We start from the raw sequence: 112,516 nt of genomic DNA, 5'->3' as shown, positions 1-112,516 counted from the left end.
TCGAGACGGCGTCCCACGCTCCGGCCTGCGCGGCGGTCGGGGCGGGGAACGCGCCACGGAACCACTCCGCGGTCGCGGGGGAGAAGCGCTCGAAGACGTCCGTCATGGTCCGTCCCATCCTGCCCGCGGCCACCGACAACGGGCCGAGGGACGAGCGGGGCGCCGCACCGGTGGCGCGACGCCCCGCTCGGGACCGATCAGAACGGGAGGACGAACCCGTGGTACTCGTACGAGGCGACTGCCGAACGCTCGCCGTCGACGATCTGTACGGCCGTGATGGTCCGGTCACCGCCACCGAACTGGAGGCCGGGGAGGTCACTGCCCCAGTACCCTGCCGTCGGCGTGCCCGTTCCGCCTGCGTGCACGGTGACGGTCTGCCCGCGGTACGAGACCTCGATGATCGCACCCGGCTGCGCCGTCCCGACGACCAGCGCGGGCGCGCTCGCGCTGTCGGAGACGAGGACGTGGTCGATCGACGGTGCCGTGCCGTGAGGCACGGCAGTGGTCGGTGCGGCGTGCACCGTCGCGGGAGCCGCGATCGCAGGAGCGGCGGTCGCAGGAGCGGCGGCCCCGATGCCCGTGACCGCGACACCGATGGCGAGGGCGGTCGAGGCGATGGTCGTGGTGATGGTCATGGTTCGTTCGTCTCTTTCTTCGTCCGGCGGCCGTCAGGAAGGGATCGCGAAGGTCGTCCGCGACGAACCCGAGGCGTGGTCCTGGTAGACGACGTTGCCCGCGGGCCAGCTGCCCTCACCCGGTGCGGTCGCGATCGTGATGGTGGTGCTCCAGCGGCCGTCGTCGCCCACGACCGCCACGCCCTGCGACCAGCCGGCCGAGCGGACGTAGACCACGGCGCCCGGGGTCGCCGTCCCGGAGAGCCGGGCAGAGGAAGCTCCGGTCCGCTCGACGCCCGAGACGACGAGGGCGCGGAGCGCTGCCTCGGCGTGCGTCGGCTGCGGGTAGACGCCGGTCAGGTCGAACGTCGTCTGCGCCCAGCGTCCGTCGGGCGCCACGACGAAGGCCGAGTTGCCAGCGAGGTTGCCGCTCAGCACGCTCCTCGTGGTGTAGGACCAGTTGCCCCGACCGTCGGACCGGACCTGCTCGTTGAGGACGTTCGCGCCGACGATCGAGAGGTACACGTCGCTGTTCGGCGTCGCCGTCCCGCGGATCGTGACGCGGGTCTCGGGGAGGAACGCTTCGGGCGTCGTCACCGTGATGACCGGAGCGGCCGCTGTGGTCGCGGTCGCGCTGACCGGGTGCGCGGCCGGAGCGGCGGACGCGACAGCCGGAGCGGCCAGCACTCCTCCCGAGAGGAGAACAGCGGTGACCACGCCGCCGAGGATCTGCTTCTGCATGTTTCTTGCCTTCCTTCACGCGCCATGTGACGCAGAGAGCCGTTCGTGCACCGCGGTCGGACCGCTTCGCAATCCAGGTCATTCCCAGGTGGACATGATGCGCGCGATGCGTCAGCGATGTATCGTTACTACATCGCGATACCACGAAGGCCGATCGGTCAGACCGCATCGCGAGCCGACTCAGCACGACGGAAGGACACATCATGCGCTTCGACGACATGAACCCCCAGCAGCACCAGTACCCGCGCGGCCCCCGGTTCGGCGGCCCGCGGCACCACCACCACGGCGCCGGCTTCCCCGGCCGCGACCGTGGCGACCACCCGCGCGGCGGCTTCGGTCCCGGCCGCGGCTTCGGACCCGGGTTCGGCCCGGGCTTCGGTCCCGGCTTCGGCGGCGGCCCGGGCTTCGGCGGGCGGGAGCGTCGCCGTCGCGGCGACGTCCGCCTCGCGATCCTCGGCCTCCTGGCCGAGGGGCCGCAGAACGGCTACGCCGTGATCAAGACGATCGCCGAGCGCACCGGCGGCGCGTGGAAGCCGAGCCCCGGCTCGGTGTACCCGACGCTCCAGCAGCTCGTCGACGAGGACCTCGTCGTCTCGACGGGTGACGGCCGGAAGACGCTCTTCGAGCTCACCGACACCGGCCGGGCGGAGGCCGAGGCGAAGGCGGACGAGATCGCGGCCGCGTTCGAGGCGCCCGGCATGCCGGACGCGCAGCGCGCGTTCGTCGAGTCGCTCCGGAAGACCATGGGCGTCCTGCACATGTACCGGACGACCGCGACGGACGAGCAGATCGCCGCGGCGACCGACAGGGTCGACCAGCTCCGCAAGGACCTCCTGCAGATCCTGGCGGACTGACCGCGTGACCCGGTGACGGACGGGAGGCACGGTGCCAGCTGGCACCGCGCCTCCCGTCCGTCTGTCGGTCGCCACCACCCCCGAGACTCGGGCTGAGCGACCGATCTCGCGCTCCACGGCGTGAGACCGGTCGCTCTCCACGAGTCTCGCCTCCGGTGCCGCGAGTCTCAGGTCGGGCAGCGCGAGTCTCGCCTCCGGTGCCGCGAGTCTCGCCCTGCGCGGCGCTACGCGCCGTCGCCCACGAACGCGGCGACGTCGGCCAGCTCCGCGGCCGACACCGCGTGCGGCAGTCCCGCGTACTCCCGATCGGTCACCTCGGTGTGCGCCGCGGCCCACACCTGCGTCCGAGCGGTCGCCTCCGCCGGGATCACCGGGTCGAGGTCGCCGTGGCCGAGGAACACGCGCGGACGGACGGCTGCCACGGCCTCGTCCCGGGAGTCCGTGACGCCCGGCACCACGAACCCCGACAACGACACCGCGAACGCGAAGCCCGCCGGCCGCGCTCGCAGCGCCTGCAACGCCATCGACCCGCCCTGCGAGAACCCGAGCAACCCGATGCGCGGGTGGTCGGCGGCGACGGCGTCGATCCAGTCGAGCACCGCGGCCACCGCCTCGTCCACGGGGCCGAGCGCGGGCGACCCCGGTGTGCCGAGCGGGTACCACGCGTACCCCGGGCCCCACTCGAGCGGCGCCCGCAGCGAGGCGACGGTCCACGCGGGCGGCAGCGCGGGTGCGAGTCCGAGCAGGTCGCGCTCGTTCGACCCCACCCCGTGCATCGCGACGAGCAGCGGGGTGCCCGCACGCTCGGACGGGCCACGGGTCCGCTGCACGAGCTCGCTGTCGATCATGCGGCCAACGCTAGCCGTGGCGTCCGTCGAACTCGCTGCCGTGCCTGGTAGACACGGTGCATGGCCTCGCTGCGCACCCCCGACCCCGACTCCGGCTGGCTGTCCGACGAGGAACTCGCGAACATCCGCCGCCGCCTGCCGATCTGCTACGTCGAGGCGATCCCGGTCCGCACGGACGGCCTCGGCGTCGTCACGGAGGTCGGGGTGCTGCTCCGCGTCGCTCCCAGCGGGTCGATCGCGCGCACGCTCGTCTCCGGGCGGGTGATGTACGGCGAGTCGATCCGCACGGCGCTGTTCCGGCACCTCGAGAAGGACCTCGGGCCGATGGCGTTCCCGCAGCTGCCCTCGAGCCCGACGCCCTTCACGGTCGCCGAGTACTTCCCGCTGCCCGGCGCGTCCGTGTACACCGACGAGCGGCAGCACGCGATCTCCCTCGCGTACGTCGTCCCGGTGACGGGGACGTGCGAGCCGCGGCAGGACGCCCTCGAGCTCACGTGGATGAGCCCGATGGAGGCCGCGTCCGACGCCGTGGCCGACGAGATGGAGGGCGGCCGCGGGGCGCTGCTCCGTGCGGGACTCGCCTCGGTCGGCGCGCTGCACTAGCGGACACGCTCGGCGCGCCTGCCGACGCACGATCACGGCGGTGCCGCGTGGCACCGCACAACCGAAGTCGCTCCGCACTGCGCGAAACCGTTGTGCGAGTCGACTTCGGCTGTGCGGACCTCAGACCGCGGCCGCGACGCGCACGTCCGCGCGACGCACACGCCCGCCCCGCGCACACGCCCGGCCCACACACGACGGAGCCCCCGGGACCACATGGTCCCGGGGGCTCCGCAGCTCGGTCGGTGTGACCGGCTTCAGTGCTTCTCGTCGCGGAGGGAGTCGGCGACGCCGTGCGCCGCGTCCTTCACGTCGTCGACGCCCTGCTTGGCCGACGCCTTGGCCTGGTCGGTCTGACCCTCGGCCTTCAGCTTGTCGTTGCCGGTGAGGTTGCCGACGCCTTCCTTGACCTTGCCGACGAGCTTCTCGCCGGTGTGGTTCTCTTCGCTGCCAGCCATACGGTCCCCTTCCAACGACGGACGATTCCCCGTCGGCCGCTCGCGCGGCGTCCGGTGCAGGCGAACATACGCCCGACGCCCGAGCACGTTCGGAGGGGACGTCGAGGTCCGGGGGACGACGAGCCTCAGTGACGGTCGGCAGCGCCGGCCGGACGGGAGGCGCGACGCGACCCACGACGACGGCCCGCGCCCGACTCGGGGCCGGCCCCGCGACCCGCGGCGTAGCCACCCTCGGACGACCACACCGGCGCGGAACCGCCCCGGACGACGTCGCTCGAGGCTCGGCGGCTGCCGCCGCGGCGCTGGCCGCCGGACGCGGCGGCTTCGGACCCGCGGCCCCCGCGACGCCCGCCCGAGGCGTCGGAGCGCTGCGCGCCACGGCCACCCTCGGAGCGCTGCCCGCCGCGACCGCCCTCAGCCTCCGCCGGGCGACCACCACGGCGGGTGCCGGAGCCGGCCGCCCCGGTGGCGGATGCGGACTGCGCGGCCTGGGCCGTGCCTCCCGACCGACCGCCGCGGCCACGGCGACGACCGCCGCCCGTGCCCTCGGACTCGACCGAGCGCTGCTTCGGCGCGCGCTGCTGCTGGGCCGGCTGCTCCGGGGCCACGTGGCGGATCGGAGCGACCTCGCCGACGAGCTCGGTGACGGCCGGCGAGGCAGACGTGACCTGCTGCGGCGCGACCTTGATCGCCGCGGCGCGCATCATCTGTGCGACGTCGCGGCGCTCGGCCGGCAGCGAGATCGTCACCACGTCGCCCGAGGACCCCGCGCGCGCGGTGCGGCCCGAACGGTGCAGGTACGCCTTGTGCTCGGTCGGCGGGTCCACGTGGACGACGAGCTCGACGTTGTCGACGTGCACACCGCGGGCGGCGACGTCGGTGGCGACGAGGACGAGCGCCTCACCGGAGGAGAACTTGGCGAGGTTGCGCTCCCGGGCGCCCTGCGACAGGTTGCCCTGCAGGTCGACCGCCGGAATGCCCGAGCTGGTGAGCTGCTTCGCCAGGCGCTTCGCGTGGTGCTTCGTGCGCATGAACATGATGCGACGACCGGAGCCCGAGGCGAGCGTCCGGACGAGGTCCTTCTTCGCGTCGGCGTCCGGGACCTCGAACAGGTGGTGGGTCATCGCCTCGACGGGGCTGTTCGCCTCGTCGACGGAGTGCATCACCGGGTCGTGTAGGAACTTCTTGACGAGCTTGTCCACGCCGTTGTCGAGCGTGGCGGAGAACAGGAGTCGCTGCCCCTGCTCGGGTGTCGCCTGCATGATCTTCGTCACGCCCGGCAGGAAGCCCATGTCGGCCATGTGGTCCGCCTCGTCGAGGACGGTGACCTCGATGTCGCCGAGGTTCACGTGGCCCTGCTGCATGAGGTCGGCGAGCCGGCCCGGGCACGCGACGACGATGTCCACGCCGCCGCGCAGGGCGTCGACCTGACGGCCCTGACCGACGCCGCCGAAGATGGTGGTCGTGTTCAGGCCCATGGCCTTGGCGAGCGGCGCGAGGGTCGCGTCGATCTGCGTCGCGAGCTCACGGGTCGGGGCGAGCACGAGGGCGCGCGGGCGTCCGGCGCGACGCTTGCGTCCGCTGGCGGCGAGGCGCGCGGCGAGCGGGATCGCGAACGCGATGGTCTTGCCGGAGCCGGTGCGACCGCGGCCGAGCACGTCCTTGCCACGGAGCGAGTCCGGGAGGGTGTCGGCCTGGATCGGGAACGCGGTCTCCTTGCCCTGCTGGGCGAGGACGTCGACCATCGGCGCGGGGACGCCGAGGTCGGAGAAACGGGTGTCTTGCATGGTGTCGGTCATCGTGACCTTCCCAGCCGGTCGGGCCGGCTGTGGGCGCACGTGCGATGCAGTGCGCGGGCGGGATGCGCGCCGCCGGTGGTGGCTGGCGCAGTCGCCGCAGCAGAGAAGCCTGGGCACCTCCGTGAGGTGCTCGATCATCGACCACGCAGGTGGTCGGGAGTCGGGGCGTCCGTACGACGCACGAGGCGATCGGCGCCTCGAGTACCGCAAGCATAGCGGACGACCCCCTCGGACCGGGGGTCCTGCGCGTTCGCCGACCGCGTGGGAGGATTCGGGGGTGCGCTCCGGAACCGTCCTCCTGACCGTCGCCACCGCGCTCGTCGCGGTCCTCGGCACGGCGTCCTGCGCCACCGCGGCACCCGCGTCCTCGTACCGGAACCTGCCGACCTCGGGCATCCCCGACTACCAGCTCGGTGGCTCGTACACCCCTCCGCAGGGCGTCACCATCGTCGAGCGCGACAGCACCGCACGCCCGGCGACGGGGACGTACTCGATCTGCTACGTCAACGGGTTCCAGACCCAGCCGGAGGACGCGGCGATGTGGAAGCGGGACCACCCCACGGCGATCCTCCGTGACCGGAAGGGCACGCCGGTGTCCGACCCGGACTGGCCGGACGAGATGCTCCTCGACACCACGACCGGAGCCAAGCGGGCGACGATCGTGCGGGTGCTGACGAAGACGGTCGCCCGGTGCGCCGAGCGGGGCTTCGACGCCGTCGAGTTCGACAACCTCGACTCGTGGACACGGTCGAAGGGCAAGCTCACCCGCTCCGGGAACCTCGCGCTCGCCGCCGCGCTCGTGCGGGTCGGGCACGGCAAGCAGCTCGCGGTCGGGCAGAAGAACACCCCGCAGCTCGGGGCGTCGGGACGGAAGCAGACCGGCTTCGACTTCGTCGTCGCCGAGGAGTGCTTCGTCTACCAGGAGTGCGGCGCCTACACGAAGGCGTACGGGAAGCGCGTCATCGACGTCGAGTACACCGACAACAGCAGGCGGCCGTGGTCCAGGGTGTGCGCGTCGACGAAGCGGCCGGCGATGACGATCCTCCGGGATCGCGACCTCGTGACGCCGCGCGACGACGCGTACGTGTTCGAGCACTGCTGACGCCGTGCCGCGGCACGGTCGGCCGGGAGGCTCGGGTCGCTCCCGCCCCGCCGGTCACGTGATCGGGCGCCTGGTCGGCCGGGAGGCGCGGACGCCCCCGCCTCGACGGTCGCGTGGTCGGGGCGCCTGGTCGGCCGGGAGGCGCGGACGGCCCCGCCTCGACGGTCGCGTCAGGCGGGCCAGGCCTCGTGCACGGCGGCGGCTGCCTGGTCCGCCGACAGCCCGGCGCCCCGCGCGGCCACCGCGAGCGCGTGTGCCGCCTCGGCGACCTCGGGCGGGACCGCCGCCGGCCGGACCACCCGCGTTCCGGCGCCCCGTGCGGTGTGCACCAGCCCGGACTCCTCCAACAGCTGGTACGCCCGCGCGACCGTGCCCGCCGCGAGTCCCAGCTCGTCCGCGAGCCCACGGACGCTCGGGAGCCGCTCGCCGTCGACGAGGTAGCCCGCCTGGATCTGCGCTGCGATCTGCGCGCGGACCTGCTCGAACGGCGGGACGCTGCCGCCGCGGTCGAGTGCCACCAGACCGTTCATCTGCACCTCGCTAGAAGTCGTACTGCTCGCCGACGGGGATGGGGACGGACACGGTGTTGCCCGGGGGAGCGAGCGGACACGCCCACGCCGGGTCGTACGCGCAGGACGGGTTGTACGCGAAGTTGAAGTCGAGCACGAGCTCGTCGTCGTCGCCGCCGAGGTCCGCGCCCTTGATCGTGTCGAGCAGGTAGCGGCCACCGCCGTAGGTGCCGCGGGCCTTCCCCGCGCTGGCGTCCTTCACCGGGACGAAGATGCCGCCCGCGTAGCCGCCGTGCGACCACACGTCGAGCGAGCCGACACCCGGGATCCGCACCACGCCGAGCCGGTCGAAGTGCACGATGCCGTCCGTGCCCGTCTCGACGTCCATCGCCTGCGGCTCCGTCGGTTCGATGCGCGCACGGAAGCGCCAGTCCGGGTCGTAGGTGGGGACCGGCAGCGACTCGAAGTCGGCCGCGTCCTCGGGCAGCAGCGGTGAGGCCGGGTGGTCGGCGTACATCGCATCCCGCGTCTCGCGCCACATCGCGTGCGCGGTCTCCGGGTCCGGTGTCGCGCGGACCCGCCGGTACAGGTCGAACGTCATCCGGCGCCAGTCGATCGTCGCGAGGGTGGTCGCGACCGTCGGGTCGACGGACGCGTCGACGGTCCGGGGCTCGTGTCCTGCTCGCAGGTCGCTCACCCGTTCAGGCTACGCCCGGCGCGCTCGCCGGTGCCAGCACGACCCCGCGGGTCGGGCGGGTCGGAGCCGGGACACGCGGTCACGCCGGGCGGCGCCACGTCGGGGCGAGCTGTCGCATCCGCAGGGCGCGCCACTGCCAGATGACCCACATGCCCGGCCAGAGCAGGAGACCGAGGAACGCGGGCCGCATCCGGTAGGTCAGCCGGTCGAGCAGCAGGGTCGTGCCGTCGCCGAGGTCGACGGTCGCCATCCGGTGCGCCATCGTCATCCGTCCGAACAGCCCCGACACCCCGCCGCCGTTGTCGCGCTGCACCGGGACGCCCTGCACCTCGTACAGGTCGATGTCCACGTGGGTGTCGCCGCTCGGGAACAGGCCGAAGGCGTCCGCGGCGATCGGGTGCGGCGTGCCGGGCGTCCAGCGCTCCGGGAAGCCCTGGGGCGCCCGTGACCGGTAGCGCAGGAACGGCTTCGTGACCGCGACCATCACGGACGGCGAGAGGAGCGCGTCACGGACAGCGTCGACCGGTGCGTCGAGGACGGTTCGGAGACCCACGTGCATGCGATCGACGCTACGCGGGCAGACTGTGACGGGCGCGCGCAGCCCTGCTGACGCCGGACGCCGGCTCAGGCGTGGCGTGCGGAGCGCCGGCGCGAGCCCTCGGCCCGGTCGTGCCGCCGCAGCCGCTCGGCCAGCGACATCCGGACCGTCGGCCACTCGGCCGCCGTGATCGAGAACACGACCGTGTCGCGCAGGGTGCCGTCGCGGCCGATCTGGTGGCTCCGGAGCACGCCGTCCTGCTTCGCGCCGAGGCCCTCGATCGCCGCCCGTGACTGCTGGTTGTGGAAGTGCGTCCGGAACTCGACGGCGATGCACTGCCACGACTCGAACGCGTGCGAGAGCTGCAGCAGCTTCGCCTCGGTGTTGATGCCCGTGCGCTGCGCCGACCGGGCGAGGAACGTCGACCCGATCTCGACGCGACGGTTCGCCCGGTCGACGTTCATGAACGTCGTCGACCCGACCACGCGACCGGTCGGGCGGTCACGGACGGCGAACGGCACCATCCGACCCGCCTCGTGCTCGGCGAGACGGCGCTCGATCTCCGCCTCGACCTGCGCCGGGGCCGGGATCGAGGTGTACCAGGTACGCCACAGGTCGCCGTCGGTGACCGCCGCCCGCAGGTCGTCCGCGTGCTCCGACCCGAGGGGTTCGAGCGTCACGCGGTCGCCGGTCAGAGTGGGTACGGGGGCGATCTCCATGAGACGGAATCCTACGGTCACCACCCGTCACCGAGCCGTCTCCGGCGACGACCTGTGGAGACGGACAGGGGCGTGTGGACGGCTACCCTGGTGCGCGTGGCAGCACGCACGCAGCAGCAGTACCAGGTCCGGTTCGCGTGGGGCGTCGCCGGCGCCGCGCGCATCGCGCAGGATGCCCACCTGCTCGTGTGGGTCGACGTCCTCCCGACGTCCGAGCACCACGACCAGGCGCTCCGTCAGGTCGTCGCCGCCTTGCCCGACGGCCCGGAGGTGGTGCTCGGCCACCTCGGCAACGCGACCGCGATCGCCGGACGTGTGACGCGCCTCCAGGCCGACCGCGGTGACCGCTGCGTCGTCGCGATCGTCGCCGCCGGGACCGACCACGCTGCCCACTCGGACGCGGCGGACGCCGCGGGGGAGCCGTGGGACGCTCCCGAGTCGCCGGACTTCGCGGTCGAGGACCTCCTCGCGGCCGGTGCCGTCGCCGACGCGCTCGCCGCGGAGGGGATCGACCACACCTCGCCGGAGACCGCTGCCGCCTGTGCGGCGTACACGGGGCTCCGACGTGCGGTGAAGCACCTCGTGTCGGCCTCGGAGGCGGCGCGGGCACTCGAGCCGACCGTCGTCCACGCCGCCGTGACGCGCGGTGGGGAACTCGTCACCCTGCGGGCGTAGCGTCCGGGGTGTCAACGGACCGAGCAAGGAGCACGTCATGAAGGCAGTCGTCGGCGACACCGTGATCGCGGAGAGCGACAAGGACGACCTCATCCAGATCGAGGGCAACTGGTACTTCCCGCCGTCGAGCGTGAAGACCGAGCTTCTCACCGAGAGCCCGACGCAGTACCACTGCCCGTGGAAGGGCGACACGCAGTACTACACCGTGAACGTCGACGGGCAGCAGCTGCAGGACCGGGCGTGGTCGTACCCGACGCCGATCCCGTCGTCGTTCGACCGGGTGGGCAAGGACTACTCGGGCTACGTCGCGTTCTGGAAGGACGTCAAGGTCGTCGAGTAGGCGGGTGGGGGCGCGGCGCGGGGGCGCGCTTGGCGCACGCGGCGCAGGCGCGCTGTCGCTCGGTGCGGGCGCGCTGTCGCTCGGTGCGAGGAATCGCGCACGGTGCGAGGGCCAGCGCCCCGCACCGTGCGCGAAACCTCGCACCGTGCTGTGCCGCCCTCGCACCGTGCGAGGCGCGCGCGGTGCCTCCCGGACCTCGCCCCGCCTCGCACCGTGCGAGTGGGGCGAAGGTGCCCGTCAGCCCGCCAGCGTCAGCCAGACGAGCGTGACGTTGAGCGCCACGATCACCAGCGCGATGCTCCCCGCGACCACGCGGGTGGGCATCGCGTTCACGTCGTCGCCCATCACGCTCCGACGCGAGGTGTAGACCACCAGCGGCACGATCGCGAACGCGATCCCGAAGCTCAGCACCACCTGGCTCACCACGAGCAGCAACGTGGCGTCCGCGTTCACCGCGAGCAGCACGATCGCCGGGACGAGGGTGACGAGCCGCCGCACCACCACCGGGATCTGCACGTGCAGCAGCCCCTTCATGATCTCGGCGCCCGCCATGCAGCCCACCGACGTCGAGGCCAGGCCGGACGCCAGCAGCCCCACCGCGAACAGCACGCCCACCACCGGGCCGACGTTCGCCGCGATCGCCGCCTGCGCCCCCGGGATGCTGTCTGTCCCCTCGACCCCGGGCAGCGTCGCCGCGGCGAGCACGAGCATGCAGATGTTCACCCCGCCCGCCACGACCAGTGCGAGTCCCACGTCCCACCGCGTCGCGACGAGCACCCGGCGCCGTTCGGGCCCGGCCGGGACGTCCCCGTGGCGGTCCCGCGCGAGGGCGGAGTGCAGGTACACCGCGTGCGGCATCACCGTCGCACCGAGCATCGACGCCGCCAGCAGCACCGAGCCGGACCCCTCGAAGCGCGGGACCAGTCCGGCGACGAGCTCGGTCGGGGACACCTGCGCGAAGAGCAGTCCGGCGCAGAAGCCCACCGTCAGGATCGCGAGCATCGCCGTCACGACCGCCTCGAACGCCCGGGTGCCCCGCCGGTTCTGCAGCAGCAGGATCACCATCGACACCACCCCCGTGATCACCCCGCCGGCGACCAGTGGCAGCCCGAAGAGCAGGTGCAGCGCGAGTGCGCCGCCGATGACCTCGGCGATGTCCGTGGCGGCAGCGACGACCTCGGCCTGCGCCCAGAACAGCAGCCGGGGTGTGCGCCGCATGCGCAAGCCCAGGTGCTCCGGCAGTGACTTGCCCGTGACGACCCCGAGCTTCGCGGAGAGGTACTGCACCACGACGGCACTCGCGTTCGCGGCCACGAGGACCCAGAGCAGCAGGTAGCCGTACTTCGCCCCCGCCGTGAGGTTCGCGGCGACGTTGCCGGGGTCGACGTAGGCGATGGCCGCGACGAACGCCGGGCCGAGGAGCGTGAGACCGGCGGCGCGCTTCCGCGGGGTGGTCGCCTCGGCGGGGCGGGTCGCGGTGTCGGTCATGGGGACCAGTGTGCCAGAGGATTCGGCACGCCGAATCCTTGTTTTCGTCAGTTGTGCAGATCGCGTGGTGACCGGCGTCAGCGGGGTGCTGCTGTCGGCCTGGAGGCGCGGGTCGGGTCCTGTACATCGCCCGCGATTGGTGCGGCGGCCGTTCGGCGGTCCTGCGAGTCGCTCCGGCTCACGCGACCGTCGTGTCTGCGCCGGGCCAGCTCGGGAGCATCGTCTGGCGGAACTCGGCGGATGCGAGCGCGCTCTTCGGGAGCATGGCCTCGTACCAGTCGGCGTCGAGCTTGACCAGCTGCAGTCCCTCGTTCAAGCGGTAGTCGTGCTGCAGGGACATCGCCATGACTGCTGCTTCGCCGGACTCGGCGACCGTCTCGTCCACGACGCGGAGGTCGAGGCCCGCCCAGCGCAGCCTGACGTCCAGCTCGTAGTACTCCTGCACGTCCTCCACCGGGACCACCGTGGCCCACACGCCAGGACCGGTCTGGACGAACCCAGCCTGCTCGGCTGACGGGTCCAGCCGAACGATCGCGACGTGCGTTCCGTCGATCAGGTCGGCGACGTACTTCGTCCCGCCCACGGATGCGATCCCGCCCCCGAACATCGAGATCGGTCGTTGGAGCGCTGGCCGACCCGCCTGCAGGTCGTCGCGGTACACCCAGCCGATGTGCACGCCGGCGTACCGGGCGACCCAGGTCTCCTGTCCGTCCCCGGTGTAGCGCCAGATCTCAGCACCGAACGGGACGCGGTGCGACGGCATCCAGTTGAGCTCGACGATGCGGTCCAGGTCGTTGGGGACGAAGCCGGTGCCTGTGAACGGCTCGCGGTCGACCCACAGGGCCCCGAGCGCCTCGGCGGTGCGTGCGTCCGAGCCACCGATGGCCGGACGGACGAAGAGTTCCGGCGTCGCCTCGAACCGGACGACGTCGAGGTGCGGCATGTCGGGCGCGAAGGGACTGCCGGGGAACCCGAGCCCGTGCACCGCGATCAGGTCCTCGATCCGCTCGAGTCCACTCGTGGCGGCCAGAGGGATGACGTACCCGCCGAAGCGCTCGAGCTGCCCGTTGAAGAACGCGTCGCTCACCTGCGGTGTGATCGCCTTCTGCATGATCGTGCCAGTCACGGTGGGGTCCCCTCGTCGTCGTGTCGTACCGCTCCTAGGCTAGGTGCTAGTGACCGGAGAGGGTCCGGATCGCTCCGACCTCGAAGCTGAGGAGCACCGTCACGCGACCTGCTCGGACTCGAGGTCGTCGAGGTCCTCTGGCCGGACGAACGCCGTGACGCTGCCTTCTCGCTCGACGAAACGGATCGCGGCGCCGTCAGCGGCGTGGATCGTTCGTCGACGACCGTCGAGAGCTCGGACCTCGACGGTCGCCCAAGCGGCAGCATTCCAATGATGTTCGACCTGGACCGACACGCCGCTCACCGTCGCGGTGGTGCGGACGGTGGCATGGCCGACGACGGCGTCCCTCGTGATCCGCGCCTCGGAACGCGACTGGTTCGTCATGAGGCTCGACGGCCGGGGCTCCCAGGCACGGCCAGGGGACGTCGGAGCCCAGGAGTGCAGCAGGGCGCCCTCGTCCCGGATCGCGCCGGGAAACCACCCGCGCTCGGTCTGCACGTACGTGCCCGCCATGATGGCAGCCGACCCACTTGGTCGGTCCCAGCTGCGCGTGACGTCGGCGGTCCGACTGAATCCGGATCGATCGAGCCAGCCGACCCGGACCTGATTTCCGATCCAGAACTCGCCGCTGGAAGGCACCGTCCCGTCCGGCCTGGAGTACGGGGAAAGAGCCGTGAGGACCGCGGAGCCGTCAAGCCGGAGTCGCTCGGCGTCGCTCTCATGGCGCTCCCCGAGCTGCCGACGCCAGGTCAGCGCCCGGTCCGAGGACACCGTTGACCCGTCGAGTCCGACGAGTACACCGTCGCACGGTGCGTCCGCGGAGGCCGGGACGACATCGAACCCGCGGAGCGCGACGTCGCCTGCGAACGGTCCGAGGGACTCCGACTCCGGCGACTCGTCGAATCGGAGCTGATCGGTGAATGAACGGACGGCGAACAACTCGCTGCCGTCGACGAGGTGAGCACTGAACCTGCCGCGTTCCTCGTCGGCTTCAGCGGGGAGAGGAGGGTCGCCCTTCGCGATCGACCCCCACACGGTCAGCGTTCCGTCGTGCGCAGCCTGAACGTCGACCAGGAGGCCCTTCCACCACCCGATCGTGCGGCGACTGACGAGCGTCAGATCGGCGCGGGGAACACGCACGGGCACCTCGTCTCGGATGATCACGTCCTCGTCCGCCGGGGTGAGTGGTCCGAGGCGGCCGGTCGCGACCAGCTCGGTCCCGATCCACGCCGATGTGACAGAGCCGAGGACAGGGCTCAGATCATGTGCCATCGGACGCCGTCCCACTTCGCCAGGATCTCCTGCGTTCCGTCGACGTTGTACCGCCACAGCTCCGCGCCGGGCGTCAACGGGGTGTTCTGACGGAGTTCGACCTCGGGCGTGTAGTGCTCGTAGTGGCCCGCCCACCCGTTGCCGCGGAACGGGTCGAACGAGGTGAACGTTCGCGACGAGTTCCTCTCGAGCGCGGCGCCGAGCTTGATCCGGAGGTCGGTGTCGGCGACACGGTCGACGAGGTGCTGGAGTCGATCGCGGCGCTCGGGGATCGACATCGCGTTCCACTGGTGCTCGTCGATGGTCCCGTCCTGCATCCAGCCGCGGATCGTGCGCAGCGGGAGCATCCGGTCGTACACGTCCGAAGTGGGCGTGCCGCTACCGTCGAAGCCGGGTTCCGTTCGCATCCGGACACCATGGATCGGGTTGGTGCTGGGCGACGGGAACGCGGTCGTGTTGTACCCGAGTCCGAGCTTCTGGAACACCCGCAGGGGCGTGATGGGGCCGTGGTTCGAGATCGCGGTGAGATGCGCGAACTTCGCGATGAAGCCGGGGACGCCCTTCTGCGCGTAGTACCCGACGTCACCGTTCGTGATGTCCGACACCATGTCGATCGCCTGCTTGAGGGGCATCACCTTCTGGATGACGTCGCCGGATCGGATCGGGTCGAGCCCGTCTCGGATGTCGATGAGCGTGTCCATCTCGTCCGCGCTCAGTCGGTGTATCGGCTTGCTCACCAGACGTCGGAACTCGCGTCGTGACAAGCCGTGGTCGTGCAGCCGGGCGTCCAGCTCCGATCGGTAGGCAGCAGCGTCGTGGGCAACCGCTTCCTCCGAGAACTCGACCTGGAGGGGGCGTCGTCCGCTGCCCCCTGTAGCGCTGCCGTTCCCGGTCCCGCCGTGGTGTCCGAGTGTCCCCGCTGACGCAGACGGGTTTTCGAAACGTACGGCACTCGAGTCCGTGCGGAGGATGCCGGGGTGTGACGACAGGGCAGTCCCAGCCACGGCCGTTCCGGCTGCAGCCGCGTGCTCATGCGTCACGTGCTCTACGGGCGCTGACGCATCGCGGTCTGCAGGAGCGGTGCGCTCCGCTTCCGACGACAGGGCGGCGGGCGCTGCTGCGTCGTGCGATGGGAGGGGCCCATCCGGTCCCGGAGCGCGAACCTGGTCGGCTCCTGGCGACGAACCGACGACGTGCGTCTCTGCAGCGTGGACGTCCGCCGAGGTCGGGCTCTGGACGTGGCCCACGTCGGAGCGGACGGTCGTCGCGTCGGGCGTCGTCCCGGTCTGATGCGGCGACGTGGCAGCGCCCCCGTCCTGCGGCACACCCGCGTTGCCTTGCACCCCGCGGGGGCCGGCGTGGTCGGAGGTGCCGGCCGAGGGGATGGCGTCGCCGTGCGGAGAAGCGTCGACGTGGGTCGCCGGTGCGTCCGTTCGCGTGTCCACGGCATCGGAGTGTGCGGGACCTCCGGTCGGTGCCGCTCCGTGCGGAGCAGAGGTTCCGGGCTGGGTCGCAGGAGCGTCCGCCGCCGGGGCGTCGGCGTGGACCCTGCCGTCCGCGTGCGTCGCCGGAGCACCGGCGTGCGTCGCACCCTCGCCGTGCGCCGGAGCATGGCTGTGAGAACCGTCGCCGCCGCCGTCGTTCGCCCCCGCCTCCACGTGCTCGACGTGCGTCACGACGTCCTCGCCGCCCGCGTGCGTCGTCGTGCCCCCTGTGTGAGCGGTGTCCGTCACGACGGGCGTCTGCGACCCGTCGACACTCGGCCGCTCTCCGGCGTGTGTCGTCGTCGAGCTGTGCGTCCCGGCCCCGCTGACCACGGGCGCGTCGGCGTGTTCCGTCGGAGCCGCGCCCCCGGCCGCACCGCTGTGCGACGTCGGAGCGGTGTCACCGGCAGCGGCTGCGTGCGTGCTCGGTCGGGTGACGACGTCGACCTGGGTGGCGGGCGCGGTGCCCGCTGCACTCGCCCCCGCGTCACCGGCGTGCGTGTCCGTGTCGACACCGAGATCCGCCGGGCCGTGCTCGGAAGCAGCACCGCTGTCGAGGTCCAGGTCGGTCCCGGTCGACCCACCGCCGGCGTGGGCGTGGTGCGCCTCGACGGCACCGTGGCCTCCGTCGAACACGGCACCGCCCACGGTCCCGAACACGAGGGACTGGATGACGTTGAAGTCCTGACCGTTGACCTTCGCGGTCACGTAGTCGCCACCGACACCGCCGGCCGCTCCCGTGACGGCTCCGCGCCCCGTCGAGACCGCGACGTGGGTGAAGGTCGACCTGGTCGCAGCCGCCTCGCGGCCGGTGCGCCCGACCAGTCCGAGACCGCCACCGATGGTGCCACCGACGGCACCGCCGAGCAGCGCGCCCTGCAAGCCCTCGGAGAACGACTTGCCCTCGACGAGGAAGTTGCTGAAGCCCTGCGACACCACACCGGTCGCCATGCCCTTGAAGGTCTCGCCGGCGATGCGCGCGAACTTCGACCCGCGTCCGACGGCCTGGAACAGGCGGACGCCGTTCTCGATGGCCTCGCGCGGGATCCGCGACAGGGTGATGAGTCGCTGGATGACCTCGGCGATCCGGACGACGAACCGCATCACGGTCGCCGACGTCGCCGCCGCTCCGACCACCGCGGACGCGCCGAAGGTGAAGAAGCTCAGCGCGATGCTGACACCGACCTCGACGCCCACCGCGATGGCGAGCTCCTTGACGATGTCCATGATCTCGTTGCGCGCGGACACGGTCTGGTCGATGAGCGCGTCGAGCGCCTCCACGGCGGCACCGGCCGCGGTGGACATCTGGCCGAGCGTCGTCACGACGGACGAGCGTGCGGAGGACATCGACGCCCACTGCGGGATGTCCGACGAACTCGCGACGGCGAGCGATGCGGCGACGCTGCTCGTGATCGACTGGAGCTGGTCGTCGTAGGCCCGCCAGGCGCTGACGGCCGTGCCCATCTTGTCGGTGTCGGCGAGCGGGAGGTGGAGACCCATCGAGGCGAGGGCCTCCTCGACCCAGCCCTGGAACTCGCCGAGCGCGCCGGGCCACCCCTCGCCCATCGCGGTCGGGACGGAGGTGTCGAGGCTGACCTCGTGCGTCGGGACCGAGATGCCACCGTCGCTGTCCTGCAGGGCACCGGCGAGCTCGGCACGCTTGTAGGCCTGGCCGGTCGCGCCCATGATCGAGTCGAACGCTGCGAGTGCCGTGGCGACGCCCTCGCTCGCCTCGCCGGCCTGCTTCGCGATGCTGTCGTAGGAGTCGATCCACTCCTTCGACGCCTCATCCGGACCGGCCATCCCGCCGGACCCGGAGAGCACGCTCTGGAGCGATGTCCACGCCGTCGCGAGGTCGTGCGAGGCGGTCGCCATGTCGTTGCCGTCGCGGGCGATGCCGAAGGCGTCGAGCCGTACGTCGGTCATGCGGTGGGGTCCCCTCGTCCGTCGCCGCGGGTCATGCGAGCTGCGCGCTGAAGTCGGTCCAGGCCGTGTTGAGCGCGTCGATGGTCTGCTGGTACGCCTGGAGCACGAGCTGCGAGTGCTTCGTCAGGCCGTCGGCTGCCTCCGCGAGCGTCGTCGCCTGGGCCGACCACTGCTGGAACGTGGCCTGGAACGACGCCATCGCCGCGCCCTGCCACTCGGCCGGGAGCACGGCCGCGAAGGACTGCGCACCCTGCTGGAGCAGGAGGCAGTACTCGTGCAGCTGGGTCATGGACTGCACCAGCTGGGTGAGGGTGGCGATGTCGGCCTGCTGCTCACTCATCGGCCGTCCCTTCCTGCAGCGTCGCGGTGGCGTCCATCGTGGCGATGCGGCGGTTCCGTCCGGATTCGTCGGCGTTGCCGTTGCCCGCCGTCACCCCGCTCGTGACGACGACGTTGCCGCCATCCTGCGCGTCCGGCGTGCTCGCGGCGCCCTCGGTCCCCTCGATGCGGCGGACCGGGACGACCTGCTCGTTCTCGAGGAAGTTGCCGGAGAGGCCGGTCTCGTTGAGCTCGTAGGAGACACCGGCCTGCCGGAGCCGCTCGGCGAGGTCGCGGAGCGTCGCTGCGAGCGCCGCGGAGCCGGCCTGGAAGTCGGTCCACGACTTCTGGAACGTCGCAGCGTCCTCGCCCTTCCAGAGCACGTCGACGACGCTCTGCACGTGCGAGTTCGTCGACCCCACCTGTGACTCGAACGTGGTGACGACGGACTGCAACGTCTGTGCCACTTGCCCGAGCGTCTCGGTGCGGACTCGGTACTGCGCCATGGTCTCCCCCGTGGATCGGCCGTCGAGCGACCGGTGGTGAGCCGGTCAGCGGCTGGAGCGGACTGGTCCGGGCAGCCCTCGGCGGGGCTGCCCGGTCCAGATCAGCGGAACGTGCCCGAGATCGAGTTCTCCGACTCCTCGTACGAGAGGGCCGCGCGCGAGAGCAGCTGGCTGATGCCGGCGAGCGACTCCTTCAGCTGCACGGCCGACTGGTCCCACTGCTGGTAGAGGTCCTGGAAGGACGACGACGCGGCGCCCGACCAGTCGCCCCCGACGAGGCCGTCGACGAGCGACTTGAGGTTCTGCAGCTGCGACTCGATGGACTGCGAGCCGGACTGCAGCTGGTTCGAGACGCCCGAGAGCGACTCCGAAGTGACGCGGATGTCCGCCATGGTTCCCTCCAAGAAACACACGTGTCCCTGGGGTCGATCATCGACCTACCCCCCGATGAGTGCCCACCCCCGTCCGGGGGCCGACCGGAGCAGCATAACCGATGCTGCACCCTGCAACGAAAGTATTCGTCACCAACCCGGTTGTCCGGCGCATGCCCGACCGAGGAGGTCGACGCCGTGCTCGGGGTGCGTGACCGCGGCCCAGAGCGCTCGGGCGTCCTGGGCGTCGAGCGCCCGGTCGACCTCGGCGAAGAACACCGGTGCCGCCGCCACCCAGCGTGCGAGGCCCTCGTCGAGCGCGAGCGCCCGCGCGTCCTCGGTGATCGCCCGGAGCCGCTCGACTGCCGCGCTGACCGGCCGGAACCCGTCCGCACCCTGGGCACCGACGGCGCCGGTGAGGACCTCCATCACGGGGCCGCGGTAGCGGCTGCAGAACTCGACGGCGGCAATGTCGGTCACCTCACACCCCCGTCTTGCCGTCGAAGACCGCGATCCCCGAGTTGGTCCGGAAGAACTCCCCCTGGTCGAGCATGGTCGCCGATCGCGAGTTCGGCAGCCCGCGCCGCGTGGCCTGCGCCCGCAGCGCCCGGTCCAGCCGGTCCGCGTCGGCGTCCGAGTAGTAGACGTCCCCGATGATCTGGATCGCTCCGAAGTCCGGCGCACCGCTCCGTGCCCAGAGCTTCACCCAGCGACGGAACTGCTGTGGCCGTGCCCGCTGCCGCATCGCCGGTCCGTCCTGGAGCGCGACCGTGAGGTAGTGGTTCGCCGACCCGACCGCCTGGGTCCACCGCTCGGCGAAGCCCTTGATCCCACCGGACTGCGCGTACCGGTCGGCGCGTGCCTGGTCGTAGACGGTGTACACGGCGGGGATCTCGTCCCAGCGCACGAGCCCGAGCAGCGGGACGTCGACCCCGGCGTCGGAGACGGTGATGCCGCGGTCCGGGTCGCCCAGCGTCTGCGCCAGGCGGTTGCGCCGGAACCGCAGGACGGCGAAGAAGTAGAAGGCTGCGACGATCGTGACGCCGTGCGCGATGATGATCGGCCCGAGCCGACCGAGCAGGCTCGTGACGACCTCGAGCGCGACGACGACGACCACGGTGCCGATCAGGGTGAGTCGCTCACGCCGGACCACGGACGCCCAACGCGCCGGATCGGGCTTCACGGTCACCGGGTCGAGCCCGGTCGGCGCCCCGCCGTCCGGCACGCCCGGGTTCATCGGCTCGTTCGCGTTCATCGGATCGCAGCCCCTCGTCGTCGGAATCCGCGCAGCAGCCTACATGCGGGGGACGAGCGCGAGGCAGAGCTGGTCAGGACCTGAACGGGTTGCCGGTGGTGCTCGTCGGCCGGTCCGGCACGACCCCGTCGACGGCCACGCCGCTGAGCAGGCTCGCGTACTCCGCGAAGTCGGCAGCGCCGGACGACTCGACCGCGTGGATGCCGCGAGCCTGTGCCTGGACCAGGACCGCTGCCGTGATCCGGTCCGTGTCGCGCGGCGAGAGGACCGTGTCGAGGTCGAGGACGTACTGCGCGAACGCGGGACCGTCCACGTTCGGGAAGGTCTCGAAGCCCCGCACCCAGCGCTGGTCGACGACACGCGAGCGCAGCGCGGGAGCGTCCTCGAGCAGGAACCACAGGTGGCGCGTGGCCCCGCCGTTCCCGGCAGCCCACCGCGCAGCCGTCCCCGCCAGACCCGGCCGTGCCAGACGCCGAGCAGTCCGCGCCGACTCGTCCACCGCGAACACCGCACGGACCTCCGACCAGTCGACGAGCGGCACGAGCGGGGTGTGGAGCCCGATGTTGGACACGCCGAGCAGCAGCCCCGGCTGGCCTCCCGCGGGACGGAGCAGGGCGAGGCGACGCCGGAGGAGCACGATGCCGAGGATCGCACCGACGACGAAGAGCAGCGCAGCGAGGACGATCGGTCCGGTGCGGCCCCAGGCGACGGCGGCGACGAGGACAGCCGTGACGACGACCAGCAGCAGCACACCGTCGCGGAGGTTCTTCGCCGCGATGCGACGGAAGCGCTCGGCGTCGTACCGGACCTCGAAGCGTCCGTCCTGCGCGAAGAAGGCCCGCCAGCTGTCCCGCGTCGCGTCGTCCAGAATCACGATCCCACCGACCCCGTCACCGCACCCGCGCCCCCACCGACCCGAACCACAGCTCGTCCCCCGGCACGAGCTCGACGGCGAGCCCCTCCGGGCACCGGTCCTCCCGGTCACCACGGCGGAGCACGGTGCCGTTCCCGGACCCCCGGTCCACGACGCGCAGCCCGTCGGGCCCGAACTGCAGCGCCGCGTGCACGCGCGACATCGACCGGTCCGGGTCGTCGACCGCGAAGGCACGGGCACCCTCGCGGGCCGCGATCTCGTCGGGACGACGGCCGACCAGGACCGTGCCCTCCTCGACGAGGAGCGTCTGCCCGGTGGTGAAGACCAGCTGCGGGAGGGCGCCGGACGGGGCCGGCGTGATGGGCGCGCGCCGTGCCTCCAGGCCGGTCGCGGGAGCGGGGCCGGGACGGGCGGGCGGTGGCGGGACCGACGCGGAGGGCTGCGGCGGGACGTCCGCGGTGTCGCCGACGGCGACCGGCGTCGAGCGCCGACCACCCGTGGCGAGCTGGCCGCAGGCCAGGCAGAACATGCTGTTCGGGCGCAGCTCGGCCCCGCAGTACGAGCAGCGTGCAGCCATGCGGACCACCCTACGTGGCCCGGGAGGCCCGGATCACCGCGTGCTCCCGGCCACCGTCCGTCAGGCGGCCGGGTCGGGCACCTGCACCTGCGTCCACTCGCCGCGACGGTGCAGCGCGCCGCCGCCGGCGGGCTGGCGGCCGACCATCCACTTCGGCACCTTCTGGCCGAAGAGCTGCGTGCCCATCAGGGCGCTCGTCGGGGAGAGCAGCAGGCCCTCCTGGGTGCGCCGGACCTCGCCGTACGGCCCGGAGAAGGTCTTCGCGGCGGCGTCCGGGTTGGTCGCGACGACGAACACGAACCGCGCCTTCTCGCCCATGAGGGAGTTCTCGAGCGGGGTGTTCGCCACGAGCTCCGCGTCGTCGACGAGCACGGTGACGGGTCCGGAGGGGTCGTCGTACCGGCCGAGCGCCGGGGCGAGGTCCATGAAGCCCATCGGGTCGGCGAGGAGCGGCACGCCGACCTCGCGTGCCCAGGCCGTGAACACCGAGTCCTTCGTGGCGACGGCGATGACGGGTGCGCCGGTCCAGACGAGCTGGTGCGCGATCGCGGTGAGCACGGTGGAGCGCCCGGTGCCGCGCTCGCCGACGACCTGGAACCCGCCGGCCGCCGGCCAGTCGAGGGTGATCCGGGCGAGTTCGTCGCCGCCGACGCCGATCGTCGGCCCGGTCGGGTTCGAGCGGGCCGCGACCGGGAGGTCCTGCGAGTCGGCGAGGGAGATGCGGGGTGGGAGCGCGTCGACGCGGAACGGGCGGGGACCGGCGGTGCCTCGGGCGTCGGTGGTGTCCGCGGCGTCCGTGGCGTCCGTGCTGTCGGTCTGCTCCGTCCAGCGGACGCGTGCGGTCTCGACCGTGCCGCGGAGGGCGGCGGTCTGCGCCTCGGCGGAGGCGTCCTGCCCGAGGACGGCGAGCTGGGCCTCGCGGACGGTCGGCCCGAAGAACACCCGGCCGGCGGGGACGCTCTCGGGGAGCTCGCGGACCATGACCCCGGCGCTCCGGTAGTCGTTCGTGTCGCGCATCGGCAGCACGTACTGCTCGCTGATGAACCCGGCGATCTTGTCGGACGAGACGGTCCGGTCGCCGGTGACGGCGACGCGGATACCGGCCGCGGGGCCCTCGCGGAGGGCCCGGGTCATCTGGTCGCGGATCGGCAGGAGGTCCTCGGGCTGCATCGAGCTCGTGGCACGGTCCCAGCCGTCGACCCCGACGACGATGTACGGCAACCGGTCGGCGTCGGACGCTGCCGTACGACGCTGCTCGACGATGGTGCCGACGGCGGCCTGGGACAGCACGGCCTGGCGGCGTGCGAGCTCGGCGACGAGGCGGTCCATGAGCCGCGGCAGCCGGGAGGGCTCGAGCGGCGTGACGACCGCGCCGGTGTGCGGTGCCTGCGCGAGCGGCAGGAGCCCGCCGTTGCCGTGGTCGATGACGTAGAGGTGCAGGTCGGCGGGGCTCATGCGCTCCACGGCCTGCGCGAGCACGGTGCGGAGCGCGGTGGTGCGACCGGAGAGGGCCGCGCCGAGGAACAGCAGGTGCGTGCCGGCCTCGAGGTCCCACACGAGCGGCCGCTGGGTCTGCTGCCCCGGCACGTCCTCGATGCCGAGCGTGATCGTCGTCGGCGCCCCGGTGCCGCCGGCCACCTGCGTCAGCGGGAGCAGCGCGGGGAGCGGCATCAGCCACGGTGAGGCGTTCTTCGGGATGCCCATCGCCTCGGTGGCGCGGGTGACGACGTCGACGAGTGCCCGGAGGTCGGTGTCGTCGTGGTCGACCGGAGCCGCCGCGTGCCGCTTCACCGGGAACCGCGGCGGGTAGGCCAGGCCCTCCCAGTCGACCGCGGCGACCTTCGGCAGCTGCCGCTGGACCCGCTGCACGCCCTGTCGGATGCCGGCGACGCGCGCGGTCTGGAACCCGCTCGGCAGCGCACCGAGCCCGGCCCGGACGAACCCGCGACCGGGCGTCGACTGGCTGATGAGCGCGGCTTCGGGGGAACCGAGCACGTCCGTGGAGTCGGCGCGGTCGGTGACGCGGAGCGCGACGCGGAGGTTGATGTTCGACTGCATCTCGGGCGTGATGACGCCGCTCGGCCGCTGCGTCGCGAGCACGAGGTGCACGCCGAGGGACCGGCCGACGCGGGCGATGCGGACGAGGCCGTCGATGAAGTCCGGGTGCTCGGTCTTCAGCTCGGCGAACTCGTCGATCACGATCATCAGTCGCGCGAGCCCGTTCCGCGCGGCGGCGTCGGGGTCCTTCGCCCAGGCGGCGTCGACGTCCTTCACGTTCAGCTCCGGGACGCGGAGTGCGGTCTCCCGGCGCTTCAGCTCGGCGTCGAGCGAGGTGAGGGCGCGCTCGGTCTCGCGGGCGTCGAGGTTCGTCACCATGCCGACCGTGTGCGGCAGGCGCGAACAGTCCGCGAACGCCGACGCGCCCTTGTAGTCGACGAGGACGAAGTTGAGCGCGTCCGGCCGGTTGGCCATGGCGAGCGACACCACGAGCGCCTGCAGGAACTCGGACTTGCCGGAACCCGTGGTGCCGGCGACGAGGGCGTGTGGGCCGTCCGCGGCGATGTCGATCGCGAACTCCCCGTCCGCGCTCGCGCCGACCACGACGTGCGTCCGACGCGGTGCGCGCTGCCAGCGGGCGACGATCGGCGCGGGGTCGTCGAGGTCGACGCCGAGGAGGTCGACGTACCGGACGCTCGTCGGCAGCATGCCCTCGTCGCCGACGCCCGAGACGTGGCGGATGGAGCAGAGGCTGCGGGCGATGCGCTCGGCGGTCGGCACGGAGAGCCCGTCGAGCAGCACGGACGCGTGGTACGCGGCGTCCGACTCGAGCCGTGCGAGCGAGCGGTCGTCGTGGTCGACGGCGATCACGGTGCGCGACTCCTCGGGCAACCGGGCCCGGTCCGTGTCGAGGGCGACGACGTGGACGCCGACCCGCGCGCCCTGCTCGAGCACCTGGACCATCCCGGGGAGCGTGCGGTAGTCGCGGGCGCCGTCGACGACCACCACGACGTCGGTGTCGAAGTCGCCGGCGCTCACCGCGGAACCAGCGCGGCTGCGCACCTGCACGAGTGCGGCGAGGTCGCGGAGGCGCTCACGCCGGGAGTCGTCGGTGTTGCCGATCAGCGCGAGCGCGCCGTCCTCGGCCTGTTGCGTCTGGGGCAGCCACTGCGTCCACGCCCACTCCGGCGCCGCGTCGTCGCCGCACACCACGACGATCCGGGTGTCGCGCGGGGAGCGCAGCGCCGCGACCGCCGCGAGCATCGAGCGGACGAGCGCGCGGGTCACGTCGGCGGGACCGGCGACCCCGACCACACCGGCACCGAGGTCGACCGAGACGGGGGCCGGCGCGACCCCGACGTGGTGGGCGCCGGTGTGGCGGGACGAGCCGCCCTGGAAGTTCGCGGCGAGCGGCACCTCGGCCACCCCGACCCGGACGTGCAGCGCGTCGGCGTCCCGCTTCCGTCGCTCCCACAGCCGGGCGAGCGGCCGCGTGGCGATGTCGCGCACCACCACGGGGTCGACGCTGCGGTACCAGGAGTCGAGCCGCTGCTCCTTGACGAGCCCGGCGATCCGGACGCGGGTGTCGGCGATGTCCTGCCGCCACTCCTCGAAGGTCTTGATGCCCTTCTTCTTCGCGCGGGACCGCTGCGTGAGGAAGGTCCCGACGACCATCACCGGCGAGGCGGCGGCCATCATGAGCATGATCGGGCGGGCGAAGACGATCGCCATCGTGACGCCGAGCACCACCGGGATCACGGCGGACAGCCAGGGCATGGGGGTCTTGTCGACGTCGTCGGGCTGGTCGCCGGGGAGCACCACGGTCGGCGGCGTCGCCGGGGGCATGATCCGCGAGGTCCGGTTGAACCCCCGCATGCCGACCTCGTCCTGCGCCAGGTCCGCGTCCGGGTACGGCTCGATGCCGATCCGGAACACCGAGCTGCCGATCTGCACGACGTCCGCGGGGACGATGTCCGTGCTGCCGGTGACGTCACGACCGTTGACGGCGACCCCGGAGGCGTCGTCGATGACGGTGAGCACGGCGCGCAGGGGGCCCGCGCCGACGGGGACGGCTCCGGACGGTGTGGCGGCCGGGTCGCCGTGGTCGAGCGAGATCGTCGCGTGGTGCGGACGGAGCCAGGGGTCGGCCACGCAGAGTTCCATCGCGCCCGAGCTCCCGATCCGCAGCGGACCGTCCAGGGGCAGCGGCACGGTCTCCCCGGAGAACGGCCCGCCGACGACCTCGAGGCGTGGCCTCCCCGGCGGGAGGTCGCTCGGCGCCCGCACCGGCAGCGTCGAGCCGTTGAGGATGCCGACCTCGGCGAGCGCCGCGCCCGGGTCGGCGCCGGGGGCGATCGCGGCGGCGTCCACCCCGAGCCCGGCGGCGACCTCGGCGACGCTCGTCACGTCGGTCGCGTCGACGACGAAGGTCGCGTCGGCGCTCCGTCTGGTCGGGTCCTGCAGGCTCAGGCGGAGCGTCATCGGCTGCCTTCCGTGATGCGGTCGAGTGCGGGGAGGAGGGATGTGAGGAGACCGGCGCGGTCGGTGGCCGCGGCGTCGTCCTCGGACGGCAGCGTCGCGACGACGCTGTGCGCGCTGGGGGTGCCGAGCCCGGTCTGGAGGCCCGTGGCCGGGTAGCGGACGCCGGTCTCGGTCGCGGTCGCCGCCGTGCGGCTCCCCGAGCGGGGCAGCACGGTCACGGTGCCGGTGGCCTGGTCGCCCGAGTCGGTGCGGACGTGGAACGAGAACTGGTCCGCACGGGTCATCGAACCCGAGGGACGGTAGGTCGCGACGCCCGCATCCGTGCACACGACGGTGCCGGCGACCGCGGACCCGCAGTCGGAGAACCGGACGCGGCCCTCCCGGGCGGTGGCCAGGTCAGCCAGGTCGATGCGGAGCACGCCGTCCCGGCCGAGCCGTCGCACGGTGTCCTGGGCGAGGGGGTCGCTCGTGCCCGCCGCGACGAACACGACCCGGACGGTCGCCGAGCTGCGCTGCCCCTGGTCGTCGGTGACCCGGAGCCGGACCGACGTGGTCCCGGTCCACGACGCCGGCGGCCGGACGACCAGTCCCGTGCTCGTCACGGTGGCGACGACCCCGGCAGGTTTCGCGGACACGACCCGCGTCCGCGGTCCGGCGGCGCACCCGTCGCACCGGACGCCGAGGTCGCTGTACGGGACCGAGGCGGTCGTGCCCTCCTCGAAGGGGTAGTCGTACGTCTGCTCGGCGACCGTGGGCGGCGTCGGGGGCGCGAGCGAGACGAGGTGGGTGACGTCGAGGTCGAGCGACCCGTTCCGCTCGGGGACGGTCATCGCCACCGTCCCGAAGTCGGGCCGGTAGCCCTTCGACGTGAGGGTCAGCGAGTCGCTGGTGCACGTGGCGCCGACGCCCGTGGGGACGTTCACACGCCCGCAGTCGACGATCGCCCAGCCGTCCCCGAGCGGGACCTCGGCCGTGCCGACGTACGGCACGGCGATGCGCACGGGGTCGGACCCCGTCTGCCCACCCGCTCCGGACCCGCCCGTCTGCCCGGTCGTCGTGCCGGAGCCGGCCGCCTGCCGGACGGAGGCCGCGACGGCGGGGGCGGCCGTGCCTCCCGGCAGTGCCTGCGGGACCACCAGCGCCAGGGCGAGCAGCAGCGCCGAGCCGGCCACGACGCGGAGCCGCCCCCGACCGCCTGCTTCCTGCTGCCCCCGGAACACGCCCTTATGATAGGCGGCGCACCGTCCACGGGGAGGATCGCCGCATGAGCACGACGTCGTCGCGTCCCGCCGTGTCGGACGGCCCCGGCGCCCCGCGGGTCCCCGACGTCCCGTCCGTCCCCGCCGTGCCGTCGGCGCCCGCGCCGGAACACCACGGCGACCGCGGCTCCGGAGCCCGACTCGGCTGGGACCCTGGGCAGCCCGCCCTCTACGAGCAGTGGGGCGTCCCCGCGACGGCGCCGAAGCGCGCGATGGGGTCCGACATCGGGGTCCTGCCCGAGCTCGAGCGCACCGAGACCACCCGCCGGCCGCTCTGGAAGCACCCCGGCGTTCATCGTCTCCGCGGCCCTGGCGTTCGTCGCCGTGGTGGTGGCCGTCGTGATGATCGTGCACGCCGTCACCGCGGAGGGACCGCCGGCGGTGCGGGACCTCGCCGTGGAGCAGGGGTCCGGCAACGTCCACGTGTCCTGGAGCGGGCCGGACGTCGCCTGGTCGGTGTACGTCGTCGAACCCGGCACGAAGCCCGTCGACGTCACCGGGCAGGCCCGCGGCACCGAGGTCTGGCTGCCGGCGTCGGGCGGCCTGTACGACGCCGACTCCTGCTTCGTCGTGCGGGCCACCGCGGCGAACCAGGGCAAGGCCGTCCCCACCGACGCCGGCACCCGGTCGGCCCAGGGCGCGGACCAGGTCTGCCTCGGCGATGCGGGCTGAGCCGGGGCGCCCGCGCGTCCGGGCCGGGTCCGTCGCGGCCACCGCGCTCGCCGCGGCCCTCGCCCTGACCGGCTGCTCCGGCGCCGACCCCGCGGACGTCGCGGTCACCCCGACCGCCACCGGGTTCGGCGGGCAGGCACCCGTCGACGGCAGCCGCAACGGCATCGAGACGGTCGACGGGCCCACCGCCCTGCGGGACGTCCTCCGCGCCGTGCGGTCCCGGTCCGTCGTCGCGACCGGGACCGTCACCGAGCTCGTCCCGGATCCTGCAGCAGGCAACGGTACGGCGGCCCGGGAGGGCAGCGGCGACACCGTGCCCGGTCGGACGATCCGGTTCGCCTACCGCGGCGTGCCGGACGACTCCTCGCTCCGGCTCACCGTCGGCGACGTCACGCTCGATGCCCGCCGACGGGGCGACGAGGTCTGGGTCCGCGGCAACCGGGCCTTCGCCGAGCGGACCGGCCTCGACGACGCCACGACCGGCCGGGTGTGCGTCGCCGCGGGCTCGTCCGCGCTCCGGACCTTCGCGCCGTTCACCACCCCGGAGGACCTGCTCCAGGCACTGCTCGGCGCCGACGCGGACGTCACGCTCCACCCCGGGGCCGTGACCGGATCGGGGAAGGCCGCGCGGGCGCAGGTCGTCGTCGCGAGCGGGTCGTCCCCGGTCGGGTCGCTCGAGGTGTCGGCGGTGGGGCAGCCGCTGCCGTACTCGCTCCGGGCTGCCGACGGCACGGGGACGGTGTCACTGTCCTTCTCGTCGTGGGGTGCGGACCTCGAGCTCGCGGACCCGGACGACGTCGTCGACGACTGCTGAGACCGGCGGCCGGGCGGCGCGGCCGACGGCGTCGGCTCCGTCGTGCTGCCCACCCGTCGTGCGGGTGCGCAGAACGCCCTGCACGTGCTCAGGCCCCGGCGCGCCGTGCCCGGTGCGCCCGCACCTTCGCCCGGTTCCCGCAGCGCTGCATCGAGCACCACCGGCGGGTGCCGCCACGCGACGAGTCGTAGAACACGAGCCCGCAGTCGGCGGCCGAGCAGCGGCTCAGGCGCGTCGGCCGTCCGTCGGCCTCGGCGTCGTCGAACCCGACCTCGGTGAACAGGGCCACGGCGTCCCGCGCCACGCTGGACAGCGCCTGCGCCAGCCGCACGCGGTTCGCCCCGGCCCGACGACGACCGCCGGGCAGGCTCGGCGGCACGTCCGGCAGCGCGGCGAAGAGGTTGACGGTGTCGATGTCGTCCGGCGCCGGACGGGTCCGACCGGTCCCGGCGCGGAGGCCCGCGGCGACCGCGGTCCGTTCGGCGGGCGTCGTCGCGGGGGCCGGGGCGGCGGCGACGGCGAGCCGGGCGATGGCCGCCCGGAGCGCCCGGGCGTCCTGCAGCTCCCTCGACGTCGCGCCGACGTCGATCGGCTCGGTGTGGTCGCTCAGCCACTCGTCGAGGTCGGCCGGCGTCGCGAGGAGCTCACCGAGCTGGGCCCGGGATCGGTGGCCGTCGGGGTCGTCGGCGAACCCGCCGGTGTGCGCGAAGTCGAGGGCGATCCGGCCGGCGTCGAAGAACCAGGAGGATCCGGCGTCCGTGCGGATGTGCTGCCCCGTGTGCATCCGCCCAGGCTAACGGGTTACGACCGCGGCACCAGCGGGTGCTCCGGTCGTCGGAGGACGGTTCAGCGGCCCGCGGGCGTCGCCGTCCGCCGCTGCCAGGTGATCACGTTGCGGGCGTCGAAGCGCCGGGAGCACTTCGCGCAGGCCAGTGGCCGCGTCGGCGTGCGGTAGCGCACGTGCTCGTGCCCGGCGGGGCACGCACCCACCCAGGGCGCGAGTTCGGCGGCGACCGGGCCGTCGTACAGCCGTGAGCCCGTGTAGCCGATCGCGGCCGCCGTCCGCCGCCAGGTGGGACCGTGCGCCGCGCGGGCACCCGCCAACGCGTGCGCGATCTCGTGGAGCAGCACCTGGTCCGCGTCGTCGTCTGAGAACCGTGCGGCGAGGTGGCGGCTCACCGTGATGCGCCGCTTCGTGAAGTCGCACTGCCCCGCGCGGGTCTTGGCGTGGTCGAAGGCGAACGACCACGAGGCATCGAGGTGCTGCGCCATCAGGACGGCGGCACGGTCGCGGACCTCGTCGAGCCGCCCCGTCATCGCTCGGGACGCGGGTCTGCCTGGCCCTTCCGCGCGGCGCGGGCCGCGATCCGGCCCCAGATGTCGTCGGCCTCGGTGCGAGCCGCGTCCGGGGCGCCGAGCACGCGGCGTCGGACCGGCGGCTCGGTGTCCGCCACCGACGGTTCCGGCCGGGAGGCCCGTGGTGCCGCCTCGACGTCGTCCTCCGCCTGGCGGGCGGCGACGTCACGGGCCGTCCGCGGCTTCTCGGGCTGCGCGTCGGCCGTCGAGATGGACGCGCGCATCGCGGCCTCGACCGCGGTGCGGAGCGCGTCGGTGCGCTCCGAGGGGGCGCCGGCCTGGCGGAAGGCCTGGTACGCCCGGGACAGTGCCGAACGGGCCTCCTCGTAGCGACCGCTCTCGAACAGCGACCAGCCCTCGAGCTCGGCGGCGGCGCCCTCGAGCTCCGGCCACTCCTCGGTGCGGGCGGTGTCGCGGGCGAGCGCGGCCTCGGTGGCGGCGCGCTCGTGCCGTCCGAGGTCGTGCAGCACGTGGGCGCGACGGATGCGTGCGGCGACCTTGTCCTGGCGCTCGCCGGTGAACATCGTCAGGCGGAACACCTCCTCCGCGACCACGAGGGACTCGTCGAGCCGACCGAGCAGGCGGAGGAGCTCGGCACGCTCGGCGAGGGCCTCGGTGCTCCGGCTCTGCCCGAGGTCACGGAGGCGCTGCTGCACGGCCTCGGCGTCGACGGCGGGTCGGAGGCTGATCGGCGCGAACGTCGAGCCCGGGCTGACGCCGGCGGTCACGGGCGCGACGTGACGGCCGTCACGGGCGCGGTCGGTCCGGTCGTGCGGCTGGCGGTCTTCGGGCGGGAGGGACATCGGTTCGAGGGTAACCGCGCCCTGCCGAGAGCGGGCGGTGCCACGCGCACGGGGGGGCACGTACCCGCAGGACGGCCCGCCGTGCCGGAGCACGACGGGCCGTCGAAAGGAGGCGCCTCGATGTCAGAGCTGCGTCGAGAACGCCACGCCCAGCACGATGTAGAGCACGATCGGCGACACCACGGCGATGATCAGCGCGACGACGCCGAACGCGCGGCCACGCTTCGTGACGATCGCGATGATGCCCTGGATGATCGCCCAGATCCCGAGGAGCGTTCCGATGAGGGCGGCGACGCCCGCACCGCCACCGCTCGCCAGCAACGCGGGGTTGTCCATCATCTGCCGCTCGAGCTCCTGCTGCCCGGACTGCGTCGCGCCGGAGCCGTTGAGCAGCGTGTCGCGGAGACCGGAGTCGCTGCCGAACGCGTTGCCCAGCACGGCTCCGGCGATCACGGCGAGCGCCAGGGCGAGGAGCGCGACGATGAACGCCACGACACCGACGGTCTTCTTCTTCCGCGCTGGCTCCGGCGACTGCCAAGCCGGGGCGCCGTGGTCCGGGCCGGCGCCGTACTGCTGCTGGTGCCGGCCGTCGTTCCACACCGGCGCTCCGGCGCGGTCGTCACGACGGTCGTGCTCACCCTGCCCGTACTGCGGCTGGCCGTACTGCTGCTGCCCGTACTGCTGCTGCCCGTACTGCGGGGCCGAGTCGCCGTCCTGCGGGGTCTGCTCGCCGTACCGGGGCGCGCCGTCGCGGTCGCCGTACTGCTCGCCGTACTGCGGGGTGGACGCCGGCTCGGCGCGCTCGCCGTAGCGCGGCTGGCCGTCGGTCGGCCGGTCCTCGTTGCTCCGGTCGTCGTTCGTCATGGCGTGCGGTCCCTTCGCTCGGTCGTGCCCTGCACGGTCGTTCAGCCCATCCTGCCCGCCCGGCCCTCCGAGCGCGCGACGACGCCACCGGGGCCGGCGTCCGGCGGCTCGTTGCAGATGCAAGCAGCGACGGAGTCGTCGTCGCACGACGACGACGGCGTCGTTCTCCAGCGGGGTCGTTCCTTGCACGTGCAAGCAACGACCCCGCCGCTGTCGCACGACGACGGCGTGGTCGTTCCGCAGCGACGCCGGACCCCGCCGTCACCCGCCGAACACGCTCCGGTTCGGCTCCGGCGACGCCACCGCCGTCTGGTCGGTGACGATCGGCGCACCGGCGACGAACGCCCGCAGCTCGGCCCCGTGCACGACCTTCGCCGGCATCGGGTCGGAGGAGTACCGCCGCGGCATGTCCGCCACGGGCAGGTCGGTGGGCGAGCCGAGCAGCACGATGTTCCCGAACCGCCGGCCCTTGAGCATCCCGGTGTCCGCGACCGCCGCCACCGAGGGCAGCACCGACTGCAGCGTCGACGCCTGACCCCGAGCGAACGCGAGCCCTGCGCCGTCAGCCACGTTCACCGCGACGATCCCGGTCGGGGAGAGGAACTCGGCCACCGACCGGTAGAACTCGACGCTCGTCACGTGCGCCGGGATCTGCGAGCCGCCGAACACGTCGACCACCACGAGGTCGACCGTGCCGCGCAGACCGTTCGGCAGCTTGCCGAGGACCTCGCGGGCGTCGCCGTACCGCACCCGGATCGACGCGCCGCGGGGGAACGGCAGGACGGCCCGCACCTGGTCGACGAGGTCCCGTTCGAGCTCGACCACCTGCTGGCGCGACCCCGGCCGGGTCACCGCGACGTACCGCGGCAGCGTGAGTGCCCCCGCCCCGAGGTGCAGCGCCGTGATCGGCCCCGGCGGCAGCAGGTCGATCGCGTGCCCGATCCGCCGGATGTACTCGAACGCGAGGTGCGTCGGGTCCTCGAGGTCGACGTGCGACTGCGGGGTCCCGTCGACCACCAGCGTGTACGACCCCGGCCGGTGCCGGTCCGGCTCCACGACCGCGTAGCCCGCACCGATCCGGAACCCGTCGAACGCATCAGCCATGCCCCAATCGAACACCACCCGGGATCACCACCCGCACCCCCACCCCTGGTCGGTGTGCCCGCCGACCCCCGCGAACGAGGCTGGGAGCACCCCGACGGGAATCCCCGCCGGCTCCGGCGGCACACCCCGTCGGCACCTCGACCGGAAGGCCCGCACCATGTCCGCCCACCTCGTCGTCAACGTCCTCCTCGGCCTCGCGCTGGTCGTCTTCCTGGCGTACCGGCAGGCCACCTGGCAGTACCTCGACCCGGCCCGCATCTGGCGGACGCCGCTCGTCATGGGTGTGGTCGGGGTCGTCGTGCTCGCGAACAGCGGCGTCACGGTCACCACGACCGACGTGGTGTTCCTCGCGATCGAGGCCCTCGTCACGATCGCGGTCGGTCTGACCACGGGCAGCATCACACGCTTCCGGACCGTGTCGACGCCGGACGGCAAGGGCCGCACGCTCCAGTCCCGGACCGGATGGGCCGGGGCTGCGCTCTGGATCGTCCTCATCGTCGTCCGGATCGGGCTCGACGTCGTCGGCGGGCACCTCGGCGCCCACCTGCTCACCGCCACCGGGACGATCCTGCTCGTCCTCGCGCTGAACCGGGCAGCCCGCGCCGTCGTCGTCGACCAGCGCATCCCCCGCGGCGCGCGCCGAGCCAGCATGATGGTCCGGTGACCACGACCGCCGACCCCGAGCGGACCGACCTCCCCCGAGGTGACGAGGGCGGACGGTCCCGTTCGGGCGTGGCCTGGGCGCTGAACGCCCTCGGGGTCGTCGTGGTCGGCTTCTGGTTCGTCCGGAACGGCCTCGGCCTGCACCACCCGGCGTGGGTCTGGGCCGTCGGCGGCGTCGCACTCGCCGCCTGGGTCGTCCGCGAGGTCACCCGGTCCGTGGTCGTGGTCCGCGCCGCCGCCGGCGTGATGATCGTCGCCGGGTCGCTCGTGGTCGTGCCCACCGACGCGCTCATGGTCGTCCCGGTCGTCGCCGGCGTGGTGCTCCTCGGGGCCAGCACGGCGCTGCCGGTCTGGGTCGGTGGGGTCGCGGCACTCGTGGGCTTGGCGATCGTCGCCGGGTCCGCGGCGGTCCTCGGTGCCTCCGTGCAGTTCGTCCTCGGTGCGAGCGCCGGTCTCCTCCTCGGTGTCCTCGTCGGCTTCGGTCGGCGGCAGCTCCGGGTCACCGAGCAGCGGTCGCGCGAGGTGCTGCAGGAGCAGCAGCGTGCGGCGCTCCTGGCGGACCGGTCGCGCGCGGCACGGGACGTCCACGACGTCCTCGCGCACTCGCTCGGTGGGCTCGTGCTCCAGCTCGACGCGGTCGAGGCCCTCCTCGAGGCAGGGCGCGTCGACGAGGCCGCACGACGCGCGGGGGAGGCCCGGACCCTCGCCGCCGACGGCCTGGCCGAGGCCCGCCGGGCCGTGCGCGCGCTGCGCGACGACACGGTCCCGACGACCGACGCCGACGCGACGGACACGACCCGCGCCTCCCGGCTGTCGGCCCTGCTCGACGACCACCGGTCCTTCGGCGGCTCCGTCACGGCGCACGGCACCGAGGTGCTCGACGAGCTCGACGCGGCGCACCGCGCCGCGGTGGTCCAGATCGCCCGGGAGGCACTGAGCAACGCCCGCAGGCACGCCCCCGGCCGCCCCGTGGCCCTCGAGGTCGTCCGGGACGGCTCCGCCGTGTCCGTCACGATCGCGAACCCGCTCGGCTCGGACGGCCACGGCATCACCGGGATGCGCGAGCGCGCCGCCGAGCTCGGCGACGGCTCGACCGTGGAGGCCGGGGTCCGCGACGGCGCGTTCGTCGTGGTGATGTGCCTCCCGGCAGCGGTCCCGCCGGAGGGACGGCCGTGACGATCCGCGTCCTCGTCGTCGACGACCAGGCGATCGTCCGCGACGGCCTGGTGACGGTGCTGTCGCTGGTGCCGGACCTCGAGGTCGTCGGAGAGGCCGCCGACGGAGCCGAAGCCGTGGCGGCGGTGGAGCGTGAGCGGCCGGACGTCGTCCTGATGGACCTGCGGATGCCGGGCGTCGACGGGCCCACCGCGACCGCCAGGATCGTCGCCGGCCACCCGGAGGTCGGCGTCCTCGTGCTGACCACCTTCGCGGACGACGACTCGATCGTGACGGCGCTGCGAGCCGGTGCGCGCGGGTACCTCACGAAGGACGCCGGGCGGACGGAGATCGCGACGGCGATCCGGGCGGTCGCGTCCGGGCAGGCGACCTTCGACGCCTCGGTCGGGGCGCGGCTCGTCGCCCGGCTCGCCGGGGCACCCGCTGCCGATCCCGCGTCGGCGACGACCGCGGACGTGCGGGCCCGGTTCCCGCAGCTCACCCCGCGCGAAGCGGACGTCCTCGAGCGGATCGCCGCGGGACGCACGAACCCGGAGATCGCGGCGGAGCTCTTCCTGACCGTGCCGACCGTGAAGTCCTACGTGAACCAGGTGTTCGCGAAGCTCGGGGTCCGCAGCCGTGCGGAGGCCGTGGCGCTCGTCCTCCGCTGACCCGCGCCACCCCGCCCGCACGCGGCTCCCGCGTCAGCGACGTTGACCGCGCGCTCGTGGACCGCCCAGGCGGCGCCAAGGGACGTCACGTACCGTTCACGCAGTCGTCACCCGGACCGTGTCGATGCAGGCGGCCCCACACCGCCCGCGTCCACCCTCCGCCGTGACCGCGACGCGCCCGCCCGCGCCCCCGGTGCTGCGCCCGCCGTCGCCGGTGCACCGATGCGCCGCCGTCCGGCGTGCCCCGCTCGCCCGGGCCACCCGACCGCATGCGCAGCGCGCGCCCACGTGCCAGCAGGAGACCGACATGACCGACACCCTGAGCGTCCCGACGTTCCGACTCGCCACCGCGACCCGTCCCGCGGTGCCGCACCGGGCCTCCCGGCGGGGTCTCGACGACCACGGGCTCGCACCCGCGTGGATGCGCGCGGTCGGCGCGGTCCTGCTGCTCGGCGGGCTCGCGCTCTCCGCCGCCGTCCTCGGCTGGCCCGGCGACGCACCGGAGGCTTCGCTGCTCGTCCCCGGGCTGGTCGGCGTGGTCGCCGGGTTCCTGCTCCTCGTCGCGCGCACGGGCCTCACGGTGACCGACGAGCACGTGACGGTGCGCTTCCGACCGCTCCCGCCCCGCCGGATCGCCCGCCGGCGGATCGCGGACGTGCGCCTGGTCGAGGCGGACGCGTCGACGTACGGCGGGATCGGACTGCGGCGTGCGCGGGGCGTCCGCGCCCTGCTCCTCACCCCGGGCACCGGCGTCGAGATCACCGACGACCGCGGCCGTGTCACGTTCGTCCGGACGGCCCGTCCTGAAGCGGCGTACCGCGCGCTGGCCGCCTGAACCGCACCGAGCGGAGCGGGAATGCCGGGCTGGTCCGGCACCTTATACACGCCAGTGTCAAAGAAGGTCAAGCCAGGACTGGACACCGGGGGACAAGCCGACCTATGATGACAGTTCGCGCTCCCTGGCTCGTCGTGTCGTCATATTGCGGTCGACCGTTGGTTCACACCGAACCCGCCTGGTGACGCCGGGTCCGTATATGGCGGCGGGCCCCGCTCACTCCGATCATCGCACAGGTCGCATCCGTCGGATGCGCACCGTTCTCCGTGTGTTGGTCACCAGGTCGCGCTGAAGCGTCAATCCACCCACCTACGTGCTGCTCGTCAGTACCGGCCCGACGGGGCCTACCGGAGGTCACACCCTTGGCTGCTGCGCCCAACGCATCCACCAACCCCAAGAACGGTCGCAACCACTCGCGACTCTCGTTCGCCAAGATCACGGACACCCTCACGGTTCCGGATCTGCTCGCCCTCCAGACGGAGAGCTTCGACTGGCTCGTCGGCAACGACGTGTGGAAGGCCCGCCTCGCGGAGGGGCAGGAGCAGGGTCGCACCGACCTCGCGCTGCACTCCGGGCTCGAGGAGATCTTCGAGGAGATCTCCCCGATCGAGGACCTCGGCGAGACCATGCAGCTCGGCTTCACGTCGCCCGAGCTCGAGGACCCGAAGTACTCGATCGACGAGTGCAAGGAGCGTGGCAAGACCTACGCCGCGCCGCTCTACGTCAACGCCGAGTTCATGAACCACATGACCGGTGAGATCAAGACGCAGACCGTGTTCATGGGCGACTTCCCGCTCATGACCGAGCGCGGCACGTTCATCATCAACGGCACCGAGCGCGTCGTCGTCTCGCAGCTCGTCCGCTCGCCGGGCGTGTACTTCGAGCGCGCGCAGGAGAAGACCTCCGACAAGGACATCTACTCCGCCCGCGTCATCCCGTCGCGCGGTGCCTGGCTCGAGTTCGAGATCGACAAGCGCGACCAGGTGGGCGTGCGCATCGACCGCAAGCGCAAGCAGTCCGTCACGGTCTTCCTCAAGGCCCTCGGTCTGACCAGCGAGGAGATCCTCGACGAGTTCAAGGGCTTCGCCTCGATCGAGTCGACCCTCGAGAAGGACGCCATCCTCACCAAGGAAGAGGCGCTCAAGGACATCTACCGCAAGCTCCGTCCGGGCGAGCAGGTGGCGGCCGAGGCGGCGCGTGCGCTCCTCGACAACTTCTACTTCAACCCGAAGCGCTACGACCTGGCGAAGGTGGGCCGCTACAAGCTCAACCGCAAGCTCGGCATGGACGCGCCGCTGAGCGACTCGGTGCTGACCGTGCAGGACATCGTCGCGACGATCAAGTACCTCGTGTCGCTGCACGCCGAGCGCACCACCATCGACGGCGTCCGCGACGGCGAGCCCGTCCAGCTCCGCCTCGACGTGGACGACATCGACCACTTCGGCAACCGTCGCATCCGCGCCGTCGGCGAGCTCATCCAGAACCAGGTCCGCACCGGTCTGTCCCGCATGGAGCGCGTCGTCCGCGAGCGCATGACCACGCAGAACATCGAGGCGATCACCCCGCAGACCCTGATCAACGTGCGCCCCGTCGTCGCCGCGATCAAGGAGTTCTTCGGGACGTCGCAGCTGTCGCAGTTCATGGACCAGAACAACCCGCTCGCGGGCCTGACGCACAAGCGTCGTCTCTCGGCCCTCGGCCCGGGCGGTCTGTCCCGTGAGCGTGCCGGCGTCGAGGTCCGTGACGTCCACCCGTCGCACTACGGCCGCATGTGCCCGATCGAGACCCCGGAAGGCCCGAACATCGGCCTGATCGGTTCGCTCGCGTCGTTCGGTCGGATCAACTCCTTCGGCTTCATCGAGACCCCGTACCGTCGCGTCGTCGACGGCCAGGTCACGACGCAGATCGACTACCTGACCGCATCGGAAGAGGACGACTTCGTCGTCGCCCAGGCCAACGCGCCGCTGACCGACTCCTTCCACTTCCAGGACGACAAGGTGCTCGTCCGGAAGAAGGGCGGCGAGGTCGAGCTCGTCGGCAAGGACGAGGTCGACTACATGGACGTCTCCCCGCGCCAGATGGTGTCGGTCGCGACGTCGCTCATCCCGTTCCTCGAGCACGACGACGCGAACCGCGCCCTCATGGGTGCGAACATGCAGCGTCAGGCCGTGCCGCTCCTCCGTTCCGAGTCGCCGCTCGTCGGCACCGGCATGGAGGGCTACACCGCCATCGACGCCGGTGACGTCGTCACCGCCGACAAGGCCGGTGTGGTCTCCGAGGTCTCGGCCGACGCCGTGACCCTGCAGCTCGACGAGGGCGGCACGCAGACCTACTACCTGCGCAAGTTCGACCGCTCGAACCAGGGCACGAGCTACAACCACCGCGTCATCGTCTCCGCAGGCGAGCGCGTGGAGCAGGGCGAGGTCATCGCCGACGGTCCCGCGACGGAGAACGGCGAGCTCGCGCTCGGCAAGAACCTCCTCGTCGCGTTCATGCCGTGGGAGGGCTACAACTACGAGGACGCGATGATCCTGTCGCAGAACCTCGTGAAGGACGACACGCTCTCCTCGATCCACATCGAGGAGTACGAGGTCGACGCCCGCGACACGAAGCTCGGCAAGGAAGAGATCACCCGCGACCTCCCGAACGTCAGCCCGGACCTCCTGGCCGACCTCGACGAGCGCGGCATCATCCGCATCGGCGCCGAGGTCCGCCCCGGCGACATCCTGGTCGGCAAGGTCACCCCGAAGGGCGAGACCGAGCTCTCCGCCGAGGAGCGCCTGCTCCGCGCGATCTTCAACGAGAAGTCGCGCGAGGTGCGCGACACCTCGCTGAAGGTGCCCCACGGTGAAGAGGGCACGATCATCGGCGTCAAGGTGTTCGACGCGCAGGACGGCGACGACGAGCTCGGCTCGGGCGTCAACCAGCGCGTGGTCGTCTACATCGCCCAGAAGCGCAAGATCACCGCGGGCGACAAGCTCGCCGGTCGTCACGGCAACAAGGGCGTCATCTCGACGATCCTGCCGGTCGAGGACATGCCGTTCCTCGCGGACGGCACCCCGGTCGACATCGTGCTCAACCCGCTCGGCGTCCCCGGCCGCATGAACTTCGGCCAGGTCCTCGAGATCCACCTCGGGTGGCTCGCGAAGCAGGGCTGGAACGTCGAGGGCATCCAGGAGTGGGCCGAGGCCCTCCCCGAGGCCGCCCGCCACGCGGAGCCCGGCACGAAGGTCGCCACCCCGGTGTTCGACGGCGCGTACGAGCGTGAGATCGAGGGCCTCCTCGACAACACCCTCCCGAACCGCGACGGCGAGCGTCTGATCGGTTCGTCCGGCAAGGCGCAGCTCTTCGACGGCCGCTCCGGCGAGCCGTTCCCGGAGCCCGTGTCGGTCGGCTACATGTACATCCTCAAGCTGCACCACCTGGTCGACGACAAGATCCACGCGCGCTCGACGGGTCCGTACTCGATGATCACGCAGCAGCCGCTGGGTGGGAAGGCGCAGTTCGGTGGACAGCGCTTCGGTGAGATGGAGGTGTGGGCGCTCGAGGCGTACGGCGCCGCCTACGCGCTCCAGGAGCTCCTGACGATCAAGTCCGACGACATCCTCGGCCGCGTGAAGGTCTACGAGGCGATCGTCAAGGGCGAGAACATCCAGGAGCCCGGCATCCCGGAGTCGTTCAAGGTCCTCATGAAGGAGATGCAGTCGCTCTGCCTGAACGTCGAGGTCCTCTCGGCCGACGGCCAGGCGGTCAGCCTCCGCGACACGGACGACGAGGTCTTCCGTGCCGCCGAAGAGCTCGGCATCAACATCTCCTCGCGGTTCGAGTCGTCGTCCGTCGACGACATCTGATCCCGCCCGTACTCGTAACGAATCCAGCTAGAGAGAAGAACATTGCTCGAAGCAACTTCATTTGACGCACTGCGGATCGGTCTCGCCACGGCCGAGGACATCCGCCAGTGGTCGTACGGCGAGGTCAAGAAGCCGGAGACCATCAACTACCGCACCCTCAAGCCCGAGAAGGACGGTCTGTTCGGCGAGCAGATCTTCGGTCCGTCCCGCGACTGGGAGTGCGCCTGCGGCAAGTACAAGCGCGTCCGGTTCAAGGGCATCGTCTGCGAGCGCTGCGGCGTCGAGGTCACCAAGTCCTCGGTCCGCCGTGAGCGCATGGGCCACATCGAGCTCGCCGCGCCCGTCACGCACATCTGGTACTTCAAGGGCGTCCCGTCGCGCCTCGGGTACCTCCTCGACATGGCGCCGAAGGACCTCGAGAAGGTCATCTACTTCGCGGCGTACATGATCATCGACATCGATGAAGAGGGCCGTCACGCCGACCTCCCGGGTCTCGAGAACGAGATGCGTCTCGAGATCAAGACCCTCGAGGGCCAGCGCGACTCGATCATCGCCGACCGCCTCAAGAAGCTCGAGGACGACCTCGCAGCGCTCGAGGAGGAGGGCGCCAAGGCCGACGTCAAGCGCCGCACGAAGGACACCGCCGAGAAGGAGATGTCCCAGGTCCGCAAGTCGTTCGACGAGGACATCACCCGCCTCGAGCGCGTGTGGGAGGACTTCCGCAACCTCAAGGTGGGCGACCTCAAGCCCGAGGACGCCGTCTTCCACGAGCTGCAGGACCGCTTCGGCATCTACTTCGACGCCTACATGGGCGCCGAGGCGATCAAGCTCCGTCTCGAGGCGTTCGACCTGGCCGCCGAGGCCGAGTCGCTGCGCCTGCAGATCGCTGAGGGCAAGGGCCAGAAGAAGATCCGCGCGATCAAGCGTCTGCGCGTGGTCTCCTCCTTCCTCGCCACCGGCAACTCGCCGGCCGCGATGGTGCTCGGCGTCGTGCCGGTCATCCCGCCGGAGCTCCGCCCGATGGTGCAGCTCGACGGTGGCCGCTTCGCCACGAGTGACCTCAACGACCTCTACCGTCGTGTGATCAACCGCAACAACCGTCTCCGCCGCCTGCTCGACCTCGGTGCCCCCGAGATCATCGTGAACAACGAGAAGCGCATGCTGCAGGAGGCCGTCGACGCGCTGTTCGACAACGGTCGTCGTGGTCGTCCGGTCACGGGTACCGGCAACCGCGCCCTGAAGTCCCTGAGCGACATGCTCAAGGGAAAGCAGGGTCGTTTCCGCCAGAACCTGCTCGGCAAGCGCGTCGACTACTCGGGCCGTTCGGTCATCATCGTCGGCCCGCAGCTCAAGCTCCACCAGTGCGGTCTGCCGAAGCAGATGGCGCTCGAGCTGTTCAAGCCGTTCGTCATCAAGCGCCTCATCGACCTGTCGCACGCGCAGAACATCAAGTCGGCCAAGCGCATGGTCGAGCGTTCGCGTCCGCAGGTGTGGGACGTGCTCGAGGAGATCATCCGCGAGCGCCCCGTGCTGCTGAACCGTGCGCCGACGCTGCACCGTCTGGGCATCCAGGCGTTCGAGCCGCAGCTCGTCGAGGGCAAGGCCATCCAGCTCCACCCGCTCGTGTGTGCTGCGTTCAACGCGGACTTCGACGGTGACCAGATGGCCGTGCACCTGCCGCTGTCGGTGGAGGCGCAGGCCGAGGCCCGCATCCTCATGCTCGCCTCGAACAACATCCTGAAGCCGTCCGACGGCCGTCCGGTGACCCTGCCCGCGCAGGACATGATCATCGGTCTGCACCACCTCACGACCGTCCGCGAGGGCGCCGTGGGCGAGGGCCGCGCGTTCTCCTCGGTCGCCGAGGCGATCCTCGCGAAGGACCAGGGCACGCTGCACCTCAACGCGCTCGTCAAGATCCGCATGTCCGACGTGTACTTCGCCGAGGGCGAGGCGCCGGAGGGCTACGTGCAGGGCGAGCCGGTGCTGCTCGAGACGACCCTGGGCCGTGCGCTCTTCAACGAGACCCTCCCGGCGAACTATCCGTTCGTCCAGAAGGTCACCGACAAGGGCGTGCTGTCCGCGATCGTCAACGACCTCGCGGAGCGCTACTCCAAGACCGAGACGGCCGCCGCGCTCGACCGGATCAAGGACGCCGGCTTCTACTGGGGCACCCGCTCCGGTGTGACCGTCGCGCTCTCCGACGTCGTGACGCCTCCTCGCAAGAAGGAGATCATCGCGGGCTACGAGGTCCAGGCCGCCAAGGTCCAGGGCGAGTTCGACAAGGGTCTGATCACCGACGCGGAGCGCCGCGCCGACCTGATCAAGATCTGGACCGAGGCCACGAACGAGATCGCGCAGGAGATGCGCGACAACTTCCCGGTCGACAACACCATCAACCGCATGGTCTCGTCGGGTGCTCGTGGTAACTGGCTGCAGGTGCGCAACATCGCCGGTATGCGTGGTCTGGTGAACAACCCGAAGGGTGGGATCATCGCCCGCCCGATCATCAACTCGTACCGCGAGGGCCTGACCGTGGCGGAGTACTTCATCGCCACGCACGGTGCCCGCAAGGGTCTGGCGGACACGGCTCTCCGTACCGCCGACTCGGGCTACCTGACCCGTCGTCTCGTCGACGTCTCGCAGGACGTCATCATCCGCGAGGACGACTGCGGCACGACCCGCGGCCTCGAGCTGCCGATCGCGACGAAGGCTGCCGACGGCTCCCTCGTCCGCGACCCGCGCGTCGAGAACACCGTGTACTCGCGCACCCTGGCCACCCCGGCCGTGGACGCGCAGGGCACGGTCGTCGCCGAGGCCGGCGAGGACGTCGGTGACGTGCTCCTCGAGAAGCTGCTCGCGGCCGGTGTCGAGAGCATCAAGGTGCGCTCGGTGCTGACCTGCGAGTCGGCCATCGGTGTCTGCGCGAAGTGCTACGGCCGTTCGCTCGCCACGGGCAACCTCGTCGACATCGGCGAGGCGGTCGGCATCATCGCCGCCCAGTCCATCGGTGAGCCCGGTACCCAGCTGACGATGCGTACCTTCCACACGGGTGGTTCGGCCTCGGCCGACGACATCACCCAGGGTCTGCCGCGTGTCACGGAGCTCTTCGAGGCGCGGACCCCCAAGGGTGCGTCCCCGATCGCCGAGGCCCCCGGCCGCGTCACGATCGAGGACACCGACAAGGGTCGTCGCATCATCCTCACGCCGGACAACGGCGACGAGCCGTTCATCTACCCGGTGCTCAAGCGTGCGACGCTCCTCATCGAGGACGGCCAGCACGTCGAGCTCGGCGAGCAGTTCATCGCCGGCACGGTCGACCCGAAGGAGGTCCTCCGGGTCAAGGGTGTGCGCGAGGTCCAGAAGCACCTCGTCAACGGTGTGCAGGACGTGTACGGCTCGCAGGGCGTGCCGATCCACGACAAGCACATCGAGGTCATCGTGCGCCAGATGCTCCGCAAGGTCACCGTCGTCGACCACGGCGACACCGACCTGCTCCCGGGCGAGCTCGTCGACCGCTCGCGGTACAACGAGCTCAACCGTGCGGCGCTGCAGGAGGGTCGCAAGACCGCTTCCGCTCGCCAGGAGGTCATGGGCATCACCAAGGCGTCCCTCGCGACCGAGTCGTGGCTGTCCGCCGCGTCCTTCCAGGAGACGACCCGCGTGCTCACGCAGGCCGCCATGGAGGGCAAGCAGGACCACCTCGTCGGCCTCAAGGAGAACGTCATCATCGGTAAGCTCATCCCCGCCGGGACGGGCCTCAGCCGGTACCGCGACGTGGACGTGAACGCGACCGAGGAAGCGAAGGCCGAGCGGTACCCCAACCGCATCTTCGCGGACGACTCGTCGTTCTCGGACGCCGACCTGAGCTTCGTCGACTTCGACAGCTTCTCGTCGGACGACTTCACGCCCGGGACGTACAACTGAGTCTGAAGTGACCCACGAAGGGCCCCGCATCCGTCAGGATGCGGGGCCCTTCGCCGTTGCGGGTCGCGTCCGCGACCACGCGTCGGCCTGGAGGCGCGGTGCGGGCCCGCCACGGGCCTCCAGGCCGGCAGGCGGTGCGGTGCCACCGCGTCAGGCGGTGCGGCCCTTCTCGTCGACGAGCGAGTACAGGCTGAGGACGTTGCCGTCGGGGTCGCGCACGTCGAACCAGTTCGTGGCGCCGTCGATGCACTCCACCGGCCCGATGTCGATGCCGAGGGCCCCGATGCGGCTGTGCTGGGCGGTCACATCGTCGACGCCGAAGCGGACCGTGACCGGGTTCTCCTCGGCGTGCTCGTCCTCGTAGAGCTGGATCCAGATGCCGCCGACCTCGTACTCGGCGACGCCGTCCTCGGGTTCGAGGTCCGGCTCGGTGCGCTCGAAGACCGCGCCGTACCAGAGGCAGGACGCCTCGATGTCGGTGACGGGCAGCCCCACGGTCACGCTCGTGATGTCCATGACTCATCATGTCCCGACGGGGGTGGCCGCGTCGAGGGTTTCCTGGCGTGCTGGCAGGCTGGGGACATGGCGACACTGCGCGAACGGATCACGGCCCCGGCCCACCTCGAGTCCCGGGTGCCGACCGGCGGTCTGACCTTCCGGGCGGCGACCCCTGACGACGTCGACGGCGTGCACGCGGTGGCGGTCGCAGCGGCCGCGGTCGACGACCCACGCAGCCGTCCCTCCACAGCCGACGTCGAGCGCACGTTGTCCACGGACGGGCTCGACGTCGCCCGCGACACCCTCGTCGGCGTCGATGCTGACGGGCATGTGCAGGCGTACGCGATCGTCGTCGACGTCCCGTCCCGGGTCACCGCGGCCAGGGCGGTGCTCGAGGGCGCGGTCCACCCGGATCTCCGCGGGCAGGGGATCGGCCGGCGGTTGTTCGCATGGCAGGTCGGCCGCGCGCGTCAGCGTCTTGCGGGGCTCGACGTCGACCTGCCCGCGAGCATCGACGCCGGCGGACCCGAGGGTGCGGCGGTCCTCCGGCTCGCCGCACGCTTCGGCTTCGAGCCGGTGCGCACCTGGGTCGACATGGAGCGCGTGTTCGACGGGCGGAGCGGCACGGACGTGCCGGAACTCCCCGTGGGCCTGCACCTCCGGCCGGCCACCGACGCCGACATCGAGCCCCTGCGGACCGCCAAGAACGACGCGTTCCGCGACCACTGGGGTTCCCAGCCGATGGTCGCGTCCGACTGGCGTGGCTTCCTCACGTCGTCCAAGAGCCGGCTCGACCTGTCACGGATCGTCGTCGACGGAGCCGGGGCCGTGGTCGCGTTCGCGATCGTCGAGGTCGATCCGGCGACCTTCGACGCCCGTGGCCGCTCGTACGGGTACGTGCACTGGGTCGGCGTCGTGCGCGCTGCCCGCGGGAAGGGTCTGGCACCGATCGTGCTGGACGCCGCCTGCGACGCCGTCCGCGCCGAAGGGCTGTCCGCCGCGGTGCTCCACGTGGACGCGGAGAACCCGAGCGGGGCGGGGCGGATCTACGAGCGGCTCGGCTTCGTCCCGGGCGAGGTGCACGTCACCGTCGCGGCGTCCCTCTGACGCGGGACAGCACGGGGCGCGTGCTCGGCCGACACCCTCACATTGGGGGCACCCGATCCCCCTCCGCCCCCTCCTTCTGGGACTTCGGCCTCCGATCCGGCCGACCGTAGCGTGGTCGAGCGTCGTTCCCCGCACGGCGCCGACCCTGACCCGCGCGCGACCAGAAGGAGGCTCGGAGCCGATGGCGACCCTGTCCGAGATCCTCATCCTCAACGGTGCCCTCCCGATCGAGCACCTCGACTCGATGACGGGCGACGAAGTCGTCGACGACCGGTCCATCCGGGCGCTCGTCGACCAGGGCATCGTGAGCGAGGCGCAGTACATCACCGCCCGGGCCGCCTCGAACAACTCCCGCACCGTGCCGCTGACCGACTACCCGGTCGACGGCACCGCGGTGTCCATGCTCCCCGCCGCTCTGTGCCGGCGCCACGGGGTGCTCGGCGTCGGCTTCGAAGGGGAGATCCTCGTGCTGGCGATGGTCAACCCGACGAACGTCCTCGCGATCGACGACGCACGCACCGCCTCCGGACGGAGCGTCAAGCCCCTGCAGGTCGAGGAGCGCGACCTCGCAGCCGCGCTCGGCCGCTACCTGCGCGCCGACGACGAGCTGAACGACCTGACCTCCTCCCTCGAGGAGGAAGCCTCCGCCCAGGCGCAGCAGCAGGCCGACCTGACCGACGGGTCGCTCGACGACGTCCCGATCGTGCGCTTCGTCAACCTCCTGGTCTCCCAGGCGATCCAGGACCACGCCTCCGACATCCACATCGAGCCCGGCGAGCACGAGGTCCGGGTCCGGTACCGCATCGACGGCGTGCTGCACGAGATGGCCCCGGCGCCGAAGAACATCCAGAACGGCGTCATCAGCCGCCTGAAGATCATGAGCGACATCGACATCGCCGAGCGACGCAAGCCGCAGGACGGCCGGATGTCGGTGCGGCACGGCGGTCGGCAGATCGACCTCCGCGTCGCCACGCTGCCGACCGTGTGGGGCGAGAAGGTCGTCATGCGGATCCTCGACAACACGAACACGTCGATGTCCCTGAAGGACCTCAACCTCCTCGAGCGGAACTTCCAGGCGTACCAGCGGTCCTACTCGAAGCCGTACGGCATGATCCTCGTCACGGGGCCGACCGGTTCGGGCAAGTCGACGACCCTCTACACGACCCTCAACGCCGTGGCACGCCCCGAGATCAACGTCATCACCGTCGAGGACCCGGTCGAGTACCGGATGGCCGGGATCAACCAGGTGCAGGTCAACCCCAAGGCGGGCCTCACGTTCGCCTCGGCGCTCCGCTCGATCCTCCGTTCCGACCCCGACGTGGTGCTGCTCGGCGAGATCCGCGACCACGAGACGGCGCAGATCGCGATCGAGGCCTCGCTGACCGGTCACCTCGTGCTCTCGACGCTGCACACCAACGATGCGCCGTCGGCCGTGACCCGCCTCACCGAGATGGACATCGAGCCGTTCCTCGTCGGGTCCGCGCTCGACTCCGTGGTCGCCCAGCGACTCGCCCGTCGGCTCTGCGACCGCTGCAAGGCGCCCGCGTTCTACGAGGCCGAGCAGCTGCACGCCCTCGGGTTCCTGCCCTCGGCGGACGCTCCGGTCCCGGAGTTCTCCGCGCCGATCGGGTGCGCCGTCTGCTCGAACACCGGCTACCGCGGCCGCATCGCCCTGCACGAGGTCATGACCGTGACCGAGGACATCGAACGCCTCGCCGTCGCCCGGGCCTCGAGCGCCGAGATCAGCCGGGTCGCGCAGGAGCAGGGCATGCTCACCCTCCGCCAGGACGGGTGGGAGAAGGTCAAGCTCGGCCTGACGAGCGTCGACGAGATCCTGCGCGTGGTCGCGTAGCCCCGGGAGCACACCGATGACCGATTCCGTGTACGACATCACCCCCGCCGACGACGCGGTGGACGGCTGGCACCCCGGCGACCCCGGCAACGAGGTCGGGGGAGGCCGTCGCGCCGCCCGCCTCGCCGCGGCCGCCGCCGCTGCGTCCCAGCCGACGTCACCGGTCGTCGGTGGTCCGGTCACGCAGCCGCCAGCAGCGTCGCCGGTCTACGACCTGTCCGACGAAGCCGCTTGGGCAGCGCCCGCCTCGGTCGCGCCCGCGCCCGCAGCGGCACCGACCTGGCCCGCGCCGACCGGTGACCCCGTCGCCGTCCCGGTGGCGCAGCCGCACGCCGCGCCCGCGACGCCGCCCGCAGCCGTCCCGCCGTCGACCGCGTCCTACGGGTACGCAGAGCAGCCGACCCAGCAGCTGCCGATCGTGTCCGGCGGGGTCCCCACGGGCCTCCCGGCCGGCGCCGCCGTCGGCGGTCGCGAGGAGATCAACTTCACCCGACACGCGCGCGAGGTCGCCGACCCCGACCTCGTCACCGCGCTCGCGCAGGTCGTCTACCAGGGCGCGTCCGACCTGCACGTCACCGCCGATGCACCGCCCACGGTGCGCGTCGACGGGTCGCTCCGACCCGCCGTGCCGGGAGGCCCGTGGTCGCGTGCCAAGGTCATCGCAGCACTCAAGACCATGCTCTCGCCCGAACAGGCCGGCCAGTTCGACCACGAGCAGGAACTCGACTTCGCGTACTCGCTCTCGCCCGAGTTCCGCTTCCGCGTGAACTTCTACCAGCAGCGCGGCAACTGGGGCGCCGCGTTCCGCATCATCCCGACCAAGATCAAGACCCTCAAGCAGCTCGGCATCCCCGAGTACGTCGGTGAGTTCGCGGCACTGCCGCGCGGACTCGTCCTCGTGACCGGCCCCACCGGCTCCGGCAAGTCGACCACCCTCGCCGCCCTCATCGACCTCGTCAACGAGACCCGGGCCGACCACATCGTGACGGTCGAGGACCCGATCGAGTTCATGCACGACCACAAGAAGGCGATCATCAACCAGCGCGAGGTCGGCGCCGACACGCACTCCTTCGCCGCCGCGCTGAAGCACGTGCTCCGGCAGGACCCCGACGTCATCCTCATCGGCGAGCTCCGCGACCTCGAGACGATCTCCGTCGCCCTCACCGCCGCCGAGACCGGACACCTCGTCTTCGCCACCCTGCACACGCAGAGCGCACCGGGCACCATCGACCGCGTCATCGACGTCTTCCCGCCGCACCAGCAGGGGCAGATCCGGACGCAGCTCGCCTCCACCCTCGAGGGCGTCGTCTGCCAGACCCTCGTGCCGAAGGCGAACGGCGCCGGTCGTGTCGTCGCGACCGAGATCATGAAGACCACGCCGGCGATCGGGAACCTCATCCGCGAGGGCAAGACCTACCAGATCACCTCCGCCATGCAGGCCGGCCGTGACGCCGGCATGCACACCATGGACCAGGACCTCGCCGAACTCGTCAACGTCGGCACGATCACCCGCCGTGCGGCGATGGAGAAGGTCCACGACCACGACGGCTTCGACCGGCTCGTCCAACGCGTCGAGTCCCCGTCCGACTCCTCCGCCGCCGCGATCGCCGCGTCGGAGATCGACTTCGGCGACAAGTACTCGGGAGGCCACTGATGTCGCTCGCCTTCGACTACCGCGGCCGAGACGGCAGCGGCAAGCTCGTCAAGGGACGGCTCGACGCCGCATCCGAGGGCGCCGTCGTCCAGCGCCTGCGCGGCATGGGCGTCTCGCCGATTGCCATCACCGAGGCCAAGCCCGGGACCGGCCTGCAGACCGAGATCAAGATCCCCGGGTTCGAGAAGGGCGTGGGGCTCAAGGACCTCGCGATCATGTCCCGTCAGGCCTCGACCATGCTGACCTCCGGGCTCTCCCTGCTCCGGGCGCTGACGATCCTCGCCGACCAGACCGAGAACAAGAAGCTCAAGGACATCCTCGGCAAGGTCCGGGACGACGTCGAACGCGGTGTCTCGTTCTCCGACGCGGTCGCGAAGTACCCGGTGGACTTCCCGCCGATCATGATCAACATGATCCGGGCGGGGGAGACGGGCGGGTTCCTCGACCAGGCGATGGACTCGGTGGCGACGAACTTCGAGAAGGAGCACAAGCTCCGGTCGACGATCAAGTCGGCGATGACGTACCCGGTGGTGGTGCTCGTCATGTCGCTGGCAGCCGTCGTGATCATGCTCGTGTTCATCGTGCCGATCTTCCAGGACATGTTCGCGTCGCTCGGGGGGCAGCTGCCGTTGCCGACGCAGATCCTGGTGGGGCTCTCGCACGCGATGGTCTACGTCGGTCCGGCACTCGCGGTCGCCGTCATCGTGGGGTGGGTCTGGTGGCGCGCGAACAAGAACACCGACCGGGTCCGCGCCGCTGTCGATCCGTTGAAGCTGCGACTCCCGGTGTTCGGGCAGCTCAACCGCAAGATCGTGATGGCTCGGTTCGCCCGGAACCTGTCGAACATGATCGGCGCCGGCGTCCCGATCCTCGAGGCATTGCAGATCGCCGGGCAGGTGTCGAACAACTTTGTTGTGCAACGGTCATTGCAGCGCATTTCCGAGGGGGTCCGGAAAGGTGAATCGATCGCTTCCGGGCTCGAACGGGAAACGGTGTTCCCGGCAATGGTCGCGCAAATGATCGCAGTGGGTGAGGACGCGGGTTCCATGGAAGTGATGCTCGAACGCATCGCCGTGTTCTACGACAATGAGGTCCAGGCATCCACGGAAGCATTGACCTCGCTCATCGAGCCACTGCTGATCGGTTTCCTCGGTGTCGTGGTCGGCGGCATGATCATCGCGCTCTACATGCCGATCTTCCAGATCTCGTCGCTCGTCAAGTAGCGCCCGACGATGCCCACCCTCGCTCGGGGGGTGGGCATCGCCGTCGCCACCCCCGGTACTGGGGGCATTTCGGTACGCGGATCACCCCCGTTCTCGGGATTATGCGCAGAAACAGCGGTGAATACGCTCGTCAGCGGCGGCAGAGCAAGCCCCGAACCACATTCCCATTCACATTCCCAACGAACGGAATCACCATGTACTTCGCTCTCATGGGCAAGCTGAACGCTCGCCGCAAGGGTCTCCTCGAGGAGAACGAGAAGGGCTTCACGCTCATCGAGCTCCTGGTCGTCGTGATCATCATCGGTATCCTCGCTGCGATCGCCATCCCGGTGTACCTGGGCATCACGAACAGCGCGAAGGACAGTTCCGCGAAGTCGGACATCACGAACTTCAAGACCGCCGTCATCAGCATCCAGTCGACCAACGGGTCCTTCCCGACCGCTGGAACCTACTCGAACGGGACCGGTGGGACGCCGCTGACGGCGGCGCTGAAGAGCGCCGGCGCGAGCCAGGGCGCGGACACCACCACCATCACCTACACGACGGGCGGTACCGCGACGGCTCCGACGTTCAAGGTGGTCGGCCGCAGCTCGACCGGCAAGGACTTCTGCACGTCCGACACGTCCGGTGTGGTCGACGGCGCCAGCTGCTGACCTGATCCCGACCAACGGGCCGCGACCCACGTCGCGGCCCGTTGGCGCAACAACCCCCGTCCGCTGCGAACGAGAAGGACCGAGCATGCTGCTGCGCATCGTCGACCGCCTCCGCGCGGCGCGGGAGTCCGAGGAGGGCTTCACGATCATCGAGGTGATGGTCGCGATGACGATCTTCGCGATGATCGCCGCAGGCGTCGCCGCGGGCATCGTGTCGACGCTGTACCTCACGCAGGACAACCGATCGCGCGAGGCCGCTCTGAACCTCGCGAACCAGGCGATCGACCTCGCCCGCAGCACCAAGGACGTCTTCACCCTCGACGACGACACGTCGAGCCAGAACGTCGGGAACCAGTCGTTCACGATCAAGCAGACGACGAACTGGATCAACTCCGACGGCACGGACACGCCGAACTCCTGCGGCGCCGGGTCCGGTGTCCTCGCCTACAAGCGTGTCTCCGTCACCGTGTCGTGGACCAGTGGGACGTCGCCACGGCAGAAGAGCGTCGTCCTGGACACGCTGATCTCCCCGTCCTCGGCGGTCTCGAGCGCCAACGCCTCGACGATCGTGATCGGGGTCCGCACCGCGAACGGCGGCCCGAACTCCGGCGTCGCCGTGACCATCACACCGGTGTCGGGCGGCGCGAGCAGCCTCGCGAACCCCCCTGCGGCGACCGACTCGAACGGCTGCAGCTACGCGGTCGGCGTCACGCCCGGCACCTACCGGGTCACCATCTCGAAGGCCGGGAACGTCGACCCCCTCGGCGCCACAGCCCCGTACTACTCGGTGGCCACCGTCGCCGGCGGTGTGGGCAACAGGACGTTCCTCTACGGCCAGGCGATCACGGCGACCTTCGGCTCCCCGCTCAACCTCAAGGACGGCGTCACGGCGAAGCTCCCGGCGAGCCTGCCGGTCTCGTACGAGTACAACGGCATCGTCAACACCTTCCAGACGACCACGGCGACGGTCTTCCCGTACCAGTGGAACGTGATCGCCGGCGGTCTCACGTCGACCTGCACGGATGTCGACCCGACCAACTGGCCGACGTCGAACAAGCTCGCGACGTCCCCGAACATCTTCAACGCGTCGGACGGCACGACCCCGGGCTTCCTCCCGACGACGACGCTGACGGCGACGGCGCGGGCCCCGATGGGGATCATCGACGTCAAGATGGGCGGCATCGACACCGTCCTGGCCGCGACCGTGAAGAACACCAGCGCAGTGGCCGGCGGTGACCCCGGCTGCTCCCCGTCCACGACCTACTACTTCACCGGCATGACGCCGTCGAAGGCGACGACCATCGCGCTGCCGTTCGGCACGTGGACCCTCCGCGGGACCACCGCGATCGGCGGCCTGCTGAGCAGTGACTCGCAGAACGTCAAGGCGAACCCCGACGCGTCCAACCAGGTCGTCTCGACGAGCGGCAACACGGTGACGCTCGACCCCCGATCGGTGCCGACCTCGTGATCGTCCGTACTCAGCGATCGCTCGCACGGTTCCGGGCCGGCGAGGACGGCCTGACACTCGTCGAGCTCCTCGTGGCGATGAGCCTGTCGTTGCTCGTGCTCACGATCGCGGGCTCGTTCCTCATCTCCTCGCAGAAGGCGTCCGTGACCGCGCGCTCGGTCAGCCAGAACACCCGGTCAGCGTCGGTCGCGATGAACGAGATCGGTCGCGTGCTCCGGGCCGCGACGGACAACCCGGTGCCCACCGGCGACGACCCGCAGTACGCGTTCCAGTACGCGAGCCCGACGTCGATCCGCTTCTTCGCCTACGTCAACCTCGACTCGACGCTGTCGCAGCCCGTCGAGGTGCAGCTCACCCTCGATCCGACGACGAAGCGCATCACCGAGACGAAGTGGTCCGGGACGGCCGTCGCGGGCAACTCCTCCTACTACGCCTTCCCCCTCTCGAACGCGGCGACGCTCTCGAACACACCGACCTCGACGCGCGTGCTCGCGACGTCGGTGGTGAGCACGTCCCTCTTCACGTTCGCGGACGCGTCGGGTGCTGCGCTCCCGGCGACGGTCGGCGCGGTCGACATCCCGAACATCCGGTCGGTCGGGGTCTCGGTCACCGTCGGGTCGAGCGCGACCGACAAGAACGCCGTCACGCTCGCGAACACCGCGAGCCTGCCGAACATCGTGATGGGAGCGTCATCGTGATCCGTCTGCTCCGTACCCGCCTGCTCGCGATCCGTGCACACGACGACGAGCGCGGCATCGCCCTCGTTGCGGTCATCGGGATCGGCACCGTCGTGATGCTGCTCGTGGCGACGATGGTCGCGGTCGCGACGTCCGGCAGCCGCGTCACCTCGACCGACCGCGACTGGAACCGTGCGATCGCCGCGGCCTACGCGGGAGTCGCCGACTACCAGTCCCGGCTCAACGCGGACAACACGTACGGGAACTACGGGCAGAAGGACGCACCGTTCAGTGCCGCATCGACCAGCACGTTCACGAAGGGCACCGGCAACAACCCGGCCTTCAACTACCAGTCTGGTCAGCCATGGGTATCGGTCCCGACCGGGGACGGGTCGGCGAGTGGTGCCTCGTTCCGCTACGCCGTGGACAACAGCAAGCTCTCCTCGCAGGGCGTGATCCGTCTCCAGTCGACGGGCCGTTCCGGGAACACGACCCGGACCGTGGTCGCGAACGTCCGGCCCGACGGGTTCTCCAACTACCTCTACTTCACCAACTACGAGTCCGGCGACCCGACCGTGACGAACGAGAAGGCCGTCTCGGGCGGGACGGCGCCGTGCACGAGCGACTACCGACCGGTCGCGACGAGCGGGACCTGCGACCAGATCCAGTTCGGTTCCGGTGACGTCCTCGCCGGCCCGGTCCGGTCGAACGACCAGATCAAGGTCTGCGGCGCGCAGTTCCTCGGCACGGTGCAGAGCGTCTACGGCATCACGAGCAGCGGGTGCACGGTCGGGCGGTACGCCTCGAACCCGACGACCTCGTCAACCCTGACGCCGCCGGCGACGATCGGTGACCTGCGGGACTTCACCCGCACGGACCTCGCGTCGACGACGAACACGGTGGAGGGTCCGGGCTGCCTCTACACCGGCCCGACGAAGATCGTCTTCAACGGGGACGGCACCATGACCGTCCGATCGCCGATGACGATCGTCACCCAGGTCACCGGAGCGACGGCGACCGCGGGTGCCCAGGTCACGGGGCCGCAGGGGTCCCAGACCTCTGATGCGACGAACAAGTGCGGTGACCCGACGAAGCTCCGGAGCGCCACCGGAGCCGTCGTGCCCGTCCCGAAGAACAACATCGTCTACGTGCAGAACGAACCCGCCGCCCGCGCCGGGAACGTGCAGGACCCGAACTACTGGAACGGGAACGCTGCGCTCAAGAACACCGCGACGGCGTGCACCGCGGTCGGCCCGCCGTCCGGCAGCGCCTCGACCCTCAAGCAGAACGGCGTGGGGTACCCGTTCATCGGGTCGTCCAAGAGCACCTCGGAAGCGGACCCGACCGCCGGGAGCGGCGTGACGGTCTCGGCTCCGTACGGCTGTGACCGGGGCGACGTCTTCGTCGAGGGCGTCGTCGACAAGGCCGTCACCGTCGCGGCGGAGAACTACCTCTACGTCACCGGCGACGTCACCTACCCGGCGACGCGATCGCCCTCGACCGTCCTCGGGCTCATCGGCCAGCGAGCGGTCTGGGTCTGGAACCCCATCACGTCCACCGGCAGCACGATCCTCCCCTCGGACCGTGAGATCGATGCCGCGATCCTCTCGAACACGGGCACCTTCGTGGTGCAGAACTGGACGAAGGGGTCGACCGCCGGACGCGGTGTGCTGACCGTCAGCGGCTCCATCGCCCAGAACTTCCGCGGCGCCGTCGGGCTGTCCTCCGGTCAGGGCTACAAGAAGTCGTACCGGTTCGACTCGAGTCTGGCGACCTACACCCCGCCGAAGTTCCCCCAGCCGACCGTCACCACGTACCGCGTCGCGACGCAGGTCGAGTCCAAGACGGCGTACGACGCGAACGGGGCGCCCCTCCCGTGACCGGTGTCCTCCCGTCGCTCGCGGCGCTGGTCGCCGCGTTCGGCGCCGCCGTCGGGCTCGCGATCGGTTCCTTCCTCAACGTCGTCGTCCACCGGGTCCCGGCCGGGCGTTCAGTGATCGCACCTGCGTCCGCGTGCCCGGGCTGCGAGCGTCCGATCCGCGGCCGGGACAACGTCCCCGTGTTCTCGTGGCTCGCACTGCGCGGGCGGTGCCGCGACTGTGCGATGCCCATCTCGGCGCGGTACCCCCTCGTCGAAGCGATGACCGCCGTCCTCTTCGTGCTCGTCACGGCCCGGTTCCTCCCCGGAGCGGGTTCGACGGTGGGGGAGACGGCGGGTGCGGTCCTGCTCCTCGTCGCGCTGCTGTTCGTGATGGCCTGCAGCGTGGCACTCGCGCTCATCGACCTCGACACGCACACCCTCCCCAACCGGATCGTGCTCCCGATGTACCCCGTGGTGGCCCTTGCGCTCACGGCCGCCAGCGCGTGTTCGGGCGACTGGACAGCCCTCGGCCGGGGCGCTCTCGGCATGGCCGTCCTCGGTGGCGCGTACCTCGCGTTGGCGATCGCGGTGCCCCGGGGTATGGGCCTCGGCGACGTCAAGCTCGCGGGTGTGCTCGGTCTCCTGCTCGCGTACCTCGGATGGGGACCCCTCGCTGTGGGTGCTTTCGGTGCCTTCGTGCTCGGAGGTACCTTCGGCATCGTCCTCCTGCTGGTCCGGCGGGCCGGTCGATCGACCGGTATCCCCTTCGGGCCCTGGATGCTCCTCGGCGCGTGGGTGGGCGCGTTCGTCGGCGTTCCCCTCTGGGACGCCTACCTCCGGCTGCTCGGCATCTGAGCAGCTCCCACCCCGAAGTCACCCGAAGGAACACGACATGGCGAAGAACATCGTCGGCATCGACATCGGCTCGGACGCCATCAGGGCGGTCGAGGTCGCCGACGCCGACAAGCCGCAGCCGATCGTCGTGCGCGTCGCCGAGGTTCCTGTGCCCTTGGACGCCACGAAGCACGGGGAAGTGCTCGAGGCCAACACCGTCGCAGGAGCACTCCGCAGTCTGTGGTCGCTCGGGCGGTTCCGCAGCAAGGACGTGGTCCTGGGCATGGGAAACCAGCGGGTCCTGTCCCGAGACCTGACCGTGCCCCGTGCGCCGCTCGCGCAGATCCGGGAGTCCCTGCCGTTCCAGGTGCAGGACATGTTGCCCGTGCCGGTCGGTGACGCCATCCTCGACTTCTACCCGACCTCGGAGGGCATCGGCGAGGGTGGGCCGGTGGTGCACGGCCTGCTCGTCGCAGCGATCAAGGACGCGGTCCTCGCCAACGTGCGTGCCGCGGAACTCGCCGGCCTCAACCCGGTCGGCGTCGACCTCATCCCCTTCGCGCTCACACGGACGCTCGCCCCGCGCGTATCCGGAGCGGGGACCGTGGCGATCGTCGACTGCGGCGGGAACACGACCTCGGTCGTCATCGCCCACGACGGTGTCCCGCGGTTCGTGCGCATCATCCCGACCGGCGGCGACGACGTGACCAAGCAGATCGCCGCGCGCCTCGAGGTGCCGCTCCCGGAGGCCGAGGCCGTCAAGCGGCACTTCGGTCTCGTCGGTCGCACGCAGACGCCGGACGACGTCCGCGCGGTCGCGGTGACGCGCGAGACCGTCGGTGAGCTGATGACGAGCATCCGGAACACCGTGAACTACTACGCGAACACCCGACCGGACGACGCCGTGCGTGGCATCGTCCTGGTCGGCGGGGGAGCTGCCCTGCCCGGGTTCCGGGAGGGCCTCGGCGACGTCGCGGGACTCCCCGTCGCGATCGGTGACCCGTTCGTCTCCGCGCGCCCAGCCCGCGGGGTCTCGCGGGACGTCCTCAGGGAGCGGTCCGCGTCCATCGCGGTCGCCTGGAGCCTCGCCGTCGGAGGTCGAGCAGCATGACCGAGACACTCGAGCCGACGGCCGCCCGCGGCCGGAAGCCGTCCCCGGGACGACGGTCCCCCGCCTCCGGGACGACCCCGAGCGCACCGCGACCCTCCGGGAACGCGCGCGCTGCACTCGCCATCGGGGGCGTGCCGCGCGTCGACCTGCTCCCGTCCGAGGTGCACGTTGCCCGTCGCCAGCGCGCCGTCGTCCGCCGCGTGTGGGCCGGTGTCGTCGTCGTCGCGTGCGGCGTCGGCATCGTCGCCGGCTGGGCGGTGATGGACCGCAGCGCCGCTGAGCAGGACCTCCGCTCGGCGCAGGACGAGACGACGAGCCTCGCCCAGCAGCAGGGGCAGTACCGGGACGTCCGGTCGACGGAGTCCGCGACGACCCTCCTCGAGGCGGCGCAGCAGGTCGGTGGGTCGACCGAGGTGGACTGGGCGAGCACGTTGCGTTCCGTGCAGTCGAAGCTGCCACAGGGCGTGAGCATCACCGGCGTGACGATCGACTCCGCGTCGGTGACCGAGGCGTACGCGCAGTCGGACGACCCGTTGCAGGGTCAGCGCATCGCGACGCTGACGTTCGACGCGAAGAGCGCGACGCTCCCCTCGGTTCCGCAGTGGCTGTCGGGAGTGAGCGGGGTGACCGGCTTCGTCGACGCGAACGCGAATTCGGTGGCACGCGCCGAGGACGGCTCGGGCTACTCGGTCAACATGACGATCCACCTCGACGAGAAGGCGTTCGACGACCGCTACGCCGCGAAGAAGGGCTGACCCATGACGAAGAACCGGCTCAGCCTGTTGCTGGCGTTCGCCGCGATGGCGATCGTCGCCGTCGGGGGCTTCTTCCTCGCGGTGCAGCCGCAGCTCGCGCTCGCGGCCAACGCCCGGGAGCAGACCGCGACGGTGGAGCAGACGAACGCCACGAGCCGCGTGGAGCTCGCCCGTCTGAAGGTCCAGGCCGCGAAGCTGCCCGCGATGCGCGACGAGTTGTCCTCACTGACCCGCTCCGTGCCGGAGTCGGCGTCCGTCTCGTCGTTCATCGACGAGCTCGACGGCATCGCCGCGGCCACTGGGATGCAGGTGTCCGCCTTCACGGCGAGCGACGCCACGGCGTACCAGCCCGCCGCCACGGCCGAGGGTTCCGCGTCGTCCGCCGCCACGCCCGCGCCCGGTGCGGCAGCGACCGCCACCCCGGTACCGTCGGCGACTCCGGCCGAGCCGACTGCTCCGTCGATCGTCACCAACGCCGCGATCACCGGTCAGAACTTCTCCGTCATCCCCGTCACGGTGGCGGTCGACGGGACGTTCGACCAGGCCCTGCGGTTCGTCCAGGGCGTCCAGACCGGCAAGCGCCTGTTCCTGATCACCTCGATCACCTCGGCGCAACAGACGGGCGACGACGGATCGGCAGCGACGACCGCGACCTGGACGTTCGGCGGCTCGATCTACGTGCTCGACCGCAGCGCCGACTCGGGCGCGACGGCGGGCGCCACCGCCGCCAAGAACGGCTGACCCGCCCCTCCCGAGGACCCCCACGGACTGGGGTGTGACGCGCCACGCCACACCCTCTTCCGCCGGGGGTCCTCGTCTGCGTACGATGCTCCCGACGCCGCGTTCGCGGTCGCTCATCCGCCTCTCGGACGGCCCCGCTCGTGGGCTGTTCCTCGTCGTGCCCGGAGTCGCGCGTGTTGTACGGAATCGTGGAGTTCCTCGGCTGGTTCGGAGCGGTAACCGTCTTGGCCGGTTACATCCTGTTCTCGACCGGCAAGCTGCAGAACGGACCCACGTACCAGCTGCTGAACCTCGTCGGCGGTCTCGCGATCGCCGTCAACGTCGGGGCGCACCACGCCATCCCGTCGCTCATCGTGAACGGCGTCTGGGCGATCGTCGCCGTCGTGGTGCTCACGAAGATGCTGCGCGCCCGTCGCGCGGCGAAGCGTGGCGAGCCGGTCGACGCCACGGCCCCGCAGGTCCTCGTCGAACCTCCGACCACGACGGCGGTGCTGCCGGTCGTCGGTCCGGCGCTCCGCGACCACGACGCAGCGCCCGAGAGCGCCACCACCGCCGAGGCCGAGCAGATCCCGGTCGCGCCGGCTCCCATGACCGAGACCGTGCCCGTGATCACCGCGACGATCGCCCTCGCGCTGGTGGCGGCGGCGCAGCAGGAGCACGCCCAGCAGGAACAGCAGCAGCACGCCCAGCAAGAACAACAGCAGCAGCACGGCCGGCAGGAACAGCAGCAGCACCTCACCCGGCAGGAGCAGTAGCAGGCGCACCCCCAGCCGGAACACGCGTCACAGCATGCCGGCCCCGAGCACGCCTGACGCCGACCACTGCGCCGCCGGCCGCCCGAACGCCACGACGACCGTCCGTGCACCCCGGCCCGGCGATACGATCACCCCATGTCCCGATGGCTCGTGGCGACGATGACGTCCGTCCTCTTCATCGCGCTCGTCATCGCGGTGTCCGGCTTCGAGGCGCTCCTCGCGGACGTCGAGCCGATCACCCAACCGGACGCCACCCCGTACCTCGGCCCGGCGATGGTCGTCTCCGCCGCGATCGTGGTGTTCCTCGCCACCGCGACCGGCGTCCGGGAGGGCAACCCCGGCGTCACCGGCCTCGTCGCCGCGGCGACCTCGTACCTGGTGATGCTCGGCGTCGGCGCGGTCGGCTACGCCCTCCTCCGTGGCGACGTCACCGAGCTGCTCGTGTTCCCGGCCGGCTCCGCGCTCGGCCCCTTCGTGGTGGGCACGGTCGTGGTGGCGCTGGTCTGCGTCGTCGGCGGGATCGCGATGATCCGCCACCAGGCACGCACGACCGACCCAGCGGGCGCGCCGGCTCAAACCCGCTCGACCGAGCCCGCCGGCACGACGGGTCACGCCCACACGATCGACGACCGCCACCCGACGGACCGGCCGGGCCCGGGGTCGCCCGCCCCCGGGAACGACGGTGGTCGGCGGTAGGATCGCCGCGTACGACGCACGGCGACCGGGGGCACGATGACCGACCAGGACCACGGCGGCGGCTGGGGAGCCGTCCCGCCCGTCGACGTTATCCGTGGCACGACCGCGGCCACCGCGCGCCCGCCCCGGAAGCGCATGCGCCGCGGTCCCCTCGTGGCGATCGTCGCCGGGGTCGCGGCACTCGTGCTGCTCGTGGTCGGCGGCGGCATCGGCTACGCGAACGGGATGAGCACGCACGCAGCGGACCGCCCGGTGCGGGCCTTCCTCGACGACCTCGCGGCGGGCAGGGCGTCGGCCGCCCTCGCCGCGGCCGGCATCGAGCACGACGCGAGCGACGTCCTGCTCACCGACGCCGCCTACGCGAAGGCGAAGCGCACGGTCACCGGGTACCGCGTCGCAGCGGTCCGAACGAGCGGCGACAGCGCATCCGTCACCGCCTACCTGCGACAGGGCGGCCAGGACGTCTCCGCGGTCTTCGACCTGACCCGCACCGGCACCGACTGGGGGGTGTTCCCGGTCTGGCAGCTGCAACCCCCGCGCCTCGGCACCGTCGACGTGTCGGTCCGCGGTCCGTCCCGCACACCGCTCCGGGTCGCGGGGAAGTCGGTCACGACGTCGAAGGGCGGCACGGCGTCCCTCAGCGCCCTGCCGGGCACTTACGACGTCGCCGTCCGCGGCGGGGAATGGGTCCGGTCCGACTCGGCGTCCGCCACGGTCAGCGGCTTCGGCGGCACGGCGTCGAGTCCGGTCGCGCTCACGGCCTCCCTCACATCGGCGGGCGAGCGCGCCGCGACGAAGGCGGTCGACGCGTGGGTCGACGGCTGCATCGCGTCGCACGACCCGGCTCCGTCGGGTTGCAGCTTCTACGCCTACGGCGAGGACCCGTCGTACACGTACACGAACGAGCGCTGGACGCTCGGCACGCGCCCGGTGGTGTCGGTCGGTGCGTGGTCCTCCGAGGGCTGGCTGGTCACCACCACCACCTACGGCCGGGCGACGTTCTCGGCGGACATCTCCGGGCCGGGCGGCGTGGGCACCGCCACGGCCGGGCCGATGAACGTCAACGCGAGCGGGTACATCACGGGCATCGGCGCCGACGGCGCCACGTTCCGTTCCGCGGTCGCTCCGGTCTCCTCCGAGTCCGGTTCCTGACGGCGCGGCGCACCGGCCTGGAGGCCCGCCCCGCGACCCGACGTCGCCCCGCGACCCCGACGGTGGGCCACGCGACCGGCGGTGCGAGGATCCGCGCAGCGTGCGAGGCGCATGCCCTCGCACGCTGCGCGAAGCCTCGCACGACGCGGGCCCGCCCGCGGGTCCGCCCGCGGCCCCGCCGCCCCCGCGACCACGCGCCGGACGGGTGTTCGCCGTGGGCGGTGCCCACGGGCCTCCAGGGCGACGCGCCCGGATTGATTTCGCGTGGTGGCGCGGGTAGGCTCTACCGGGTGTGCGCCCTCGGGCGCGCCCGAAAAGTCCGGTCGGCCGACGGCCGCAACCGGACCGATCCGTCCCCCACTGATCCCTCCGCCGACAGGCGGTCCTCGGTGTGGGACGAGGAAGCCGGCGGTCCGCGCCGGCCGGAGAGCACGAGCGAAGAACCAGGAGAACAGTTGCCTACCATCCAGCAGCTGGTTCGCAAGGGTCGTACGCCGAAGGTCACCAAGACCAAGGCGCCCGCCCTGAAGGCGAACCCCCAGCAGCGTGGTGTCTGCACCCGCGTCTACACCACCACCCCCAAGAAGCCGAACTCGGCACTGCGCAAGGTCGCTCGTGTCAAGCTCTCGAACGGCACCGAGGTCACGGCCTACATCCCCGGTGAGGGCCACAACCTCCAGGAGCGCTCGATGGTGCTCGTCCGCGGCGGTCGTGTGAAGGACCTGCCCGGTGTCCGCTACAAGATCATCCGCGGTGCGCTCGACACGCAGGCCGTGAAGAACCGTAAGCAGGCGCGTAGCCGCTACGGCGCGAAGAAGGGTTGAGTCAATGCCTCGTAAGGGTCCCGCTCCCAAGCGTCCCGTCGTCGCAGACCCGGTCTACGGCGCGCCGATCGTCTCGCAGCTCGTGAACAAGATCCTGCTGGACGGCAAGAAGGGCCTCGCCGAGCGCATCGTCTACGGTGCACTCGAGGGCGTCTCCGCCAAGAACCAGCAGGACGCCGTCGCGACGCTCAAGAAGGCGCTCGACAACGTCCGTCCGACCCTCGAGGTCCGCAGCCGCCGCGTCGGTGGCTCGACCTACCAGGTCCCGGTCGAGGTCAAGCCGCACCGCGCGAACACCCTCGCGCTCCGCTGGCTGACGTCGTACGCCAAGGCCCGCCGCGAGAAGACGATGACCGAGCGTCTCATGAACGAGATCCTCGACGCGTCGAACGGTCTCGGTGCCGCGGTCAAGCGCCGTGAGGACACGCACAAGATGGCCGAGTCGAACAAGGCCTTCGCCCACTACCGCTGGTAGTCCCGGCACCGTCCCGGGGCGCCGGCGGCCACAAACCCCGGCGCCCCGTGACGGACGCCCATCTCTCCTACAACTCTTCCGGAGGAACCCTGTGGCACAGGACGTGCTCACCGACCTGAACAAGGTCCGCAACATCGGCATCATGGCGCACATCGATGCCGGCAAGACCACGACGACCGAGCGCATCCTGTTCTACACGGGCATCACGCACAAGATCGGTGAGGTCCACGACGGCGCTGCGACGATGGACTGGATGGCGCAGGAGCAGGAGCGCGGCATCACGATCACGTCGGCCGCGACGACCTGCTTCTGGGACAACAACCAGATCAACATCATCGACACCCCGGGTCACGTGGACTTCACGGTCGAGGTGGAGCGCTCGCTCCGCGTCCTCGACGGTGCGGTCGCCGTCTTCGACGGCAAGGAGGGCGTGGAGCCCCAGTCCGAGACCGTGTGGCGTCAGGCGGACAAGTACGACGTCCCGCGCATCTGCTTCGTCAACAAGATGGACAAGCTCGGCGCCGACTTCTACTTCACCGTCGACACGATCGTCAACCGCCTCGGTGCAGAGCCCCTCGTGCTCCAGCTCCCGATCGGCGCCGAGAACGACTTCGTCGGTGTCGTCGACCTCATCGAGATGCACGCCAAGGTCTGGCCGGGCGACGCCAAGGGTGATGTCACCATGGGCGCCCAGTACGAGGTCCAGGAGATCCCCGCGGACCTCCAGGCCCGTGCCGAGGAGTACCGCGCCAAGCTCATCGAGCGTGTCGCCGAGTCCGACGACGCCCTCCTCGAGAAGTTCTTCGACGGCCAGGAGCTCACGAAGGACGAGATCCGCGCGGGCATCCGCAAGCTGACCATCGCCTCCGAGGTCTACCCGGTCCTCTGCGGCTCGGCGTTCAAGAACCGCGGTGTCCAGCCCATGCTCGACGCCGTCATCTCGTACCTCCCGTCGCCGCTCGACGTCCCGCCGATGATCGGCCACGACGTCAAGGACGAGGAGAAGGAGATCATCCGCAAGCCCGACGCCTCCGAGCCGTTCTCGGCCCTGGCGTTCAAGGTCGCGGTGCACCCCTTCTTCGGTCGCCTGACCTACGTCCGCGTCTACTCGGGCTCGATCGAGTCGGGTGCCCAGGTCATCAACTCGACCAAGGGCAAGAAGGAGCGCATCGGGAAGATCTTCCAGATGCACTCCAACAAGGAGAACCCGGTCGACAACGTGACCGCGGGCCACATCTACGCGGTGATCGGCCTCAAGGACACCACCACCGGTGACACGCTCTGCGACCCGAACGACCAGGTCGTCCTCGAGTCGATGACGTTCCCGGAGCCGGTGATCGAGGTCGCCATCGAGCCGAACACGAAGGCCGACCAGGAGAAGCTCTCCACGGCCATCCAGAAGCTCGCGGAAGAGGACCCGACGTTCCGCGTCGAGCTCAACGCCGAGACCGGTCAGACCACGATCAAGGGCATGGGCGAGCTCCACCTCGACATCCTGGTCGACCGCATGAAGCGTGAGTTCAAGGTCGAGGCGTCGGTCGGCAAGCCGCAGGTGGCCTACCGCGAGACCCTGACCAAGCCGGTCGAGCGCTACGACTACACCCACAAGAAGCAGACCGGTGGTTCCGGTCAGTTCGCGAAGGTGCAGATCGCGCTCGAGCCCATGGAGGTCACGGCCGAGAAGGTCTACGAGTTCGAGAACGCCGTCACCGGTGGCCGCGTCCCGCGCGAGTACATCCCGTCGGTCGACGCCGGTATCCAGGACGCCATGCAGGTCGGCATCCTCGCGGGCTACCCGACGGTGGGCGTGAAGGCCATCCTCAAGGACGGTCAGTCGCACGACGTCGACTCGTCCGAGATGGCGTTCAAGATCGCCGGTTCGATGGCCTACAAGGAAGCCGCCCGCAAGGCCGGCCCGGTCATCCTCGAGCCGATCATGGCCGTCGAGGTCCGCACGCCCGAGGAGTACATGGGCGACGTGATCGGTGACCTCAACTCCCGTCGTGGCCAGATCGCCTCGATGGAGGACGCTTCGGGCGTCAAGGTGGTCCGCGCGAGCGTGCCGCTGTCCGAGATGTTCGGCTACGTCGGCGACCTCCGGTCGAAGACCTCTGGTCGCGCCGTCTACTCGATGACCTTCGAGACCTACGCACAGGTCCCGGCCAAGGTCTCCGAGGAGATCGTCGCGAAGAGCAAGGGGGAGTAGCGCTCCAGCGCTGCTCCACAGGCGAGGGCGCCCGGCGACGGGCCCCTCGTCACCAAGTACAGTAAAGACACACACCCTGCAGGCCAACGGTCGTGACCGACCGGGGGCATGCTTTCCGAGTCCTGAGGAGGACCCACAGTGGCCAAGGCCAAGTTCGAGCGCACCAAGCCGCACGTCAACATCGGAACCATCGGTCACGTCGACCACGGCAAGACCACGCTCACGGCGGCGATCACCAAGGTTCTGCACGACCAGTACCCGGACCTCAACGAGGCTCGCGACTTCGCGCAGATCGACAACGCTCCCGAGGAGCGCCAGCGCGGCATCACGATCAACATCTCGCACGTCGAGTACCAGACCGAGAAGCGCCACTACGCGCACGTCGACGCTCCGGGTCACGCCGACTACGTGAAGAACATGATCACGGGTGCGGCGCAGATGGACGGCGCGATCCTCGTGGTCGCCGCCACCGACGGCCCGATGCCCCAGACGCGTGAGCACGTCCTGCTCGCCCGCCAGGTCGGCGTCCCCTACATCGTCGTCGCGCTGAACAAGTCCGACATGGTGGACGACGAGGAGATCCTGGAGCTCGTCGAGCTCGAGGTCCGCGAGCTCCTCGGCTCGCAGGAGTTCGACGAGGACGCCCCCGTCGTGCAGGTCTCCGCTGTCGGCGCCCTCAACGGCGAAGAGAAGTGGGTGAAGTCCGTCCAGGACCTCATGGCCGCCGTCGACGAGAACGTCCCGGACCCGGTGCGCGCCACCGACCAGCCGTTCCTCATGCCGATCGAGGACGTCTTCACGATCACCGGTCGTGGCACCGTCATCACCGGCCGTGTCGAGCGTGGCACGCTGAACGTCAACGAAGAGGTCGAGATCGTCGGCATCCGCCCGACGCAGAAGACCACCGTCACCGGCATCGAGATGTTCCGCAAGCTGCTCGACTCGGCTGAGGCCGGCGACAACGCGGGTCTGCTCCTCCGTGGCCTCAAGCGTGAGGACGTGGAGCGCGGCCAGGTCGTCGTCAAGCCGGGTACGGTCACGCCGCACACGAACTTCGAGGCGAACGCGTACATCCTGACCAAGGACGAGGGTGGGCGTCACAACCCGTTCTACGCGAACTACCGCCCGCAGTTCTACTTCCGCACCACCGACGTCACGGGTGTCATCACCCTGGACGAGGGCACCGAGATGGTCATGCCCGGTGACACCGTGCACATGTCGGTCGAGCTGATCCAGCCGATCGCCATGGAGGAGGGCCTCCGCTTCGCCATCCGTGAGGGTGGTCGTACGGTCGGCGCCGGTACGGTCGAGAAGATCAACAAGTAACTCCGTTCACCTGTTGCAGCGGGGTCGGGCCTTCGGGCCCGGCCCCGCTGTCGTCGTTCCGTCACGGAGCAGCCGCCGTGCCCCGGGCGACCAGCCACCGGACGGGAGGCACGGCTCACCACGTGAGCGGTGCCTCCCGTCCGTCGTGTAGCCGATCCGCAACGTGTCCCCACAAGGTGGGACGACGTGTACCCCACTCGGGGTGCTGTTGCGGTTTGCCGCACTCGATACCGTCGAGTCGCGGGGCCGAACCGGCCCCGTGTGGTGACCCGAACACCCGCCTTCTCCGGCGCAGGAACCTGCCTGCCCGTCGCTGTCGCGCGCTGCTTTCGTGGTGCCGGACGCCGACCCGAAGGCACCCTCGATGCGCGCCACCCTGCTCGCCGCCCGTCCCCGCGCACTCGCGATGCTCGTCGTGACGGCCCTCCTCGCGGGGCTGCTCGCCGTCGTCGCGATCGCGCAGCCCGCGGCCGCGGACTCGTCATCAGCGTGTCGGCGAAGGCTCCGACGTCGGTCCTGAGCGGCGCTCCCGCGACCGTGACGCTCACGGCGAAGAACAGCACGTCGACGTCGGGCGGGACGGCGCTCTACGACCTCGGGTACTCCTACACGATGCCTCCGGGGGTCTCCTACGTCGCCGGCTCCGCGACCGCGGACGGCCAGACGCTGCCCGATCCGGTGCAGTCGTCGCTCGCGAACAACGCCGGGACGTTGCTCGTGTTCTCGAACGTGTCGGACCTGGTCGCGGGTGACCAGAAGTCGATCGCGTTCCGGGTGATGCCGTCGACCTCGACGCTCCCGGTCGGCACGTCCTTCACGGGCACGGCACAGGTGGCCGGGAGTGGCGACGCGCGCATGGTCCCGACGTTCGACGGCACGGGGAAGCCGGCGACCAACACCACGAACTCCGCCGCGGCGACGTCGAACGCGACCGCAGTCTCCGCGATCACGGTGTCGAAGGCCGAGGCGAGCCCCGAACACGAGCGGGTCCGTGGTGTCCACACGCACCCGACCGTCTACACGCTCACCGTGCAGAACACCGCGACGGCACCGAGCAACACCGTGACCGTCACCGACTACCTGCCGGCCGGACTTGAGTTCCTGCAGTGCGGCGGCGTCGACAACACCACGACCGGACCGGAGTACCCGGGTGCCCCGGACCTGAAGGCTGCGACGTCCGCGAACGCGACCGGCCCTGGTCAGCGTCGACGACGGCGGTGCGGCGACGTGCACGGACGGTCGAACGGTCGCCTGCACGCTGACCGAGGCGCTGCCGGTCGACTCGGCAGTCGCGTTCCAGATCACGGTGCGGGTCGCGGACGACGCACCGGACCGGATCACGAACACCGCGAGCGTCTCGACCCCCACGCTGCAGTCCGAGTCCTCCGCACAGACCCTCCGACCGGGTGACCCGACGCGGGTGAGCGACCCGGCGGCCGTCAGCGGCCAGCCGCGTGGCGACCTGGCCTTCACGGGAGCGGCCGGACTCGGGCTCGGGGCGCTGATCGCGCTGCTCGCGCTGGCAGCGGGCGCATTCCTGCTGGTCCTGCGGCGTCGCCGACGCGCGTAGCCGGCACCGGGACGGACGGGAGGCACGGATCACCGCGATCCGTGCCTCCCGTCCGTCACAGGGTCGGGTGGGCATGCTCGGAGGAGTGACCCGTCTCCGACGCTCAGCGACCGGCGGTCGCGGCTACCACCGCGTCCGCGCCGGCCGCGGCTTCTCGTACCGCGATCCCGACGGCGCGACCGTGACGGACCCGGAGCTGCGCCAGCGTTTCGACGACCTCGTCATCCCGCCGGCGTGGACCGAGGTCTGGATCTCCCCCTACGACAACGGCCACATCCTCGCGACCGGGATCGACGGCGCGGGACGACGGCAGTACATGTACCACCCGGGCTGGCGCGAACGGATGGACCGGATCAAGTACGACCGGGCACTCGCCCTCGCCGAGTCCCTGCCGACGGCCCGACGGATGGTGACGCAGGACCTCAGACGTCCGGAACCGGACCGGCAGCGGGCGCTCGCCGCGGCCTTCCGGATGCTCGACCAGGGGTCGCTCCGCGTCGGCTCCGAGCGCTACGCCACGGAGCACGGCAGCCGCGGCCTCTCGACCCTGCTCTGCGCACACGCCCACGTCTCGGGCGACGACATCGAGCTCGACTTCCCCGGCAAGAGCGGGCAGGAGTGGTCGTCCTCGATCCACGACCCCGACCTCGCGACCGTCATCGCGGGCATGAAGCGCCGCGGTCCGAACGCCCGCCTGCTCTCGTTCCGCGAACGGCGCGGGGCCGAGTGGGAGCCGCTGTCGGCCGAGGACATCAACGCCTACGTCAAGGAGCGGGCCGGCGACGAGTTCACCGCGAAGGACTTCCGCACGCTGCACGGCACGGTCGCCGCGGCTGTGGACCTCGCGAAGACCGGGCCGCAGTCGAGCCAGGCGAAGCGGAAGAAGGCGGTGTCGCACGCGGTGAAGGCCGCGAGCGAGGAGCTCGGGAACACCCCGACCGTGTGCCGGCAGAGCTACATCGACCCGCGCCTGCTCGACGCGTACGACCACGGCGAGACCATCGACCCGGCGCGGTTGCACGCGGCCGAGTCCGAGGTGCGTGCACTGCTCTACCGGCAGTGACCTCGGAGTCCGCCGGATGACGTACCGTTGACCACCGTGCCGCCCACCCCACATCCGGCACGGAAGGACCCTCGACAGTCGTGACCGACGAGTGCATCCACGGTTTCCCCACCGAACTCTGCGACATCTGCGCGCCCCGTCAGCGGGAGACCCCCGCCGAGCCCGCAGCCCCGGCACCCCGCCGGACCCGCATCACCACCGACCTCCGCTCCACCCCCGCCCCCGCACGCGTCCCCGGCGGCCCGCTCCGCTCGGCCGTCCCCGACCTGCCCGAGCCGCGCGTGTTCGCCTCCCTGCGGGCGCACCACGCCACCCACATCGACAACCTGCCCGGGATCGTCGCGGCGGGCGCGATCACGGCCGCCGTCGACACCGTGCCGGTCGTGGACGTCAGCTCGACGGCCACCCGTGCGGCGCGGTCCGAGGCGTCCGCCCCCGACGGCTCGCCGGTCGCGGCCCACGTGACGTTCTCCCTGTCGCCCGACGCCACACGCTGGGACGAGCTCCGACGCGGTGCCGAGGGGGAGCGCTGGTCCGACGCGGCTCGCCGGACGCGAGCGACCGACTACATCGTGCTCGTCGTGCCCGTCGCGGCGTTCGGCGCCTCGGTGATCGTCGCCGACCAGGACGCCGAGGCCGAGGACGTCCGGTTCGCCGTCGGCCCGGACGCCGCGACCAACCTCATCCGTCGCACCGACTTCACCGACCCGGAGATGCACGGCCTCGAGCTGCTCGCCGGGCCGAGCGTGCCGTTCTCCTCCGTCGCCGTGATCGGCGTGCCGAACGACCGCGCCCGCCAGGAGGTGAAGTCGATCCTCGCCGAGCACGGCGGCCACGCGCCCCGCGTCGCCGTCTTCCCGCCGTGGTTCGTGCCGCCGGTGACCGCCGAGTAGCACCCTCCTGCGGACGTCGTCAGCGTGCCCTCCCGACCACGTCGGGAGGGCACGCTGCGTGTCGGGGCGGGGCGTGCCTCCAGACCGTCCGATCCCCGGGAATCCGGGGGACTGGACCGGTCCCGACACGCCCGTGATCCGCGACACGCCCGGGTTGCACGGATCCTGTGCCTGTGCGAGACTTGTCTGGTTCCGAATTCCGCAGGGCGCTCGCGCCCGCAGGATCACTGCTCTGGCAGTGCACAACCCCCTTGTTCAGCAGGGCTGGGTTGGGCCGCAGGCAGCAGAACACGATCGAATCCCTCGCGAAGCGCCACGGGCACTGCTGTGCCCGGAGCGTGGGGGAAGCGACATGCCCACGCTGGACGGCCCCGGTCGCCCCGCGCGGTTGACAGGAGAACAGCGGTCATCCCCCAGTGGATGCGGCCGGTTGGTTCAGGAAAACAGCCGAGCCGTGCAGGAATGCGCGGTCACGGCGGCGTCAGGCGGCCCGAGGGTGCGCGGCGCAGAGAGGACAGAGAGACACATGGCGGGACAGAAGATCCGCATCCGGCTCAAGTCGTACGACCACGAGGTCATCGACACGTCGGCCCGGAAGATCGTCGACACGGTGACCCGTGCCGGTGCGACCGTGGTCGGCCCGGTGCCGCTCCCCACCGAGAAGAACGTGGTCACCGTGATCCGTTCTCCCCACAAGTACAAGGACTCGCGCGAGCACTTCGAGAAGCGCACGCACAAGCGGGTCATCGACATCGTCGACCCGACGCCGAAGGCCGTCGACTCGCTCATGCGACTCGACCTCCCGGCCGACGTCAACATCGAGATCAAGCTGTAAGGGGGCTGACCAATGGCGAACTCCACCAAGACCGTCAAGGGCCTCCTCGGCAAGAAGCTCGGGATGACCCAGGTGTGGGATGAGAACAACAAGTTCATCCCCGTGACCGTGATCGAGGTCGGCCCGAACGTGGTCACCCAGATCCGCAACGTCGAGCGCGACGGCTACGAGGCGATCCAGATCGCCGCCGGTGCCATCGACCCGCGCAAGGTCAACAAGCCGGCCGCCGGCCACTTCGAGGCCGCAGGCGTGACCCCGCGCCGCACCCTCACCGAGATCCGTACCAACGACTCCGCTGAGTACACGCTCGGCCAGGAGCTCACCGTCGACACGTTCGAGGCGGGCCAGAAGGTCGACGTCGTCGGTACGTCCAAGGGCAAGGGCTTCGCCGGTGTCATGAAGCGCCACGGCTTCGCCGGCGTCTCGGCATCGCACGGTGCGCACCGCAACCACCGCAAGCCCGGTTCGATCGGCGCCTCGTCGACCCCGTCGCGTGTCTTCAAGGGCATGCGCATGGCCGGTCGCATGGGCGGCGAGCGTGTGACCGTCCTCAACCTCACGGTGCACGCCGTCGACGCCGAGAAGGGTCTGCTGCTCGTCAAGGGCGCCGTCCCCGGTGCTCGTGGCCGCTCCGTCTTCGTCCGCACCGCCGTGAAGGGTAAGTGATCATGGCCACCGAGACCGCAACCACGATCGACGTCCTCGACGCGACTGGCGCCGTCGCCGGCAGCATCGAGCTGCCCGCTGCGCTCTTCGACGTCGAGACCAACGTCCCGCTGATCCACCAGGTCGTCACCGCGCAGCTCGCCGCCGCGCGTCAGGGCACCCACAAGACCAAGAACCGCGGCGAGGTCCGCGGTGCTGGTCGCAAGCCGTTCAAGCAGAAGGGCACCGGCCGCTCCCGTCAGGGTTCGGTCCGCGCTCCGGAGCACACCGGCGGTGGCGTCGTCCACGGACCGACCCCGCGCGACTACTCGCAGCGCACCCCGAAGAAGATGATCGCCGCGGCACTGCTCGGCTCGCTCTCGGACCGCGCCCGCGGTGGCCGCATCGCCGCTGTGGAGTCCTTCGTCCCGGCCGAGGTGCCGTCGACGAAGACCGCCCGCACGCTCCTCGAGAAGGTCGCGCCCGTCAAGAACGTGCTCGTCGTGCTCGAGCAGGACGACGAGCTCACGCTCAAGTCGATCCGCAACCTGCCGGGTGTCCACGCACTCTCGTACGGCCAGCTCAACGCCTACGACGTGCTCAAGTCCGACGCCCTCGTCTTCAGCAAGAGCGCACTCGACGCCTTCATCGCGTCGAAGTCCGCGAAGGAGGTCTCCGCATGAGCGGCTTCAACAAGGACCCGCGCGACATCATCATCTCGCCGGTCGTCTCGGAGAAGAGCTACGGCCTGATCGACCAGGGCAAGTACACGTTCATCGTGGACCCCCGTTCGAACAAGACCGAGATCAAGCTCGCCATCGAGAAGATCTTCGACGTCAAGGTCGCGAGCATCAACACGCTGAACCGCCCGGGCAAGACCCGTCGCACGCGTTTCGGCATGGGTAAGCGCAAGGACACCAAGCGCGCCATCGTGACGCTCAAGTCCGGTTCGATCGACATCTTCACGGCTGTCGGCTGAGGACCTTTAGGGATTAATCATGGCTATTCGTAACTACAAGCCGACGACCCCCGGTCGTCGCGGCTCGTCGGTCGCCGACTTCGCTGAGATCACCCGTTCGACGCCGGAGAAGTCGCTGCTTCGTCCGCTGCCGAAGACCGGTGGGCGCAACAGCTCCGGCCGCATCACGACCCGTCACATCGGTGGTGGCCACAAGCGCCAGTACCGCGTGATCGACTTCCGTCGTCACGACAAGGACGGCGTCGACGCCAAGGTCGCGCACATCGAGTACGACCCGAACCGCACCGCGCGCATCGCGCTCCTGCACTACGTGGACGGCACGAAGCGCTACATCATCGCGCCGAACAAGCTCAAGCAGGGCGACGTCGTCGAGCAGGGCCCCGGGGCTGACATCAAGCCCGGCAACAACCTGCCGCTGCGCAACATCCCGGTCGGTACCGTCATCCACGCGATCGAGCTCCGGCCCGGTGGCGGCGCGAAGATGGCCCGCTCCGCCGGCGCCTCCGTGCGTCTCGTCGCCAAGGACGGCCCCTACGCGCAGCTCCGCCTGCCGTCGGGCGAGGTCCGCAACGTCGACGCCCGCTGCCGCGCCACCATCGGCGAGGTCGGCAACGCCGAGCAGTCCAACATCAACTGGGGCAAGGCCGGCCGCATGCGCTGGAAGGGCGTCCGCCCGACCGTGCGTGGTGTCGCCATGAACCCGGTCGACCACCCGCACGGTGGTGGTGAGGGCAAGACCTCCGGTGGTCGTCACCCGGTCAGCCCGTGGGGTCAGGCCGAGGGCCGGACGCGCAAGCCGAACAAGCCGAGCGACAAGCTCATCGTCCGTCGCCGTAACGCCGGCAAGAAGCGCAAGTAGGAGTTCAGAAGATGCCACGCAGTCTGAAGAAGGGCCCCTTCGTCGACGAGCACCTGCTCCGCAAGGTCGTCACGCAGAACGAGGCCAACACCAAGAACGTGATCCGCACCTGGTCGCGTCGCTCGATGATCGTCCCGAACATGCTCGGGCACACGATCGCCGTGCACGACGGCCGCAAGCACATCCCGGTGTTCGTCACCGAGTCGATGGTCGGTCACAAGCTCGGCGAGTTCGCGCCGACCCGCACCTTCCGTGGTCACGTGAAGGACGACAAGAAGGGCCGTCGCCGCTAACGCGGGGACGCAGAGGAGGAACGAAATGGTGGAGTCGATCGCGCGCGTGCGACACATCCGCGTCACGCCTCAGAAGGCCCGTCGCGTCATCGAGCTGATCCGCGGCAAGCAGGCCCACGAGGCGCTCGCCATCCTGAAGTTCGCGCCGCAGGCCGCTTCGGAGCCCGTGTACAAGCTGGTCGCCTCGGCGATCGCGAACGCCCGGGTGAAGGCGGACTCGACGAACAGCTTCCTCGACGAGCGCGACCTCTACGTGAGCCGCGTCTTCGTCGACGAGGGCACGACCCTGAAGCGGTTCCAGCCGCGCGCCCAGGGCCGCGCCTTCCGCATCAACAAGCGCACCAGCCACATCACGGTCGTCCTCGCGACGCCGGAAGAGGCTGAGGCCGCCGCGACGAGCAAGAAGGCGAGCAAGTAATGGGCCAGAAGGTCAACCCGTACGGCTTCCGTCTCGGGATCACGACGGACCACGTCTCGCACTGGTTCACCGACAGCACCAAGGCCGGTCAGCGCTACGCCGACTACGTGGCCGAGGACATCAAGGTGCGCGAGTACCTGAAGAAGACCCTCGACCGTGCCGGCGTCGCCCGCATCGAGCTCGAGCGCACCCGTGACCGTGTCCGCGTGGACATCCACACGGCGCGTCCGGGCATCGTCATCGGTCGTCGCGGTGCCGAGGCCGAGCGCGTCCGCGGCGAGCTCGAGAAGCTCACCAAGAAGCAGATCCAGCTCAACATCCTCGAGGTCAAGAACCCCGAGACCGAGGCCCAGCTCGTCGCGCAGGGCATCGCCGAGCAGCTCTCCGCCCGTGTCGCGTTCCGTCGCGCCATGCGCAAGGGCCTGCAGGGTGCACAGCGCGCCGGCGCCAAGGGTGTCCGCATCCAGGTGTCGGGTCGTCTCGGTGGCGCCGAGATGTCGCGCTCGGAGTTCTACCGCGAGGGCCGCGTGCCCCTGCACACGCTCCGCGCGAACATCGACTACGGCTTCTACGAGGCCCGGACCACGTTCGGCCGCATCGGCGTGAAGGTCTGGATCTACAAGGGCGACATCACGAACAAGGAGCTCGCTCGCGAGCAGGCGAACCAGCGTTCGTCGCGCCCGGAGCGTCGTGGCGGCCCCCGTGGCGAGCGCGGCGACCGTCGTGGCGGCGACCGTGGCGGCCGTCAGCAGCAGGCCCCGCAGGACGCGCCGGCCGGCGCAGGAGTTGAGGCGTAACCATGCTTATCCCCCGTCGAGTCAAGCACCGCAAGCAGCACCACCCGAAGCGTTCGGGTCAGGCGACCGGTGGTACCAAGGTCAGCTTCGGCGACTTCGGTATCCAGGCCCTCACCCCGGCCTACGTGACGAACCGGCAGATCGAGTCCGCTCGTATCGCCATGACGCGTCACATCAAGCGTGGCGGCAAGGTGTGGATCAACATCTACCCGGACCGCCCGCTCACCAAGAAGCCGGCTGAGACCCGCATGGGTTCCGGTAAGGGCTCGCCCGAGTGGTGGGTCGCCAACGTCAAGCCGGGTCGTGTGCTCTTCGAGCTCTCCGGCGTCAACGAGGACATCGCCCGTGAGGCGCTGACCCGTGCAATCCACAAGCTGCCCCTCAAGGCACGCATCATCAAGCGCGAGGAGGGCGACGCATAATGGCGATCGGTTCCAAGGAGCTCCGTCCGACGGAGCTCGACACGTTCGAGAACGAGCGTCTTGCTGACGAGCTGAAGAAGGCCAAGGAGGAGCTGTTCAACCTCCGCTTCCAGTCGGCCACCGGCCAGCTGGAGAGCCACGGCCGCCTCCGTGCCGTCAAGCGCGACATCGCCCGTATCTACACCGTCCTCCGCGAGCGCGAGCTCGGCATCCGTGCCACCCCCGCGCCCGTCGAGACCGCCACCAAGGCCAAGAAGACGACGAAGAAGGCTGACAAGCCGGCCGAGTCGACCGAGGCCGAGACCGCCGAGGAGAACTGATGGCGAACGAAGAGAACACCTCCGCCGCCTCCACCCGCGGCTACCGCAAGACGCGCCGTGGCTACGTGACGAGCGACAAGATGGACAAGACCATCGTGGTCGAGGTCGAGGACCGCGTGAAGCACGCGCTCTACGGCAAGATCATCCGCCGCACGTCCAAGGTGAAGGCCCACGACGAGCTCGGCACCGCTGGTGTCGGCGACCTCGTCGTGATCAGCGAGACCCGTCCCCTCAGCGCCTCCAAGCGCTGGCGCCTGGTCGAGATCCTCGAGAAGGCCAAGTAGGCCGCGGCCTGCTTCGGAATAGGAGACAGCAGTGATTCAGCAGGAATCCCGCCTGAAGGTCGCCGACAACACGGGTGCCAAGGAGATCTTGACCATCCGCGTGCTCGGTGGCTCGGGTCGTCGCTACGCCGGTCTCGGTGACGTCATCGTCGCCACGGTGAAGGACGCCATCCCCGGCGGCAACGTGAAGAAGGGTGACGTCGTCAAGGCCGTCATCGTTCGCACCAAGAAGGAGACCCGTCGTCAGGACGGCTCCTACATCAAGTTCGACGAGAACGCGGCAGTGATCCTCAAGGCTGACGGCGACCCGCGCGGCACGCGCATCTTCGGTCCGGTCGGTCGCGAGCTCCGTGACAAGAAGTTCATGAAGATCATCTCGCTCGCGCCGGAGGTGCTGTAAGCCATGGCGAACATCAAGAAGGGTGACCTCGTCGAGGTCATCACGGGCGCCACGCAGGAGCGTGGCGGCGACCGCGGCAAGCAGGGCAAGGTCATCGAGGTGCTCCGTGACTCGGAGCGCGTCGTCGTCGAGGGCGTGAACTTCGTCACGAAGCACGTCCGCGTCGGCCAGACCCAGCGTGGTTCGAAGACCGGTGGCATCGAGCAGCACGAGGCTCCGATCCACGTCTCGAACGTCGCGATCGTCGACCCGAAGACCAAGAAGCCGACGCGCGTCGGTTTCCGTACCGAAGAGGTGGAGAAGGACGGCGTCAAGAAGACCGTCCGGGTCCGCTACGCCAAGAAGTCGGGTGAGAAGCTCTGATGACCGACACGACTGCCGCGCCGGCGACCAAGGTCGAGCCGCGCCTCAAGCAGAAGTACAAGAACGAGATCAAGGCTGCCCTCACCGAGCAGTTCGGCTACGCGAACGTCATGCAGGTCCCCGGCCTGGTCAAGGTCGTCGTGAACACCGGCGTCGGCGAGGCCGCTCGTGACTCGAAGATCATCGAGGGGGCCATCAAGGACCTCACGGCGATCACGGGTCAGAAGCCCCAGGTCAACATCGCTCGCAAGTCCATCGCGCAGTTCAAGCTGCGCGAGGGCCAGGCGATCGGTGCGCACGTCACCCTCCGCGGTGACCGTGCCTGGGAGTTCCTCGACCGCCTGATCTCCCTCGCCCTGCCCCGCATCCGCGACTTCCGCGGCCTGAGCGACAAGCAGTTCGACGGGAACGGCAACTACACGTTCGGTCTCACGGAGCAGTCCGTGTTCCACGAGATCGACCAGGACCGCATCGACCGCGTGCGTGGCTTCGACATCACCGTCGTGACCACCGCGAAGACGGACGACGAGGGCCGCGCGCTGCTCAAGCAGCTCGGGTTCCCGTTCCGTTCGGCCGACCAGACGGTCTAAGATACTTCGGGCGGTGCGGGCCGGAGGATTCACGTCCTCCGGCCCGCACGCACGAACACACAGGTCCCCGGGAACCGCCTGGGGGCCCCGATCGCTCAGGTCGGCATTCGTGGAACGGGTGTCGAAACCAGGCGAGAATGGATACGCATCATGACGATGACCGATCCGGTCGCAGACATGCTGACCAGATTGCGGAACGCGAACTCGGCGCACCACGACGCCGTCTCGCTTCCCAGCTCCAAGCTGAAGAAGAACATCGCTGAGATCCTCAAGCGCGAGGGTTACATCAACGAGTGGAAGATCGAGGACGCCCGCGTCGGGCAGACCCTCACGATCGACCTGAAGTACGGCCCCGAGCGCGAGCGCTCGATCGCCGGCATCAAGCGCGTCTCGAAGCCGGGCCTCCGGGTCTACGCGAAGTCGACGGAGATCCCCCAGGTCCTCGGTGGCCTCGGCGTGGCGATCCTCTCGACGTCGTCCGGCCTCCTGACCGACCGCGAAGCCGAGCAGAAGGGCGTGGGTGGGGAAGTCCTCGCCTACGTGTGGTGATCGACAATGTCTCGAATCGGACGTCTTCCCATCGACATCCCCGCCGGCGTGACCGTCTCCATCGACGGCCAGACCGTGGCGGTCAAGGGCCCGAAGGGCGAGCTCGCGCTCGTCGTCGCTGAGCCCATCCAGGCCAAGGTCGAGGAGAACCAGGTCCTCGTCACCCGTCCGGACGACGAGCGCTCCTCGCGTTCGCTCCACGGCCTGACCCGCACCCTCATCGCGAACAACATCATCGGCGTCACCCAGGGCTACTCCAAGGGCCTCGAGGTCGTCGGTACCGGTTACCGCGTGCAGGCGAAGGGCACCAGCGTCGAGTTCGCGCTGGGCTACTCCCACCCGATCACGGTCGAGCCGCCCGCGGGCATCTCGTTCGCCGTCGAGGGCAACAACAAGCTCACCGTGACCGGCATCGACAAGCAGGCCGTCGGCGAGGTGGCCGCCAACATCCGCAAGCTGCGCAAGCCCGAGCCCTACAAGGGCAAGGGTGTCCGCTACGCCGGCGAGATCGTGCGCCGCAAGGCCGGAAAGTCAGGTAAGTGATCATGGCTCTCGGTATCCGAGGAAAGAGCAAGTCGGCCGCCAAGGCGCGCCGTCACAACCGACTCCGCAAGAAGATCACCGGCACCGAGGCGCGTCCGCGTCTCGCCGTCACGCGTTCGTCGCGTCACGTGTTCGTGCAGGTCATCGACGACGCGAAGGGTCACACCCTCGCCAGCGCATCGACGATGGAGGCCGACCTCCGCTCGTTCGACGGCGACAAGACCGCCAAGGCCCGTCGCGTCGGCGAGATCCTCGCCGAGCGCGCGAAGGCCGCCGGCGTCGAGGCCGTGGTCTTCGACCGTGGTGGCAGCAAGTACGCCGGTCGCGTCGCCGCGATCGCCGATGGCGCCCGTGAAGGAGGGCTGAACCTGTGAGCGACACCGCGAACAACACCAGCAAGGAGACCACGGAGGCAGCGGCCACGGCCGAGCGTCCGGTCGAGACCGCCGCTGGTTCCGCGTCCAACAACCGCGACTCGGCCGACCAGCGCGGCCGTCGTGGTGGCGGTCGTGACCGTCAGCAGGGCCGCGACCGCAACAACCGCGGTGGCGACAGCCAGTTCCTCGAGCGCGTGGTGACCATCAACCGCGTGTCGAAGGTCGTCAAGGGTGGTCGTCGCTTCAGCTTCACGGCGCTCGTCGTCGTGGGTGACGGCAACGGCCTCGTGGGCGTCGGCTACGGCAAGGCCAAGGAGGTCCCCACCGCGATCTCCAAGGGCGTCGAGGAGGCGAAGAAGAACTTCTTCCGCGTCCCGCGCGTCGGCAACACCATCCCGCACCCGGTGCAGGGTGAGGCCGCTGCCGGTGTCGTGCTCCTGCGTCCGGCCGCTGCCGGTACCGGTGTCATCGCCGGTGGTCCGGTCCGCGCCGTCCTCGAGTGCGCTGGCATCCACGACGTCCTGAGCAAGTCGCTCGGCTCGTCGAACACCATCAACATCGTGCACGCGACCGTCGAGGCGCTGCAGCAGCTCGAGGAGCCCCGCGCGGTCGCAGTCCGCCGTGGCCTCGACGTCGACGCGGTCGTCCCGGCCCGTCTGCTGCGTGCGGAGGCCGCCGCCGCGCGTGCCGCGTCCGAGAAGGCAGGTGCGTGATGGCGATGCTGAAGATCACGCAGACGAAGTCCGTTATCAGCGAGAAGCAGTACCAGCGCGACACCCTGCGCAGCCTGGGCCTCAAGCGCATCGGCCGTACGGTCCTGCGTGAGGACAACGCCCAGAACCGCGGGTACATCGCGACGGTCGCGCACCTCGTGAAGGTCGAGGAGGTCGACGCATGAGCGACGAGAAGAACGAGCGCGTGCAGGTCCTGAAGCTGCACCACCTCCGCCCGGCCACCGGTGCGAAGAAGGACCGCACCCGTGTCGGTCGCGGTGAGGGCTCGAAGGGCAAGACCGCCGGCCGTGGTACCAAGGGTCAGAAGGCTCGTTACCAGGTCAAGGTCGGCTTCGAGGGTGGGCAGATGCCGCTGCACATGCGCACCCCGAAGCTCCGCGGGTTCAAGAACCCGTTCCGTGTCGAGTACCAGGTCGTGAACCTGGACAAGATCGCGGAGCTCTACCCGAACGGTGGCGACGTCACCGTGGCGGACCTGGTCGCCAAGGGCGCCGTCCGCAAGAACGAGAAGGTCAAGGTTCTCGGTCAGGGCGACATCAACGTGAAGCTCACGGTCTTGGTCGACAAGGTCTCGGCGTCCGCCGCCGAGAAGATCGCGGCTGCTGGCGGCACCGTCTCCCAGTAACCCCCGTCGGCGGCCCGTGCGTTTGCGCACGGGCCGCCGTTACGGTTTCCTTGACAGTGGTCGGCGTCCGTCGGCCTGGTCGGCCCTGCCGATCGACACCGGAACGGCCGCGATCGACGGCCCCGGTCCCAGAAGTTCGGAGTCCTCGTGTTCAGAGCGGTCGCGCGCATCATGCGCACCCCAGACCTTCGCAAGAAGATCGGCTTCACCCTCGCGATCATCGCGCTCTTCCGCCTGGGGTCGTACATCCCCGCACCGTTCGTCGACTACGCGTCCGTGCAGAGCTGCCTCGCCAGCGCGTCCTCGCAGCAGGGCCTCTACGACCTGATCAACCTGTTCTCCGGCGGCGCGCTGCTGAAGCTCTCGGTCTTCGCGCTCGGGATCATGCCGTACATCACGTCGTCGATCATCGTGCAGCTCCTGCGCGTGGTCATCCCACACTTCGACGCCCTCTACAAGGAGGGTCAGTCCGGTCAGGCCAAGCTGACGCAGTACACGCGCTACCTCACGATCGCGCTCGGTGTCCTGCAGTCCACCACCCTGATCACGGTCGCGCGCTCCGGTGCCCTCTTCGGCACGAACGCGTCGGCCTCCTGCTCGTCGATCATCTCGAACGACAGCTGGTACGCGATCATGCTCATGGTCGTCACGCTGACCGCCGGCACCGGCCTCATCATGTGGATGGGCGAGCTCGTCACCGAGCGCGGCATCGGCAACGGCATGTCGCTCCTCATCTTCACGTCGATCGCGGCGCAGTTCCCGTCGGCGCTCTGGGCGATCGAGCAGTCGAACGGCTTCGAGCTGTTCCTGTTCGTCATCCTCGTGGGCCTCGTCATCATGATGGCCGTCGTGTTCGTCGAGCAGTCGCAGCGACGCATCCCGGTCCAGTACGCCAAGCGCATGGTCGGTCGTCGCACCTTCGGCGGCAACAACACGTACATCCCGATCAAGGTGAACATGGCCGGCGTCGTGCCCGTCATCTTCGCCTCGTCGCTGCTGTACCTGCCGGCCCTCGTCGCGCAGTTCAACCAGCCCTCGGACGGCTCCGCGCCGGCCGCGTGGGTGACCTGGATCCAGAACAACCTGACCTCGGGTGACAACTGGTTCTACATGGTCCTGTACTTCCTGCTCATCGTCGGGTTCACCTACTTCTACGTCGCGATCACCTTCAACCCCGAAGAGGTCGCCGACAACATGAAGAAGTACGGCGGGTTCATCCCGGGCATCCGCGCCGGACGCCCGACCGCCGAGTACCTCGACTACGTCCTGACCCGGGTGACGTTGCCCGGATCGCTCTACCTCGGTCTGATCGCACTCATCCCGCTGGGCGCACTCGCGTTCTTCGGTGCGAACCAGAACTTCCCGTTCGGTGGCGCCAGCATCCTGATCATCGTGGGTGTCGGCCTCGAGACGGTGAAGCAGATCGACTCCCAGCTCCAGCAACGTCACTACGAAGGGCTTCTCCGTTGAGCGCACGCCTCATCATCGTCGGACCCCCCGGCGCCGGCAAGGGCACCCAGGCCGGTCGCATCGCGGACGCGTTCGGTGTCCCCGCGATCTCGACGGGCGACATCTTCCGCAAGAACGTCGCCGAGGGCACGCCCCTCGGCGTCGAGGCGAAGAAGCTCATGGACGCCGGTGAGTACGTGCCGGACGAGCTGACGAACGAGCTCGTGAAGTCCCGCCTGGCCGAGCCGGACGCCGAGCACGGCTTCCTGCTCGACGGCTACCCCCGGACGCTGAACCAGGTCGAGTACCTCGACGCGCTCCTGACCGAGCAGGGCGAGCAGCTCGACGCGGTCGTGCAGCTCGTCGCGGACCAGGACGCCCTCGTCGAACGCCTGCTGAAGCGCGCGGAGGACCAGGGCCGCAGCGACGACAACGAGGAGACGATCCGTCGTCGCCAGGAGGTCTACCTGGACCAGACGGCCCCGATCGTCGGCGCCTACGCCGATCGCGGCCTCGTGGTCGATGTCGACGGGCTCGGCGGCATCGACGAGGTCGGCGACCGGATCCAGTCGGCGCTCGCGTCCCGCGGGCTGACCGCGGGCGTCTGACCCGGCGTGGTCCGCTTCCGCAAGCCCTCGATCTACAAGACGCCCGAGGAGCTCCGCGCCATGGTGCGCCCGGGCCTCCTGACGGCCGAGGCGTTGGACGCCGTGCGAGCCGCGGTCCGACCCGGCGTCACGACGGGTGAGCTCGACGCGATCGCCGAGCGGACCATCCGCGACGGCGGGGGCGTCCCGAACTTCCAGCTCGTCCCGGGGTACCGCCACACGCTCTGTGTCTCGGTCAACGACGAGGTGGTGCACGGGATCCCGGGCGACCGCGTGATCCAGGCGGGCGACATCGTCTCCGTCGACGCCGGCGCCGAGGTCGACGGCTGGAACGGGGACAGCGCCTTCACGGTCGTGGTCCCTGGTGGCGACGCCGCGGTGAGCGAGGCCCGGCGGAAGCTCTGCGACACGACCGAGCGCTCGCTGTGGCACGGCATCGCCGCTCTGGCATCGGCCAGGCACCTGAACGACGTCGGTGCCGCGGTCGAGGACGCCATCGAGGAGACCGGCGCCTGGGGCATCGTCGAGGACTACACCGGTCACGGCATCGGCCGGTCGATGCACGAGGAACCGCCGGTCTTCAACTACCGCGTGCGGGGCGCCGGTCCCGCCGTGAAGCCCGGGCTGGTCGTCGCGATCGAGCCGATGGTGACGGCCGGCACGATCGACAGCTCGACGGACGCGGACGACTGGACGGTCCGGACGCTCGACGGCTCGGACGCCGCGCACTGGGAGCACACCGTCGCCGTCCACGCCGACGGCATCTGGGTGACGACGGCCGCCGACGGCGGCGCTGCGGGCCTGGCCCCGCTGGGTGTGACACCCGTCCCGATCCCGTAGGACGGGCCTCCCGTCGGGTCGGCCGTCCACCGGGTCCGGCCGGGAGGCACGTGGTGCGTCCGCCCCGCCGCTGGGGCGTCGACGGTGCGGTCGGCTCGGAGCCGCGCGGCGCGTCCGCCGCGCGGCGTCAGTTCCCGACGGAGCAGGTCTGTTCGTTCGCGCTCTGCCCGGTGATGGTCGACGGGAGCGGCGTCGTGGTCGCCGTCGGTGTCGACGAGGGCGTGGAGCCTGACGACGACGTCGCGGAGGAGCTCGACCCGGACGACCCGGACGGCGTGCCGGCCGAGGACGTGCCGGAGGAAGACGAGCCGGACGATGACGACGAGCCCGTCGACGATCCCGCGCTCTTCGACTCCTCCGACGCCCGTCCGGTGGTCGAGTCCGAGAGCGACGTCCGCTGGTCGGTCTGCAGGGCGACGTTGAGCGTGTGCGCCGCGTCCTGCGCGACGATGACGCGGGCGTTGTCGGCGGGGTCGTCCACGACCGGGTACTGCACGAACAGCATGTTCGCCGTACTCATGCCGCGCAGCGTCGTGGCGAGGCCGACGAGGCTCCTGGCCTGCGCCAGGCCGTCCGAGAGCGTCATGTTGTGCAGCGCCGCCGAGGCGAGGCGGTAGAGCGTCACCGGGTCGGACAGCGTGCTGCCGGAGGTGATCTTGCGGAGCAGCGCGGAGAGGAACACCTGCTGCGAACTGATGCGCGCGAGGTCGCTGCCGTCACCGACTCCGTGGCGGGTCCGGAGGAACGCGAGCGCGTCCGAGCCCTCGAGCGTGTGCGACCCCGCGGTGAGGTGGAGACCGGTGTACGAGTCGTTGATCGGCTGCGCGACGCAGACGTCCACACCACCGAGGGCGTTCGACATCGAGATGACGCCGTCGAAGGTGATCAGCCCGGCGTAGGGGATCCGCAGGCCGGTCAGGTTCTCGACGGTGTCGACCACGCAGGACACCCCGCCGTTGCCGAGCGCCGTGTTGAACTGTGCCGAGGTGGCGGCGGGGTACGTGGTGCCCGTCGCCGGGTTGGTGCACGCCGGGATCGGGACCATGAGGTCGCGGGGGAAGCTCACGGCCGTGAGCTGCTGGTGGTCCTGCGAGATGTGCACGAGGATCGTGACGTCGTTCCGGGCGCCGGCGACGTCCTCGTCGGAGTCGAACTGCCCGACGCGGGTGTCGCTGCCGATGAGCAGGATGTTCGCGCCGCCCTTCATCGCGGTGATGTCCGCGGTGTCGGCGACCTTCTGGTCGTCCGTGCTGAGCTGGACCGTCTTCGGGGCGGCGGCGAGCTGCCCGCCGGCGATCGCGGCCACGCTGGTCCCGCTGACCAGCGCGACGGCGAGGACGGACGCGACGATGCCGAGGGCGGACGTCCAGGCGCGACGACGAGGGAGTCGTCCATGGCGGGCCAGGGGGCCGCGGGCGTTCGGCACGGTTCTCTCCGTTCGGTGGGCTGCCGTGACACGGTACGGCGGATGCACTCGAGACGGCCCAGAACGGGCCAGGAGACCACTGTGGAACGTTCAGACTCGACCGCGGCAGCCCCAGGTCGAGGGTCCGGGTCGCCCGCACTTGGCAATCCGGCCGCTATCACATAGGCTTGCTCTTTGGTGTGTCATGCCCTTTCGGCGTGGCGCCCGACCCGCAGACCGGCTCGGGGATCACACCGGTAATCCAACCAAGCGACAGTGAGGCTATGGCCAAGAAAGACGGCGTCATCGAGATCGAGGGCTCGGTGCTCGAAGCTCTGCCCAACGCGATGTTCCGCGTTGAGCTGACCAACGGACACAAGGTCCTCGCGCACATCTCCGGGAAGATGCGCCAGCACTACATCCGCATCCTCCCCGAGGACCGCGTGATCGTGGAGCTGAGCCCGTACGACCTGACCCGCGGCCGGATCGTCTACCGCTACAAGTGATCCGCGAGCTGGAAAGGAACGGCCCGGCGAACCCGCCGAGCACGAAGCCAGCGAGCACGAGGAACCAACCATGAAGGTCAACCCCAGCGTCAAGCCCATCTGCGAGCACTGCCGAGTGATCCGCCGGAAGGGGCGCGTCATGGTGATCTGCAAGAGCAACCCGCGCCACAAGCAGCGCCAGGGCTGAGCTCCCAGCAGGACCCACAACTCAACACTGAACACGCAGTACCAGATCCCGCGGCTCCGGCCGCGGGGGACACCTCGGGTCGGAGGCCCGGGCACCGGTACTGCGCCACACCTCCACCAACCACAGGAGCAGCCAGCACATGGCACGTCTAGCAGGCGTCGACATCCCGCGCGAGAAGCGCGTGGAGATCGCACTCACGTACATCTACGGCGTCGGCCGTACCCGCTCGGTCCAGGCACTCGCCGAGACCGGCATCTCCGGCGACATCCGCGTCAAGGACCTGACCGACGACCAGCTCGTCGCTCTCCGCGACTTCATCGAGGGCAACTTCAAGGTGGAAGGTGACCTCCGCCGTGAGGTCGCCGCGGACATCCGACGCAAGGTCGAGATCGGTAGCTACGAGGGTCTTCGCCACCGTCGTGGTCTCCCGGTGCGCGGTCAGCGCACCAAGACCAACGCGCGTACCCGCAAGGGACCGAAGCGCACCGTGGCAGGCAAGAAGAAGGCTCGATAGGAGACCCCCATGGCTACCCCCAAGACTGCCGCGCGCAAGCCGCGCCGCAAGGAGAAGAAGAACGTCGCCGTGGGCCAGGCCCACATCAAGAGCACGTTCAACAACACGATCGTCAGCATCACCGACCCGTCCGGTGCCGTCCTCAGCTGGGCGTCCTCGGGTGCCGTCGGCTTCAAGGGCTCGCGCAAGTCGACGCCGTTCGCGGCGCAGCTCGCCGCCGAGTCCGCTGCGCGTCAGGCGCAGGAGCACGGCGTCAAGAAGGTCGACGTCTTCGTCAAGGGTCCGGGCTCGGGCCGCGAGACCGCGATCCGCTCGCTCCAGGCCGCCGGCCTCGAGGTCGGTTCGATCAACGACGTCACGCCGCAGGCGCACAACGGGTGCCGCCCGCCGAAGCGTCGCCGCGTCTGACGCGAGGAGCAACCGGCCGTTCCCCGCTCGTCCCCGTGACGGGGGCGAGCGGGGCCGGCCATTCCTGGTCGTTCGATCGCGCACGGCGGGCCCTCGTGGCTCGGCCGTGCGCGTGATCACAACTCAACAGACCCGTCGGGGCCCGGTCGGCCCCGTCGTACCGCCGAGTGTCATATAGCGGACACTCCGCCGAAAGGAATCCCACAGTGCTCATTGCACAGCGCCCCACCCTGACCGAGGAGTCGATCTCCGAGCACCGCTCGCGCTTCGTCATCGAGCCGCTCGAGCCGGGCTTCGGTTACACCCTCGGCAACTCGCTGCGCCGCACGCTCCTCTCCTCGATCCCCGGCGCGGCTGTCACCAGCATCCGCATCGACGGCGTCCTCCACGAGTTCAGCACCGTTCCCGGTGTCAAGGAAGACGTCACCGAGATCATCCTCAACATCAAGAGCCTCGTCGTCTCCAGCGAGCACGACGAGCCGATCACCGCGTACCTGCGCAAGCAGGGTGCCGGGCAGGTCACCGCGGCGGACATCTCCGCCCCGGCCGGCGTCGAGATCCACAACCCGGACCTCGTCATCGCGACCCTGAACGACACCGCGCGCTTCGAGCTCGAGCTCACGATCGAGCGTGGCCGTGGCTACGTGTCGGCGACGCAGAACCGCTCGGAGTTCTCCGAGGCAGGTCAGATCCCGATCGACTCGATCTACTCGCCGGTCCTCAAGGTCACCTACCGCGTCGAGGCGACGCGTGCCGGTGAGCGTACGGACTTCGACCGCCTGGTCGTCGACGTCGAGACGAAGCCGGCGATCACGCCGCGCGACGCCATCGCGTCGGCCGGCCGCACGCTGGTCGAGCTGTTCGGTCTCGCCCGCGAGCTGAACACGGCGGCCGAGGGCATCGAGATCGGCCCCGCGCCGGTCGACGCCGTGCTCTCGAACGAGCTGCAGACCCCGATCGAGGACCTCGACCTGTCGGTCCGCAGCTACAACTGCCTCAAGCGGGAGGGCATCAACACGGTGTCCGAGCTCGTCGCCCTCTCGGAGACGCAGCTCATGAACATCCGCAACTTCGGTCAGAAGTCGGTGGACGAGGTCAAGGACAAGCTCACCGAGCTCGGCCTGTCCCTCAAGGACACCGTCCCCGGATTCGACGGCGCCCACTTCTACAGCGGGTACGACGAGGACGAGTCCAACAACTGACCTCGCGCGCAAGCGCACGCGTGCTGAGTCAGCGCGCACCACATTCACCACTGGAGAACTGACATGCCGAAGCCCACCAAGGGCCCCCGCCTCGGTGGCGGTCCCGCCCACGAGCGCCTGCTCCTGAGCAACCTCGCCAACGCCCTCTTCACGCACGGCCGCATCACCACGACCGAGACGAAGGCCAAGCGCCTCCGTCCGGTCGCCGAGCGGCTCATCACGTTCGCGAAGCGTGGCGACCTGCACGCCCGTCGTCGCGTGATCAGCATCCTGCGCGACAAGTCCGTCGTGCACACGCTGTTCACCGAGATCGCCCCGCAGGTCGAGGACCGCCAGGGCGGCTACACCCGCATCACGAAGCTCGGTTTCCGCAAGGGCGACAACGCTCCCCTCGCGTCGATCGAGCTCGTGCTCGAGCCGGTGTCGGGCAAGCCCGCCCCGGTCAAGCGCGACGCTGCTCCGGCCGCCGCCGCGCCGGTCGAGGAGCCGGCCGCCGAGGAGACCACCGAGGAGGCCCCGGTCGATGAGACCGAGACCACCGAGGAGTCCGCGCCGGTCGAGGCCGAGGCCGAGACCGACGCTGCCGCCGAGGTCGAGGACGACGCCGCCGCCAAGGCGGACGACACGAAGGCCGACGACGCCAAGTAGTCATCAGCACCACATCGAGGAAGCCTCCGCGGCGCACGTCGCGCGGGGGCTTCCTCGCGTTGCGGGGTGACCGACAGGCGGCCTGGAGGCGCATTGCGGGCCCGCCCCGCGCCTCCAGGCCGCCCCGTGCTCGTGCGGTGCGCGGTCGGCCGGGCGCGCGCGGGTGGCACGCCTCACAGGCCGCCGTGCGTAACCTGACCGGCCGTATGGCACGAGCAGAACGCATCACGGGCGCCGGGCGGCGCATCTGGCGGTGGAGCCGCGACTCCGGCACCCAGCCGCGCCTGCTGCTCGCCGCGAAGGCGGCGCTGGCCGCGACCATCGCGTGGGTGCTCGCCAAGTACGCTCCGGGCGTCGCCGCCGAGTACCCGTACTACGCGCCCCTCGGTGCGATCGTCGCGATGCGGACGACCGTGTTCGCCGGCATCCGGTCGGGTGTGCAGACGCTCGTCGGTATCACGCTCGGCGTGCTGATCGCGTGGGTCACGATGCTGATCGGGGACCCCGGGGTGATCGCGGTGGCCCTCGCCGTCGGCATCGGCGTCCTCGTGAGCGGTTTCCGGATCCTCGGTGAGGGGTACTCGTGGGTGCCGATGGCCGCGCTCTTCGTGCTGCTCGTCGGCGGGGGGAACGCCGAGGGGTACTCGTTCGCCTACATCGTGCAGATGGCCATCGGGATCGCGATCGGCCTCGCGGTGAACTTCGCCGTGTTCCCGCCGCTGCACTTCTGGGACGCGGAGCGCCGCATCGACCAGGTGAACGCGGTGCTCGCGGAGCAGCTCGACGACCTCGCGGACGTGCTCGTCGAGGGCGAACCCGACACCGCAGCGTGGGACCGGCAGCAGGAGCGGCTCGACAAGGCGATCGCGGACGTACGGGACCGGGTCGCGACCGCGCAGGAGAGCCGGCGGATGAACCCGCGGGGCGTGCTCCGCGGGCCCCGGGCGCGCCTGCAGTCCGACGGTGCCCGGTTCCGGGCCCTGGAGCGGGCCACCTGGTACACGACCGACCTCACCGAGCTCGTCGCGCGCAGCGGTCCGGTGGCCGACGCGATCGGCCGGCCCGACCCCGCCTTCGCCGAGCCGTTCGCGGCTGCGCTGCGGCGGGTCGCGTGCGTCGTCCGCGGCGACTGCCCGGCCGAGGACGGGGACGAAGCCCTCGCGACGCTCGAGCAGGCGCTCGACGCCAGTCGGTCGAACCCCTCCCGGGTCACCGCGACTGCGAGTGCGATCGTTGCGCTGCGCGGGGTGATCGAGTCCGAGAAACGGGCGACGGGGGACGTCGACACCGAGACGGGTCCGCCCGACGGCGGTCGGCGCAGGGGCTGAGACGCTCGAGCGCTCCGTAGACTCGACGACGTGACCGCGCGCCCCCGACTCGCCGTCCTCGGGCCCGTGCTGGTCGAGGGGCCCTCGGGTGAGCCGACGACCGTCACCGGGGCGCTCGCACGGTCCTTCCTCACCGCGCTCGCCCTCGCGCCGGGGCGCTCGCTGTCCACCGGCTCCCTCATCGACGAGCTGTGGCCGGACGACCAGCCGCGAGGAGCGCGGGCGGCCCTGCAGACGATGGTGTCCCGCCTTCGCCGGACGACCGCCGAGGGACTCGTCCGGTCCACGGCGACCGGGTACGCGCTCGGCTGCGACACGGACGACGTCGACCTCCTGCGGACGGAGCGTGCGGCGGCGACCCCGGACGTCGACGCGCTCGAGTCCGCGCTCGCGCTCTGGCGCGGTGCACCCGGCGAGGACGTCGAGGGCGACCTCGGTGACGCGCTCGCCGGCCGGGCCCGTGCAGCCCGGCGCGCACTCCGGCGGGCGCTGGGGTCCGCGCTGCTCGACCTCGGCCGGGCCGACGACGCCGCCGAGGTCTGGTCGGCCGAGGTGGCCGCCGACCCGGTCGACGAGGTCGCCGTCGCCGGGGCGATGCAGGCGCTCGACGCCGCCGGTCGGCCCGCCGTGGCCGTCGCGGTCTTCGCCGCACACCGCGAGCGGCTGGTCGAGGAACTCGGCGCCGACCCCTCCGCCGAGCTGGTCCGGCACAACGCGGACCTGCTCCGCCGGTCGGCGGCCGAGAGCGGTCGCGCCCGTCGCATCGGCCTGCGCGCCGCCCCGAACGCGCTGGTCGGACGGGAGGCCGACCTCGCCGCCGTCACGGACCTCCTGTCGCGCGGACGGCTGGTCACGATCCTCGGCCCGGGCGGCCTCGGCAAGACGCGGCTCGCGCAGGCGGTCGCGGCGGACCTGCCGGACGGGACCGCGGTGGTGGTGGCCGAGCTCGCGTCGATCGCGGCCGCCGAGGACGTCGTGCCCGCCCTCGGTGCCGTGCTCGGGATCGCCGAGGTCCGCTCCGCCCGCACCCTCCGCGACCCGGTCGTCACCGATCTGTGGGGCCGGGTCGTCCGCGCCCTCGCCGACGGGCCGACGGTGCTGGTGCTCGACAACTGCGAGCACCTGCTCGACGCCGTCGCCGCGCTCACCGCCGAACTGCTCGCCGCCGCCCCGGAGCTGCGGGTGCTGACGACCTCCCGTGCACCCCTCGCGATCGCCGGCGAGGTCGTGGCGCCGCTCGCGCCGCTGCCGGTCGAGGACGACGGGGCCGCCGTGCGCCTCTTCACCGAGCGTGCCCGGGCAGCGCGTCCCGGCGCGGTGCTCCCCGTCGACGCGGTGCGCCGCATCTGCGCGCGGCTCGACGGGTCGCCGCTCGCGATCGAACTGGCCGCGGCACGGATCCGCGGCATGAGCACGGACGAGATCGAGCGCCGGCTCGACGACCGCTTCGCACTGCTCCGCGGCGGGGACCGGAGCGCCCCCGAACGGCACCGCACGCTGCTCGCCGTCATCGAGTGGAGCTGGCGACTGCTCGGCGCCTCCGCCCAGGACCTCCTGCCCCGACTCGCGCTCTTCCCCGACGGCCTCGCGGTGGACGCGGTCGAGGCCGTCGCGTCCGAGGGACACGAGGACGCACTCGACGACCTGGCGGACCTCGTCGAGCAGTCGCTCGTGCAGCTGGTCGAGCGCGAGGGGGAGCCGGTCCGGTACCGCCTGCTCGAGACCGTCCGGGAGTTCGGGGCCGCGCGACTGACCGAACGCGGGCGCACCGAGGACGTCCGCTCGGCCATGGTCGACTGGGCTCGCGCGTTCGCCGCGGACCGGAACCTGCTCGCCATCGCCGGTCCGGAGCAGACCGAACGGTTCCACGAGGTGCGCCGCGAGGCCGACAACCTCGTCGTGCTGCTGCGCTGGGCGCTCCGGGCCGAGGACGCGCCCGCGGCGGCGCAGCTGTTCGCGGCCCTCGGCGCGTACTGGACGCTCCGGGGCACGCAGGGGGAGATCACCGCGGTCGGCCCGGACGTCGTCGGACTGCTCCGACGCGAGCCCCCGGCGCCGGACGACCGGGTCGCGGCGCACGTCTGCCTCGTCGTCGTCGGAGCGGCCGCGGCGTTCGACGACCGGCGGACGACGGCCTGGGCACGCTCGACGCTCCGACGGTGGCGGCGGACGTCGACCGCGGGGCAGCCCGTCGTCGACGCCCTCGTCGCGGTGTTCCTCACGGTCGGACGGCCCGCGGAGGCGACCGCGCTCCTCGCCCGCCTCCGCGACGACCCCGAGGACGGCGTCGCCTGCATCGCGAACCTGCTCAGCGCGCCGCTCGCCGAGAACGACGGGGACCCCGCCTCGGCACTCCGGTACGCCGCTGCCGCACAGGCCCTCGCGGCGCGGACCGGCGACGCGTGGACGACCGGCACGTCCGCGGTCACGATGACGCAGCTCCTCGCCCAGAGCGGGCGCTACGACGAGGCGTTGACGGTGGCCGAGGCGGCTCGAGACCGCCTGGAGCGCTTCGGCGCCGACGACGACCTCTCGGAGATCGGGTGGTCCGTCGGGCTCGCCGCAGCGGCGATCGGCGACGTCGACCGGGCACGGTCGGTCGCCCGCGACCTGCAGCACCGCCCCGCCGGGGGTCGCGGGCCCGAGGCGGACGGGTCCCAGGTCGCGGTCGTCGTGCTGGCGATCGAGGCCGAGTGCCGACGCGCGGAGGGCGACCCGGCGGCAGCCGCCGAGCAGTACACGGCCGCGTGGGAGGTGGCCGCCGAGCGCCGCGGACCCGCACCGAACTGGCGGCTCATGGCCGGGGCGGCACGCATCGCCGCCGTCGACGAGACCCGGGGCGGAGGCGCCGGTCTGACGGACGCCGAGCGCGAGGTCGCTCGTCGGATGCGGAACGCCACGCTCGCGCTCCTGCGGGTCCGGCCCTGGTGGACCGACCTGCCGGTGGTCGGGACGACGCTCGCCGGACTCGCGGTCGCCGCGGCCCGTGACGGCCTCACGGGCGAAGCAGCACGGTGCTGGGCGCTCGCGCGGCGGTTCGGCACCCGGCAGGACTTCGCGGTGCTCGCGCACGCCCGCCTCCGGCCCCTGCTGGCGGCGGCCGTCGGGGACGACGTGCTCGCGAACGCCGAGACGGCCTCGGCCCGCTGGGAGCGGGACGAGGCCGAAGCGGCGACACGGGTGCTGCTCGAGGACCTCCGGGACGCGGTCCGACGGCGACACCGGGACTGACGACCGGGGTCAGGCCTTGCGCATGTACGAGCGGACGGTCAGCGGGGCGAACACGGCCACGATGACCGCGGCGCCGAGCAGGCTGATCCAGAGGTCGCCGGTCACCGCACCGTGGTTGACGAGCTCGCGGACCGCGGTGATGAGGTGCGACACCGGGTTGACCTCGGTGAACCAGCGGAGCCAGCTCGGCAGCGTGTCCACGGGGACGAACGCGTTCGACAGGAACGTCAGCGGGAAGAGCACGAGGTTCGCGATCCCCGAGACGCTCGACGCGGTCCGGGCGATCACCCCGAAGTAGGCGAAGATCCAGCTGATCGCCCAGGCGACGACGATGACGAGGAGCCCGGCGAGCACCACCGCGGCCGCACCGCCCTCCGGCCGGAGTCCCATGATGATCCCCACCGTGAACGTGATGGTGGTCGCGATGGCGTAGCGGACGGTGTCGGCGAGCAGGGCGCCGGCGAGCGGGGCGATGCGCGCGATCGGCAGGGACTTGAAGCGGTCGAACACGCCCTTGTCCATGTCCTCGCGGAGCTGGACACCGGTGACGATCGACGACGTGATGTTCGTCTGCACGAGGATGCCCGGGATGATCACGGGCAGGTAGCTGCCGATGTCGCCCGAGATCGCGCCACCGAAGATGTACGTGAACATGACGGTGAAGACGATCGGCATGAGCGTGACGTCGAAGAGCTGCTCGGGCGTCCGCCGTATCTTCACGAGCCCGCGGTAGGCCATCGTGAACGACTGCCGGACCGTCGCGCCGAGGCCGGACGAGCCGACCCCGGCTCGGGGCGTCACCCGCGGGGCGCTGGTGGGGGTGGGGGCGATGGTGGTCATGCGATGCTCCCTTCGAGCTCGCGCTGGGCGTCGTCCTCGGCTTTCGCCGGGGCGCCCGTGATGGTCAGGAAGACCTCGTCGAGCGTCGGCTTCTGTACGCTCATCTCGGCGAGGGAGATGCCGGCCTCGCGGAAGGACACGAGCAGGTCGGTCACGCGGTCGGGGTCGGTCATCGGGGCGGTCAGACGGGACCCCTCCGGGCTCGCGACCGCGTCGACGCCGAGGGTCGTGCGGACGATCGCCCTGGCGGCGTCGAGCCGGAGCCCGTCGGTCAGCCGGAGCTGCAGGGACGAGGTGCCGATCGACGCCTTGAGCTCGTCGCCCGTGCCCTCGGCCACGACCCGTCCGTGGTCGATCACGGCGATGCGGTCCGCGAGCTGGTCCGCTTCGTCGAGGTACTGCGTGGTGAGCAGCACCGTCGACCCCGTCGCGACGAGCTCGCGGATGGTGTCCCACATCTGCGCCCGGGTCCGGGGGTCGAGGCCGGTGGTCGGTTCGTCGAGGAAGATGAGCGGTGGCTGCGCGATGAGGCTCGCCGCGAGGTCGAGCCGCCGTCGCATGCCGCCGGAGAACGCCCTGAGCGGCCGGGACGCGGCCTCGGTCAGGCCGAACCGCTCGAGCAGCTCGGACGCCTTCGCGCGGGCGTCGCGCCGGGAGAGCCCGAGCAGCCGCGAGAAGATGACGAGGTTCTCGGTCGCGCTGAGCGTCTCGTCGACGCTCGCGTACTGGCCGGTCACGCCGATGAGCGAGCGGACCGTCTGGGCCTCGCGCCGGACGTCGTGTCCGAACACGCGGGCCTCGCCGGCGTCCGCCGTGAGCAGGGTCGCCAGCATCGAGATCGTGGTGGTCTTGCCGGCGCCGTTCGGGCCGAGCACGCCGTAGACCGTGCCGGCCTCCACGCGGAGGTCGACACCGTCGACGGCGCGGTTCGTCCCGAAGGTCTTCACGAGGCCGGAGGCCTCCACGGCGAGGGGTGTCGTGGTCATCGAGGGGTTCCTTTCGTCGATGTCGGGGTCGATCGTGCCGTCGACCGCTCACACGCCACTGACGCGCCGCTGACACCGCTACCGTGGGGGCGTGAGCGACACCGAGAACCCCGACGGCGTGCGGCTGCGGCTCGACATCGCCTACGACGGCGCGGCGTTCTCGGGGTGGGCGCGACAGCCGGGGCTCCGGACCGTCCAGGGGGCGCTCGAGACCGCGCTCGCCACGGTCTTCACCCGCTGGGGCGAACCGCCGCTCCTCACCGTCGCCGGTCGCACCGACGCCGGCGTCCACGCCACCGGCCAGGTCGCGCACCTCGACCTCGCCCCGGAGCAGTGGGATGCCCTCCGTGCCAAGCGCGGCAGCACCGGGCGCTCGCCGCTGGACGGGCTCGTGAAGCGCGTCAACGGCATCGCGGCCCCGGGCGGGGACGTCGTGGTCACGCGGGCATCGGTCGCGCCCGAGGGGTTCGACGCCCGGTTCTCGCCGCTCTGGCGCCGCTACCAGTACCGGGTCGCGGACGCCGACAGCCCCCGCGACCCACGACGACGGGGGCACACGACGTGGCACCCGACGCGTCTCGACCCCGCGGCGATGGAGCGCGGTGCGCTGACGCTGCTCGGGTTGCACGACTTCGCGACCTTCTGCAAGCCGCGTGAGGGCGCGACGACGATCCGGACGCTCCAGGAGTTCCGCTGGGACCGCGAGCCGGACGGCACACTGGTGGCGAGCCTCCAGGCCGATGCCTTCTGCCACTCCATGGTGCGCGCGATGGTCGGGGCGACCATCGCGGTCGGCGAGGGCCGCTTCGGCGCGGAGCGCCTCGAGGAACTGCGGACGGCGCAGCAGCGCACGAGCGAGTTCACGGTCGCGCCCGCCCGCGGACTCACCCTCACCGAGGTCGGCTACCCCGCCGACGACGAGCTCGCGGCACGGGCCGAGCAGACCCGCGCCCGCCGGACCGACGACGGACCCGCTGACGCCCCCGACGCCGGTACGGTCGGGGGATGAGCTCCCGCACCGCCCGCTCCGTCGTGTCCGTCGCCCCCGGCGTGGTCTTCGTCGAGGGGCCGGTGTCGAACTGGGTGGTGCTCGCCGAGGAGGACGGCGTCTCCCTGATCGACGCGGGCTACCCCGCGGACACCGACCTCGTCCTCGACACCGTGCGGTGGGCGGGGCACGACCTGGACGACCTGCGCCGGGTCTACGTCACGCACGGGCACGTCGACCACGTCGGCGGCATCCCCGGGATCCTCGAGCGGTTCCCGCACGTCGAGGTCCTGGCCCACGCGGACGAGGTCGACAACGTCCGCGGACCCGGCCGGCAGCAGGTGACCCCGGCCGAGATCGGCGGCCGGCTGGCGGCGCCGCGGGTGCTGCGGTGGCTCGTGCGGGCGCTCGGCTCCGACGCCCTCCGTCCGACCGAGGTGCCCACGGTACGGGCCTTCACCGCGGCGGACTTCGCGGGACGGGCGATCACCCCGCTGCCCGCGGACGGCCACACGGCCGGGTCGACCGCGTACCTCCTGCCCGCCGCCGACGCCGTCGTGACCGGCGACGCCGTCGTCTCGCGGCACGACACGCAGCCAGCGTCCTGGGTCCCGCGGCCGCGGATGATCACGCCGTTCTTCACGGCCGACCAGGACCGGGCGCTCGAGTCGGCGCGGGCGCTGCCGATCCCCGGGATCCTGCTCCCGGGACACGGGCCCGCCGTGCACCGTGTCGGACGGTCGTGGGTGCCCGTCGCGTCCTGACCGCACCCGCGCGGGCCGCACAGACCACTGGCCGCGCGGACCCCGGACCGCGCGGACCGCGCGGACCACGGGCGGAGCGCGGCGTAGATCGTTCCGGGACGCAATCATTTACCTGACCGCAACCTGAGGGACCGGTCAGGCAGGTAGGTTCCGAGGGTCGTTGCCCCCCGACCGGGGGGAGCCAACCCACGAACGCGAAGGTCACCATGCTCCGAACCGAACGCTCCGCGGGGGTGGCGCGTCGCACACTGGTGTGCACCGTCACCGCCGCAGCCCTCCTCGCCGCACCGCTCGTCGCGACCGCCCCGGCGTCCGCGAACCCCGACGGCACCGGCCTCGTCATCCAGGAGGCCTACCTCAAGGGCGGCAGCGCGAACCAGCCGTTCACCGACAAGTTCGTCGAGCTCGGCAACCCCACCGACGCCCCGATCAGCGTCGACGGGTGGTCGGTCCAGTACCGTGCCGCGACGAGCACGGGTGCCCCGTCGGTCGGCAAGCTCGCCGGGTCGGTGCCTGCGCACGGCACCTACCTCGTGCAGATGGGCTCGAACGGCACGAACGGTGAGGCACTCCCGGAGCCGGACGCCGTCACCGGGCTCAACCCGTCCGGGTCGACGGGCACGCTCCTGCTGGCCGACCAGGCGACCGCGCTGACCCTGCCCGCCGGCGCGGTGACCACCGGCACGCCCGGTGTCGTCGACCTGCTCGGCTACGGGACGTCGAACACCTTCGAGACCGCGGTCAGGACGACCGGCACCGCCAACTCCGTCCCCGACGCCCTGACCCGCACGGGCACGGCCGACACCGACTCGAACGCGGCCGACTTCACGGTGACCGGCACGATCACACCGGAGAACGCCGCCGGCGAGACGACGCAGCCGACGGACCCGACCGACCCGACCGACCCGACCGACCCTGGCACGCCGACGACACCGGCCGAGCAGGTCACCATCGCGCAGTTGCAGGGGACGAGCGACACCTCGCCGTACGTCGGCGGGACCGTCCGCACCGACGGGGTCGTCACCGCGGTCTACGCGACCGGTGGGTTCGCCGGCTACACGATCCAGACCGCGGGCACCGGCGGCGCACTCGACCTGTCGACGCACACCGCGTCCGACGCGGTCTTCGTGTACTCCGCCGCGACCGCAGCGAAGGTCGCGGTCGGCGACGCGGTCCGGCTGACCGGGACGGTCTCCGAGTTCAACGGTCTGACCGAGCTCACGGTGCCGACCGCAGCCGGACTCGAGCAGCTCCCGAAGGCGGGCGTCGCGGCGCCCGTCCCCGCCACGCTCACCTTCCCGCGCACGGACGCCCAGCGTGAGTCGCTCGAGAGCATGCTCATCGCTCCGCAGGGCGACTACACGGTCGCGGACAACTACACGACCAACCAGTACGGCGAGGTCGTCCTGGCGGCCGGGAAGCAGCGCCTGCTCCAGCCGACCGAGGTCGCGCGTCCGGGCAGCGCCGAGGCCGCTGCCGTGACCGCGGACAACGCGGCGCGCACGGTCGTCCTCGACGACGGTGCCAGCACGAACTTCCTCAGCGCCGCGAACCAGTCGGTCCCGGCCTCCTGGCTGACCCAGGGCCCGGTCACCGTCGGCGCCGCCGCGACCTTCCGCGAGCCGGTCGTCCTCGACTACCGCAACGACGCGTGGAAGTTCCAGCCGACCTCGCCGATCACCGGTGCCACCCCGGCGGCCGACCTGCCGGCGTCGTTCTCGAACGTCCGCACGAGCGCGCCGGAGAACGTCGGCGGCGACATCCGTCTCGCCGGCTTCAACGTCCTGAACTACTTCCCGACCACCGGCGACCAGCTCGCCGGCTGCACGTACTACACCGACCGCGACGGCGACCCCGTGACGGTGCGCGGTGGGTGCGACGCCCGCGGTGCCGCGAACGCCGACGACCTCGGCCGCCAGCAGGTGAAGATCGTCAAGGCGATCAACGGGCTCGGCGCCGACGTCGTCTCGCTCGAGGAGATCGAGAACTCGGCCCGCTTCGGCCAGGACCGTGACGCCGCCGTGGCGACCCTCGTGTCCGCCCTGAACGCGGCGACCGGCAAGGACACCTGGGCGTACGCGAAGTCGCCGGCGAAGCTCCCGGCCAGCGAGGACGTCATCCGTCTCGCGCTCATCTACAAGCAGGACCGCGTGCAGCCGGTCGGTGGGTCGACGATCCTGACCGACTCCGACGCGTTCGCGAACGCCCGTCAGCCGCTCGCCCAGGCCTTCGCCCCCGTCGTGGCGAAGCCCGGCAAGGGCAAGGGCGTCGAGAAGCCGAAGAAGGCGGACACGTTCCTCGTCATCGCGAACCACTTCAAGTCGAAGGGGTCCGGCACGGGAGCCGACGCGGACCAGGGCGACGGCCAGGGCGCGTCGAACGCCTCGCGCGTCGCGCAGTCGAAGGCGCTCGTGGCGTTCTCGACCGCGATGCAGAAGACGGCGGGCACCGACAAGGTGTTCATGCTCGGCGACTTCAACGCCTACAGCCAGGAGGACCCGGTGCGGGTCCTCGACGACGCCGGGTACACGGACCTCGGCCCGGCCGAGGACCCGACCGAGTGGTCGTACGTGTTCGGTGGCCTGAGCGGTTCGCTCGACCACGTGTTCGCGTCCAAGGCGGCCCTGAAGACCGTGACGGGCGTGGACATCTGGAACATCAACTCGGTCGAGTCGGTGGGGCTCGAGTACTCGCGCTACGACTACAACGTCACGGACCTGTACCGCGACGACGTGTACCGCGCGAGCGACCACGACCCGATCCTGGTGGGCATCGACCTGCCGGGCGTCGGGCAGCCCGGGAAGCCCGGCGACGGACCGGGGAAGCCCGGTGACGGACCCGGGAAGCCCGGCCACGGCGCCGGACCGGTCGCGGCCGCCATCGCGGCCCTGATCGCCTGGTTGCGCGGCCTCTTCGGCTGACGGCCGTCCTGACGGACGGAACCACCTGACGGACTGGAGGCGCGGTGCCAGCGGGCACCGTGCCTCCCGTCCGTCTCGGCGCGCGTTCGACAACGCGAGCCGCGTCGGGTATGCTCTCACCTTGGTCTGCGCGCCCCGTGCGCCGGACAGTCAGATGAGCCCTCCACCGGGCAGTTCCACGTGCATCGCGCGGGGAACACCCACCGGAGCGGGATTCACGGACTCCTCACCTCGACACGAAAGCAGCACTCCTGTGACTCGTACGTTCTCCCCGAAGCCGGCAGACGTCCAGCACGACTGGATCGTCATCGACGCGACCGACGTCGTCCTCGGCCGCCTCGCCACCCACGCGGCTGCGCTCCTGCGCGGCAAGCACAAGGCCACCTTCGCCCAGCACATGGACATGGGTGACTACGTCATCATCATCAACGCGGACAAGGTCGCCCTCACCGGCTCCAAGCTCGCCAAGAAGGTCTACTACCGTCACTCGGGCTACCCGGGCGGCCTCACGGCGACCTCCTACCCGGAGATGCTCGAGAAGCACCCGACCCGCGCCGTCGAGAAGGCGATCCGCGGCATGCTGCCGAAGAACACCCTCGGCCGTGAGCAGCTCAAGAAGCTGAAGGTCTACGCCGGCGCGGAGCACCCGCACGCCGCGCAGCAGCCCAAGGCGTACACCTTCGACCAGGTCGCGCAGTAACGACGGCCACGACGACTTCAAGGACTGATACAACTCATGGCACAGATCGCTGACTCCCTCGACCAGACCCCGGAGAGCTTCACCACGGAGAGCGCACCCGCCGCTGCCGAGGCCGCTCCCCGCCAGATCCTCAACGTCTCGGGCGGTGCCGTCGGGCGCCGCAAGGAGGCCATCGCCCGCGTGCGCCTCGTCCCCGGTGGCGGCGCGTTCACGGTCAACGGCCGCACGCTCGAGGACTACTTCCCGAACAAGCTGCACCAGCAGCTGATCAACGATCCGTTCAAGGTGCTCGAGCTCCTCGGCGCCTACGACGTCACCGCCCGCATCACCGGTGGTGGCCCCTCGGGTCAGGCCGGTGCGCTCCGCCTCGCGATCGCGCGTGCGCTGAACGAGATCGACCGCGAGAACAACCGCCCGGCGCTCAAGAAGGCCGGCTTCCTCACCCGTGACGCCCGCGTCATCGAGCGCAAGAAGGCCGGTCTCAAGAAGGCCCGCAAGGCGTCGCAGTTCTCGAAGCGCTAGTCGCTCACCGAACCCGATCGCAATGCCGCGTCTGTTCGGTACCGACGGTGTTCGTGGTCTCTCCAACGGCGAGCTGACGGCCGCGCTGGCTCTGGGTCTCGCCCAGGCCAGCGCGGCCGTGCTCACACACGGACACCATGCGGACGCCCGCCGTGCGTCCGGTCGACCGCGTCCCCGCGCGGTCCTGGCGCGCGACCCGCGCGTCTCCGGCGAGTTCCTCGGTGCTGCCGTCGCAGCCGGGCTCGCCTCCGCCGGCGTCGACGTGCTCGACGCCGGGGTCATCCCCACCCCCGCTGCCGCGTTCCTCGTCGCGGACATCGACGCCGACTTCGGCGTGATGATCTCCGCGTCGCACAACCCGGCGCCCGACAACGGGATCAAGTTCTTCGCCGCCGGTGGCCGCAAGCTGCCCGACGAGGTCGAGGACCGCATCGAGGCGGCCATGCACGACCACTCGGCGCCGACCCCGACCGGCGGCGACGTCGGCCGGATCACCCGCTTCGCGGACGCCGAGGACCGCTACGTCGTGCACCTGCTCGGCACGCTCCCGGCCCGGCTCGACGGGATCCACGTCGTGCTCGACTGCGCCAACGGGGCCGCGTCGGCGGTCTCGCCCGAGGTGTTCCACAACGCCGGGGCCAAGATCACCGTGATCGGTGCCGACCCGAACGGCGTGAACATCAACGACGGTGTGGGCTCGACGCACCTCGACAACCTCGCCCGCGCGGTGCTCGAGGCCGGCGCCGACGTCGGCATCGCGCACGACGGCGACGCCGACCGCTGCCTCGCGGTGGATGCCGCCGGCAACCAGATCGACGGCGACCAGATCATGGCGATCCTCGCGCTGTCGCTCAAGGAGCGCGGGCAGCTCCACGACGACACGCTCGTCGCGACCGTCATGTCGAACCTCGGGCTCATCCGGGCCATGTCGGACAACGGCATCGCGGTCGAGCAGACCGCCGTGGGTGACCGGTACGTGCTCGAGCGCATGAACGAGGGCGGCTTCTCGATCGGCGGCGAGCAGTCCGGCCACGTCATCCTCAACGAGTTCGCCACCACCGGCGACGGCATCCTCACCGGACTGCACCTCGTCGCCGAGATGGCACGGACCGGCAAGTCGCTGGCCGAGCTCGCCGCGTGCATGACGGTGTTCCCGCAGGTGCTCCTCAGCGTGCGCGGTGTCGACCGGACGGGGCTCGACGACCAGGGCGTGCAGGACGCGGTCGCGGCGCACACCGCCGCGCTCGGCGACTCCGGACGGGTGCTCCTGCGGCCGTCCGGCACCGAGCCCGTCGTGCGGGTCATGGTCGAGGCGGCGTCCCAGGCCGATGCCGAGCGCATCGCCGAGGACCTCGCCGACGTCGTACGCGCGCGGCTCGCGATCGAGGACGCCGCGTAGGGTCCGCCCTGCTGGAGCGGTGCCCGGCGCGAATCTCCGCCGCACAACCAAAGACCCCCGGAACCGCGCGATGCAGTGGTTCCGGGGGTCTTTGGTTGTGCGCAGGCCGTCGGCACCGCACGTGCGGCGGCACCGCACGTGCGGCGGGGCCGCACGTGCGGCGGGGCCGCGGGTGCGGCGCAGCCGCGTGTGCGGCGCTCGCTCAGATCTTCCGGAGCAGCACCGAGTTGACCTTGTGGTTCGCGCCCTTCTTGAGCACGAGCGTGGCCCGGGAGCGCGTCGGCAGCACGTTCTCGACGAGGTTCGGCTCGTTGATCGCCCGCCACACCTCGGTCGCCGTGCGCACCGCGTCCTCGCGGGAGAGCGAGGCGAAGCGGTGGAAGAACGAGTCCGGACTGGAGAACGCTTCCTCCTGCAGAGCGAGGAACCGGTCGACGTACCAGGACTCGATGTCCTTGGTCTTCGCGTCGACGTAGATGGTGAAGTCGAACAGGTCGGACAGCGCGAGCCGCCCGTTCGTCGGCGCCGCGAGCACGTTCAGTCCCTCGACGATGAGGACGTCCGGCTGTCGGACGACGACCTCGGCGTCGGGCACGATGTCGTACACGAGGTGCGAGTAGAACGGCGCCCGGACCTCGGCGGCCCCGCTCTTGACCTGGCTGACGAAGCGGAGCAGCGATCGGCGGTCGTACGACTCCGGGAAGCCCTTGCGGTCCATGATCCCGCGGCGTTCGAGTTCGGCGTTCGGGTAGAGGAACCCGTCGGTGGTCACGAGCTCGACCCGTGGCGTGTCCGGCCAGCGCTTCGTCAGCTCACGGAGCAGGCGCGCGACGGTCGACTTGCCGACGGCGACCGAGCCCGCGACGCCGATGACGAACGGCGTCCGGCTCGCGCGTTCCCCGAGGAAGGCGGAGGTCGACGCGTGCAGGTTGCGGGCGCCGGCGGCGTACAGCGTCAGGAGGCGCGACAACGGCAGGTAGACCTCCTGCACCTCCTGCATGTCCAACCGGTCGCCGAGCCCGCGCAGCTGCACGATCTCGGTCTCGGTGAGCGACAGGTGCTCCTTCGGGGCGAGCTGCGCCCACTCGTCGCGGGGGATCTCCACGAAGGGGGTCGGGTGCGCGACGGCGGTGTCCGTGATCGGCATGGGGACGAGCGTACCGACGGGAGGCCCTGATCACGTGAGCCGACCGGCTCACGTGCACCGCGCCTCCCGTCAGCACCGTCAGGACCGTCAGCACCGTCAGGCGGGCAGGGCCGCCTCGATGGCGGCGACGACCTCGGGGGCGTCCGGCTTGGTGGTCGGACGGAAGCGCGTGACGGTGCCGTCGGGCGCGACGAGGAACTTCTCGAAGTTCCACGAGACACGGCCGGCCTTGCCGGAGGCGTCCGGGGTCTCCTTGAGGGCCTGGTAGAGCGGGTGGGCGCCCTTGCCGTTGACCTTGACCTTCTCGGACATCGGGAAGGTGACACCCCAGGTGGTGGAGCAGTACTCCTCGATGGCCTCGGACGAGCCGAGCTCCTGCAGGAACTGGTTGCTCGGGAAGCCGAGGACGGTGAACCCACGCGGGCCGTACTCCTTCTGGAGCGCCTCGAGCTGCTCGTACTGCGGCGCCAGCCCGCAGCGGGAGGCGACGTTCACGACGAGGACGGCCTTGTCCGCGAACTCCCCGAACGTGGTCTGCTCACCGTGCAGCGTCGTGATCTCGATGTCGTCGAAGCGTCCCATGGCCGAAACGGTATCCCTCTCGTGGCGGGCATGCAGGGTGGGCATCCAGCCAGACCGTAGGATCGAGCGCATGTGTGGAATCGTGGGCTACGTCGGCACCAACAGCAGCCAGGACGTCCTCCTCGGTGGTCTCCGTCGGCTCGAGTACCGTGGCTACGACTCGGCGGGCATCGCCGTCGTGGACGGCGCGTCGGACCTCGCCTCGGCGAAGAAGGCCGGCAAGCTCCAGGCCCTCGTCGACGAGCTCGAGGCGCACCCGATCGCGGACGGCGGCACCGGCATCGGGCACACCCGGTGGGCGACGCACGGTGGCCCGACCGACGGCAACGCGCACCCGCACCTGGCCGACGGCGGCAAGCTCGCGCTCATCCACAACGGCATCATCGAGAACTTCGCGGAGCTCCGCGCCGAGCTGGAGTCCGACGGCGTCGCGTTCACCAGCGAGACCGACTCCGAGGTCGCGGCCCACCTGGTCGCGAAGTCCTTCCGCGACACCGGCGACCTGACGGCGGCCATGCAGCAGGCGGTCCAGCGGCTCGAGGGCGCGTTCACGCTCCTCGTCGTGCACGCCGACCAGCCGGGCGTCGTCGTCGGCGCCCGCCGCAACTCGCCGCTGGTGGTGGGGCTCGGCGACGGCGAGAACTTCATGGGCTCGGACGTGGCGGCGTTCGTCGCGCACACGCAGCGCGCCCTCGCGATCGGGCAGGACGAGATCGCCACGATCCGTCCCGACGGCGTCGACGTCATCCACTTCGACGGCACCCCGGCGACGCCGAGCGAGTTCGAGGTGAACTGGGACGCGTCCGCGGCCGACAAGGGCGGCTGGACGTCGTTCATGGCGAAGGAGATCAGCGAGGAGCCCGAGGCCGTCGCGAAGACGATCCTCGGCCGCGTGCACGACGGCGCGGTGACCCTGACGGACCTCGACCCGATCGCCGACCGGCTCGCCCAGGTCGACCGCGTCATCGTCATCGCCTGCGGTACCGCGGCGTACGCCGGCATCCTCGGCAAGTACGCCATCGAGCAGTGGGCGCGCGTCCCGGTCGAGGTCGAGCTCGCCCACGAGTTCCGGTACCGCGACCCGGTGCTCGACGACCGCACGCTCGTGGTCTCGATCAGCCAGTCGGGCGAGACCATGGACACGCTCATGGCCGTGAAGTACGCCCGCGAGCAGGGTGCGCAGGTCCTCTCGATCTGCAACACCCAGGGTGCGACGATCCCGCGCGAGTCCGACGCGGTGATCTACACGCACGCCGGGCCCGAGGTCGCCGTGGCCTCGACGAAGGCCTTCATCGCCCAGGGCGTCGCGCTGTACCTGCTCGGGCTCCACCTCGCGACGCTGCGCGGGACCCTGACGGCCGAACAGATCGCCGAGCAGGTCGCCGAGCTCGAGGGCCTCGCCCCGAAGCTGCAGCAGACCATCGACGACGCGTCCGGCATCAAGGACCTCGCCCGCTGGATGGCGGACACCCGCAGCGTGCTCTTCCTCGGCCGCCACGTCGGGTACCCGATCGCACTCGAGGGTGCGCTCAAGCTCAAGGAACTCGCCTACATCCACGCCGAGGGCTTCGCCGCGGGTGAGCTCAAGCACGGGCCGATCGCCCTCATCGAGCCGGGCCAGATCGTCTTCGTGATCGTGCCCTCGCCGCGTGACAGCCGCTCGCTGCACCCGAAGGTCGTGTCGAACATCCAGGAGATCCGCGCACGCGGGGCCCGGGTGATCGCCGTCGCCGAGGAAGGGGACGCCGCCGTGCTGCCCTTCGCGGACGAGGTCCTGCGCATCCCGCTCGCGACGCCGCTGTTCGAGCCGCTGCTCGCGGTCGCGCCGCTGCACATGTTCGGCATGGAGCTCGCCGCGGCCAAGGGCCTCGACGTCGACCAGCCGCGCAACCTCGCGAAGTCGGTCACCGTCGAGTAGTCGACCGTGATCATCGGCATCGGGGTGGACGTCGTCGACCTGGAGCGGTTCCGGGGTGTGCTCGAGCGCACCCCGGCGCTCCGGACGCGCCTGTTCACCCCGGCGGAGCTCGTGCGGGACGGCGAGCCCCGCCCGCCCGCCTCGTTGGCTGCGCGCTTCGCCGCGAAGGAGGCCCTCATCAAGGCCTTCGGCACGAGCGCCGGACTGAGCTGGCAGGAGCTCGAGGTCGTCGCGGACGACCAGCGGAACCCGTCCCTGACCCTCCACGAGGGCGCACGGCGGGTGGCGGAGCAGCGTGGCGTGACGAACGTGCACCTGTCGCTGTCGCACGATGGAGGGATCGCGACGGCGTTCGTGATCATCGAAGGGAAGCCGGATTGACCAGCCACTTGCTCGAGCCGCGCCGGTCGGCGCGGCTGCACCTGTGCCTCCAGGCCGTCGTGGGTGACGCGCGGTGAGCGCGTTCACCGGGATCACGGTCGACCGGGAGGCCCTGATCGCCAACTACGCGACGGTCGCCGAACAGGTGGCCCCCTCCGGCGTCATCGCGGTCGTCAAGGCGAACGCCTACGGCCACGGCGCCACCGACGCCGCACGGGCGTTCGTGGACGCCGGTGCTGAGTGGCTCGGGGTGGCCGACATCGACGAGGGCATCGCCCTGCGCGAGTCCGGCATCGACGAGGGCACCCGGATCCTCGCGTGGCTGCACGCCCCTGACGAGGACTTCCGCCGCGCGGCGCAGTACGACATCACGCCCGCGGTCTCCAGCGTCTCGCAGCTCTCCGCCGCGGCCGACTCCGAGGTGGGGGCCGTGCACGTCTGCGTCGACACCGGGCTGAGCCGCAACGGTGCGGTCGAGTCCGAGTGGCCGGAGCTCTTCGAGACCGCCGGGCGCCTCGCCCGCAGCGGTTCCCGCACCCGTGTCGAGGGGCTCATGTCCCACCTGTCGAACGCCTCGCGCGCGGACGACCTCGACCAGGACGCCGCACTGCAGCGCGCGCTCGACGGCCTCGCGGCGAACGGCATCGTGCCCGACATGGTCCACCTCGCGGCGAGTGCGGCGAGCATCGCCGTGCCGGAGACCCGGCGCGACATCACCCGGGTCGGCGTCGCGCTGTACGGCTTGAGCCCGTTCGCGGACCGCACCTCGGCAGACCTCGGACTCCGCCCGGCGATGCGCGTCACGGCCGCGGTGCTCCGGACCGTCCCGGTGCGCGCGGGTGAGGGTGCGAGCTACGGCTTCACCTGGCGGGCCGAGCAGGACACCCGCCTCGCGGTCGTCGGGCTCGGCTACGCGGACGGCTTCGACCGAGCGCTCGGCAACCACGTCGCGGTGCGCATCGGCGACCGACGGTTCCCGGTGGTCGGTCGGGTCGCGATGAACGCGATGCACATCGACATCGGCGACGCCGACGTGCAGGTCGGCGACGAGGTCGTGCTCTGGGGCGACCCGGCGAACGGCGACCCCGCGGTCGAGGAGTGGGCGGCGGCGATCGGCACCATCAACTACGAGGTCGTGGCCCGCGTCGGCCGCAGCGTCGAACGGAGGACCACGTGACCGCGTCACTGCGCCAGGCGGCGGTGGACCTCGACGCCTACCGGGCGAACCTCGACCTCGTGCGCGAGTGGATGGACCCCGTCGAGCTCATGGCGATCATGAAGGCGGACGCCTACGGGCACGGGCTCGAGCCCATCGCGCTCGCCGCGGTCGACGCCGGGGTGCGGTGGATCGGCGTCCTCACGGTCCTGGCAGCGCTCCGGCTCCGGGCGATCGGGGTCGACGAGGCCGTCCGGGTGTTCACGTGGCAGCACGCCCCGGACCTCGACTTCCGTGACGCGATCGACTCCGCCGTCGACCTCGGCGTCTCGAACGTGCCCGAGCTGGAGCGGGTCGTCGACGCCGTCGACCACCGTCCGGCGCGCGTGCACCTCGGCTTCGACTCCGGACTCCACCGCGACGGCGCGACGCCGGAGCACTGGCCGGACCTCGTGGCGGCCGCGCTCGAGGCGCAGCGCGCGGGCCGGATCGAGGTCGTCGCCGCGTACACGCACCTCGCGGAGTCCTCCGACGACGAGGACAGCGCCTCCGTAGCGGCCTTCGACGCCGCGGTCGAGCAGGCCGAGGACGCCGGGCTCGACATCCCGCTGCAGCACGTGGCGGCCTCGCTCGCCGGACTGGAGCGCAAGGAGTTCCGGAAGGACATGGTCCGGATGGGCGCGAACCTGTTCGGCATCCCCGGCGCCGACGGGGTCTCCGCGGCCGACCTCGGCCTCGAGGCCGTGATGACGCTCCGTGCCGCCGTCGCGAAGACGAAGCGCGTCCCCGTCGGCACAGGGGTCTCCTACGACTACACGTACCGGACGGCGACGGAGACCACGCTCGTGCTCGTCCCCGTGGGCTACGCGGACGGGGTGCCCCGGCTCGCGCAGGGCCGGCTCGAGGTCGCGATCAACGGGAAGCGGTACCCGATCGCCGGTCGGGTCGCGATGGACCAGTTCCTCGTCGACGTCGGCGACGACGACGTCCGGGTCGGTGACACCGTCACGCTGTTCGGTACGGGCGAGCACGCCGAGATGACCGTCCTCGAGTGGGGTGCGGCGCTCGACACCATCGGCGAGGAGATCGTCTGCCGCATCGGCGCGCGCGTGCCCCGCGTGTACGAGGGGCACGACGCCGAGGGCCACGTCGCCGAGTACCTCCGGGGGGAGCGGTGACCGAGCCGCGCGTCCTGCTCGACATCGAGGTCGACTCGACCGCCGCCATGGGCGAGCTCGGGGCCCGGCTCGCCGGTGTCCTGCGCGCGGGGGACCTCGTCGTGCTGACGGGGCCGCTCGGTGCCGGCAAGACCACGCTGACGCGGGGCCTCGGGGCGGCGCTCGGCGCACGCGGTCAGGTGTCGAGCCCGACGTTCGTGCTCGCCCGGACGCACCCGACCACGAGTGGCCCGGACCTGGTGCACGTCGACGCCTACCGGCTGAGCGACCCCGTGGAGCTCGACGACCTCGACCTCGACTGGGACGGCTCGATCGTCGTGGTCGAGTGGGGCCGCGGGTTCGTCGACGGCATCTCCGAGGACGTGCTCGACGTCGAGATCGTCCGGGCGACCGGGGTGGACGCGACGGACGGCTCGGTCGACGAGGGCGACCCCGACGACGTCCCGGACGAGCCGCGGCGGGTGGTCGTGACCGGCGCCGGACCGCGCTGGGCCGACATCGTCCTCTGACCGACCGCCCTCGACCGGTGGCCCACCGGTCTGACGCAGGTCAGCGCAGGGCGAGCACCTGCTCGGCCACGAGGTCGGGGCGGGCGACGAACGGGTGGTGTCCGGTCGGGACGTCGACCGACCGGGTGGCGCGTGCGGCGTACAGGCGCTGCAATGATCCGCCACTCCCGACCAGCTGGGACGTGCACCACCTGACCGCGGGTGTCTGGACGAAGATCGGGCTGTGGGCCACTGTCGAGAACACCGGATCCCCGGTCGCGCTGCGGGTCTTCACGACGGATGACACGAGCGGCGGGGGCCCGCTCCTCATCGACGACTGTTCCGTCGTCCCCGAGCCGTGAGCCCGGTACCTGAGCCCGAGACCTGATCCGATGGGGGCGCTCCCGCCCGGACCGCCCGCGTGCGATGACACGCCTACGATGGTCTGGTGCTGCTCGCGATCGACACCTCCGCCGGGACCTCCGTGGCCGTCGTCGACCCCGACTCCCGTCAGGTGCTCGCCGAGCGCAGCACCGAGGACTCCCGCCGGCACGCCGAGGTGATCGGACCGTTCCTCGCCGAGGTCCTCGCCGAGGCCGGCGTCACCCCGGCGGACGTCACCGGTGTCGTCGCCGGGACGGGTCCCGGCCCCTTCACCGGCCTCCGGGTCGGCATCGCAGCGGCCCGCACGTTCGCCGCGGCGCGGGGCGTCCCGGTCCTGCCCGTGGTCAGTCACGACGCGGTCGCGGCGGACCGGGCCGGCTCCACCCCGGTCGTCGTCCTGACGGACGCACGCCGACGCGAGGTCTACTGGTCGGCGTACGACGCCGACGGCGTCCGCGTGGCTGGTCCCGGCCTCGCCAAGCCGGCAGACCTCGACGAGGCGATCCGCGCCTCCAGTCCGGAGGCCGCCACCTGGGAGCGCGTCACCGCCGTCGCGATCCCGGCCGGGAGGCTCGGTGCGGTCGCCGCGGACCGGCTCGCGTCCGGCGCGCCCTTCGCGGACGACACCGCGCTCTACCTGCGCGACCCCGACGTGACGATGCCGGGAGCCCCGAAGCGGGTCGTCCGGTGACGGCGCTGCCCGACGGGTTGCGGCTCCGACCGGCGCACCCGCAGGACCTCGACGACATCATGTGGCTCGAGCACGTGTCGTTCCCGACCGACGCGTGGTCGGCGTCGCAGATGTCCGGCGAGCTGTACTCCCCGCACGGGTACTACGTCGTGGTGGAGACCGTGGACGAGGGTGCTGCGCCGACCGTCGTCGGCTACGCCGGGCTCTCGTCCCTGGCCGGCAACCCGGTCGCGGACGTGCAGACGATCGCGGTCGCCGCGGGACACCGCGGGCAGGGCATCGGCCGGGCACTCTTCACCGAGCTCCTCGACGAGGCCCGTCGCCGCGGCGTGCGCGAGGTGTTCCTCGAGGTCCGCGCCGACAACCCGGTCGCGCAGGCGATGTACACCGGCTTCGGCTTCGAGCACATCGCGACGAGGCCGCGCTACTACCAGCCCGACGGCGTGGACGCCTGGGTCATGCGCGCGGAACTGCCCGCAGCGAGTGACGCCCCGGCCGCCGGAACCCGGTCCGTCGGACCCATCGGACAGGAGGCCCTCGATGGCTGAACCACTCGTGCTCGGGATCGAGACGAGCTGCGACGAGACGGGGGTCGGCATCGTCCGGGGGACCACCCTGCTCGCGAACGTCATCGCGTCGAGCATGGAGGAGCACGCGCGCTACGGCGGCGTCGTGCCCGAGGTCGCGGCGCGCGCGCACCTCGAGGCGATGACGCCGACGCTGACCGCGGCCCTCGACCAGGCCGGGGTCACGCTCGACGAGCTCGACGCCGTGGCGGTGACGGCAGGGCCCGGCCTCGCGGGCGCGCTCATGGTCGGCGTCGGAGCGGCGAAGGCCCTCGCGGTGGCGACCGGCAAGCCGCTCTACGGCGTCAACCACCTCGTCGGGCACGTCGGCGCGGACGTCCTCCGCTCGGACGGCTCCGAGATCGAGCTGCCGACCGTCGCGCTCCTGGTGTCCGGCGGCCACACGTCGCTGCTGCTCGTGCGCGACCTCGTCGGCGACGTCGAGCTGCTCGGCGAGACGATCGACGACGCCGCGGGTGAGGCGTTCGACAAGGTCGCACGGCTGCTCGGCCTGCCGTACCCGGGCGGCCCGCAGATCGACAAGGCGGCAGCCGACGGGGACCCGACGGCGATCCGGTTCCCCCGCGGCCTGACGCTGCCGAAGGACATGGCGGCGCACCGCTACGACTTCTCGTTCTCCGGGCTGAAGACCGCCGTCGCCCGCTGGGTGGAGCGGCGCCGCAACGAGGGCCGGGAGGTCCCGGTCGCCGACGTCGCGGCGTCCTTCCGCGAGGCCGTGGTCGACGTCCTCGTGACGAAGGCCCTGAACGCCTGCCGGGACACCGGCGTCGACCGGCTCCTGCTCGGCGGGGGCGTCGTCGCGAACGCCCGGCTCCGAGCGGTGGCGACGGAGCGGTGTGCAGCCGCCGGCGTCGAGCTGCGGATCCCGCCGTTCGACCTCTGCACGGACAACGGCGCCATGATCGCGGCCGTCGGGGCGCGACTCGTCGCCGAGGGGCACGCGCCGAGCGACCTCGGGATCGCCGCCGACTCCACGCTGCCGGTCACGACCGTCCAGGTCTGAGGTCCCGGGCGGACCCTGCTCCCGTGTGGAACGATGGGGTCCGGCGTCCGTCGAGCGGCGCCGGGAGGGGTGGACACGGTGTCCGATCAGAACCATTGGCCGCGGCCGGGACAGTCCGACGGGCAGGCTGACGACGGCCGACCGGGATCGTCGCAGTCCGACGGCGCCCGTGCGTCCGACCCGACGTCCGCGCCGGGGGCGGCTCCGAGCGCACCGCAGCCACCGAGTGCGCCGCAGCCGCCCGAGAACCCGTGGGCGCAGCGCTCGGGGACCGACGGGCAGCAGAACCCCTACGCGGCGCCGGGCAACCCGTACGCGGCGCCGGGCAACCCGTACGCCGCGCCGGGCAACCCGTACGCCGCGCCGAGCCAGCAGCCGTTCGGCAGCCAGGCGCCCTCCGGCGGCCAGCAGGACGGTAGCCAGCCCGCCGGTGGCCAGCACTACGGCGGCCAGCAGCAGTACGGCCAGTACGCCCCGCCGCAGTACGGCGCCCAGCCGTACTCGGGCCCCTACGCGTCCACGGGGTACCAGCCCTACGCGCAGCGACCCAAGAACAGCACCCTCGCGATCCTGTCGATCGTGTTCGCCTACGCCGGCATCCTCATCTGGCCGATCGTGATCCTGACCAGCCCGGCCGGCGCGATCATGGGGCACATCGCCCTCGGGAAGATCAAGCAGACCGGCGAGGGCGGCCGAGGTCTCGCGCTCGCCGGGATCATCGGAGGCTGGGTCCTCACCGGGTTGTGGATCCTCGGGGTCGGCGCGCTCATCGCCTTCTCCATCGCCACGCGAAGCTCGTACGACTCCTACGACACCTCGGGCACCGGCGCGTTCGTCCTCTGACCGCCGCACCCCCGGACCACCACGACGACGGCCCCCGCACACGCGGGGGCCGTCGTCGTCCAGCGGGTTCCTAACCGGCCACCGCACCCAGCCGCTCGCAGAGGACCGCGGTGTGACGTCCCTCCAGGCGGGTGAGCACGAGCGTCACGGAACGGCGTCCGCGCAGCCGCAGCCGCTTCCGGAACTGCGCCGGGTCGACGTCGACCCCACGCTTCTTGATCTCCACGGTGCCGACGTCGTCCGCGGCCAGCCGGGCGGCGAGCTGCTTCACGTCGAGCGGCATCGTGTCGACCACCCGGAACCCCTGCGCGAACGGCGTGGTCACCGCGCGGTCCGACGTCACGTACGCGATGCCGTCGGAGAGCATGCGGCCGTCGACCGCCCGGGCGAGGTCCCCGATCAGCCGGGCGCGGATGACGGCTCCGTCGGGCTCGTAGAGATACGCACCGAGTCCACCGACCTCGACGTCGGGCGCATCGGCTTCCCCGGTCATCTCCGCCGTGCCGTGCGCTCCGATGACCGTCGCTGCTCGGCGCACCCCGGGACGGGCGAGCGGGCCGAACCAGAGGGCGAGTTCGACGACCTCGCGGTCGACGGACACCCACTGCGCCTCGGCGGTGTCGGGGATGAGGTCGCGGTCGATGCCGGGCCCGAGCTTGACGCCCGTCGGGGTCGTGGTGGCGGCGGCGAACACGGTGTCGAGCGACGGCGACCAGTCGTCCGGGTCGGCGAGCCGTCGGGTGGCGCCGTGGCCGGGGGTCCGGCGCGCGGGGTCCATCCAGACACCGTCCACCCGCGTGAGGTCGAAGTCGGCGGCGTCGCCGAGCTCCACCCGCGCGGCATCCCACGGTGCGAGGTTGTGTGTCGCGACCGCCGCGGTGACCTCGTCGCGGTCCACGGCGGTGACGTCGAGGTCGAGCGCGGCCATCGCCATCGCGTCCCCGCCGATCCCGCAGCCGAGGTCGGCCACGCGGGTGATTCCGGCCGCGGCGAACCGGCCGGCGTGCTGCGCCGCGACCTGGAGGCGGGTGGCCTGTGCGAGCCCGGCCTCGGTGAAGAGCATGCGGGAGGCGAACGGTCCGAACTTCGCGCCGGCCTTCTGCCGGAGCTTCGCCTGGGTCAGGACGGCCGCGACGAGGCCCGG

General features: G+C 71.2%; 119 protein-coding genes (1 of these 119 cut by a window edge). 84 read left to right on the top strand and 35 right to left on the bottom strand.

Annotated features, from left to right (window positions below):
• From IEY20_RS05230 to IEY20_RS05220, 3 genes are all read right to left on the bottom strand, one after another.
• Window positions 1-106 carry the beginning of an ATP-dependent helicase gene (locus IEY20_RS05230; RefSeq protein ID WP_175328321.1) on the bottom strand. The gene continues 4,664 nt to the left of window position 1, outside the view, so only the first 106 of its 4,770 coding nucleotides appear in the window; it begins with the start codon at window positions 104-106; its stop codon lies off the left edge, out of view.
• A 91-nt stretch (window positions 107-197) separates the two neighbouring features.
• On the bottom strand, window positions 198-635 hold the full coding sequence (locus IEY20_RS05225; protein ID WP_175328320.1) for a hypothetical protein: 438 nt from the start codon (window positions 633-635) through the stop codon (window positions 198-200).
• Between the two features lie 33 nt (window positions 636-668).
• The gene (locus IEY20_RS05220) at window positions 669-1,355 is read right to left on the bottom strand and encodes a hypothetical protein (protein ID WP_175328319.1); all 687 of its coding nucleotides are present in this window, start codon (window positions 1,353-1,355) and stop codon (window positions 669-671) included.
• 203 nt (window positions 1,356-1,558) lie between these two features.
• Here IEY20_RS05220 and IEY20_RS05215 point away from each other — a divergent pair, with 203 nt between their 5' ends.
• Complete coding sequence (locus IEY20_RS05215) at window positions 1,559-2,209, top strand: PadR family transcriptional regulator (protein WP_229727879.1); 651 nt, start codon at window positions 1,559-1,561, stop codon at window positions 2,207-2,209.
• A 224-nt stretch (window positions 2,210-2,433) separates the two neighbouring features.
• Here IEY20_RS05215 and IEY20_RS05210 read toward each other — a convergent pair whose 3' ends face one another.
• The gene (locus tag IEY20_RS05210) at window positions 2,434-3,057 is read right to left on the bottom strand and encodes an alpha/beta hydrolase (RefSeq protein ID WP_175328318.1); all 624 of its coding nucleotides are present in this window, start codon (window positions 3,055-3,057) and stop codon (window positions 2,434-2,436) included.
• A gap of 60 nt (window positions 3,058-3,117) precedes the next feature.
• On the opposite strand from IEY20_RS05210, the gene IEY20_RS05205 reads away from it, so the two are divergent.
• Window positions 3,118-3,660, top strand: coding sequence for an NUDIX hydrolase family protein (locus IEY20_RS05205; protein ID WP_022903196.1), 543 nt, complete (start codon window positions 3,118-3,120; stop codon window positions 3,658-3,660).
• A gap of 254 nt (window positions 3,661-3,914) precedes the next feature.
• Here the strand turns inward: IEY20_RS05205 and IEY20_RS05200 are convergent, their stop codons facing one another.
• Together IEY20_RS05200 and IEY20_RS05195 are read right to left on the bottom strand one after the other, a co-directional pair.
• Window positions 3,915-4,115, bottom strand: coding sequence for a CsbD family protein (locus tag IEY20_RS05200; protein WP_022903197.1), 201 nt, complete (start codon window positions 4,113-4,115; stop codon window positions 3,915-3,917).
• A 125-nt stretch (window positions 4,116-4,240) separates the two neighbouring features.
• On the bottom strand, window positions 4,241-5,902 hold the full coding sequence (locus IEY20_RS05195) for a DEAD/DEAH box helicase (protein WP_175328317.1): 1,662 nt from the start codon (window positions 5,900-5,902) through the stop codon (window positions 4,241-4,243).
• Window positions 5,903-6,191: 289 nt separating this feature from the next.
• Between IEY20_RS05195 and IEY20_RS05190 the strand changes: the two genes are divergently transcribed.
• Entirely contained in the window at window positions 6,192-7,016 is an 825-nt protein-coding gene (locus tag IEY20_RS05190) for an endo alpha-1,4 polygalactosaminidase (RefSeq protein WP_175328316.1), read from the top strand.
• 170 nt (window positions 7,017-7,186) lie between these two features.
• Here the strand turns inward: IEY20_RS05190 and IEY20_RS05185 are convergent, their stop codons facing one another.
• From IEY20_RS05185 to IEY20_RS05170, 4 genes are all read right to left on the bottom strand, one after another.
• On the bottom strand, window positions 7,187-7,546 hold the full coding sequence (locus IEY20_RS05185; protein WP_175328315.1) for a GntR family transcriptional regulator: 360 nt from the start codon (window positions 7,544-7,546) through the stop codon (window positions 7,187-7,189).
• A gap of 10 nt (window positions 7,547-7,556) precedes the next feature.
• The gene (locus IEY20_RS05180) at window positions 7,557-8,126 is read right to left on the bottom strand and encodes a DUF1684 domain-containing protein (RefSeq protein ID WP_175328417.1); all 570 of its coding nucleotides are present in this window, start codon (window positions 8,124-8,126) and stop codon (window positions 7,557-7,559) included.
• A gap of 175 nt (window positions 8,127-8,301) precedes the next feature.
• On the bottom strand, window positions 8,302-8,781 hold the full coding sequence (locus tag IEY20_RS05175) for a hypothetical protein (protein WP_175328314.1): 480 nt from the start codon (window positions 8,779-8,781) through the stop codon (window positions 8,302-8,304).
• Between the two features lie 65 nt (window positions 8,782-8,846).
• Complete coding sequence (locus tag IEY20_RS05170) at window positions 8,847-9,479, bottom strand: GNAT family N-acetyltransferase (protein ID WP_175328313.1); 633 nt, start codon at window positions 9,477-9,479, stop codon at window positions 8,847-8,849.
• Between the two features lie 96 nt (window positions 9,480-9,575).
• On the opposite strand from IEY20_RS05170, the gene IEY20_RS05165 reads away from it, so the two are divergent.
• Both IEY20_RS05165 and IEY20_RS05160 read left to right on the top strand, forming a co-directional pair.
• Window positions 9,576-10,154: a 2-phosphosulfolactate phosphatase gene (locus tag IEY20_RS05165; RefSeq protein WP_022903204.1), complete on the top strand. Its 579-nt coding sequence runs from the start codon at window positions 9,576-9,578 to the stop codon at window positions 10,152-10,154.
• 37 nt (window positions 10,155-10,191) lie between these two features.
• The gene (locus IEY20_RS05160) at window positions 10,192-10,494 is read left to right on the top strand and encodes a DUF427 domain-containing protein (RefSeq protein ID WP_022903205.1); all 303 of its coding nucleotides are present in this window, start codon (window positions 10,192-10,194) and stop codon (window positions 10,492-10,494) included.
• Between the two features lie 237 nt (window positions 10,495-10,731).
• On the opposite strand, the gene IEY20_RS05155 is transcribed toward IEY20_RS05160, so the two are convergent.
• The 13 genes from IEY20_RS05155 to IEY20_RS05095 all read right to left on the bottom strand — a co-directional run bounded on the left by IEY20_RS05155 (window position 10,732) and on the right by IEY20_RS05095 (window position 27,390).
• Window positions 10,732-11,982, bottom strand: a complete 1,251-nt coding sequence (locus tag IEY20_RS05155) for an Nramp family divalent metal transporter (RefSeq protein WP_175328312.1) — start codon at window positions 11,980-11,982, stop codon at window positions 10,732-10,734.
• Between the two features lie 178 nt (window positions 11,983-12,160).
• Window positions 12,161-13,108, bottom strand: coding sequence for a hypothetical protein (locus IEY20_RS05150; RefSeq protein WP_031273181.1), 948 nt, complete (start codon window positions 13,106-13,108; stop codon window positions 12,161-12,163).
• A gap of 99 nt (window positions 13,109-13,207) precedes the next feature.
• A complete protein-coding gene (locus IEY20_RS05145; RefSeq protein ID WP_148286117.1) occupies window positions 13,208-14,248 on the bottom strand; it encodes a hypothetical protein in 1,041 nt (346 codons plus the stop codon).
• Between the two features lie 116 nt (window positions 14,249-14,364).
• Window positions 14,365-17,790 carry a hypothetical protein gene (locus IEY20_RS05140; RefSeq protein ID WP_175328310.1) on the bottom strand — a complete coding sequence of 1,142 codons (3,426 nt, stop codon included), beginning with the start codon at window positions 17,788-17,790 and terminating at the stop codon, window positions 14,365-14,367.
• A gap of 31 nt (window positions 17,791-17,821) precedes the next feature.
• Window positions 17,822-18,130, bottom strand: a complete 309-nt coding sequence (locus IEY20_RS05135) for a hypothetical protein (RefSeq protein WP_022903343.1) — start codon at window positions 18,128-18,130, stop codon at window positions 17,822-17,824.
• Complete coding sequence (locus IEY20_RS05130) at window positions 18,123-18,614, bottom strand: WXG100 family type VII secretion target (RefSeq protein WP_022903344.1); 492 nt, start codon at window positions 18,612-18,614, stop codon at window positions 18,123-18,125. The genes IEY20_RS05135 and IEY20_RS05130 overlap by 8 nt, the downstream gene beginning before the upstream one ends.
• A 101-nt stretch (window positions 18,615-18,715) precedes the next feature.
• Window positions 18,716-19,006 carry a WXG100 family type VII secretion target gene (locus tag IEY20_RS05125; protein ID WP_022903345.1) on the bottom strand — a complete coding sequence of 97 codons (291 nt, stop codon included), beginning with the start codon at window positions 19,004-19,006 and terminating at the stop codon, window positions 18,716-18,718.
• 129 nt (window positions 19,007-19,135) lie between these two features.
• Complete coding sequence (locus tag IEY20_RS05120) at window positions 19,136-19,465, bottom strand: hypothetical protein (RefSeq protein ID WP_022903346.1); 330 nt, start codon at window positions 19,463-19,465, stop codon at window positions 19,136-19,138.
• A 1-nt stretch (window position 19,466) separates the two neighbouring features.
• A complete protein-coding gene (locus IEY20_RS05115) occupies window positions 19,467-20,240 on the bottom strand; it encodes a hypothetical protein (protein ID WP_022903347.1) in 774 nt (257 codons plus the stop codon).
• A gap of 73 nt (window positions 20,241-20,313) precedes the next feature.
• Window positions 20,314-21,114 (bottom strand): hypothetical protein, encoded by an 801-nt coding sequence (locus tag IEY20_RS05110; protein ID WP_022903348.1) that lies wholly within the window; start codon window positions 21,112-21,114, stop codon window positions 20,314-20,316.
• Window positions 21,115-21,130: 16 nt separating this feature from the next.
• Entirely contained in the window at window positions 21,131-21,691 is a 561-nt protein-coding gene (locus IEY20_RS05105) for an FHA domain-containing protein (RefSeq protein WP_022903349.1), read from the bottom strand.
• 60 nt (window positions 21,692-21,751) lie between these two features.
• A complete protein-coding gene (locus IEY20_RS05100) occupies window positions 21,752-26,170 on the bottom strand; it encodes a type VII secretion EssC family protein (protein ID WP_175328308.1) in 4,419 nt (1,472 codons plus the stop codon).
• Window positions 26,167-27,390: an Ig-like domain-containing protein gene (locus IEY20_RS05095; RefSeq protein WP_175328307.1), complete on the bottom strand. Its 1,224-nt coding sequence runs from the start codon at window positions 27,388-27,390 to the stop codon at window positions 26,167-26,169. The genes IEY20_RS05100 and IEY20_RS05095 overlap by 4 nt, the downstream gene beginning before the upstream one ends.
• A gap of 363 nt (window positions 27,391-27,753) precedes the next feature.
• On the opposite strand from IEY20_RS05095, the gene IEY20_RS05090 reads away from it, so the two are divergent.
• On the top strand, window positions 27,754-28,101 hold the full coding sequence (locus IEY20_RS05090) for a hypothetical protein (protein ID WP_175328306.1): 348 nt from the start codon (window positions 27,754-27,756) through the stop codon (window positions 28,099-28,101).
• Window positions 28,091-28,915, top strand: coding sequence for a hypothetical protein (locus IEY20_RS05085; RefSeq protein WP_188888946.1), 825 nt, complete (start codon window positions 28,091-28,093; stop codon window positions 28,913-28,915). The genes IEY20_RS05090 and IEY20_RS05085 overlap by 11 nt, the downstream gene beginning before the upstream one ends.
• Window positions 28,916-29,003: 88 nt before the next feature.
• Here IEY20_RS05085 and IEY20_RS05080 read toward each other — a convergent pair whose 3' ends face one another.
• The 5 genes from IEY20_RS05080 to IEY20_RS05060 form a co-directional block, all read right to left on the bottom strand.
• Window positions 29,004-29,699, bottom strand: coding sequence for a CGNR zinc finger domain-containing protein (locus IEY20_RS05080; RefSeq protein WP_022904471.1), 696 nt, complete (start codon window positions 29,697-29,699; stop codon window positions 29,004-29,006).
• Between the two features lie 62 nt (window positions 29,700-29,761).
• Window positions 29,762-30,232 (bottom strand): SprT-like domain-containing protein, encoded by a 471-nt coding sequence (locus IEY20_RS05075; RefSeq protein WP_175328304.1) that lies wholly within the window; start codon window positions 30,230-30,232, stop codon window positions 29,762-29,764.
• Entirely contained in the window at window positions 30,229-31,074 is an 846-nt protein-coding gene (locus IEY20_RS05070; RefSeq protein ID WP_175328303.1) for a hypothetical protein, read from the bottom strand. The genes IEY20_RS05075 and IEY20_RS05070 overlap by 4 nt, the downstream gene beginning before the upstream one ends.
• Before the next feature lie 123 nt (window positions 31,075-31,197).
• On the bottom strand, window positions 31,198-31,938 hold the full coding sequence (locus tag IEY20_RS05065) for a DUF308 domain-containing protein (protein WP_175328302.1): 741 nt from the start codon (window positions 31,936-31,938) through the stop codon (window positions 31,198-31,200).
• Between the two features lie 261 nt (window positions 31,939-32,199).
• Complete coding sequence (locus IEY20_RS05060) at window positions 32,200-33,042, bottom strand: spermidine synthase (RefSeq protein ID WP_175328301.1); 843 nt, start codon at window positions 33,040-33,042, stop codon at window positions 32,200-32,202.
• 157 nt (window positions 33,043-33,199) lie between these two features.
• Between IEY20_RS05060 and IEY20_RS05055 the strand changes: the two genes are divergently transcribed.
• The 6 genes from IEY20_RS05055 to rpoC all read left to right on the top strand — a co-directional run bounded on the left by IEY20_RS05055 (window position 33,200) and on the right by rpoC (window position 44,141).
• Complete coding sequence (locus tag IEY20_RS05055) at window positions 33,200-33,706, top strand: hypothetical protein (protein ID WP_175328300.1); 507 nt, start codon at window positions 33,200-33,202, stop codon at window positions 33,704-33,706.
• Window positions 33,703-34,881 (top strand): sensor histidine kinase, encoded by a 1,179-nt coding sequence (locus tag IEY20_RS05050; protein ID WP_175328299.1) that lies wholly within the window; start codon window positions 33,703-33,705, stop codon window positions 34,879-34,881. Before IEY20_RS05055 ends, IEY20_RS05050 begins: the two co-directional genes overlap by 4 nt.
• Complete coding sequence (locus IEY20_RS05045; RefSeq protein WP_175328298.1) at window positions 34,878-35,531, top strand: response regulator; 654 nt, start codon at window positions 34,878-34,880, stop codon at window positions 35,529-35,531. Before IEY20_RS05050 ends, IEY20_RS05045 begins: the two co-directional genes overlap by 4 nt.
• 307 nt (window positions 35,532-35,838) lie before the next feature.
• Window positions 35,839-36,366, top strand: coding sequence for a hypothetical protein (locus IEY20_RS05040; protein ID WP_022904463.1), 528 nt, complete (start codon window positions 35,839-35,841; stop codon window positions 36,364-36,366).
• Window positions 36,367-36,728: 362 nt separating this feature from the next.
• A complete protein-coding gene (rpoB, locus tag IEY20_RS05035) occupies window positions 36,729-40,217 on the top strand; it encodes a DNA-directed RNA polymerase subunit beta (protein ID WP_175328297.1) in 3,489 nt (1,162 codons plus the stop codon).
• Window positions 40,218-40,259: 42 nt separating this feature from the next.
• A complete protein-coding gene (gene rpoC, locus IEY20_RS05030; protein ID WP_175328296.1) occupies window positions 40,260-44,141 on the top strand; it encodes a DNA-directed RNA polymerase subunit beta' in 3,882 nt (1,293 codons plus the stop codon).
• A gap of 150 nt (window positions 44,142-44,291) precedes the next feature.
• On the opposite strand, the gene IEY20_RS05025 is transcribed toward rpoC, so the two are convergent.
• Window positions 44,292-44,657, bottom strand: coding sequence for a VOC family protein (locus tag IEY20_RS05025; protein WP_022904460.1), 366 nt, complete (start codon window positions 44,655-44,657; stop codon window positions 44,292-44,294).
• A gap of 66 nt (window positions 44,658-44,723) precedes the next feature.
• On the opposite strand from IEY20_RS05025, the gene IEY20_RS05020 reads away from it, so the two are divergent.
• The 47 genes from IEY20_RS05020 (at window position 44,724) to map (ending at window position 82,465) form a co-directional block, all read left to right on the top strand.
• Window positions 44,724-45,746: a GNAT family N-acetyltransferase gene (locus IEY20_RS05020; RefSeq protein WP_175328295.1), complete on the top strand. Its 1,023-nt coding sequence runs from the start codon at window positions 44,724-44,726 to the stop codon at window positions 45,744-45,746.
• Window positions 45,747-45,927: 181 nt separating this feature from the next.
• Complete coding sequence (locus IEY20_RS05015; protein WP_188888944.1) at window positions 45,928-47,598, top strand: GspE/PulE family protein; 1,671 nt, start codon at window positions 45,928-45,930, stop codon at window positions 47,596-47,598.
• 16 nt (window positions 47,599-47,614) lie between these two features.
• Window positions 47,615-49,252, top strand: a complete 1,638-nt coding sequence (locus IEY20_RS05010) for a type IV pilus twitching motility protein PilT (protein WP_175328293.1) — start codon at window positions 47,615-47,617, stop codon at window positions 49,250-49,252.
• The gene (locus tag IEY20_RS05005) at window positions 49,252-50,475 is read left to right on the top strand and encodes a type II secretion system F family protein (protein WP_175328292.1); all 1,224 of its coding nucleotides are present in this window, start codon (window positions 49,252-49,254) and stop codon (window positions 50,473-50,475) included. The genes IEY20_RS05010 and IEY20_RS05005 overlap by 1 nt, the downstream gene beginning before the upstream one ends.
• A gap of 194 nt (window positions 50,476-50,669) precedes the next feature.
• On the top strand, window positions 50,670-51,128 hold the full coding sequence (locus IEY20_RS17345; protein ID WP_022902673.1) for a type II secretion system protein: 459 nt from the start codon (window positions 50,670-50,672) through the stop codon (window positions 51,126-51,128).
• An 85-nt stretch (window positions 51,129-51,213) separates the two neighbouring features.
• A complete protein-coding gene (locus IEY20_RS04995; RefSeq protein WP_175328291.1) occupies window positions 51,214-52,596 on the top strand; it encodes a prepilin-type N-terminal cleavage/methylation domain-containing protein in 1,383 nt (460 codons plus the stop codon).
• Entirely contained in the window at window positions 52,593-53,294 is a 702-nt protein-coding gene (locus tag IEY20_RS04990; RefSeq protein ID WP_175328290.1) for a prepilin-type N-terminal cleavage/methylation domain-containing protein, read from the top strand. Before IEY20_RS04995 ends, IEY20_RS04990 begins: the two co-directional genes overlap by 4 nt.
• Window positions 53,291-55,153: a hypothetical protein gene (locus IEY20_RS04985; RefSeq protein WP_175328289.1), complete on the top strand. Its 1,863-nt coding sequence runs from the start codon at window positions 53,291-53,293 to the stop codon at window positions 55,151-55,153. Before IEY20_RS04990 ends, IEY20_RS04985 begins: the two co-directional genes overlap by 4 nt.
• On the top strand, window positions 55,150-55,989 hold the full coding sequence (locus IEY20_RS04980; protein ID WP_229727878.1) for a prepilin peptidase: 840 nt from the start codon (window positions 55,150-55,152) through the stop codon (window positions 55,987-55,989). The genes IEY20_RS04985 and IEY20_RS04980 overlap by 4 nt, the downstream gene beginning before the upstream one ends.
• A 37-nt stretch (window positions 55,990-56,026) precedes the next feature.
• Window positions 56,027-57,079 carry a type IV pilus assembly protein PilM gene (gene pilM / locus IEY20_RS04975; RefSeq protein ID WP_175328288.1) on the top strand — a complete coding sequence of 351 codons (1,053 nt, stop codon included), beginning with the start codon at window positions 56,027-56,029 and terminating at the stop codon, window positions 57,077-57,079.
• Window positions 57,076-57,834 carry a hypothetical protein gene (locus tag IEY20_RS04970; RefSeq protein WP_022902680.1) on the top strand — a complete coding sequence of 253 codons (759 nt, stop codon included), beginning with the start codon at window positions 57,076-57,078 and terminating at the stop codon, window positions 57,832-57,834. The genes pilM and IEY20_RS04970 overlap by 4 nt, the downstream gene beginning before the upstream one ends.
• 3 nt (window positions 57,835-57,837) lie before the next feature.
• The gene (locus tag IEY20_RS04965; RefSeq protein WP_175328287.1) at window positions 57,838-58,575 is read left to right on the top strand and encodes a hypothetical protein; all 738 of its coding nucleotides are present in this window, start codon (window positions 57,838-57,840) and stop codon (window positions 58,573-58,575) included.
• Window positions 58,576-58,715: 140 nt separating this feature from the next.
• On the top strand, window positions 58,716-59,330 hold the full coding sequence (locus IEY20_RS04960; RefSeq protein ID WP_443651758.1) for a CBU_0592 family membrane protein: 615 nt from the start codon (window positions 58,716-58,718) through the stop codon (window positions 59,328-59,330).
• 135 nt (window positions 59,331-59,465) lie between these two features.
• Window positions 59,466-60,026: a DUF6121 family protein gene (locus tag IEY20_RS04955; RefSeq protein WP_175328285.1), complete on the top strand. Its 561-nt coding sequence runs from the start codon at window positions 59,466-59,468 to the stop codon at window positions 60,024-60,026.
• 36 nt (window positions 60,027-60,062) lie between these two features.
• Entirely contained in the window at window positions 60,063-61,178 is a 1,116-nt protein-coding gene (locus IEY20_RS04950) for a hypothetical protein (protein ID WP_022903295.1), read from the top strand.
• A gap of 455 nt (window positions 61,179-61,633) precedes the next feature.
• Window positions 61,634-62,002, top strand: coding sequence for a 30S ribosomal protein S12 (gene rpsL, locus IEY20_RS04945; RefSeq protein ID WP_175328284.1), 369 nt, complete (start codon window positions 61,634-61,636; stop codon window positions 62,000-62,002).
• 4 nt (window positions 62,003-62,006) lie between these two features.
• Window positions 62,007-62,477 carry a 30S ribosomal protein S7 gene (gene rpsG / locus IEY20_RS04940; RefSeq protein WP_022903294.1) on the top strand — a complete coding sequence of 157 codons (471 nt, stop codon included), beginning with the start codon at window positions 62,007-62,009 and terminating at the stop codon, window positions 62,475-62,477.
• 91 nt (window positions 62,478-62,568) lie between these two features.
• Entirely contained in the window at window positions 62,569-64,683 is a 2,115-nt protein-coding gene (fusA, locus tag IEY20_RS04935; RefSeq protein ID WP_022903293.1) for an elongation factor G, read from the top strand.
• A gap of 138 nt (window positions 64,684-64,821) precedes the next feature.
• On the top strand, window positions 64,822-66,009 hold the full coding sequence (gene tuf, locus IEY20_RS04930) for an elongation factor Tu (RefSeq protein ID WP_022903292.1): 1,188 nt from the start codon (window positions 64,822-64,824) through the stop codon (window positions 66,007-66,009).
• A 364-nt stretch (window positions 66,010-66,373) separates the two neighbouring features.
• The gene (locus tag IEY20_RS04925; RefSeq protein WP_175328283.1) at window positions 66,374-66,529 is read left to right on the top strand and encodes a hypothetical protein; all 156 of its coding nucleotides are present in this window, start codon (window positions 66,374-66,376) and stop codon (window positions 66,527-66,529) included.
• A complete protein-coding gene (locus IEY20_RS04920) occupies window positions 66,499-67,419 on the top strand; it encodes a DUF11 domain-containing protein (protein ID WP_022903290.1) in 921 nt (306 codons plus the stop codon). The genes IEY20_RS04925 and IEY20_RS04920 overlap by 31 nt, the downstream gene beginning before the upstream one ends.
• A gap of 10 nt (window positions 67,420-67,429) precedes the next feature.
• Complete coding sequence (locus IEY20_RS04915) at window positions 67,430-67,579, top strand: hypothetical protein (protein ID WP_022903289.1); 150 nt, start codon at window positions 67,430-67,432, stop codon at window positions 67,577-67,579.
• A gap of 85 nt (window positions 67,580-67,664) precedes the next feature.
• Complete coding sequence (locus IEY20_RS04910) at window positions 67,665-68,642, top strand: DNA topoisomerase IB (RefSeq protein WP_175328282.1); 978 nt, start codon at window positions 67,665-67,667, stop codon at window positions 68,640-68,642.
• Between the two features lie 80 nt (window positions 68,643-68,722).
• Window positions 68,723-69,535, top strand: a complete 813-nt coding sequence (locus IEY20_RS04905) for a DarT ssDNA thymidine ADP-ribosyltransferase family protein (protein WP_022903287.1) — start codon at window positions 68,723-68,725, stop codon at window positions 69,533-69,535.
• Between the two features lie 526 nt (window positions 69,536-70,061).
• Window positions 70,062-70,370 carry a 30S ribosomal protein S10 gene (gene rpsJ / locus IEY20_RS04900; protein ID WP_022903286.1) on the top strand — a complete coding sequence of 103 codons (309 nt, stop codon included), beginning with the start codon at window positions 70,062-70,064 and terminating at the stop codon, window positions 70,368-70,370.
• A 12-nt stretch (window positions 70,371-70,382) separates the two neighbouring features.
• Window positions 70,383-71,036, top strand: a complete 654-nt coding sequence (gene rplC, locus IEY20_RS04895) for a 50S ribosomal protein L3 (protein WP_022903285.1) — start codon at window positions 70,383-70,385, stop codon at window positions 71,034-71,036.
• A gap of 2 nt (window positions 71,037-71,038) precedes the next feature.
• Complete coding sequence (gene rplD, locus IEY20_RS04890) at window positions 71,039-71,698, top strand: 50S ribosomal protein L4 (RefSeq protein ID WP_031273244.1); 660 nt, start codon at window positions 71,039-71,041, stop codon at window positions 71,696-71,698.
• Window positions 71,695-71,994, top strand: a complete 300-nt coding sequence (rplW, locus tag IEY20_RS04885) for a 50S ribosomal protein L23 (RefSeq protein ID WP_022903283.1) — start codon at window positions 71,695-71,697, stop codon at window positions 71,992-71,994. The genes rplD and rplW overlap by 4 nt, the downstream gene beginning before the upstream one ends.
• A gap of 19 nt (window positions 71,995-72,013) precedes the next feature.
• Window positions 72,014-72,853: a 50S ribosomal protein L2 gene (gene rplB, locus IEY20_RS04880; protein WP_022903282.1), complete on the top strand. Its 840-nt coding sequence runs from the start codon at window positions 72,014-72,016 to the stop codon at window positions 72,851-72,853.
• A gap of 11 nt (window positions 72,854-72,864) precedes the next feature.
• Window positions 72,865-73,146: a 30S ribosomal protein S19 gene (rpsS, locus tag IEY20_RS04875; protein ID WP_017885529.1), complete on the top strand. Its 282-nt coding sequence runs from the start codon at window positions 72,865-72,867 to the stop codon at window positions 73,144-73,146.
• Between the two features lie 25 nt (window positions 73,147-73,171).
• Complete coding sequence (gene rplV, locus IEY20_RS04870; RefSeq protein WP_058725380.1) at window positions 73,172-73,564, top strand: 50S ribosomal protein L22; 393 nt, start codon at window positions 73,172-73,174, stop codon at window positions 73,562-73,564.
• Window positions 73,564-74,361, top strand: a complete 798-nt coding sequence (gene rpsC, locus IEY20_RS04865) for a 30S ribosomal protein S3 (RefSeq protein WP_022903280.1) — start codon at window positions 73,564-73,566, stop codon at window positions 74,359-74,361. The genes rplV and rpsC overlap by 1 nt, the downstream gene beginning before the upstream one ends.
• Before the next feature lie 2 nt (window positions 74,362-74,363).
• On the top strand, window positions 74,364-74,783 hold the full coding sequence (rplP, locus tag IEY20_RS04860; RefSeq protein WP_022903279.1) for a 50S ribosomal protein L16: 420 nt from the start codon (window positions 74,364-74,366) through the stop codon (window positions 74,781-74,783).
• Window positions 74,783-75,103, top strand: a complete 321-nt coding sequence (rpmC, locus tag IEY20_RS17030) for a 50S ribosomal protein L29 (protein ID WP_022903278.1) — start codon at window positions 74,783-74,785, stop codon at window positions 75,101-75,103. The genes rplP and rpmC overlap by 1 nt, the downstream gene beginning before the upstream one ends.
• A complete protein-coding gene (gene rpsQ / locus IEY20_RS04850; protein ID WP_022903277.1) occupies window positions 75,103-75,387 on the top strand; it encodes a 30S ribosomal protein S17 in 285 nt (94 codons plus the stop codon). Before rpmC ends, rpsQ begins: the two co-directional genes overlap by 1 nt.
• A gap of 31 nt (window positions 75,388-75,418) precedes the next feature.
• Window positions 75,419-75,787, top strand: a complete 369-nt coding sequence (gene rplN / locus IEY20_RS04845) for a 50S ribosomal protein L14 (protein WP_017885523.1) — start codon at window positions 75,419-75,421, stop codon at window positions 75,785-75,787.
• A gap of 3 nt (window positions 75,788-75,790) precedes the next feature.
• Complete coding sequence (gene rplX / locus IEY20_RS04840; RefSeq protein ID WP_022903276.1) at window positions 75,791-76,150, top strand: 50S ribosomal protein L24; 360 nt, start codon at window positions 75,791-75,793, stop codon at window positions 76,148-76,150.
• Window positions 76,150-76,740 carry a 50S ribosomal protein L5 gene (gene rplE / locus IEY20_RS04835; protein WP_022903275.1) on the top strand — a complete coding sequence of 197 codons (591 nt, stop codon included), beginning with the start codon at window positions 76,150-76,152 and terminating at the stop codon, window positions 76,738-76,740. The genes rplX and rplE overlap by 1 nt, the downstream gene beginning before the upstream one ends.
• Before the next feature lie 150 nt (window positions 76,741-76,890).
• On the top strand, window positions 76,891-77,289 hold the full coding sequence (rpsH, locus tag IEY20_RS04830) for a 30S ribosomal protein S8 (protein ID WP_022903274.1): 399 nt from the start codon (window positions 76,891-76,893) through the stop codon (window positions 77,287-77,289).
• A 6-nt stretch (window positions 77,290-77,295) separates the two neighbouring features.
• Window positions 77,296-77,832 carry a 50S ribosomal protein L6 gene (gene rplF, locus IEY20_RS04825; protein ID WP_031273243.1) on the top strand — a complete coding sequence of 179 codons (537 nt, stop codon included), beginning with the start codon at window positions 77,296-77,298 and terminating at the stop codon, window positions 77,830-77,832.
• A gap of 2 nt (window positions 77,833-77,834) precedes the next feature.
• The gene (gene rplR, locus IEY20_RS04820; RefSeq protein WP_031273242.1) at window positions 77,835-78,206 is read left to right on the top strand and encodes a 50S ribosomal protein L18; all 372 of its coding nucleotides are present in this window, start codon (window positions 77,835-77,837) and stop codon (window positions 78,204-78,206) included.
• Complete coding sequence (rpsE, locus tag IEY20_RS04815) at window positions 78,203-78,922, top strand: 30S ribosomal protein S5 (RefSeq protein ID WP_022903271.1); 720 nt, start codon at window positions 78,203-78,205, stop codon at window positions 78,920-78,922. The genes rplR and rpsE overlap by 4 nt, the downstream gene beginning before the upstream one ends.
• Window positions 78,922-79,107: a 50S ribosomal protein L30 gene (gene rpmD / locus IEY20_RS04810; protein ID WP_031273241.1), complete on the top strand. Its 186-nt coding sequence runs from the start codon at window positions 78,922-78,924 to the stop codon at window positions 79,105-79,107. Before rpsE ends, rpmD begins: the two co-directional genes overlap by 1 nt.
• Entirely contained in the window at window positions 79,104-79,568 is a 465-nt protein-coding gene (gene rplO, locus IEY20_RS04805) for a 50S ribosomal protein L15 (protein ID WP_217504269.1), read from the top strand. The genes rpmD and rplO overlap by 4 nt, the downstream gene beginning before the upstream one ends.
• Before the next feature lie 147 nt (window positions 79,569-79,715).
• The gene (gene secY, locus IEY20_RS04800; RefSeq protein WP_031273237.1) at window positions 79,716-81,038 is read left to right on the top strand and encodes a preprotein translocase subunit SecY; all 1,323 of its coding nucleotides are present in this window, start codon (window positions 79,716-79,718) and stop codon (window positions 81,036-81,038) included.
• A complete protein-coding gene (locus IEY20_RS04795) occupies window positions 81,035-81,625 on the top strand; it encodes an adenylate kinase (protein WP_175328281.1) in 591 nt (196 codons plus the stop codon). Before secY ends, IEY20_RS04795 begins: the two co-directional genes overlap by 4 nt.
• Before the next feature lie 60 nt (window positions 81,626-81,685).
• Window positions 81,686-82,465, top strand: a complete 780-nt coding sequence (map, locus tag IEY20_RS04790) for a type I methionyl aminopeptidase (RefSeq protein WP_217504282.1) — start codon at window positions 81,686-81,688, stop codon at window positions 82,463-82,465.
• 127 nt (window positions 82,466-82,592) lie between these two features.
• Here the strand turns inward: map and IEY20_RS04785 are convergent, their stop codons facing one another.
• On the bottom strand, window positions 82,593-83,891 hold the full coding sequence (locus IEY20_RS04785; protein ID WP_175328279.1) for an LCP family protein: 1,299 nt from the start codon (window positions 83,889-83,891) through the stop codon (window positions 82,593-82,595).
• A gap of 263 nt (window positions 83,892-84,154) precedes the next feature.
• On the opposite strand from IEY20_RS04785, the gene infA reads away from it, so the two are divergent.
• From infA to IEY20_RS04745, 8 genes are all read left to right on the top strand, one after another.
• On the top strand, window positions 84,155-84,376 hold the full coding sequence (gene infA / locus IEY20_RS04780; protein WP_017885509.1) for a translation initiation factor IF-1: 222 nt from the start codon (window positions 84,155-84,157) through the stop codon (window positions 84,374-84,376).
• A gap of 70 nt (window positions 84,377-84,446) precedes the next feature.
• A complete protein-coding gene (rpmJ, locus tag IEY20_RS04775) occupies window positions 84,447-84,563 on the top strand; it encodes a 50S ribosomal protein L36 (RefSeq protein WP_022903266.1) in 117 nt (38 codons plus the stop codon).
• 139 nt (window positions 84,564-84,702) lie between these two features.
• Entirely contained in the window at window positions 84,703-85,077 is a 375-nt protein-coding gene (gene rpsM, locus IEY20_RS04770; RefSeq protein ID WP_022903265.1) for a 30S ribosomal protein S13, read from the top strand.
• A 9-nt stretch (window positions 85,078-85,086) separates the two neighbouring features.
• Complete coding sequence (gene rpsK, locus IEY20_RS04765) at window positions 85,087-85,485, top strand: 30S ribosomal protein S11 (RefSeq protein WP_017885507.1); 399 nt, start codon at window positions 85,087-85,089, stop codon at window positions 85,483-85,485.
• Between the two features lie 206 nt (window positions 85,486-85,691).
• Window positions 85,692-86,687 (top strand): DNA-directed RNA polymerase subunit alpha, encoded by a 996-nt coding sequence (locus IEY20_RS04760; protein WP_022903264.1) that lies wholly within the window; start codon window positions 85,692-85,694, stop codon window positions 86,685-86,687.
• A gap of 63 nt (window positions 86,688-86,750) precedes the next feature.
• Entirely contained in the window at window positions 86,751-87,335 is a 585-nt protein-coding gene (gene rplQ, locus IEY20_RS04755) for a 50S ribosomal protein L17 (RefSeq protein WP_175328278.1), read from the top strand.
• Window positions 87,336-87,541: 206 nt separating this feature from the next.
• Window positions 87,542-88,663, top strand: a complete 1,122-nt coding sequence (locus tag IEY20_RS04750; RefSeq protein WP_175328277.1) for an FUSC family protein — start codon at window positions 87,542-87,544, stop codon at window positions 88,661-88,663.
• A gap of 30 nt (window positions 88,664-88,693) precedes the next feature.
• Complete coding sequence (locus tag IEY20_RS04745) at window positions 88,694-91,894, top strand: ATP-binding protein (RefSeq protein ID WP_175328276.1); 3,201 nt, start codon at window positions 88,694-88,696, stop codon at window positions 91,892-91,894.
• 9 nt (window positions 91,895-91,903) lie between these two features.
• On the opposite strand, the gene IEY20_RS04740 is transcribed toward IEY20_RS04745, so the two are convergent.
• The gene (locus IEY20_RS04740) at window positions 91,904-92,734 is read right to left on the bottom strand and encodes an ABC transporter permease (protein WP_175328275.1); all 831 of its coding nucleotides are present in this window, start codon (window positions 92,732-92,734) and stop codon (window positions 91,904-91,906) included.
• A complete protein-coding gene (locus IEY20_RS04735; RefSeq protein ID WP_175328274.1) occupies window positions 92,731-93,720 on the bottom strand; it encodes an ATP-binding cassette domain-containing protein in 990 nt (329 codons plus the stop codon). Before IEY20_RS04735 ends, IEY20_RS04740 begins: the two co-directional genes overlap by 4 nt.
• A gap of 91 nt (window positions 93,721-93,811) precedes the next feature.
• Between IEY20_RS04735 and truA the strand changes: the two genes are divergently transcribed.
• The 6 genes from truA to glmM all read left to right on the top strand — a co-directional run bounded on the left by truA (window position 93,812) and on the right by glmM (window position 101,014).
• The gene (gene truA, locus IEY20_RS04730) at window positions 93,812-94,729 is read left to right on the top strand and encodes a tRNA pseudouridine(38-40) synthase TruA (protein WP_229727877.1); all 918 of its coding nucleotides are present in this window, start codon (window positions 93,812-93,814) and stop codon (window positions 94,727-94,729) included.
• Window positions 94,726-95,472 carry an MBL fold metallo-hydrolase gene (locus IEY20_RS04725; RefSeq protein ID WP_175328273.1) on the top strand — a complete coding sequence of 249 codons (747 nt, stop codon included), beginning with the start codon at window positions 94,726-94,728 and terminating at the stop codon, window positions 95,470-95,472. The genes truA and IEY20_RS04725 overlap by 4 nt, the downstream gene beginning before the upstream one ends.
• 206 nt (window positions 95,473-95,678) lie before the next feature.
• Window positions 95,679-98,393 (top strand): ExeM/NucH family extracellular endonuclease, encoded by a 2,715-nt coding sequence (locus IEY20_RS04720; protein ID WP_175328272.1) that lies wholly within the window; start codon window positions 95,679-95,681, stop codon window positions 98,391-98,393.
• 253 nt (window positions 98,394-98,646) lie between these two features.
• A complete protein-coding gene (gene rplM / locus IEY20_RS04715; protein WP_022904636.1) occupies window positions 98,647-99,093 on the top strand; it encodes a 50S ribosomal protein L13 in 447 nt (148 codons plus the stop codon).
• 36 nt (window positions 99,094-99,129) lie between these two features.
• A complete protein-coding gene (rpsI, locus tag IEY20_RS04710; RefSeq protein WP_175328271.1) occupies window positions 99,130-99,615 on the top strand; it encodes a 30S ribosomal protein S9 in 486 nt (161 codons plus the stop codon).
• Window positions 99,616-99,637: 22 nt separating this feature from the next.
• Window positions 99,638-101,014 carry a phosphoglucosamine mutase gene (gene glmM, locus IEY20_RS04705; protein ID WP_175328270.1) on the top strand — a complete coding sequence of 459 codons (1,377 nt, stop codon included), beginning with the start codon at window positions 99,638-99,640 and terminating at the stop codon, window positions 101,012-101,014.
• Window positions 101,015-101,216: 202 nt separating this feature from the next.
• Here the strand turns inward: glmM and coaA are convergent, their stop codons facing one another.
• On the bottom strand, window positions 101,217-102,161 hold the full coding sequence (gene coaA / locus IEY20_RS04700; protein WP_175328269.1) for a type I pantothenate kinase: 945 nt from the start codon (window positions 102,159-102,161) through the stop codon (window positions 101,217-101,219).
• 96 nt (window positions 102,162-102,257) lie between these two features.
• Window positions 102,258-102,743 carry a glutathione peroxidase gene (locus IEY20_RS04695; protein ID WP_022904633.1) on the bottom strand — a complete coding sequence of 162 codons (486 nt, stop codon included), beginning with the start codon at window positions 102,741-102,743 and terminating at the stop codon, window positions 102,258-102,260.
• Window positions 102,744-102,813: 70 nt separating this feature from the next.
• Between IEY20_RS04695 and glmS the strand changes: the two genes are divergently transcribed.
• The 10 genes from glmS to IEY20_RS04640 all read left to right on the top strand — a co-directional run bounded on the left by glmS (window position 102,814) and on the right by IEY20_RS04640 (window position 111,372).
• Window positions 102,814-104,661: a glutamine--fructose-6-phosphate transaminase (isomerizing) gene (gene glmS, locus IEY20_RS04690; RefSeq protein ID WP_175328268.1), complete on the top strand. Its 1,848-nt coding sequence runs from the start codon at window positions 102,814-102,816 to the stop codon at window positions 104,659-104,661.
• Between the two features lie 6 nt (window positions 104,662-104,667).
• Entirely contained in the window at window positions 104,668-105,042 is a 375-nt protein-coding gene (locus IEY20_RS04685) for a holo-ACP synthase (RefSeq protein WP_022904631.1), read from the top strand.
• A 73-nt stretch (window positions 105,043-105,115) separates the two neighbouring features.
• Window positions 105,116-106,219: an alanine racemase gene (gene alr, locus IEY20_RS04680; RefSeq protein ID WP_175328267.1), complete on the top strand. Its 1,104-nt coding sequence runs from the start codon at window positions 105,116-105,118 to the stop codon at window positions 106,217-106,219.
• The gene (alr, locus tag IEY20_RS04675; protein ID WP_175328266.1) at window positions 106,216-107,376 is read left to right on the top strand and encodes an alanine racemase; all 1,161 of its coding nucleotides are present in this window, start codon (window positions 106,216-106,218) and stop codon (window positions 107,374-107,376) included. Before alr (IEY20_RS04680) ends, alr (IEY20_RS04675) begins: the two co-directional genes overlap by 4 nt.
• A 47-nt stretch (window positions 107,377-107,423) precedes the next feature.
• Window positions 107,424-107,885 carry a tRNA (adenosine(37)-N6)-threonylcarbamoyltransferase complex ATPase subunit type 1 TsaE gene (tsaE, locus tag IEY20_RS04670; RefSeq protein ID WP_175328413.1) on the top strand — a complete coding sequence of 154 codons (462 nt, stop codon included), beginning with the start codon at window positions 107,424-107,426 and terminating at the stop codon, window positions 107,883-107,885.
• 182 nt (window positions 107,886-108,067) lie between these two features.
• Entirely contained in the window at window positions 108,068-108,226 is a 159-nt protein-coding gene (locus tag IEY20_RS04660; RefSeq protein WP_175328265.1) for a hypothetical protein, read from the top strand.
• 86 nt (window positions 108,227-108,312) lie between these two features.
• Window positions 108,313-108,939, top strand: coding sequence for a tRNA (adenosine(37)-N6)-threonylcarbamoyltransferase complex dimerization subunit type 1 TsaB (tsaB, locus tag IEY20_RS04655; protein WP_175328264.1), 627 nt, complete (start codon window positions 108,313-108,315; stop codon window positions 108,937-108,939).
• On the top strand, window positions 108,936-109,487 hold the full coding sequence (gene rimI, locus IEY20_RS04650) for a ribosomal protein S18-alanine N-acetyltransferase (protein WP_229727876.1): 552 nt from the start codon (window positions 108,936-108,938) through the stop codon (window positions 109,485-109,487). The genes tsaB and rimI overlap by 4 nt, the downstream gene beginning before the upstream one ends.
• Window positions 109,480-110,529: a tRNA (adenosine(37)-N6)-threonylcarbamoyltransferase complex transferase subunit TsaD gene (gene tsaD, locus IEY20_RS04645; protein WP_175328263.1), complete on the top strand. Its 1,050-nt coding sequence runs from the start codon at window positions 109,480-109,482 to the stop codon at window positions 110,527-110,529. Before rimI ends, tsaD begins: the two co-directional genes overlap by 8 nt.
• 78 nt (window positions 110,530-110,607) lie before the next feature.
• The gene (locus tag IEY20_RS04640; protein ID WP_175328262.1) at window positions 110,608-111,372 is read left to right on the top strand and encodes a DUF4190 domain-containing protein; all 765 of its coding nucleotides are present in this window, start codon (window positions 110,608-110,610) and stop codon (window positions 111,370-111,372) included.
• Between the two features lie 70 nt (window positions 111,373-111,442).
• Here the strand turns inward: IEY20_RS04640 and IEY20_RS04635 are convergent.
• Window positions 111,443-112,516: class I SAM-dependent methyltransferase (locus tag IEY20_RS04635; RefSeq protein ID WP_188888937.1), on the bottom strand; the 1,074-nt coding region annotated here is incomplete at its 5' end.

This window comes from Curtobacterium luteum (assembly GCF_014646995.1).
GTDB classification, from domain to species: Bacteria; Actinomycetota; Actinomycetes; order Actinomycetales; family Microbacteriaceae; genus Curtobacterium; species Curtobacterium luteum.
This window is presented reverse-complemented; position numbering and strand designations above follow the sequence as displayed.

What these genes read in the sequence shown, in the direction of transcription:
- IEY20_RS05225 (WP_175328320.1), bottom strand. Translation starts at nt 635, where the DNA reads ATGACCATCACCACGACCATCGCCTCGACCGCCCTCGCCATCGGTGTC.
- IEY20_RS05220 (WP_175328319.1), bottom strand. Translation starts at nt 1,355, where the DNA reads ATGCAGAAGCAGATCCTCGGCGGCGTGGTCACCGCTGTTCTCCTCTCG.
- IEY20_RS05215 (WP_229727879.1), top strand. Translation starts at nt 1,559, where the DNA reads ATGCGCTTCGACGACATGAACCCCCAGCAGCACCAGTACCCGCGCGGC.
- IEY20_RS05210 (WP_175328318.1), bottom strand. Translation starts at nt 3,057, where the DNA reads ATGATCGACAGCGAGCTCGTGCAGCGGACCCGTGGCCCGTCCGAGCGT.
- IEY20_RS05205 (WP_022903196.1), top strand. Translation starts at nt 3,118, where the DNA reads ATGGCCTCGCTGCGCACCCCCGACCCCGACTCCGGCTGGCTGTCCGAC.
- IEY20_RS05200 (WP_022903197.1), bottom strand. Translation starts at nt 4,115, where the DNA reads ATGGCTGGCAGCGAAGAGAACCACACCGGCGAGAAGCTCGTCGGCAAG.
- IEY20_RS05195 (WP_175328317.1), bottom strand. Translation starts at nt 5,902, where the DNA reads ATGCAAGACACCCGTTTCTCCGACCTCGGCGTCCCCGCGCCGATGGTC.
- IEY20_RS05185 (WP_175328315.1), bottom strand. Translation starts at nt 7,546, where the DNA reads ATGAACGGTCTGGTGGCACTCGACCGCGGCGGCAGCGTCCCGCCGTTC.
- IEY20_RS05180 (WP_175328417.1), bottom strand. Translation starts at nt 8,126, where the DNA reads ATGACGTTCGACCTGTACCGGCGGGTCCGCGCGACACCGGACCCGGAG.
- IEY20_RS05175 (WP_175328314.1), bottom strand. Translation starts at nt 8,781, where the DNA reads ATGCACGTGGGTCTCCGAACCGTCCTCGACGCACCGGTCGACGCTGTC.
- IEY20_RS05170 (WP_175328313.1), bottom strand. Translation starts at nt 9,479, where the DNA reads ATGGAGATCGCCCCCGTACCCACTCTGACCGGCGACCGCGTGACGCTC.
- IEY20_RS05160 (WP_022903205.1), top strand. Translation starts at nt 10,192, where the DNA reads ATGAAGGCAGTCGTCGGCGACACCGTGATCGCGGAGAGCGACAAGGAC.
- IEY20_RS05155 (WP_175328312.1), bottom strand. Translation starts at nt 11,982, where the DNA reads ATGACCGACACCGCGACCCGCCCCGCCGAGGCGACCACCCCGCGGAAG.
- IEY20_RS05140 (WP_175328310.1), bottom strand. Translation starts at nt 17,790, where the DNA reads ATGACCGACGTACGGCTCGACGCCTTCGGCATCGCCCGCGACGGCAAC.
- IEY20_RS05135 (WP_022903343.1), bottom strand. Translation starts at nt 18,130, where the DNA reads ATGAGTGAGCAGCAGGCCGACATCGCCACCCTCACCCAGCTGGTGCAG.
- IEY20_RS05130 (WP_022903344.1), bottom strand. Translation starts at nt 18,614, where the DNA reads ATGGCGCAGTACCGAGTCCGCACCGAGACGCTCGGGCAAGTGGCACAG.
- IEY20_RS05125 (WP_022903345.1), bottom strand. Translation starts at nt 19,006, where the DNA reads ATGGCGGACATCCGCGTCACTTCGGAGTCGCTCTCGGGCGTCTCGAAC.
- IEY20_RS05115 (WP_022903347.1), bottom strand. Translation starts at nt 20,240, where the DNA reads ATGAACGCGAACGAGCCGATGAACCCGGGCGTGCCGGACGGCGGGGCG.
- IEY20_RS05105 (WP_022903349.1), bottom strand. Translation starts at nt 21,691, where the DNA reads ATGGCTGCACGCTGCTCGTACTGCGGGGCCGAGCTGCGCCCGAACAGC.
- IEY20_RS05100 (WP_175328308.1), bottom strand. Translation starts at nt 26,170, where the DNA reads ATGACGCTCCGCCTGAGCCTGCAGGACCCGACCAGACGGAGCGCCGAC.
- IEY20_RS05085 (WP_188888946.1), top strand. Translation starts at nt 28,091, where the DNA reads ATGCGGGCTGAGCCGGGGCGCCCGCGCGTCCGGGCCGGGTCCGTCGCG.
- IEY20_RS05080 (WP_022904471.1), bottom strand. Translation starts at nt 29,699, where the DNA reads ATGCACACGGGGCAGCACATCCGCACGGACGCCGGATCCTCCTGGTTC.
- IEY20_RS05075 (WP_175328304.1), bottom strand. Translation starts at nt 30,232, where the DNA reads ATGACGGGGCGGCTCGACGAGGTCCGCGACCGTGCCGCCGTCCTGATG.
- IEY20_RS05070 (WP_175328303.1), bottom strand. Translation starts at nt 31,074, where the DNA reads ATGTCCCTCCCGCCCGAAGACCGCCAGCCGCACGACCGGACCGACCGC.
- IEY20_RS05065 (WP_175328302.1), bottom strand. Translation starts at nt 31,938, where the DNA reads ATGACGAACGACGACCGGAGCAACGAGGACCGGCCGACCGACGGCCAG.
- IEY20_RS05060 (WP_175328301.1), bottom strand. Translation starts at nt 33,042, where the DNA reads ATGGCTGATGCGTTCGACGGGTTCCGGATCGGTGCGGGCTACGCGGTC.
- IEY20_RS05055 (WP_175328300.1), top strand. Translation starts at nt 33,200, where the DNA reads ATGTCCGCCCACCTCGTCGTCAACGTCCTCCTCGGCCTCGCGCTGGTC.
- IEY20_RS05040 (WP_022904463.1), top strand. Translation starts at nt 35,839, where the DNA reads ATGACCGACACCCTGAGCGTCCCGACGTTCCGACTCGCCACCGCGACC.
- IEY20_RS05025 (WP_022904460.1), bottom strand. Translation starts at nt 44,657, where the DNA reads ATGGACATCACGAGCGTGACCGTGGGGCTGCCCGTCACCGACATCGAG.
- IEY20_RS05020 (WP_175328295.1), top strand. Translation starts at nt 44,724, where the DNA reads ATGGCGACACTGCGCGAACGGATCACGGCCCCGGCCCACCTCGAGTCC.
- IEY20_RS05015 (WP_188888944.1), top strand. Translation starts at nt 45,928, where the DNA reads ATGGCGACCCTGTCCGAGATCCTCATCCTCAACGGTGCCCTCCCGATC.
- IEY20_RS05010 (WP_175328293.1), top strand. Translation starts at nt 47,615, where the DNA reads ATGACCGATTCCGTGTACGACATCACCCCCGCCGACGACGCGGTGGAC.
- IEY20_RS05005 (WP_175328292.1), top strand. Translation starts at nt 49,252, where the DNA reads ATGTCGCTCGCCTTCGACTACCGCGGCCGAGACGGCAGCGGCAAGCTC.
- IEY20_RS17345 (WP_022902673.1), top strand. Translation starts at nt 50,670, where the DNA reads ATGTACTTCGCTCTCATGGGCAAGCTGAACGCTCGCCGCAAGGGTCTC.
- IEY20_RS04995 (WP_175328291.1), top strand. Translation starts at nt 51,214, where the DNA reads ATGCTGCTGCGCATCGTCGACCGCCTCCGCGCGGCGCGGGAGTCCGAG.
- pilM (WP_175328288.1), top strand. Translation starts at nt 56,027, where the DNA reads ATGGCGAAGAACATCGTCGGCATCGACATCGGCTCGGACGCCATCAGG.
- IEY20_RS04970 (WP_022902680.1), top strand. Translation starts at nt 57,076, where the DNA reads ATGACCGAGACACTCGAGCCGACGGCCGCCCGCGGCCGGAAGCCGTCC.
- IEY20_RS04965 (WP_175328287.1), top strand. Translation starts at nt 57,838, where the DNA reads ATGACGAAGAACCGGCTCAGCCTGTTGCTGGCGTTCGCCGCGATGGCG.
- IEY20_RS04955 (WP_175328285.1), top strand. Translation starts at nt 59,466, where the DNA reads ATGTCCCGATGGCTCGTGGCGACGATGACGTCCGTCCTCTTCATCGCG.
- IEY20_RS04950 (WP_022903295.1), top strand. Translation starts at nt 60,063, where the DNA reads ATGACCGACCAGGACCACGGCGGCGGCTGGGGAGCCGTCCCGCCCGTC.
- rpsG (WP_022903294.1), top strand. Translation starts at nt 62,007, where the DNA reads ATGCCTCGTAAGGGTCCCGCTCCCAAGCGTCCCGTCGTCGCAGACCCG.
- IEY20_RS04925 (WP_175328283.1), top strand. Translation starts at nt 66,374, where the DNA reads ATGCGCGCCACCCTGCTCGCCGCCCGTCCCCGCGCACTCGCGATGCTC.
- rpsJ (WP_022903286.1), top strand. Translation starts at nt 70,062, where the DNA reads ATGGCGGGACAGAAGATCCGCATCCGGCTCAAGTCGTACGACCACGAG.
- rplC (WP_022903285.1), top strand. Translation starts at nt 70,383, where the DNA reads ATGGCGAACTCCACCAAGACCGTCAAGGGCCTCCTCGGCAAGAAGCTC.
- rplD (WP_031273244.1), top strand. Translation starts at nt 71,039, where the DNA reads ATGGCCACCGAGACCGCAACCACGATCGACGTCCTCGACGCGACTGGC.
- rplW (WP_022903283.1), top strand. Translation starts at nt 71,695, where the DNA reads ATGAGCGGCTTCAACAAGGACCCGCGCGACATCATCATCTCGCCGGTC.
- rplB (WP_022903282.1), top strand. Translation starts at nt 72,014, where the DNA reads ATGGCTATTCGTAACTACAAGCCGACGACCCCCGGTCGTCGCGGCTCG.
- rpsS (WP_017885529.1), top strand. Translation starts at nt 72,865, where the DNA reads ATGCCACGCAGTCTGAAGAAGGGCCCCTTCGTCGACGAGCACCTGCTC.
- rplV (WP_058725380.1), top strand. Translation starts at nt 73,172, where the DNA reads ATGGTGGAGTCGATCGCGCGCGTGCGACACATCCGCGTCACGCCTCAG.
- rpsC (WP_022903280.1), top strand. Translation starts at nt 73,564, where the DNA reads ATGGGCCAGAAGGTCAACCCGTACGGCTTCCGTCTCGGGATCACGACG.
- rplP (WP_022903279.1), top strand. Translation starts at nt 74,364, where the DNA reads ATGCTTATCCCCCGTCGAGTCAAGCACCGCAAGCAGCACCACCCGAAG.
- rpmC (WP_022903278.1), top strand. Translation starts at nt 74,783, where the DNA reads ATGGCGATCGGTTCCAAGGAGCTCCGTCCGACGGAGCTCGACACGTTC.
- rpsQ (WP_022903277.1), top strand. Translation starts at nt 75,103, where the DNA reads ATGGCGAACGAAGAGAACACCTCCGCCGCCTCCACCCGCGGCTACCGC.
- rplX (WP_022903276.1), top strand. Translation starts at nt 75,791, where the DNA reads ATGGCGAACATCAAGAAGGGTGACCTCGTCGAGGTCATCACGGGCGCC.
- rplE (WP_022903275.1), top strand. Translation starts at nt 76,150, where the DNA reads ATGACCGACACGACTGCCGCGCCGGCGACCAAGGTCGAGCCGCGCCTC.
- rpsH (WP_022903274.1), top strand. Translation starts at nt 76,891, where the DNA reads ATGACGATGACCGATCCGGTCGCAGACATGCTGACCAGATTGCGGAAC.
- rplF (WP_031273243.1), top strand. Translation starts at nt 77,296, where the DNA reads ATGTCTCGAATCGGACGTCTTCCCATCGACATCCCCGCCGGCGTGACC.
- rplR (WP_031273242.1), top strand. Translation starts at nt 77,835, where the DNA reads ATGGCTCTCGGTATCCGAGGAAAGAGCAAGTCGGCCGCCAAGGCGCGC.
- rpmD (WP_031273241.1), top strand. Translation starts at nt 78,922, where the DNA reads ATGGCGATGCTGAAGATCACGCAGACGAAGTCCGTTATCAGCGAGAAG.
- rplO (WP_217504269.1), top strand. Translation starts at nt 79,104, where the DNA reads ATGAGCGACGAGAAGAACGAGCGCGTGCAGGTCCTGAAGCTGCACCAC.
- map (WP_217504282.1), top strand. Translation starts at nt 81,686, where the DNA reads ATGGTGCGCCCGGGCCTCCTGACGGCCGAGGCGTTGGACGCCGTGCGA.
- infA (WP_017885509.1), top strand. Translation starts at nt 84,155, where the DNA reads ATGGCCAAGAAAGACGGCGTCATCGAGATCGAGGGCTCGGTGCTCGAA.
- rpmJ (WP_022903266.1), top strand. Translation starts at nt 84,447, where the DNA reads ATGAAGGTCAACCCCAGCGTCAAGCCCATCTGCGAGCACTGCCGAGTG.
- rpsM (WP_022903265.1), top strand. Translation starts at nt 84,703, where the DNA reads ATGGCACGTCTAGCAGGCGTCGACATCCCGCGCGAGAAGCGCGTGGAG.
- rpsK (WP_017885507.1), top strand. Translation starts at nt 85,087, where the DNA reads ATGGCTACCCCCAAGACTGCCGCGCGCAAGCCGCGCCGCAAGGAGAAG.
- rplQ (WP_175328278.1), top strand. Translation starts at nt 86,751, where the DNA reads ATGCCGAAGCCCACCAAGGGCCCCCGCCTCGGTGGCGGTCCCGCCCAC.
- IEY20_RS04750 (WP_175328277.1), top strand. Translation starts at nt 87,542, where the DNA reads ATGGCACGAGCAGAACGCATCACGGGCGCCGGGCGGCGCATCTGGCGG.
- IEY20_RS04740 (WP_175328275.1), bottom strand. Translation starts at nt 92,734, where the DNA reads ATGACCACCATCGCCCCCACCCCCACCAGCGCCCCGCGGGTGACGCCC.
- IEY20_RS04735 (WP_175328274.1), bottom strand. Translation starts at nt 93,720, where the DNA reads ATGACCACGACACCCCTCGCCGTGGAGGCCTCCGGCCTCGTGAAGACC.
- IEY20_RS04725 (WP_175328273.1), top strand. Translation starts at nt 94,726, where the DNA reads ATGAGCTCCCGCACCGCCCGCTCCGTCGTGTCCGTCGCCCCCGGCGTG.
- IEY20_RS04720 (WP_175328272.1), top strand. Translation starts at nt 95,679, where the DNA reads ATGCTCCGAACCGAACGCTCCGCGGGGGTGGCGCGTCGCACACTGGTG.
- rpsI (WP_175328271.1), top strand. Translation starts at nt 99,130, where the DNA reads ATGGCACAGATCGCTGACTCCCTCGACCAGACCCCGGAGAGCTTCACC.
- glmM (WP_175328270.1), top strand. Translation starts at nt 99,638, where the DNA reads ATGCCGCGTCTGTTCGGTACCGACGGTGTTCGTGGTCTCTCCAACGGC.
- coaA (WP_175328269.1), bottom strand. Translation starts at nt 102,161, where the DNA reads ATGCCGATCACGGACACCGCCGTCGCGCACCCGACCCCCTTCGTGGAG.
- IEY20_RS04695 (WP_022904633.1), bottom strand. Translation starts at nt 102,743, where the DNA reads ATGGGACGCTTCGACGACATCGAGATCACGACGCTGCACGGTGAGCAG.
- glmS (WP_175328268.1), top strand. Translation starts at nt 102,814, where the DNA reads ATGTGTGGAATCGTGGGCTACGTCGGCACCAACAGCAGCCAGGACGTC.
- tsaE (WP_175328413.1), top strand. Translation starts at nt 107,424, where the DNA reads ATGGGCGAGCTCGGGGCCCGGCTCGCCGGTGTCCTGCGCGCGGGGGAC.
- tsaD (WP_175328263.1), top strand. Translation starts at nt 109,480, where the DNA reads ATGGCTGAACCACTCGTGCTCGGGATCGAGACGAGCTGCGACGAGACG.